This is a genomic window from Pseudarthrobacter sp. O4 (assembly GCF_050157025.1).
Taxonomy (GTDB): Bacteria; Actinomycetota; Actinomycetes; order Actinomycetales; family Micrococcaceae; genus Arthrobacter.
On sequence record NZ_CP189591.1, the window covers coordinates 574496 to 687748 of the forward strand.

General features: G+C 66.3%; 110 protein-coding genes, 3 pseudogenes and 1 riboswitch (1 of these 114 running past the window's edge). Of the genes and pseudogenes, 39 read left to right on the plus strand and 74 right to left on the minus strand.

The window, feature by feature from the left end; all coding sequences use genetic code 11:
* Positions 1-1089 carry the 3' portion of a PrsW family intramembrane metalloprotease gene (locus tag ACQCSU_RS02570; RefSeq protein WP_426978089.1) on the plus strand. It extends 168 nt beyond the left edge of the window, so only the last 1089 of its 1257 coding nucleotides appear in the window; its start codon lies beyond the left edge, outside the window; the stop codon is at positions 1087-1089.
* An 82-nt stretch (positions 1090-1171) separates the two neighbouring features.
* Here the strand turns inward: ACQCSU_RS02570 and nusB are convergent, their stop codons facing one another.
* The 15 genes and pseudogenes from nusB to ACQCSU_RS02645 all read right to left on the minus strand — a co-directional run bounded on the left by nusB (position 1172) and on the right by ACQCSU_RS02645 (position 15576).
* On the minus strand, positions 1172-1582 hold the full coding sequence (nusB, locus tag ACQCSU_RS02575) for a transcription antitermination factor NusB (protein WP_426978091.1): 411 nt from the start codon (positions 1580-1582) through the stop codon (positions 1172-1174).
* Positions 1582-2145, minus strand: coding sequence for an elongation factor P (gene efp, locus ACQCSU_RS02580; RefSeq protein ID WP_136322650.1), 564 nt, complete (start codon positions 2143-2145; stop codon positions 1582-1584). Before efp ends, nusB begins: the two co-directional genes overlap by 1 nt.
* A 167-nt stretch (positions 2146-2312) precedes the next feature.
* Positions 2313-2831, minus strand: a complete 519-nt coding sequence (locus ACQCSU_RS02585; protein ID WP_426978092.1) for a tetratricopeptide repeat protein — start codon at positions 2829-2831, stop codon at positions 2313-2315.
* On the minus strand, positions 2831-3922 hold the full coding sequence (gene aroB / locus ACQCSU_RS02590; protein ID WP_426978093.1) for a 3-dehydroquinate synthase: 1092 nt from the start codon (positions 3920-3922) through the stop codon (positions 2831-2833). The genes ACQCSU_RS02585 and aroB overlap by 1 nt, the downstream gene beginning before the upstream one ends.
* Positions 3919-4494: a shikimate kinase gene (locus tag ACQCSU_RS02595; RefSeq protein ID WP_426979922.1), complete on the minus strand. Its 576-nt coding sequence runs from the start codon at positions 4492-4494 to the stop codon at positions 3919-3921. Before ACQCSU_RS02595 ends, aroB begins: the two co-directional genes overlap by 4 nt.
* A 29-nt stretch (positions 4495-4523) precedes the next feature.
* Positions 4524-5723 (minus strand): chorismate synthase, encoded by a 1200-nt coding sequence (gene aroC, locus ACQCSU_RS02600; protein WP_426978094.1) that lies wholly within the window; start codon positions 5721-5723, stop codon positions 4524-4526.
* A gap of 26 nt (positions 5724-5749) precedes the next feature.
* Positions 5750-6742, minus strand: a complete 993-nt coding sequence (locus ACQCSU_RS02605) for a shikimate dehydrogenase family protein (protein WP_426979923.1) — start codon at positions 6740-6742, stop codon at positions 5750-5752.
* Positions 6739-8451, minus strand: a complete 1713-nt coding sequence (gene mltG / locus ACQCSU_RS02610; RefSeq protein ID WP_426978095.1) for an endolytic transglycosylase MltG — start codon at positions 8449-8451, stop codon at positions 6739-6741. The genes ACQCSU_RS02605 and mltG overlap by 4 nt, the downstream gene beginning before the upstream one ends.
* A complete protein-coding gene (gene ruvX, locus ACQCSU_RS02615; protein ID WP_426978096.1) occupies positions 8432-9046 on the minus strand; it encodes a Holliday junction resolvase RuvX in 615 nt (204 codons plus the stop codon). The genes mltG and ruvX overlap by 20 nt, the downstream gene beginning before the upstream one ends.
* Before the next feature lie 11 nt (positions 9047-9057).
* On the minus strand, positions 9058-11736 hold the full coding sequence (alaS, locus tag ACQCSU_RS02620; RefSeq protein WP_426978097.1) for an alanine--tRNA ligase: 2679 nt from the start codon (positions 11734-11736) through the stop codon (positions 9058-9060).
* Positions 11737-11950: 214 nt separating this feature from the next.
* Positions 11951-12160 (minus strand): annotated as a pseudogene (locus ACQCSU_RS02625) (hypothetical protein); the annotation flags it as partial.
* Between the two features lie 20 nt (positions 12161-12180).
* The gene (locus ACQCSU_RS02630) at positions 12181-12555 is read right to left on the minus strand and encodes a DUF948 domain-containing protein (RefSeq protein WP_354241058.1); all 375 of its coding nucleotides are present in this window, start codon (positions 12553-12555) and stop codon (positions 12181-12183) included.
* 145 nt (positions 12556-12700) lie between these two features.
* Positions 12701-13327, minus strand: coding sequence for a 30S ribosomal protein S4 (gene rpsD / locus ACQCSU_RS02635; RefSeq protein WP_354241056.1), 627 nt, complete (start codon positions 13325-13327; stop codon positions 12701-12703).
* A gap of 196 nt (positions 13328-13523) precedes the next feature.
* Complete coding sequence (locus tag ACQCSU_RS02640; RefSeq protein WP_426978098.1) at positions 13524-13922, minus strand: cupin domain-containing protein; 399 nt, start codon at positions 13920-13922, stop codon at positions 13524-13526.
* Positions 13923-14136: 214 nt separating this feature from the next.
* Entirely contained in the window at positions 14137-15576 is a 1440-nt protein-coding gene (locus tag ACQCSU_RS02645; protein ID WP_426978100.1) for a replication-associated recombination protein A, read from the minus strand.
* A 64-nt stretch (positions 15577-15640) separates the two neighbouring features.
* Between ACQCSU_RS02645 and ACQCSU_RS02650 the strand changes: the two genes are divergently transcribed.
* Positions 15641-16288, plus strand: coding sequence for an acVLRF1 family peptidyl-tRNA hydrolase (locus ACQCSU_RS02650; RefSeq protein ID WP_426978101.1), 648 nt, complete (start codon positions 15641-15643; stop codon positions 16286-16288).
* A gap of 67 nt (positions 16289-16355) precedes the next feature.
* On the opposite strand, the gene ACQCSU_RS02655 is transcribed toward ACQCSU_RS02650, so the two are convergent.
* The 3 genes from ACQCSU_RS02655 to hisS all read right to left on the minus strand — a co-directional run bounded on the left by ACQCSU_RS02655 (position 16356) and on the right by hisS (position 20529).
* Positions 16356-17162 (minus strand): GNAT family N-acetyltransferase, encoded by an 807-nt coding sequence (locus ACQCSU_RS02655; protein WP_426978102.1) that lies wholly within the window; start codon positions 17160-17162, stop codon positions 16356-16358.
* 79 nt (positions 17163-17241) lie between these two features.
* Positions 17242-19014 (minus strand): aspartate--tRNA ligase, encoded by a 1773-nt coding sequence (gene aspS, locus ACQCSU_RS02660; protein WP_426978103.1) that lies wholly within the window; start codon positions 19012-19014, stop codon positions 17242-17244.
* Positions 19015-19173: 159 nt separating this feature from the next.
* Positions 19174-20529: a histidine--tRNA ligase gene (gene hisS, locus ACQCSU_RS02665; RefSeq protein WP_426978104.1), complete on the minus strand. Its 1356-nt coding sequence runs from the start codon at positions 20527-20529 to the stop codon at positions 19174-19176.
* Positions 20530-20787: 258 nt separating this feature from the next.
* Between hisS and ACQCSU_RS02670 the strand changes: the two genes are divergently transcribed.
* The 3 genes from ACQCSU_RS02670 to ACQCSU_RS02680 all read left to right on the plus strand — a co-directional run bounded on the left by ACQCSU_RS02670 (position 20788) and on the right by ACQCSU_RS02680 (position 24004).
* Positions 20788-21600 (plus strand): peptidylprolyl isomerase, encoded by an 813-nt coding sequence (locus tag ACQCSU_RS02670; RefSeq protein ID WP_426978105.1) that lies wholly within the window; start codon positions 20788-20790, stop codon positions 21598-21600.
* 61 nt (positions 21601-21661) lie between these two features.
* A complete protein-coding gene (locus ACQCSU_RS02675) occupies positions 21662-23296 on the plus strand; it encodes a DUF349 domain-containing protein (RefSeq protein ID WP_426978106.1) in 1635 nt (544 codons plus the stop codon).
* A gap of 96 nt (positions 23297-23392) precedes the next feature.
* On the plus strand, positions 23393-24004 hold the full coding sequence (locus tag ACQCSU_RS02680) for a hypothetical protein (RefSeq protein ID WP_426978107.1): 612 nt from the start codon (positions 23393-23395) through the stop codon (positions 24002-24004).
* Here the strand turns inward: ACQCSU_RS02680 and ACQCSU_RS02685 are convergent.
* From ACQCSU_RS02685 to pdxT, 9 genes are all read right to left on the minus strand, one after another.
* Positions 24001-26394 carry a RelA/SpoT family protein gene (locus ACQCSU_RS02685; RefSeq protein WP_426978108.1) on the minus strand — a complete coding sequence of 798 codons (2394 nt, stop codon included), beginning with the start codon at positions 26392-26394 and terminating at the stop codon, positions 24001-24003. The genes ACQCSU_RS02680 and ACQCSU_RS02685 overlap by 4 nt on opposite strands.
* A gap of 149 nt (positions 26395-26543) precedes the next feature.
* Positions 26544-27554, minus strand: a complete 1011-nt coding sequence (gene secF, locus ACQCSU_RS02690; protein ID WP_426978109.1) for a protein translocase subunit SecF — start codon at positions 27552-27554, stop codon at positions 26544-26546.
* Positions 27555-29330, minus strand: coding sequence for a protein translocase subunit SecD (gene secD / locus ACQCSU_RS02695; RefSeq protein WP_426978110.1), 1776 nt, complete (start codon positions 29328-29330; stop codon positions 27555-27557).
* A gap of 106 nt (positions 29331-29436) precedes the next feature.
* The gene (gene yajC, locus ACQCSU_RS02700) at positions 29437-29844 is read right to left on the minus strand and encodes a preprotein translocase subunit YajC (protein WP_426978112.1); all 408 of its coding nucleotides are present in this window, start codon (positions 29842-29844) and stop codon (positions 29437-29439) included.
* 213 nt (positions 29845-30057) lie between these two features.
* A complete protein-coding gene (ruvB, locus tag ACQCSU_RS02705) occupies positions 30058-31170 on the minus strand; it encodes a Holliday junction branch migration DNA helicase RuvB (protein ID WP_426978114.1) in 1113 nt (370 codons plus the stop codon).
* The gene (gene ruvA / locus ACQCSU_RS02710) at positions 31163-31807 is read right to left on the minus strand and encodes a Holliday junction branch migration protein RuvA (RefSeq protein ID WP_426978116.1); all 645 of its coding nucleotides are present in this window, start codon (positions 31805-31807) and stop codon (positions 31163-31165) included. The genes ruvB and ruvA overlap by 8 nt, the downstream gene beginning before the upstream one ends.
* A 128-nt stretch (positions 31808-31935) precedes the next feature.
* Positions 31936-32523 carry a crossover junction endodeoxyribonuclease RuvC gene (gene ruvC, locus ACQCSU_RS02715; protein ID WP_426978118.1) on the minus strand — a complete coding sequence of 196 codons (588 nt, stop codon included), beginning with the start codon at positions 32521-32523 and terminating at the stop codon, positions 31936-31938.
* A complete protein-coding gene (locus tag ACQCSU_RS02720) occupies positions 32520-33275 on the minus strand; it encodes a YebC/PmpR family DNA-binding transcriptional regulator (protein WP_426978120.1) in 756 nt (251 codons plus the stop codon). The genes ruvC and ACQCSU_RS02720 overlap by 4 nt, the downstream gene beginning before the upstream one ends.
* Before the next feature lie 3 nt (positions 33276-33278).
* Positions 33279-33980, minus strand: coding sequence for a pyridoxal 5'-phosphate synthase glutaminase subunit PdxT (gene pdxT / locus ACQCSU_RS02725; protein WP_426978122.1), 702 nt, complete (start codon positions 33978-33980; stop codon positions 33279-33281).
* A gap of 91 nt (positions 33981-34071) precedes the next feature.
* On the opposite strand from pdxT, the gene ACQCSU_RS02730 reads away from it, so the two are divergent.
* The 4 genes from ACQCSU_RS02730 to ACQCSU_RS02745 all read left to right on the plus strand — a co-directional run bounded on the left by ACQCSU_RS02730 (position 34072) and on the right by ACQCSU_RS02745 (position 37605).
* Positions 34072-35436, plus strand: a complete 1365-nt coding sequence (locus ACQCSU_RS02730) for a MurT ligase domain-containing protein (RefSeq protein ID WP_426978124.1) — start codon at positions 34072-34074, stop codon at positions 35434-35436.
* Positions 35437-35570: 134 nt separating this feature from the next.
* Positions 35571-36248 carry a type 1 glutamine amidotransferase gene (locus tag ACQCSU_RS02735; protein WP_426979924.1) on the plus strand — a complete coding sequence of 226 codons (678 nt, stop codon included), beginning with the start codon at positions 35571-35573 and terminating at the stop codon, positions 36246-36248.
* Between the two features lie 14 nt (positions 36249-36262).
* A complete protein-coding gene (locus ACQCSU_RS02740; protein ID WP_426978126.1) occupies positions 36263-36667 on the plus strand; it encodes a VOC family protein in 405 nt (134 codons plus the stop codon).
* A 359-nt stretch (positions 36668-37026) separates the two neighbouring features.
* Positions 37027-37605, plus strand: coding sequence for a phosphotransferase (locus ACQCSU_RS02745; protein WP_426978128.1), 579 nt, complete (start codon positions 37027-37029; stop codon positions 37603-37605).
* A 179-nt stretch (positions 37606-37784) separates the two neighbouring features.
* On the opposite strand, the gene ACQCSU_RS02750 is transcribed toward ACQCSU_RS02745, so the two are convergent.
* Both ACQCSU_RS02750 and ACQCSU_RS02755 read right to left on the minus strand, forming a co-directional pair.
* Positions 37785-38288 carry a hypothetical protein gene (locus ACQCSU_RS02750; RefSeq protein WP_426979934.1) on the minus strand — a complete coding sequence of 168 codons (504 nt, stop codon included), beginning with the start codon at positions 38286-38288 and terminating at the stop codon, positions 37785-37787.
* 77 nt (positions 38289-38365) lie between these two features.
* A pseudogene (locus ACQCSU_RS02755) lies at positions 38366-38701 on the minus strand (alpha/beta fold hydrolase); the annotation flags it as partial.
* Between the two features lie 14 nt (positions 38702-38715).
* On the opposite strand from ACQCSU_RS02755, the gene ACQCSU_RS02760 reads away from it, so the two are divergent.
* Positions 38716-40728 carry a M3 family metallopeptidase gene (locus tag ACQCSU_RS02760; protein WP_426978130.1) on the plus strand — a complete coding sequence of 671 codons (2013 nt, stop codon included), beginning with the start codon at positions 38716-38718 and terminating at the stop codon, positions 40726-40728.
* 201 nt (positions 40729-40929) lie between these two features.
* On the opposite strand, the gene pdxS is transcribed toward ACQCSU_RS02760, so the two are convergent.
* From pdxS to ACQCSU_RS02790, 6 genes are all read right to left on the minus strand, one after another.
* Positions 40930-41856: a pyridoxal 5'-phosphate synthase lyase subunit PdxS gene (gene pdxS / locus ACQCSU_RS02765; RefSeq protein ID WP_426978132.1), complete on the minus strand. Its 927-nt coding sequence runs from the start codon at positions 41854-41856 to the stop codon at positions 40930-40932.
* Positions 41857-42028: 172 nt separating this feature from the next.
* Complete coding sequence (pgsA, locus tag ACQCSU_RS02770) at positions 42029-42667, minus strand: phosphatidylinositol phosphate synthase (RefSeq protein ID WP_426978134.1); 639 nt, start codon at positions 42665-42667, stop codon at positions 42029-42031.
* The gene (locus tag ACQCSU_RS02775; protein ID WP_426978136.1) at positions 42657-43298 is read right to left on the minus strand and encodes an HIT family protein; all 642 of its coding nucleotides are present in this window, start codon (positions 43296-43298) and stop codon (positions 42657-42659) included. Before ACQCSU_RS02775 ends, pgsA begins: the two co-directional genes overlap by 11 nt.
* A 20-nt stretch (positions 43299-43318) precedes the next feature.
* On the minus strand, positions 43319-45328 hold the full coding sequence (gene thrS, locus ACQCSU_RS02780; RefSeq protein ID WP_426978138.1) for a threonine--tRNA ligase: 2010 nt from the start codon (positions 45326-45328) through the stop codon (positions 43319-43321).
* Positions 45329-45554: 226 nt separating this feature from the next.
* Complete coding sequence (locus tag ACQCSU_RS02785) at positions 45555-49055, minus strand: DNA polymerase III subunit alpha (RefSeq protein ID WP_426978140.1); 3501 nt, start codon at positions 49053-49055, stop codon at positions 45555-45557.
* Positions 49052-49390 carry a DUF6504 family protein gene (locus ACQCSU_RS02790; protein WP_426978142.1) on the minus strand — a complete coding sequence of 113 codons (339 nt, stop codon included), beginning with the start codon at positions 49388-49390 and terminating at the stop codon, positions 49052-49054. The genes ACQCSU_RS02785 and ACQCSU_RS02790 overlap by 4 nt, the downstream gene beginning before the upstream one ends.
* Positions 49391-49521: 131 nt before the next feature.
* Here ACQCSU_RS02790 and ACQCSU_RS02795 point away from each other — a divergent pair, with 131 nt between their 5' ends.
* Positions 49522-49908, plus strand: coding sequence for a hypothetical protein (locus ACQCSU_RS02795; RefSeq protein WP_426978144.1), 387 nt, complete (start codon positions 49522-49524; stop codon positions 49906-49908).
* Positions 49909-49915: 7 nt separating this feature from the next.
* Here ACQCSU_RS02795 and ACQCSU_RS02800 read toward each other — a convergent pair whose 3' ends face one another.
* Positions 49916-50242 (minus strand): chorismate mutase, encoded by a 327-nt coding sequence (locus ACQCSU_RS02800; RefSeq protein WP_426978146.1) that lies wholly within the window; start codon positions 50240-50242, stop codon positions 49916-49918.
* Between the two features lie 14 nt (positions 50243-50256).
* On the opposite strand from ACQCSU_RS02800, the gene ACQCSU_RS02805 reads away from it, so the two are divergent.
* Positions 50257-50679 (plus strand): VOC family protein, encoded by a 423-nt coding sequence (locus ACQCSU_RS02805; RefSeq protein ID WP_426979925.1) that lies wholly within the window; start codon positions 50257-50259, stop codon positions 50677-50679.
* Positions 50680-50768: 89 nt separating this feature from the next.
* Here ACQCSU_RS02805 and ACQCSU_RS02810 read toward each other — a convergent pair whose 3' ends face one another.
* Complete coding sequence (locus ACQCSU_RS02810) at positions 50769-51515, minus strand: SOS response-associated peptidase (protein ID WP_426978147.1); 747 nt, start codon at positions 51513-51515, stop codon at positions 50769-50771.
* 93 nt (positions 51516-51608) lie between these two features.
* On the opposite strand from ACQCSU_RS02810, the gene ACQCSU_RS02815 reads away from it, so the two are divergent.
* From ACQCSU_RS02815 to ACQCSU_RS02830, 4 genes are all read left to right on the plus strand, one after another.
* Entirely contained in the window at positions 51609-52094 is a 486-nt protein-coding gene (locus ACQCSU_RS02815) for an AAA family ATPase (protein WP_426978148.1), read from the plus strand.
* A gap of 120 nt (positions 52095-52214) precedes the next feature.
* Complete coding sequence (locus tag ACQCSU_RS02820) at positions 52215-52472, plus strand: mycoredoxin (protein ID WP_354190350.1); 258 nt, start codon at positions 52215-52217, stop codon at positions 52470-52472.
* A gap of 142 nt (positions 52473-52614) precedes the next feature.
* Positions 52615-53700 carry an S-(hydroxymethyl)mycothiol dehydrogenase gene (locus ACQCSU_RS02825; RefSeq protein ID WP_426978149.1) on the plus strand — a complete coding sequence of 362 codons (1086 nt, stop codon included), beginning with the start codon at positions 52615-52617 and terminating at the stop codon, positions 53698-53700.
* Positions 53697-54344: an MBL fold metallo-hydrolase gene (locus ACQCSU_RS02830; protein WP_426978151.1), complete on the plus strand. Its 648-nt coding sequence runs from the start codon at positions 53697-53699 to the stop codon at positions 54342-54344. The genes ACQCSU_RS02825 and ACQCSU_RS02830 overlap by 4 nt, the downstream gene beginning before the upstream one ends.
* Before the next feature lie 23 nt (positions 54345-54367).
* On the opposite strand, the gene ACQCSU_RS02835 is transcribed toward ACQCSU_RS02830, so the two are convergent.
* Entirely contained in the window at positions 54368-55117 is a 750-nt protein-coding gene (locus ACQCSU_RS02835; protein ID WP_426978152.1) for a lipoate--protein ligase family protein, read from the minus strand.
* A gap of 16 nt (positions 55118-55133) precedes the next feature.
* On the opposite strand from ACQCSU_RS02835, the gene ACQCSU_RS02840 reads away from it, so the two are divergent.
* On the plus strand, positions 55134-55517 hold the full coding sequence (locus tag ACQCSU_RS02840; protein WP_426978153.1) for a DUF2177 family protein: 384 nt from the start codon (positions 55134-55136) through the stop codon (positions 55515-55517).
* 106 nt (positions 55518-55623) lie between these two features.
* On the opposite strand, the gene ACQCSU_RS02845 is transcribed toward ACQCSU_RS02840, so the two are convergent.
* Both ACQCSU_RS02845 and ACQCSU_RS02850 read right to left on the minus strand, forming a co-directional pair.
* Positions 55624-56427 carry a thioesterase family protein gene (locus tag ACQCSU_RS02845; protein ID WP_426978154.1) on the minus strand — a complete coding sequence of 268 codons (804 nt, stop codon included), beginning with the start codon at positions 56425-56427 and terminating at the stop codon, positions 55624-55626.
* A gap of 75 nt (positions 56428-56502) precedes the next feature.
* Positions 56503-56694, minus strand: coding sequence for a DUF427 domain-containing protein (locus tag ACQCSU_RS02850; RefSeq protein ID WP_426978155.1), 192 nt, complete (start codon positions 56692-56694; stop codon positions 56503-56505).
* Between the two features lie 109 nt (positions 56695-56803).
* Here ACQCSU_RS02850 and ACQCSU_RS02855 point away from each other — a divergent pair, with 109 nt between their 5' ends.
* Positions 56804-57514 (plus strand): endonuclease/exonuclease/phosphatase family protein, encoded by a 711-nt coding sequence (locus ACQCSU_RS02855; protein ID WP_426979926.1) that lies wholly within the window; start codon positions 56804-56806, stop codon positions 57512-57514.
* A 413-nt stretch (positions 57515-57927) separates the two neighbouring features.
* Here the strand turns inward: ACQCSU_RS02855 and ACQCSU_RS02860 are convergent, their stop codons facing one another.
* The 3 genes from ACQCSU_RS02860 to ACQCSU_RS02870 are packed head-to-tail and all read right to left on the minus strand — an operon-like array spanning position 57928 to position 61409.
* Positions 57928-58959, minus strand: a complete 1032-nt coding sequence (locus tag ACQCSU_RS02860) for a PDR/VanB family oxidoreductase (RefSeq protein WP_426978157.1) — start codon at positions 58957-58959, stop codon at positions 57928-57930.
* Complete coding sequence (locus tag ACQCSU_RS02865; RefSeq protein ID WP_426978158.1) at positions 58940-60640, minus strand: HAL/PAL/TAL family ammonia-lyase; 1701 nt, start codon at positions 60638-60640, stop codon at positions 58940-58942. Before ACQCSU_RS02865 ends, ACQCSU_RS02860 begins: the two co-directional genes overlap by 20 nt.
* Positions 60618-61409: an IclR family transcriptional regulator gene (locus tag ACQCSU_RS02870; protein ID WP_426978159.1), complete on the minus strand. Its 792-nt coding sequence runs from the start codon at positions 61407-61409 to the stop codon at positions 60618-60620. Before ACQCSU_RS02870 ends, ACQCSU_RS02865 begins: the two co-directional genes overlap by 23 nt.
* Positions 61410-61637: 228 nt before the next feature.
* On the opposite strand from ACQCSU_RS02870, the gene ACQCSU_RS02875 reads away from it, so the two are divergent.
* Positions 61638-62813: a cytochrome P450 gene (locus tag ACQCSU_RS02875; RefSeq protein ID WP_426978160.1), complete on the plus strand. Its 1176-nt coding sequence runs from the start codon at positions 61638-61640 to the stop codon at positions 62811-62813.
* A 216-nt stretch (positions 62814-63029) separates the two neighbouring features.
* On the opposite strand, the gene ACQCSU_RS02880 is transcribed toward ACQCSU_RS02875, so the two are convergent.
* The gene (locus ACQCSU_RS02880) at positions 63030-63497 is read right to left on the minus strand and encodes an SRPBCC family protein (RefSeq protein WP_426978162.1); all 468 of its coding nucleotides are present in this window, start codon (positions 63495-63497) and stop codon (positions 63030-63032) included.
* A gap of 17 nt (positions 63498-63514) precedes the next feature.
* Between ACQCSU_RS02880 and ACQCSU_RS02885 the strand changes: the two genes are divergently transcribed.
* Positions 63515-64633, plus strand: coding sequence for a hypothetical protein (locus ACQCSU_RS02885; RefSeq protein WP_426978163.1), 1119 nt, complete (start codon positions 63515-63517; stop codon positions 64631-64633).
* Here ACQCSU_RS02885 and ACQCSU_RS02890 read toward each other — a convergent pair.
* Both ACQCSU_RS02890 and ACQCSU_RS02895 read right to left on the minus strand, forming a co-directional pair.
* Complete coding sequence (locus ACQCSU_RS02890) at positions 64593-64946, minus strand: DUF5671 domain-containing protein (protein ID WP_426978164.1); 354 nt, start codon at positions 64944-64946, stop codon at positions 64593-64595. The two genes, ACQCSU_RS02885 and ACQCSU_RS02890, sit on opposite strands and share 41 nt — an antisense overlap.
* Positions 64947-65050: 104 nt before the next feature.
* Positions 65051-65341 carry a hypothetical protein gene (locus tag ACQCSU_RS02895; RefSeq protein WP_426978165.1) on the minus strand — a complete coding sequence of 97 codons (291 nt, stop codon included), beginning with the start codon at positions 65339-65341 and terminating at the stop codon, positions 65051-65053.
* A gap of 195 nt (positions 65342-65536) precedes the next feature.
* Between ACQCSU_RS02895 and ACQCSU_RS02900 the strand changes: the two genes are divergently transcribed.
* Entirely contained in the window at positions 65537-66991 is a 1455-nt protein-coding gene (locus ACQCSU_RS02900; RefSeq protein ID WP_426978166.1) for a DUF5129 domain-containing protein, read from the plus strand.
* A gap of 22 nt (positions 66992-67013) precedes the next feature.
* Here the strand turns inward: ACQCSU_RS02900 and ACQCSU_RS02905 are convergent, their stop codons facing one another.
* Positions 67014-67205, minus strand: coding sequence for a DUF1918 domain-containing protein (locus tag ACQCSU_RS02905; protein ID WP_426978167.1), 192 nt, complete (start codon positions 67203-67205; stop codon positions 67014-67016).
* A gap of 72 nt (positions 67206-67277) precedes the next feature.
* Positions 67278-68405 (minus strand): serine hydrolase, encoded by a 1128-nt coding sequence (locus ACQCSU_RS02910; RefSeq protein ID WP_426978168.1) that lies wholly within the window; start codon positions 68403-68405, stop codon positions 67278-67280.
* 264 nt (positions 68406-68669) lie between these two features.
* Here ACQCSU_RS02910 and ACQCSU_RS02915 point away from each other — a divergent pair, with 264 nt between their 5' ends.
* The 3 genes from ACQCSU_RS02915 to ACQCSU_RS02925 all read left to right on the plus strand — a co-directional run bounded on the left by ACQCSU_RS02915 (position 68670) and on the right by ACQCSU_RS02925 (position 70943).
* On the plus strand, positions 68670-69230 hold the full coding sequence (locus tag ACQCSU_RS02915; protein WP_426978170.1) for a dihydrofolate reductase family protein: 561 nt from the start codon (positions 68670-68672) through the stop codon (positions 69228-69230).
* 87 nt (positions 69231-69317) lie between these two features.
* Positions 69318-70583, plus strand: coding sequence for an APC family permease (locus tag ACQCSU_RS02920; protein ID WP_426978171.1), 1266 nt, complete (start codon positions 69318-69320; stop codon positions 70581-70583).
* A 21-nt stretch (positions 70584-70604) separates the two neighbouring features.
* Positions 70605-70943, plus strand: coding sequence for a YnfA family protein (locus ACQCSU_RS02925; protein ID WP_426978172.1), 339 nt, complete (start codon positions 70605-70607; stop codon positions 70941-70943).
* Between the two features lie 177 nt (positions 70944-71120).
* Here ACQCSU_RS02925 and ACQCSU_RS02930 read toward each other — a convergent pair whose 3' ends face one another.
* A complete protein-coding gene (locus ACQCSU_RS02930) occupies positions 71121-71867 on the minus strand; it encodes a hypothetical protein (protein ID WP_426978173.1) in 747 nt (248 codons plus the stop codon).
* Between the two features lie 4 nt (positions 71868-71871).
* Positions 71872-72071, minus strand: a riboswitch (cyclic di-AMP (ydaO/yuaA leader).
* 167 nt (positions 72072-72238) lie between these two features.
* Here ACQCSU_RS02930 and ACQCSU_RS02935 point away from each other — a divergent pair.
* Positions 72239-72493, plus strand: a complete 255-nt coding sequence (locus tag ACQCSU_RS02935) for a hypothetical protein (protein ID WP_426978175.1) — start codon at positions 72239-72241, stop codon at positions 72491-72493.
* Positions 72494-72508: 15 nt separating this feature from the next.
* Here ACQCSU_RS02935 and ACQCSU_RS02940 read toward each other — a convergent pair whose 3' ends face one another.
* Entirely contained in the window at positions 72509-73189 is a 681-nt protein-coding gene (locus ACQCSU_RS02940) for a DNA alkylation repair protein (RefSeq protein WP_426978176.1), read from the minus strand.
* A 111-nt stretch (positions 73190-73300) separates the two neighbouring features.
* Between ACQCSU_RS02940 and ACQCSU_RS02945 the strand changes: the two genes are divergently transcribed.
* From ACQCSU_RS02945 to ACQCSU_RS02955, 3 genes are all read left to right on the plus strand, one after another.
* Positions 73301-74767: a DUF222 domain-containing protein gene (locus ACQCSU_RS02945; RefSeq protein ID WP_426978177.1), complete on the plus strand. Its 1467-nt coding sequence runs from the start codon at positions 73301-73303 to the stop codon at positions 74765-74767.
* A gap of 407 nt (positions 74768-75174) precedes the next feature.
* On the plus strand, positions 75175-76227 hold the full coding sequence (locus tag ACQCSU_RS02950) for a glycoside hydrolase family 16 protein (protein ID WP_426978178.1): 1053 nt from the start codon (positions 75175-75177) through the stop codon (positions 76225-76227).
* A gap of 270 nt (positions 76228-76497) precedes the next feature.
* Positions 76498-76674 (plus strand): CsbD family protein, encoded by a 177-nt coding sequence (locus ACQCSU_RS02955; RefSeq protein WP_426978179.1) that lies wholly within the window; start codon positions 76498-76500, stop codon positions 76672-76674.
* Positions 76675-76778: 104 nt separating this feature from the next.
* Here ACQCSU_RS02955 and ACQCSU_RS02960 read toward each other — a convergent pair whose 3' ends face one another.
* Complete coding sequence (locus ACQCSU_RS02960; RefSeq protein WP_426978181.1) at positions 76779-78761, minus strand: aconitate hydratase; 1983 nt, start codon at positions 78759-78761, stop codon at positions 76779-76781.
* Positions 78762-78975: 214 nt separating this feature from the next.
* On the opposite strand from ACQCSU_RS02960, the gene ACQCSU_RS02965 reads away from it, so the two are divergent.
* On the plus strand, positions 78976-79446 hold the full coding sequence (locus ACQCSU_RS02965) for a sensor histidine kinase (protein ID WP_426978183.1): 471 nt from the start codon (positions 78976-78978) through the stop codon (positions 79444-79446).
* Here the strand turns inward: ACQCSU_RS02965 and ACQCSU_RS02970 are convergent.
* Complete coding sequence (locus ACQCSU_RS02970; protein ID WP_426978185.1) at positions 79443-79967, minus strand: methyltransferase family protein; 525 nt, start codon at positions 79965-79967, stop codon at positions 79443-79445. The genes ACQCSU_RS02965 and ACQCSU_RS02970 overlap by 4 nt on opposite strands.
* A gap of 106 nt (positions 79968-80073) precedes the next feature.
* Between ACQCSU_RS02970 and ACQCSU_RS02975 the strand changes: the two genes are divergently transcribed.
* Complete coding sequence (locus ACQCSU_RS02975) at positions 80074-80988, plus strand: ribonuclease Z (RefSeq protein WP_426978186.1); 915 nt, start codon at positions 80074-80076, stop codon at positions 80986-80988.
* A gap of 12 nt (positions 80989-81000) precedes the next feature.
* Here the strand turns inward: ACQCSU_RS02975 and ACQCSU_RS02980 are convergent, their stop codons facing one another.
* Positions 81001-81795, minus strand: a complete 795-nt coding sequence (locus ACQCSU_RS02980) for a CPBP family glutamic-type intramembrane protease (protein WP_426978188.1) — start codon at positions 81793-81795, stop codon at positions 81001-81003.
* A gap of 112 nt (positions 81796-81907) precedes the next feature.
* On the opposite strand from ACQCSU_RS02980, the gene ACQCSU_RS02985 reads away from it, so the two are divergent.
* Positions 81908-82828, plus strand: a complete 921-nt coding sequence (locus ACQCSU_RS02985; RefSeq protein WP_426978190.1) for a hypothetical protein — start codon at positions 81908-81910, stop codon at positions 82826-82828.
* 7 nt (positions 82829-82835) lie between these two features.
* Here the strand turns inward: ACQCSU_RS02985 and ACQCSU_RS02990 are convergent, their stop codons facing one another.
* From ACQCSU_RS02990 to ACQCSU_RS03050, 13 genes and pseudogenes are all read right to left on the minus strand, one after another.
* Entirely contained in the window at positions 82836-83810 is a 975-nt protein-coding gene (locus ACQCSU_RS02990) for a dienelactone hydrolase family protein (protein WP_426978192.1), read from the minus strand.
* Between the two features lie 81 nt (positions 83811-83891).
* Entirely contained in the window at positions 83892-84179 is a 288-nt protein-coding gene (locus tag ACQCSU_RS02995; protein ID WP_426978194.1) for a hypothetical protein, read from the minus strand.
* A 105-nt stretch (positions 84180-84284) separates the two neighbouring features.
* Positions 84285-84602 (minus strand): annotated as a pseudogene (locus tag ACQCSU_RS03000) (aldo/keto reductase); the annotation flags it as partial.
* A 42-nt stretch (positions 84603-84644) separates the two neighbouring features.
* On the minus strand, positions 84645-85430 hold the full coding sequence (locus ACQCSU_RS03005; RefSeq protein ID WP_426978196.1) for an amino acid ABC transporter ATP-binding protein: 786 nt from the start codon (positions 85428-85430) through the stop codon (positions 84645-84647).
* Positions 85417-86076, minus strand: a complete 660-nt coding sequence (locus ACQCSU_RS03010) for an amino acid ABC transporter permease (RefSeq protein ID WP_426979696.1) — start codon at positions 86074-86076, stop codon at positions 85417-85419. The genes ACQCSU_RS03005 and ACQCSU_RS03010 overlap by 14 nt, the downstream gene beginning before the upstream one ends.
* 40 nt (positions 86077-86116) lie before the next feature.
* Positions 86117-86938, minus strand: a complete 822-nt coding sequence (locus ACQCSU_RS03015) for an amino acid ABC transporter substrate-binding protein (protein ID WP_426978198.1) — start codon at positions 86936-86938, stop codon at positions 86117-86119.
* A gap of 130 nt (positions 86939-87068) precedes the next feature.
* On the minus strand, positions 87069-87683 hold the full coding sequence (locus tag ACQCSU_RS03020; RefSeq protein ID WP_426978200.1) for a hypothetical protein: 615 nt from the start codon (positions 87681-87683) through the stop codon (positions 87069-87071).
* A 30-nt stretch (positions 87684-87713) separates the two neighbouring features.
* Positions 87714-89690, minus strand: a complete 1977-nt coding sequence (locus ACQCSU_RS03025) for an amino acid transporter (protein WP_426978202.1) — start codon at positions 89688-89690, stop codon at positions 87714-87716.
* Between the two features lie 176 nt (positions 89691-89866).
* On the minus strand, positions 89867-90868 hold the full coding sequence (locus tag ACQCSU_RS03030) for a carbohydrate kinase family protein (protein ID WP_426978204.1): 1002 nt from the start codon (positions 90866-90868) through the stop codon (positions 89867-89869).
* A 56-nt stretch (positions 90869-90924) separates the two neighbouring features.
* Positions 90925-91983 carry an NAD(P)-dependent alcohol dehydrogenase gene (locus tag ACQCSU_RS03035; RefSeq protein ID WP_426978205.1) on the minus strand — a complete coding sequence of 353 codons (1059 nt, stop codon included), beginning with the start codon at positions 91981-91983 and terminating at the stop codon, positions 90925-90927.
* A 42-nt stretch (positions 91984-92025) separates the two neighbouring features.
* Positions 92026-92943, minus strand: coding sequence for a carbohydrate ABC transporter permease (locus ACQCSU_RS03040; RefSeq protein WP_426978207.1), 918 nt, complete (start codon positions 92941-92943; stop codon positions 92026-92028).
* Complete coding sequence (locus tag ACQCSU_RS03045) at positions 92940-93908, minus strand: carbohydrate ABC transporter permease (RefSeq protein ID WP_426978209.1); 969 nt, start codon at positions 93906-93908, stop codon at positions 92940-92942. The genes ACQCSU_RS03040 and ACQCSU_RS03045 overlap by 4 nt, the downstream gene beginning before the upstream one ends.
* Positions 93909-93970: 62 nt before the next feature.
* Positions 93971-95320 carry an ABC transporter substrate-binding protein gene (locus ACQCSU_RS03050; RefSeq protein WP_426978210.1) on the minus strand — a complete coding sequence of 450 codons (1350 nt, stop codon included), beginning with the start codon at positions 95318-95320 and terminating at the stop codon, positions 93971-93973.
* A gap of 274 nt (positions 95321-95594) precedes the next feature.
* On the opposite strand from ACQCSU_RS03050, the gene ACQCSU_RS03055 reads away from it, so the two are divergent.
* On the plus strand, positions 95595-96518 hold the full coding sequence (locus tag ACQCSU_RS03055) for an AraC family transcriptional regulator (RefSeq protein WP_426978212.1): 924 nt from the start codon (positions 95595-95597) through the stop codon (positions 96516-96518).
* Here the strand turns inward: ACQCSU_RS03055 and ACQCSU_RS03060 are convergent.
* Positions 96466-97572, minus strand: a complete 1107-nt coding sequence (locus tag ACQCSU_RS03060; RefSeq protein WP_426978213.1) for a hypothetical protein — start codon at positions 97570-97572, stop codon at positions 96466-96468. The two genes, ACQCSU_RS03055 and ACQCSU_RS03060, sit on opposite strands and share 53 nt — an antisense overlap.
* A 203-nt stretch (positions 97573-97775) precedes the next feature.
* Between ACQCSU_RS03060 and ACQCSU_RS03065 the strand changes: the two genes are divergently transcribed.
* Positions 97776-99923, plus strand: coding sequence for a transglycosylase domain-containing protein (locus ACQCSU_RS03065; RefSeq protein ID WP_426978214.1), 2148 nt, complete (start codon positions 97776-97778; stop codon positions 99921-99923).
* A gap of 38 nt (positions 99924-99961) precedes the next feature.
* On the opposite strand, the gene ACQCSU_RS03070 is transcribed toward ACQCSU_RS03065, so the two are convergent.
* Both ACQCSU_RS03070 and ACQCSU_RS03075 read right to left on the minus strand, forming a co-directional pair.
* Positions 99962-101284 (minus strand): hypothetical protein, encoded by a 1323-nt coding sequence (locus tag ACQCSU_RS03070; RefSeq protein ID WP_426978216.1) that lies wholly within the window; start codon positions 101282-101284, stop codon positions 99962-99964.
* A 299-nt stretch (positions 101285-101583) separates the two neighbouring features.
* The gene (locus tag ACQCSU_RS03075) at positions 101584-102603 is read right to left on the minus strand and encodes an LLM class flavin-dependent oxidoreductase (protein WP_426978217.1); all 1020 of its coding nucleotides are present in this window, start codon (positions 102601-102603) and stop codon (positions 101584-101586) included.
* A 208-nt stretch (positions 102604-102811) separates the two neighbouring features.
* Here ACQCSU_RS03075 and ACQCSU_RS03080 point away from each other — a divergent pair, with 208 nt between their 5' ends.
* Both ACQCSU_RS03080 and ACQCSU_RS03085 read left to right on the plus strand, forming a co-directional pair.
* Positions 102812-103369, plus strand: coding sequence for a hypothetical protein (locus tag ACQCSU_RS03080; protein WP_426978218.1), 558 nt, complete (start codon positions 102812-102814; stop codon positions 103367-103369).
* A gap of 2 nt (positions 103370-103371) precedes the next feature.
* Positions 103372-103920 carry a hypothetical protein gene (locus tag ACQCSU_RS03085; RefSeq protein WP_426978219.1) on the plus strand — a complete coding sequence of 183 codons (549 nt, stop codon included), beginning with the start codon at positions 103372-103374 and terminating at the stop codon, positions 103918-103920.
* A 46-nt stretch (positions 103921-103966) separates the two neighbouring features.
* Here the strand turns inward: ACQCSU_RS03085 and ACQCSU_RS03090 are convergent, their stop codons facing one another.
* The gene (locus tag ACQCSU_RS03090; protein WP_426978220.1) at positions 103967-104479 is read right to left on the minus strand and encodes a mycothiol transferase; all 513 of its coding nucleotides are present in this window, start codon (positions 104477-104479) and stop codon (positions 103967-103969) included.
* A gap of 172 nt (positions 104480-104651) precedes the next feature.
* Between ACQCSU_RS03090 and ACQCSU_RS03095 the strand changes: the two genes are divergently transcribed.
* The 4 genes from ACQCSU_RS03095 to ACQCSU_RS03110 all read left to right on the plus strand — a co-directional run bounded on the left by ACQCSU_RS03095 (position 104652) and on the right by ACQCSU_RS03110 (position 107870).
* The gene (locus ACQCSU_RS03095; protein ID WP_426979697.1) at positions 104652-105557 is read left to right on the plus strand and encodes a methionine ABC transporter ATP-binding protein; all 906 of its coding nucleotides are present in this window, start codon (positions 104652-104654) and stop codon (positions 105555-105557) included.
* A complete protein-coding gene (locus tag ACQCSU_RS03100; protein ID WP_426978222.1) occupies positions 105554-106255 on the plus strand; it encodes a methionine ABC transporter permease in 702 nt (233 codons plus the stop codon). Before ACQCSU_RS03095 ends, ACQCSU_RS03100 begins: the two co-directional genes overlap by 4 nt.
* Positions 106256-106313: 58 nt before the next feature.
* Positions 106314-107117 (plus strand): MetQ/NlpA family ABC transporter substrate-binding protein, encoded by an 804-nt coding sequence (locus ACQCSU_RS03105; protein WP_426978224.1) that lies wholly within the window; start codon positions 106314-106316, stop codon positions 107115-107117.
* Between the two features lie 72 nt (positions 107118-107189).
* Complete coding sequence (locus ACQCSU_RS03110) at positions 107190-107870, plus strand: HAD-IA family hydrolase (protein WP_426978225.1); 681 nt, start codon at positions 107190-107192, stop codon at positions 107868-107870.
* A 208-nt stretch (positions 107871-108078) separates the two neighbouring features.
* Here ACQCSU_RS03110 and ACQCSU_RS03115 read toward each other — a convergent pair whose 3' ends face one another.
* The 4 genes from ACQCSU_RS03115 to ACQCSU_RS03130 form a co-directional block, all read right to left on the minus strand.
* Positions 108079-109047, minus strand: a complete 969-nt coding sequence (locus ACQCSU_RS03115; protein WP_426978226.1) for a GNAT family N-acetyltransferase — start codon at positions 109045-109047, stop codon at positions 108079-108081.
* A gap of 573 nt (positions 109048-109620) precedes the next feature.
* Positions 109621-110559 carry a 5'-3' exonuclease gene (locus ACQCSU_RS03120; RefSeq protein ID WP_426978228.1) on the minus strand — a complete coding sequence of 313 codons (939 nt, stop codon included), beginning with the start codon at positions 110557-110559 and terminating at the stop codon, positions 109621-109623.
* A 15-nt stretch (positions 110560-110574) separates the two neighbouring features.
* Positions 110575-110841 (minus strand): hypothetical protein, encoded by a 267-nt coding sequence (locus ACQCSU_RS03125; RefSeq protein WP_426978229.1) that lies wholly within the window; start codon positions 110839-110841, stop codon positions 110575-110577.
* A 113-nt stretch (positions 110842-110954) separates the two neighbouring features.
* On the minus strand, positions 110955-112865 hold the full coding sequence (locus tag ACQCSU_RS03130; RefSeq protein ID WP_426978231.1) for a plasmid pRiA4b ORF-3 family protein: 1911 nt from the start codon (positions 112863-112865) through the stop codon (positions 110955-110957).
* Between the last annotated feature and the right edge of the window lie 388 nt (positions 112866-113253).

Here is a 113253-nt window from a genome sequence, read left to right on the forward strand (position 1 = left end):
CGACGCGCCCCCGGCAGAAGCGCTGCCGGCGTGGCCGGGCTCGTGGCGGCCGGTTGGGTGCTCGGCTTCATCGGCCTGTTCATGGTGCTGCCCTTTGTCCTGGGCAACACAGGCGTCGCGGGCTTTGTCATCGGCTTCGTGGCGTCGCTGCTGCCGCTGGGGGCCGTCCTGCTCGCCGTGCGCGTCATCGACCGCTGGGAGCCAGAGCCCCAGCGGCTGCTGCTCTTCGCCTTCATATGGGGTGCGGTCGTCTCGATTTCGGTGACCCTGCTGGTCCAGCCGGCCTTCTCGCTCGCCGTCGGGCCGGCTTCGGGCCTGGACTACCGGACTTTCGCCGTCACGGTCCAGGCCCCGGTGGTTGAGGAGTTCGCCAAGTCCCTCGGCCTGCTGCTGCTCCTGCTCTTCGCCCGCAGGCACTTCGACGGCCCGGTCGACGGCGTCGTGTTCGCCTTCACGATCGCCGGCGGCTTCGCCTTCACCGAGAACATCCTGTACTTCGGCCGCGCCATCGCCGAATCCAGCAGCCCGGGAACGGATCTCGCGGTGGTCATCTTCCTGCGCGGTGTCATGTCGCCCTTCGCCCACGCCATCTTCACCGGGACCACGGGACTCATCATGGGCTTCGCCGCGCGGCGCTGGCACACCGGCCTGTCCGTGGCCGCGTTCGCCGTGGGGCTGATCCCCGCGATGCTGCTGCACAGCGGGTGGAACAGCATGGGACAGGACTTCCTGGCCCGGTACATCCTGGTCCAGGTGCCGATCTTCCTGCTGGCGGTCGTGGTCATTGTGCTGCTGCGGGTGGCGGAGCGGAGGCTCACCCGCCAGCGGCTCAAGGAGTACGCGGCGGCTGGCTGGTTCACGCCCGCGGAAGTGGCAATGCTGTCCACCGGGGCCGGTCGTCGTGCGGCCCTGCGCTGGGCCGCGTCCATCGGCCGGGGACCGCAGATGAAGGCCTTCCTGCACGCCGCCACGCAGCTTGCCTTCACCCGGCAGCGGATCCTCAGCGGCCGGGACGTGCCGGCACACCAACTCGAGGAACAACGGCAGCTGGCCGACGTCGTCGCCCTCCGCGCCGCCGTCCTCCGCTAGCGGAAGGGACGGCGGAAAGTGAAGCTTCCAACAAAAAGAACCCCGTCCGGTGTGCGCCGGACGGGGTTTCCTCTTGCCTGATTCAGGCGAGCAGCGAAGGCTTCAGCTGCTGCAGGCGGCCGAGCAGGCCGTTGATGAACGACGGCGACTCGTCCGTGGAGAGGGTCTTGGCCAGCGCCACGGCCTCGCTCACCGCGACTCCGTCCGGGACGTCGTCGTTGTAGATCAGCTCCCAGGTGCCGATCCGCAGGATGATGCGGTCCACCGAAGGCATCCGCTCCAGGGTCCAGCCCTGCGAATAGGTTTCCAGGAACTCGTCGATCGCAAGCTGGTGCGACACGACGCCCTCGACGATTTCGAGGGTGTACGGGTTGACGATCTGGTCCGTCTGTTCGCGACGGGACTTCAGCACATCGAACGCCGAGACGGAGCGCTGCTCTGCCTCGAAGAGTACCTCCAGGGCCCGGTTCCGGGCCTTACCGCGGGCACTCACTAGTCGTTGACCCGGCCGAGGTAGCTGCCGTCGCGGGTGTCGACCTTGACCTTGGTGTTGTTCTCGACGAACAGTGGCACCTGGATCTCGTAACCGGTCTCGAGGGTGGCGGGCTTGGTGCCGGCCGAGGAGCGGTCGCCCTGCAGGCCCGGCTCCGTGTAGGTGATCTCGAGCACGACGCTCGGGGGCAGCTCGATGTAGAGCGGGTTGCCCTCGTGGATGGCGATGTTGACCATCTGGTTTTCGAGCATGAAGTTGGTGGCGTCGCCCACCGTGGGACCGGGGACTGTGAGCTGGTCGAAGTCCTGCGTGTCCATGAACACGAAGTCGGCACCGTCCTGGTACAGGTACTGGTAGTCGCGGCGGTCAACCGTGGCGGTCTCGATCTTGAGCCCGGCGTTGAAGGTCTTGTCGACGACCTTGCCGGACATCACGTTGCGCATCTTGGTGCGCACGAACGCGCCACCCTTGCCGGGCTTGACGTGCTGGAACTCAATGATGTTCCACAGCTGGCCCTCAAGCTTAAGGACGGTTCCGTTCTTGATGTCGTTAGTGGTTGCCACTGTATCCTCTGGTTTCCTTTGTGACTGGTTCTAGCTGCCAGCCGCTTATGCCAGGCAGGCATGCCAAACGGCCCGCCAGCGCGTATTTATCAAAAATCCAAGATCCATTCTACCGGTTCCCGCGGCTGGCTGCCGGACGGGGTATCAGGAGGCCTCGGGGACGGCCCCTAGGAGGCGAGATCCAGCACGTCCCGGGCGCGCTGAAGTGCCACTGTGGACGCGTAGATCAGGGCCGCGTCGGCGGAGCCGGCCACGCGCAGGTCCAGGGCGTTGGCGAAGGATTCGACGGCGGCGGCAATGTTGCCGCCGGCGAAGTAGGAGCGCCCCAGGTGCTGGCGGATGACGGCCTCGTCCGGGGTGCCCCTGGTTTCAGCCAGCAGCTGGCGGAACAGCTCCACGGCCCGGTCGGCGCGGTGGGTCACCCTGAGCACGTCAGCCTCGAAGATGCGCAGGCGCAGGGAATCCGGGTTCTTGTACCGGGCCTCGGCGAGCAGTTCGGCGGCTTCCGCGGCGTGCCCTTCGACGAGGCGCACGAAGATCAGGTCGCCGGGATCCTGCGAGCCGGCAAGCGCCGCGGCGCAGGCGTCCTCGTTGACGATCTCCGGCATCAGGCTGACCGGGTTGATCTTGATCCCGAGGAAGCCGCCGTCAGGCCAGTCGCTGGTGCCGCCCCTGGTGCCGTTCATCAGGAGGCGATCTCCTGGTAGGCGGCGAACAGCAGCGAGGTGTCCGGGACGTCGAGGATGCCGGGACGCCCGACGCCGTCGAGCACCACGAAACGCAGCAGGTCGCCGCGCGATTTCTTGTCCCTGCGCATGCCGTCCAGCAGCGCCTGCCAGCGGTCCCGGCGGTAGGTGATGGGAAGCCCGAGGCTCTCCAGGATGGTGCGGTGCCTGTCGGCGTCGGCGTCGCTGAGCCGGCCGACGCTGCGGGCGAGCTCCGCCGCGAACATCATGCCGACGGAGACGGCCGCGCCGTGGCGCCAGGAGTAGCGCTCGGCCAGTTCGATCGCGTGCCCCAAGGTGTGGCCGTAGTTGAGGATCTCGCGCTGTCCGGTTTCCTTGAGGTCCGCCGATACCACCCTGGCCTTGACGGTGATGGCGCGTTCGATCAGTTCGCGCAGTACGTCCGAGCGGGGATCGGAGACGGCGGCAGGGTCCTGTTCGATCAGCTCGAGGATGGCAGGGTCGGCGATGAACCCGCACTTGATGACCTCGGCCATGCCGGAGATGATCTCGTTCTTCGGCAGGGTGTCCAGGGTGTCCAGGTCGGCGAGGACGCCGGCGGGCGGGTGGAATGCCCCGACGAGGTTCTTGCCCTCGGCGGTGTTGATGCCGGTCTTCCCGCCGACGGCGGCGTCCACCATGCCCAGCAGGCTGGTGGGCATGTGGATGACCTTGACCCCGCGCAGCCAGGTGGCTGCCACGAAGCCGGCGAGGTCGGTGACGGCTCCGCCGCCGACGGCGACGACGGCATCCGAGCGGGTGAAGTCGTTCTGTCCCAGCACCTGCCAGCAGAAGGACGCCACCTCGATATGCTTGCCTTCTTCGGCGTCCGGGATTTCGGCGGTCAGCGCGGTGAAGCCCGCCGAGGCGAGTTCCTCACGGACGGTGTCGCCGGTGAGCCGCAGGGCGCGGGGGTGGATGACCAGGACCCGTTTGACGCGCTCCCCCAGCAGGGCCGGGAGGCCCGACAGCAGGCCGCGGCCCACCACGACGTCGTAGTTCTCGCCGGGCGTCTGGCCGGTTACCTTGATGACGGTTGATTCGGTAATCACTTTTCAACTTCCTTTGTCGCTGCCGGCATGGATCCTGCCGCGGTTTTCGCGGTGACGGGCCCACCCAGCGCATCTTCCAGCCGGTGTGCGATGTCCGGAACTGATCCGCTCCGGACGTCGATGACAAGGTCGGCCAGCCGCTCGTAGACGGGCCGGCGGGTGGCGAACAGTGCCTTCCAGCGTTCCATGGCGTCGCCTGCCAGCAGCGGCCGGCCGGAGTTCCTGGCAATGCGCTCTGCTACCGTCTCCGCATCGCATTCGAGGTACACCACGGTGCAATGTTCGAGCAGCTGCTGCGTTCCGGAGTCCAGCACGGCACCGCCGCCAAGTGAGATGACAGTGTTGGTGCCCTGGGCGTCCTCGATGGCCTGCCCCACGGCCCGGGCTTCCAGTTCACGGAAGGCGTGCTCGCCCCGGCCCGCGAAGATTTCGGCGATGGACCCGTGGTTCGCGACAATCACGGCGTCGGTGTCCACGAACGCTGCCCCCAGCTGCTGGGCGAGCTGTTGTCCGATCGCCGATTTACCCACGGCCATCGGCCCGATCAGCGCAATGGGCCGGCCAGTCTGCATGGCCGGCACGGCACTGTTTCCGGCCGGCACTACTGGCCGATCGAGTCCAGGGACGCCGGAATATTGTCCAGGTAACCCTTGATGTTGCGGGCGGTTTCCTGCACCGAATCGCCGCCGAACTTTTCCGTGACCGCTTCGGCGAGGACGAGGGCCACCATGGCCTCGGCGACGACGCCGGCGGCCGGGACCGCACACACATCGGAGCGCTGGTGGTGCGCCTTGGCGGGCTCCCCCGTGCTGACGTCCACGGTCCTGAGGGCGCGCGGCACCGTGGCAATCGGCTTCATGGCCGCGCGGACGCGCAGCACGTCGCCGATGCTCATGCCGCCTTCGATGCCGCCGGCACGGTTGGACGTGCGGATGATCCTGCCGTCCGCATCCTTGACGATCTCGTCGTGGGCGGCCGAGCCGCGCCGGGAGGCTGTGAGGAAGCCGTCGCCGACCTCGACGCCCTTGATCGCCTGGATGCCCATCAGCGCGCCGGCAAGGCGCGAATCGAGGCGGCGGTCCCAGTGGACGTAGCTGCCCAGTCCCGGCGGCAGCCCATAGGCGAGCACCTCGACCACGCCGCCAAGGGTTTCGCCCTCCTTGTGGGCGACGTCAACCTCGGCCACCATGGCGTCCGAGGTTTCACGGTCGAAGCAGCGCAACGGGTCGGCGTCGAGGGCCAGGACGTTGCCCGGGACCGGCAGTGGACGGCCCTCGGGAACGGCGGTGCTGGCGATCGACACTGTGTGGGAGACCAGCTCGATGCCGAGTTGCTTGAGGAAGGCCGAAGCGACAGTGCCGAGGGCTACGCGGGTGGCGGTTTCACGGGCGCTGGCGCGCTCCAGGACCGGTCGCGCCTCATCGAAGCCGTACTTCTGCATGCCGGTGAAGTCCGCGTGTCCGGGCCGGGGGCGGGTCAGCGGGGCATTGCGCGCCTGGTCGGCGAGGATTTCGGGGTCCACGGGATCGGCAGACATGATCTGCTCCCACTTGGGCCATTCGGTGTTGCCGATCTGGATCGCGACCGGTCCGCCCTGGGTCAGGCCGTGCCGGACGCCGCCGAGGATGGTGACCACGTCCTGCTCGAATTTCATCCGGGCGCCGCGGCCGTAACCGAGCCGCCGGCGGGCCAGCGCATCGGCGATCCCGGCGCTGGTGAGTTCAACACCGGCGGGGACGCCTTCGATAATTCCGACCAGGGCCGGACCATGGGATTCTCCGGCAGTCAACCAACGCAACATAGATTCCATCCTGCCATGTAAGGAGCTCAGAACACCCGTCGGGGCGCCCCCACTGCGTCACACATCACATCTATGACTTCCTCCGGGACGGCGTCGCCGAGCCGGGTGAAATGGCGTACCTGTTCCAGCGCCTGGTAGATCAGCATCTCGAGTCCGGGGACCACGGTGCCGCCGGCATCCTGCCAGACCGCCGCGATCCGGCTGGGCCAGGGATCATAGGCCACGTCCAGCAGCACGCCGGGGCGGTTCCGGCCGGTTTCCGGGCTACGCTCCCCCGCCTGTGCCTGTCCAAATTCCGGCCCGAATTCCTGCCCAAATGACTCCGCCAGCTCCTCGGCCAGCTCCGCGGCCAGCGTGTCCGCGGCCCGCGGCGGCAGGGTGGAAATGACGACGTCTGCGGCGGCGACGGCGGCTGCCGCGCCGGCGATCGGAAGCACACGGACGGGCAGCCCGACGGCGGCGGAAGCGGCGCGTGCTTCGGCGGCGCGGCCCACGTCGCGCACGAAGACGTCTACGGCGGCGGCCCCCAGTTCCTTCAGCGCTGCGATTGCCGCTGCCGCTGTTCCGCCGCCGCCGAGGATGGCGGCAGCGGGTGCGGAGGCCGCGCCCGCGTGACGCAGGGCGTTAACAATGCCGGCGACGTCCGTGTTGTAGCCGATCAGCCGGGGGGATCCCGTGCTCTCCCGGAAAGGGCCGACGCCGGAAGGGTCTCCGCCGGGGGCGCCGGGTTCGAAGGCGACCGTATTGATGACGCCCAGGGCGCGGGCCACGCCGCGGACCTCATCCACCTCTGCGACCATTGCGGTCTTCAGCGGCATGGTGACCGACAGACCCCGCCAGCCAACGCCGCGCCGAACATCGTCCCGTAACCGGGCCATGAAGGCCGGCAGCTCCGCCTCCGTCACGTCGATCGCCGAGTAGCCGAGCTCAACCCCCAGATGGGCATAGGCAGCCCGGTGCAGCGCGGGCGACTTCGAATGGCTGATGGGATGCCCAAGGACGGCGGCCCGGAGCGTCATACGCAGCGGCCCGGGTTGGCCTCGCACCAGGCGTTGTACTTTTCCACGTAGCCGTTGTGCTCGGCGAGGGTCTTCGAGAACTTGGTCTCTTTGGTGTCCAGGTTGATGGTCACCCAGTAGAGGTAATCGTTGGACTTGGGCTTCGCAGCGGCGTCAATGGCCGTCTTCCCTGGTGAACCGATGGGCCCGGCCGGCAAGCCGGTGTTGGCGTAGGTGTTGTACGGGTTGGACTTGTCGGTCTTCTGCGCCTCATCGATGTGGAAGCTCCGGATCCCCAGCCCGTAGGTGACCGTCGCATCGGACTGGATCAGCCCGTTGGTTTCGGTGTTGTCGGGCTTGAGCCGGTTATAGACCGCACCGGCCACGTCCCCGTATTCAGCCTGGCCGCCTTCCGCCTGGACGATGCTGGCCACCGTGACGGCGTCGTACTGCTTGGCCTGGTCCGTGACGCCCTGTACCTTGAGTTCGTCCAGGGTGGCGGACACGAGCTTCTGCAGGATGTCCTTGGCGGGGGTGCCGAGCGGGAACCGGTATTCACCGGGGGCGAGGAAGCCTTCGAGGTTCTTTGACTTCGCCGGAAGGCCGAACTGGGCCGGGGAATCGCTGAGTTCCTTCAGCTGCGGGGCGGGAACTCCGGTGCCCTCGGAAATCGCCTGCAGGGATTCGCCGATCCTGAGGCCGGCGCTGAGGGCGAAGTACATGACCTTGCCCTTGTCCTTGTTCAACAGCACGTCCACGGCGTCGGAATTCTTCATTTCGGTGCGCAGGGAGAAGTCTCCCGGGCTCAGCGCGCCGCCGGAGGCCGCAAACTCCTTGAGGAAGGCGTCTGCGTTGGCGACGACCTTCTTGTCCTGGAGTTCCGTGGCGACGGATTTGGGGCCGGCACCTGGGGGCACGGTGATGGTCACCTCGCCGGTTCCCGGTCCCGGGTAGTCGGCCACCGTATCGCCGCCGAGGAGGGGTTTGACTAACTGTGCCCCCACGACGATCGCCACCACGAAGACCGTCAGGCTCAGCACGAGGGCGAGGAAACGGCGCCGGCGGCGGATCTTCTTGGAAGGGCCCTTGGCGGTCCGGATGGCGGAAGCTCCGGCCATCACCTCATGCCCGGCTTCCTCGTGGTGATAATCAGGGTCGCGGACAGCTTCATCGGCGTAGACAACATGGGCCTCGTCGTCGGGGTGGGCCTCGTAGCCGTGGTGTTCAGCCCCGTGGTGGGTCTGGTAGAAGTGCTGCTGATCAGCTGCGCGGTGCGGTTCAGCCTCAGGGGAGATGCCGCCGGCATACTCGTGCCCGGCGTCTTCGTCCACGGCGTCTTCAGGCACGGCGTCTTCGTGCCCGGCGTCTTCGTCCACGGCGTCTTCGTGGGCCGCCTCTTCGTGCACGGTGGGCTCAGCGGCGGGGAGCTCCGGGGCGTCGGCCGTCGCAATAGGCTCGGAATGCCGGGGAGGGCCGGGCGGCTGCGTTTGGGGCCGGGCTGCTTCCGGCTGCGGTTCGGGGCGGTTCGGGGCGGATTCGGCGTCCGGCGCCGGACGGGGCGGCGGCGCCGTCGGGCTGTCCTGCCCGGTCTCAAAGGCCTGCGGCGGGATGGCTTCGTGACCCTGGGTCAGAAGAGACTTTTCCCGGGCCCTGAGCTCTTTGCGCGTCAGCGGTCGGCCGGAGCCGCCGAAAGCGTCACCAGAGGAGTCGTCACTGTTGACCGGGCTCACTGTAGCCTTCCATTTGGTGCTGATTGCGTTGGGCAGATTGCGTGTGTACGTCCGGGGCGGCGTTCGCGCCATGCCCGGTTGGCCCCGGAGCGGTCTCCGCGTAGACGCGGCTTCCGATCTCCGTTCCCCTGGCCTTTTGCATATCGATCGCGTGTTGCAGGATACCTGCGGCCGCAACCTGATCAACTACCTTACGGTGATTCCTGCTGCCCACGCCAGCTTCGTGCAGGTTGCGGTGCGCGGTGACCGTGCTCAGCCGCTCGTCGACGAGCCGGACCGGGACCTCGGAACCGCGGTCCCGGAGGGCACCTGCCAGCAGCTTTGCGTAGTCCGTGGCCATCCGCGCGGAGGCGTGCTCTTCGCCTTTCATCGTCCGCGGCAGGCCCACGAAGATCTCGACGGCATGGAGCTCTTCGGCCAGGGCCGCGAGGATCCGCACGTCGGTGTTCTTCTTCGAGTTCCGTTCCAGCGTGCGCAACGGCGTCGCCAGGATGGCGTCGCGGTCACAGACCGCGACGCCGACCCTGACAGTGCCGACGTCCACCCCGAGTTTCACGCCCTGGGGGTAGACGCCGGGCACTGCAGCTCCAGTCACTGGTATTTCCGCTAGCGCCGGGTGATGGCGTCCACGACGGCGGCGAGGGCCGCGCCGACCGTGGACGCGTCCGTGCCGCCGCCCTGGGCGACGTCGTCCTTGCCGCCGCCGCCGCCGCCGAGGATGCCGGCGGCGAGGCGCACCAGGGCGCCCGCCTTGACACCGGCTGCGCGGGCGGCTTCGTTGGTGGCGACCAGGATGACGGGACGGTCGTTGCTGACACCGGCCACCGCGACGGCGGCAGGCGCGGAACCGAGTCGGGTCCGCAGGTCCAGGGCCAGGCCGCGCAGATCATCCGCGCCGCTGACCTGGCCGGCGTCGTGGGCGATGACCTTAACGCCGGCGGCGTCCCTGGCGGTGCCGGCAAGCTGTGCGGCGGCCGCCGTGAGCTGCTCCCTGCGCAGCCGCTCAAGTTCCTTCTCGGCCGTCTTGAGCTTGGTCAGGGTGGTGGCGATCCGGTCCGCGAGCAGTCCGGAGGGAACCTTGAGCATTTCCGTGAGCTCTGTGACGAGTGCGCGTTCGGCGGCGAGGTGCCGGAAGGCGTCCATGCCCACGAAGGCCTCGACGCGGCGGTTTCCTGAACCGACGGACTGTTCCCCGAGCAGGGACAGGCTGCCGATCAGAGAGGTGTTCTCGACGTGGGTGCCACCGCAAAGCTCGCGGGACCAGGCGCCGTCGATCTCCACGACGCGGACCTCGTTGCCGTAGTTCTCACCGAAGAGCGCCATGGCGCCGAGGGCCTTGGCCTCGGCGAGGCCCATGACCTTGGTATCCACCCGGAAGTTGTTCCTGATGGCGATGTTGGAGACTTCCTCGATCTCGGAGCGGGTGGCGGCGCTGAGGCCCTCGCCCCAGGCGAAGTCGAAGCGCAGGTAGCCGGCTCTGTTGAAGGAGCCGCGCTGCAACGCGTCCGGGCCGAGGATCTGGTGCAGGGCCGCGTGCACGATGTGCGTTCCGGTGTGGGCCTGCTCGGCGGCGTGGCGGCGTTCCCGGTCCACCGCAGCCTGGACCAACGAGTCGGCACCGATTTCACCCTCACGGACGATGGCCTTGTGCACGCTGAGGCCCTTGATCGGGCGCTGGACGTCCAGGACCTCGACGACGAAGCCGTCACCGGTGATCAGGCCGGTGTCGGCTGCCTGCCCGCCGGCCTCGGCGTAGAACGGGGTTTCGGCGAGGACGAGTTCGATTTCATCGCCCGTGGAGGCCTGCGGGACCTTCCGGCCGCCAGCCAGGATGCCCCGGACCTTGGATTCGCCGGTGAGTTCGGCGTAGCCGGTGAAGACGGTCTCGCCGGCGGACAGCAGCTCCTGGAACGCGCTGAGATCGGCGTGGGAGCCCTTCTTGCCCTTGGCGTCGGCCTGGGCGCGTTGGCGCTGTTCGAGCATGAGCTTGCGGAACTCGGGCTCGTCGACCTTCAGCCCGGCCTCCTCGGCCATTTCGAGCGTGAGGTCGATCGGGAAGCCGTAGGTGTCGTGCAGGGCGAAGGCGTCCGCGCCGGAGAGCGGCCGGCCGGCGGCCTTGGACTCCTGGACGGCGTCCTCGAGCCGGGCCGTGCCGGACGCGATGGTGCGCAGGAACGCCCTCTCTTCGGCGTAGGCGATCCGGCTGATCCGGTCGAAGTCCGTCTCCACGATCGGGTAGACGCCCTTCATGGCGTCGCGGGAGGCGGGCAGCAACTCCGGCAGGCAGGCCTTTTCGACGCCGAGCAGGCGCATGGAGCGCACGGCGCGGCGGATCAGGCGGCGCAGCACGTAGCCGCGGCCCTCGTTGGAGGGGGTGACGCCGTCGGCGATCAGCATCAGGGCCGAGCGGATGTGGTCGGCAACGACGCGCATCCGGACGTCGTCGGTGTGGTGCGGGTCCTCGGCGGACTCGGCAGAGGTGTACTCCCGGCCGGAGAGGGCGGCAGCCCTATCGATCACGGGGCGGACCTGGTCCGTCTCGTACATGTTCTCGACGCCCTGCAGGATCATCGCCAGGCGCTCCATGCCGAGGCCGGTGTCGATGTTCTTCTTGGGCAGTTCGCCGGTGATGTCGAAATCCACCTTGGAGCGGACGTTATCGATCTGGTACTGCATGAACACGAGGTTCCAGATCTCGACGTAGCGGTTCTCGTCAGCGATCGGGCCGCCCTCGACGCCATACGACGGCCCGCGGTCGTAGTAGATCTCGGAGCAGGGGCCGGCCGGTCCGGGCTGGCCGGTGGACCAGTAGTTGTCCGCCTTGCCCATCCGCTGGATCCGCCCGGCCGGCATGCCGGTGTTCTTCAGCCACAGCTGCTCGGCCTCGTCGTCCTCTTCGTAGACGGTGACCCAGAGTAGCTCCGGCGCCAGGCCGTAGCCGCCGTCGTCAACGCTGCTGGTGAGCAGCTCCCAGGCGAACTTGATGGCGTCTTCCTTGAAGTAGTCGCCGAAGGAGAAGTTGCCGCACATCTGGAAGAAGGTACCGTGCCGGGCTGTCTTGCCGACTTCCTCGATGTCGCCGGTCCGGATGCACTTCTGCACGCTGGTTGCCCGCTTGTAGGGGGCTTCCTCCCGCGCGGTCAGGTACGGAATGAACGGAACCATGCCGGCCACCGTGAACAGCAGGGAAGGGTCGCTGGAGACCAGGGAGGCGGAGGGAACCGCCGTGTGGCCTTTGCTGACAAAAAAGTCGATCCAGCGCTTCGTGATCTCCTGCGACTTCATGAGCTGATTACTTACCCTTCATATTCACTGCGTTCGTGGTCCACGCGTGTACTCCGCGGAACAATGTGGTTCCGGTCCGCGGACCGGCCTGGCCGCCCGTGGCAGGGTGCGGCCCTTACTAATTCTCTCCCGGCTAGCGCCGGACTGCATCCCGGCGGTCGGCGCCCTTGTCGGCGCCCTTGCCAACGAAACTGTCGGCGTCTCCGTCAATGCCAGTGTCAACGCCCAGGGCGCGGCGCAGCTCGGTCTCCCGTTCGTGCATGCCTTCACGCACGGCGCCGGCGAAGTCGTACAAGCCGTCGGCGAGCCGTCCGACGGCGCGGTTCAGGCCTGCGGGGCCGAGATTGGACTGGGCCTCGGTGACCTTGCGGAAGGCGATGACGCCGATGGCGACGCCGATTCCCATCCAGATGATTCTGTTCATGTCAGTTTCTCCAGCTGGGCTTAGCGGCTGCGGCGGCCGGTGGCGGGCTTTTTGCGGGCGGTGAAGGCGGAACGTACGCCGTAGCTGAAGGCCGCAACCTTGATCAGCGGCGACCCCACCGTGGCGGCCACGAGGGAGGACAGCGCCGAGATGTTGGCAGAGGCGTCCGAGACGTTGGAGGCGATCCCGTCGACCTTCTTCAGCTGCTCATTCGTGGTGGAGACGGTGGCGGTGACTTCGTCCATCAGCGGGGTGGCGCCGTCGCTGATCGAGCGGATGGACGTCCGCACCTCGTCAAACACTCCCCCGAGCTTCAGAATCGGCACGGCGAGCAGCAGGACCAGCAGTGCAAACACTCCGGCCGCGATCAGGCCGGCAATATCGCCACCAGACATAGACGTTCATCTCCTTGTTGCGTCGTATTCCTGCAGCGTGCTCCGACTGACACAGCCGGCAACCGCAGAACTCCCCCAAGTACCTTACATACAAAGAAGCCCGCGGCGCTTGCCACGGGCTTCCTTGTAAGGTGTTGCGTTGGATCTAGCGTGCGTAGAATTCCACGACGAGCTGCTCTTCGCAGGTCACGGGGATTTCGGTGCGCTTGGGGCGGCGCACGAGGCGGGCCTGCAGGGCGTCAAGCTTGACGTCCAGGTAGGCCGGAACCATCGGCAGGACGTCGCGGTGCGCGCCGGCCGCCGCAACCTGGAGCGGGACCATGGTTTCGCTGCGGCTGTGGACGTGGACCAGCTGGCCCTCGGAGACGCGGAAAGACGGGCGGTCAACGCGGATGCCGTCAACCAGGATGTGGCGGTGGACAACCAGCTGGCGGGCCTGGGCGATGGTGCGGGCGAAGCCTGCACGCAGCACGAGGGCGTCGAGACGCATTTCGAGCAGTTCGATCAGGTTTTCACCGGTCAGGCCCTTGGTGCGGCGTGCTTCTTCGAAGGCACGCGTCATCTGGGCTTCGCGGATGCCGTACTGGGCGCGCAGACGCTGCTTTTCGCGCAGACGTACGGCGTAGTCGGAGTCCTGCTTCTTGCGGGCACGGCCATGCTCACCGGGGCCGTACGGGCGGCGCTCCATGTACTTGGCGGCCTTGGGGGTCAGAGCGATGCCGAGCGCACGCGAAAGGCGGGCGGTACGGCGAGCACGAGTGTTGTTAGCCACTTGTGTCCTTCCAATATCTGCGGTGTGTCAGTGTTACTGGCCTCCACGATGGAGAGCATCGGCCAACCGCTGCCTTTTGCTACTGGGCACAGGGCAAACCCCATCAAATCAGCATCAGATACTGAATTCGGTGGGATTGTGCGTCCGTGCCTTGCCAGACAACGAATAAGCCTACCATGGCGGGGCTGGCGGGCCGTCAGGTCCTGGCGTGCACGCCCCGGCTGCTGCGCCGCCCGAACGAGGCCGCTCCGAGGAATTCCACGGCCACGAAGGATGTGGCCCCCACCACCCACTCATCATGGCCGGGCGGGATCGCGAACGTATCGTTGGCATGGATTGTGGAGCGCAGCCCGTCGGAGGACTCCACTTCCATCGCCCCGGAGACGCAGAATCCGAGATGGTGATGCTGGCACAGTTCGGTCTGTTCGAAGGGTTTGATGCATTCGGACCACCGCCAGCCCGGACCGAGAATCAGCCGGGCCACGGAATAGTCATTCACGGTAACAAGATCGAATTCGGCTTTCTCCGGGCACCGCTTCTTGTCCGGGGCATCAAAGGACTTAACAGCCATGGTTGTGACGAAATTTACGGGCATTGGATACGACCTGTGAACTGGGACGGAGCAACCCGGCGTGGAACCAGGCGACTGACGTGCCGGCCGCCGACCTGAGGTCCGGGAAAGCGAAGAACCGGCAATATGTGCCGCTGTCCCCCCAGCAAGGCACGCACGTGCAGCAGATCCTTGCTCACGTAATTCCACGTTAGACCTCCCGGAGGGGAAGTCAACGGGCAGTTTCCGTGCCCGCCGGTCATTTGCCGCGGATGATCTTCCGCAGCCGCTCCAGCCGGGTGGAGATGTCGCGTTCCGCGCCGTTGGCGGTCGGCTCGTAGTAGTTGCGTCCCACCAGGTCGTCCGGCGGGTACTGCTGGGTGGCCACCGAGTGCGGTGCGTCATGGGCGTACTTGTAGCCCTTCCCGTGGCCCAGCTGTTTCGACCCCGGATAGTGGGCGTCGCGCAGGTGCGCAGGGATGCCGTTGCCCAGCCCGGCCCGGACATCGGCGATCGCCTGGTTGATGCCCAGATAGGCGGCATTGGACTTGGGCGCCGTGGCGAGGTGCACCACGGCCTCGGCCAGGATGATGCGGCCTTCCGGCATGCCGATCAGCTGCACGGCCTGCGCCGCGGCGACGGCGGTCTGCAGCGCCGTCGGATCGGCCATGCCGACGTCCTCGGCCGCAGAGATGACAATGCGCCGGGCCACGAACCGCGGGTCCTCCCCGGCTTCGAGCATCCGGGCCAGGTAGTGCAGGGCGGCGTCGACGTCGGAGCCCCGGATGGACTTGATGAAGGCGCTGGCGACGTCATAGTGCTGGTCGCCGGCGCGGTCGTAGCGCACGGAGGCGACGTCAAGGGCCCGTTCCGTGTGCTTGAGCTCGATCGTGACCGGAGCCGGTTCTCCCGTACCGGCCGTGCCGTCGGCGTCGTCCGCGTCGCCGAACGCGACGCCGGCGGCCGCCTCAAGCGATGTCAGCGCCCGGCGGGCGTCCCCGCCGGAGAGCCGGACAAGATGTCCCAGGGCCTCGGCGCTGAGTTCGACCTTGCCGCCCAGCCCGCGGAGATCCGCTGCGGCCCGCAGCAGCAGCCCCTCGACGTCGGCGTCGGTGAGTGGCTTGAGGGTCAAGAGCAGGGACCGGGAGAGCAGCGGGGAGACGACGGAGAAGGACGGGTTTTCGGTGGTCGCGGCCACCAGCACCACCCAGCGGTTTTCGACGCCGGGCAGCAGCGCGTCCTGCTGGGCCTTGTTGAAGCGGTGGATCTCGTCCAGGAACAGCACGGTGGTGGTCTTGAAGAGGTCCCGGGCGGTCAGGGCCTCCTCCATGACACGCCGGACGTCCTTGACGCCGGCGGTGATGGCGGAGAGCTCCACGAACTTCCGGCCCGGACCCTTGGCGATCACGTGCGCGAGAGTGGTCTTGCCGGTGCCCGGGGGTCCCCAGAGGATCAGCGAGCTGGGGCCGGCGGGGCCGGTGGCGTCCGTGCCGGCAGCGAGCTGCCGCAGCGGTGATCCCTGGCCGAGGAGATGCTGCTGGCCCACCACGTCATCCAGCGTCCGGGGCCGCATCCGGACCGCGAGCGGGCTGCGCGGCGAGGAGGGGCCGCCTGCGGACTGCCCGTCGCCGGACTCCTCGGCATCGCCGTCGTTGTTTCCGCCGGCACTGTCCTGCCCTGCGCCAAAGAGATCATCCACATAGATAGGCTACTTCTAGTTCCCGACCGCACTGCACCCACGACCCTGAACGGAGTCCCGAGCCATGGCCACCACCGACACCCGCCTGGCGTTCGTGTCCGGCACCCGCCTGCCTGGCTGGGTGGAGCGCTTCGCCGCGAGCCACGGCGCGGTGAACGGGGAAGAGCTCGACGGCGGCCTCCAGCTGCGCGCCGCGGACGGGGCCGCGGCCCTGCTGCAGGCACCGTGGCCGGTGGACGGGCGGCCCGGCCGCGGCAGCGACGCCGTCTCCCGGCTGGCTTCCCTCGCCGGGCAGCCGAGGAGCATCGGGGCCGTGCTGGTCCGCCGGGGCGGTTACTCCGTGGCCGTTATCAGCGCCGGCGCCGTGCTGGCGTCCAAGACCGGCACGCGCCATGTCCAGTCCCGGACAGCGGCCGGCGGCTGGTCCCAGCAGCGGTTTGCCCGGCGCCGGGCCAACCAGGCCGATGCTCTGGTGGAGGCCGTCGCCGATCATGCCGCCCGGATCTTCGGGGCGCACCCCATCGAATACATCGCGCCGGGCGGCGACCGGACCCTCGCCGAACAGGTGCTCGACGAGCCGGTGCTGAAGCAGTACGGTGCGCTGGCGAGGCTGGCGTTCCTGGACGTCCCGGACCCGCGCGCTGCGGTGCTGAAGAAGGCGGCCGCGGACCTGTGCGCGGTGCGGATCCTGGTGACCGACCCGCCCGCTTGAAAGACCCGCGCCCCGCAGTCGGGGAACCGCCGGAATGGCGCGCGGGCGGCGCCCATGGCGGCAATCCTCAGCAGCCGGTCAGGTGCCGCTTCGGCCGCTCCTGCCGGTAGAGGTACCGGCAGGCTTCGCGGAAGCCGGCCCGGGCATAGAGGTCCCTGGCCCCGGCGTTGGAGGCCATCACCAGCAGCCAGCAGCCTTCCACGCCGCGGGATGCCCCGGCAGCCAGCAGCGCCCGCAGGATCCTGGCGGCGTAGCCCCGCCGCCGGGCGTCCGGGCGGGTTGCCATGCAGTACAGGCCAGCCCAGCCGCCTGCCCCGACTGCCCCGCCGGGAGGAGGAGGAACGGCGAGCCGTCCGACGGCGGCCGGCACGCCGTCGTCGTCCCGCAGCAGCGCGTACAGCGACGGGCAACCTTCGAGGATTTCGCGGGCGGCGTCGAGCGCCGCCTCGTCTCCCCGGCCGTCAACGCTCCACCAGAGACGCATCCATTCCGCAGTGGGCTCAGCGGAGAGCTCGACGCCGGAGCCTGGCTCCGGCGACTCCGTGCCGCCGTCCCGGACCAGCACCAACGTTTCGGACTGCCGGGTGAAGCCCTCCTCGTCGAGCACGGCGTGCAGGCCGGCATGACGCGGGCCTTCGAACATCTGGAAAATCAGCGGCAGGCGGCGGCTCCGGTACCAGAGCCGCGCCTCCCGCAGCGCAGGGAGCTGCCGGTGCGGGTCTTCGCCAGGGTTCCGGGGCCAGACGGAGTTGGCACGCTGCGTCACGCCGGACGCGGCGCGGAGCACCCAGCCGCCGGACTCCTCCCGCTCGGCGGCGGGCCAGGCGGCATCCATCAGCGCCTCCAGATCGGGCAACTCGGCCGGCTCCGTCATTTCTTCCCTTCAACACCTTCAATGAGACGGCAGAGGCCCCCCGGTTTCCCGGGGAGCCTCTGCCGTTGAACCATTCAGGTTATTCGGCCTTCTTGGCTTCCGGCTTGAAGTCAACGCCGGCTTCCTTGCGCTGCAGCGCCGTGATCGGCGCGGGCGCCTGGGTCAGCGGGTCGAAGCCGCCGCCGGACTTCGGGAAGGCGATGACGTCGCGGATGGACTCAACGCCGGCCAGCAGTGCGACCACGCGGTCCCAGCCGAAGGCGATGCCGCCGTGCGGAGGCGCACCGAACTTGAAGCCCTCGAGGAGGAAGCCAAACTTGGTCTGGGCATCTGCCTTGTCCAGGCCCATGAGTTCGAAGACCCGTTCCTGGATGTCGCGCTCATGGATACGGATGGAGCCGCCACCGATTTCGTTGCCGTTGCAGACAATGTCGTACGCGTAGGACAATGCCGCTTCGGGATCCTTGTCGAAGCTGTCCATGAATTCGGGCTTGGGCGAGGTGAACGCGTGGTGCACGGCGGTCCACTGGCCGGCACCGACGGCGACGTCGCCGGAGGCGACGGCGGCTGCGGCCGGTTCGAACATCGGGGCGTCGACAACCCACACGAACGCCCAGTCCGACGGGTTGATCAGGCCGGTGCGGTGGCCGATCTCGACGCGGGCGGCACCCAGCAGGGCACGGGCCGCGGACTTCTCCCCTGCGGCGAAGAAGATGCAGTCGCCGGGCTTGGCACCGACGGCACCGGCCAGGCCGGCACGCTCAGTCTCAGTCAGGTTCTTGGCCACGGGGCCGGCCAGTTCACCGTCCTCCTTGAAGAGGACGTAGGCCAGTCCCTTGTGCCCGCGCTGCTTGGCGAACTCCTGCCAGCCGTCCAGGGTGCGGCGCGGCTGGGAGGCCCCGCCCGGCATGACGACGGCGCCGACGTAGGGGGCCTTGAAGACGCCGAAGCCGGTGTCCTTGAAGAACCCGGTCAGCTCGGTGAGCTCCACGCCGAAACGCAGGTCCGGCTTGTCCGAGCCGTAGCGGGCCATCGCGTCGTGGTAGGTGATGCGCTGGATCGGCGTCGGGATCTCGACGTCGATCAGCTTCCACAGTGCCTTCACGATGGATTCGCCGAGGCGGATGATGTCATCCTGCTCCACGAAGCTGGCTTCGATGTCGAGCTGGGTGAATTCCGGCTGGCGGTCCGCGCGGAAGTCCTCGTCGCGGTAGCAGCGGGCAATCTGGTAGTACTTTTCGAAACCGCCCACCTGCAGGAGCTGCTTGAACAGCTGCGGGGACTGCGGCAGCGCATACCAGGAACCGGGCGCGAGGCGGGCGGGGACCACGAAGTCGCGGGCGCCTTCCGGCGTCGAGCGCGTCAGCGTGGGGGTTTCGATCTCGACGAAGCCGTCCTGGTGCAGCAGTTCGCGGGCCACGCGGTTGGCCTCCGAGCGCAGCCGCAGGTTCCGGGCGGGGCCGGGGCGGCGCAGGTCCAGGTACCGGTGCTTGAGGCGAGCTTCCTCGCCCACTTCGACGTGCTCATCGATCTGGAACGGCAGCGGCTCGGAGGTGTTGAGGACGGTGACCTTCTCGGCCATGACCTCGATCTCGCCGGTGCCGAGCGCGGGGTTCTCGTTGCCCTCGGGGCGCCTGGACACGGTGCCCACGATCTGCAGCACGTACTCGTTGCGCAGACCGTGGAAAACCTCTTCCTCACGGACGACAACCTGGGCGACGCCCGAAGCGTCACGCAGGTCAACGAATGCGACACCACCGTGATCACGACGCCGGCCGACCCAGCCGGCCAGGGTTACGGTTTGTCCAATGTGCTCGGAGCGAAGTGATCCGAGGTCATGTGTGCGCAGCACAGCATACCTTTCAGAGGGAAGACAGAATCAAGTAAGTGAGGCCCGCTACTGGAACGGTCCCGTCCGAGTTTACCCGCTGGCCGGGGTTGTCCCGGAATGACAGCCGCCAGGCATGACTGCTGTCATTCCGGGACCAGCCCGGCCAGCGGGCAGGGGGTCCTAGGCTTTGGTGACCCGGACGTGCAGGTCGTCCTCGGCGGGGGCCCAGCTGGCCGGATCGGCGTCGGACTGTTCGCCGGAGCGGATGTCCTTGACCTGGTGCTTGCCGTCGTCATCGGTGAACCAGACAAACGGGATGCCGCGGTGGTCGGCAAACTTGATTTGCTTGCCGAATTTCTCGGCCTTCGCGGCGACCTCGGTGGCGATCCCCCGGCTGCGCAGCTGCGCGGCGACGTCCTGGGCCGCGCCCCAGCTGTCGTCGTTGGTGAGCGCCACGAGTACAGCGGTGGGCACGGAGCGCGAGGCTTTCGCGAGATCCTGGCTGAGGATCCGGGAGACCAGCCGGGTCACACCGATTGACAGTCCGACGCCGGGGAACTTGCGGTTGCCCTTGCTGGCCAGTGCGTCGTACCGGCCGCCGGAGCAGATCGAGCCGAGCTGTTCGTGGCCCACAAGGATGGTTTCCACCACGGTGCCGGTGTAATAGTCCAGGCCGCGGGCGATGCTGAGGTCCGCGACGACCCGGCCGGGGGCATGCTGAACGGCGGCCGCAATGACCTGTTCCAGCTCGTTCAGTCCTTCCTCCAGCAGTTCGCTGCTCACGCCCAGAGCCCGGACCTGCTCCACGAAGGACGTGTCCTCGGTGCGGATCGAGGCGAGCTTGAGCGCCAACTGTGCCTGCTCCTCGCTGGCGCCGAGTTCGGATTGCAGCAGCTCCGCCACCTTGGCGGGACCGATCTTCTCGAGCTTGTCGATGCTGCGCAGTACCCCGGCTGTGTCCATGAGCCCGATGCCGCTATAGAAGCCTTCGGCGAGCTTGCGGTTGTTGATCCGGAGCAGGAAATCCGGAATCGGCAGGGCGCCCAGGGCCTCGGCGATGACCAGGGCAATCTCGACGTCGTAGCGGAACGGCAGTTCGCCGTCGCCGACGATGTCGATGTCCGCCTGGGTGAACTCGCGGGCCCGGCCCTCCTGCGGGCGTTCGCCGCGCCAGACCTTCTGGATCTGGTAACGGCGGAAGGGGAAGGCGAGGTAGCCGGCGTTCTCCACGACGTAGCGGGCGAACGGCACCGTCAGGTCAAAGTGCAGGGCCAAGGCATGCGGATCACCCTTGCCCGCCCGGCTGTCCTGGTCCGCTTCGCCTTCCTCGTCCTGGAGCCGCCTCAGCCCGTAGACCTCTTTGTCGATCTCGCCCTTGCGCAGCAGCTGGCCCACCGTCTCCACGGCCCGGGTCTCGATCGAGGAGAAGCCATGGAGCTCAAAAGTCCGGCGCAGGGTATCCAACACATGGAGCTCCACCAGCCGTTCCTCGGGAAGCCACTCGGGGAATCCGGACAGGGAGGCGGTGCGTGCCATGGTGGAATTTTCTCCTCAGGTATCACCGGCCGGTTCGCTGGCGCCGCATCCCGGCCGAGACGGGTTGTCCGAAACGGCGAACAGATGGGCGGCAGACCGGCCAGTCGTGCATAAACTGTGTGCGGCAGTCAGTTTATGCTTTCGGCGCCGGCAACTCTAATGCGGCCGGGCACCACCGGGACTGCCGGCAGCTTTGCAGCTGAAACCGCGACGGCGCCACGGCCCGTCAAGGTTCCGGCCCGACAACCAGGAGGACTTTTGGCGGCCAGTTCACGGAGCGCCCGCGATGCCAAGCGGCGCGTCCAGCAGATGGAGGCGAAGCGCGGGCTTCGCCGGGAACAGGACAAGCGCCGGAAGCGCGACAACGTCCTCGCCGTTGGCGCGGGCACCGCGGCGGTGGCCCTCGCCCTCGTGCTCCAGCTGACGGTCTTCTCCTCCAACCCGACCGAGGAGGAATTCGCCGCCGCGCAGGCCGAACTGGCCTCACCGACCGCGACGCCGTCGGCCTCGGCCCCGGCCCCCGCCGGCAACGGCGAGAACATCCCCAAACCGGAGACCGCGGCCGGCAAGATCTTCACGGGCGAGCTCAAGCTCAATGCCGGGACGATGGGCGTCGAACTGGACGGCACCAAGGCACCGCAGGCTGCCGCCGTCTTCAAGTCCCTGGCGGACCAGAACTTCTACGCCGGCCTCAGCTGCCACCGGCTCACCACGGGCGAGACCTTCGGCGTGCTGCAGTGCGGCTCCAAATCCGGCGACGGCAGCGGAGATCCGGCCTACACCTGGGGTCCGCTGGAAAACACCCCGCCGGACAATGACTACCCGGCAGGCACCATCGCCGTGGCCAGGACGGGCGGGAACGCCAACGGCAACGGCACCCAGTTCTTCATTGTGTACAAAGACACCGTCATTCCGGCCGATGCTGCCGGTGGCTATACCGTCGTCGGCAAGGTGACGTCCGGACTCGACGTGGTTGCCGGGATCGCTGCCGCCGGCCTTAAACCGGGTGATAACGCCACCGACGGCGCACCTGTGGAACCAGTCACGATAGACTCGTTCTCACTGAAGTAACCAGCCGGGGCCCTTGCGGCCACGGTCCCGGTATTTCCCTCCAAGCGAAAGACTTCTAGCGGTGACAGACAGTCAGAAATCCGACGAAACAGTGTCAGCAGCAGCTGCCAACGAGACCGATGCCGAGGCAACGTCCGTAGGCCACGCCACTGGACACACCACAGCACAGGCGACAGACACTCCCCCGGACCCGGCAGCGGACACGGCAACAGAACCGCAGGTAACAGAGCCGCAGGCCGAGGTTCAGTCCGCCCCGGAAGCTCCCGAGGCAGCAGCACCAGCCGGGGAATCCGCCCCGGTCGCCGAAGCACCCGCCGCGGAAGCCGCCCCGGCTGCTGCGTCGCGCCCCGCGCCGTCCCCGGCGTCCTTCGCGGCCCGGCCCAAGGCAAAGCCTTCCCCGGCCGCTCCGGCCGCCGCACCGGCGTCGGTCTCCTCGGCGGCCTCGCTCGCCGAAGCCGCCCGCTGGGGCCGTGTCGAAGGCGACGGCCATGTCTTCCTGACCGTCGCCGGTGAGGAACACCCCGTCGGCCAGTACCCGGGCGTCAGCGATGACGAGGCCCTGGGCTATTTCGCCCGGAAGTACGACGACGTCGTCGCGCAGATTGTCCTGTTGGAACAGCGCGTCAGCTCCAAGGCGACCACCACGGACATGCAGAAGACCGTCACGCACCTGCGCGAGCAGCTTGCCGAGCGCAACATGGTGGGCGATCTCCGCGCCGCCGAGGCCCGCCTGGACGCCCTCGCCACGCAGATCAGCGAGCTCGAGAAGGCCGAGAAGGCCGAACACGACGCCGTCCGCGCCGCCGAACTGGCCGCCCGCGAAGCCATCGTGGCCGAAGCCGAGGAGATCGCCGGACACGACCCGGCGCAGATCCAGTGGAAGACTTCCAGCGCCCGGATGAACGAACTCTTCGAGGGCTGGAAGACGGCTCAGAAGAGCGGCGTCCGGCTCGGCCGGAGCAACGAGGACGCACTCTGGAAGCGCTTCCGGGCTGCCCGTACCGTCTTTGACCGGCACCGCCGCGCCTACTTCTCGCAGCTGGACAGCAACAACTCGGCAGCCAAGGCTGCCAAGGAGAACCTGATCGCCGAGGCGGAAGCTTTGTCCTCCTCGACCGACTGGGGCTTCGCAGCCGGCGAGTACCGCCGCCTCATGGACCAGTGGAAGGCCTCGCCCCGCGCCAGCCGCAAGGACGACGACGCCCTCTGGGCACGTTTCCGGGCCGCGCAGGATGTCTTCTTCACCCACCGCCAGGCAGCCAACGATGAGATCGATCAGGAATACGGCACGAACCTCGTGGTGAAGGAAGCCCTGCTGGTGGAAGCCAACGGGCTGCTGCCCGTCAAGGACCTCGCCGCCGCCAAGAAGGCACTCCAGTCCATCCGTGACCGCTGGGAAGAGGCCGGCAAGGTGCCGCGCGCCGATATGGGCCGCGTCGAAGCCGGGCTGCGGAAGGTGGAGGACGCCGTCCGCCAAGCCGAGGATGAGAACTGGAAGCGGTCCAACCCGGAAACGAAGGCCCGCACCAACAGCGCGCTGAGCCAGCTTGAGTCCGCCATCGCCGGCCTCAAGGATGACCTTGCCAAGGCCGAGAAGGCAGGCGACGAGCGTAGGATCACGGTAGCCAAGGAAGCTCTCGAAGCCCGCCAGGCGTGGCTGGAACAGCTCGAGCGTTCAGCGAGCGAACTCTCCTAGCACCCCGGCTGGAATCTCGTCCAGGCCCCGTTTCGGTTATCCACATGACCGGGACGGGGCCTGTTTCGTGACCCGGACACCCGGCACGATTGCTGAATGGTCCACCCGCCCGGCGCTGATCCGGTTGCCCCTGTTGCTCTTCCGGCCGAACTGTACTCCCCCGGCACGCTCTTCTCGTGGCCGGAGCTGCAGGCCATGGCGGCCGACGGCGTCCTGACGCAGCTGTACCAGCGCGGCTACCTGCCGCCGGGCACCCGTTCGACCCCGCGGCTCCGGGCCCGCGCTCTCGCCACGATGATCCCGCCGCAGATCAGGCAGCGCGTGGTCGCAGGCAGGATGACGGCGGCCTGGGTTTACGGCTGCGCGCGGGAACCGGACCGCCTGGCGCTGCTGGTGGACGCCAACCGGAGACTTTCCAGCCTGAGATCCACGCGAGGCTGCACTTTCCATGAGGTGCGCCTGGGTCCGTTCGACGTCGTCAGCCTCGGCGGGCTGATGGTCTCCAGCCCGCTACGGACTGGAGTGGACATCGCCCTCCATGTGGAACCGGAACGGGCGCTGCCGGCCCTGAACGCGCTCCTGGCCCGGACTGAGCTGGGCGTGCGGCTGCGCCTGCTCCGGCTCGCCGTGGAAGCCACCCCGCGCGTGCCGCACAAAAAGGGGGCACTGGAGAAACTCGCTGCCCTGGAGAACGGGAAACCGCCCTAGCTGCGCCGCCGGTTCCCGGTGGTGCGGTAGACGTCAAAGACACCGTCGATCCGCCGGACCGCACTGAGCACGTGGCTCAGGTACTTGGGATCGCCCATTTCAAAGGCAAACTTGGAAATGGCCACCCGGTCCGTGGAGGTATGCACGCTCGCCGCCAGGATATTGACGTGGTTTTCCGACAGGATCCGCGTCACGTCCGAGAGCAGGGACTTGCGGTCCAAGGCCTCGACCTGGATTTCCACCAGGAACACGCTCGACTGCGTGGGCGCCCAGTCGACGTCGACGATCCGGTCCGGCTGGTCCATCAGGCCCGCGACGTTGGTGCAGTCGGTCCGGTGCACCGACACGCCCGAACCGCGCGTAACAAAGCCCAGAATCGGATCCGGCGGCACGGGTGTGCAGCACCGTGCCAGCTTCACCCAGACGTCGTCCACGCCGCGGACAACGACGCCGGAATCGGAGTACTTGGCTTTGCTGACCTGGGTGGGGATGGAGACCTCGGAGAGGTTATCGTCGGGCGTTTCCTTCCCGCCGAGGCTCTCGACAAGGCGTTCCATGACGGACTGGGCCGAGGTGTGGCCGTCGCCCACCCCGGCGTAGAGCCCGGAGATGTCCGCGTACTTGAAGTCCTCGGCGATTGCGGCGAGGGCGTCGTGCGTCATGAGCCGCTGCAGCGGGAGGTTCTGCTTGCGCATGGCCTTGGTCAGCAGTTCCTTGCCGCGGTCGATCGCCTCTTCGCGGCGTTCCTTGCTGAACCACTGCCGGATCTTGTTGCGGGCCCGGGCGCTCTTGACGAAGTGCTGCCAGTCCTGGCTGGGCCCGGCCCCTTCGGCCTTCGAGGTGAAAATCTCCACCCAGTCGCCGTGGTTCAGTTCGCTGTTGAGCGGCACCAGCTTGCCGTTGACCCGGGCACCGATGGTCCGGTGGCCCACCTCGGTATGCACGGCGTAGGCGAAGTCCACGGGTGTGGAGCCGGCGGGCAGGGCCATGACCTCGCCCTTGGGGGTGAAGACAAAAACCTCACGGGCGTTGATTTCAAAGCGCAACGAGTCCAGGAATTCGCCCGGATCGGAGGTCTCCTGCTGCCAGTCGACCAGGGAGCGGAGCCAGCCCATGTCGCCTTCGCGGGGGCTGCCCGGACCGGCTGCCGTGCGGTTCGGCTGGTCCTTGTACTTCCAGTGCGCGGCGACGCCATATTCGGCGCGGCGGTGCATCTCGTGCGTGCGGATCTGGATTTCGACCGGCTTGCCGCCCGGACCTATCACCGTGGTGTGCAGTGATTGGTACATGTTGAATTTGGGCATCGCGATATAGTCCTTGAACCGCCCCGGCAGGGGATTCCAGCGCGAGTGCATCGCGCCCAGGGCCGCGTAGCAGTCCCGGACAGAGTCGACGAGGACCCGGACGCCCATGAGGTCGTTGATGTCGTCAAAGTCTTTGTCCCGGACGATCATCTTCTGGTAGATCGAGTAGTAGTGCTTCGGCCGTCCGGTGATGGTGGCCTTGATCTTGGCCGCGCGCAGGTCCTCGGTGATCTGGTTGCGGATGACGCTCAGGTTTTTCTCGCGCTCCGGGGTCCGGTCCCCCACCATGCGAACGATTTCCTCGTAGACCTTCGGGTAGAGGGCCGCGAAGGAGAGGTCCTCCAGTTCCCACTTGATCGTGTTCATGCCGAGCCGGTGGGCCAGCGGTGCAAAGATTTCCAGGGTTTCCCGGGCCTTCCGCGCCGAGGACTCGGCGGACACGAAGCGCCAGGTGCGGGCGTTGTGCAGCCGGTCAGCGAGTTTGATCATCAGCACCCGGATGTCTTTGGCCATCGCCACGACCATCTTGCGCACCGTTTCGGACTGGGCGGCCTCGCCGAAGCTGACCTTGTCCAGTTTCGTGACGCCATCAACCAGCATCGCGACTTCGGGCCCGAACTCGGCTTTGAGGTCCGCCAGGGTGTATGACGTGTCCTCGACCGTGTCATGCAGCAGTGCCGCGGCCAGCGTTGTGCCGCTGAGGCCCAGTTCGGCGAGGATCGTTGCCACCGCTACGGGGTGCGTGATGTACGGGTCGCCACTCTTACGTTTCTGCCCGCGATGGCAGCGCTCCGCCACGACGAAGGCACGCTGGATGAGGTCGAAGTCCTCTTTGGGGTTGTTGGCACGCACGGTGCGGAGCAGGGGCTCCAGGATGGGCGAGTAGGCCGGGGCACCGCGCCCTGTCAGCCGGGCGAGCCGGGAGCGGGTGCGTTCGCGGCGGCCGGGGAACGTGGGCCGCGCGCCCGAGCTGTCGACAGGGACAGACGGATCGGCGCGTACGGAAGCAACCACACCAGTCTGCGAACCCTGGCCGGTACCCTTGTCCGCTGGTGCTGCCGGCACCGGCGTCGAACGTTCTTCCAATGAAGCACCCCTCACAACCCGTTAATTATTCAAGTCTATTCCCGCGGCAGGATACTTCGATAACCGACCGGGATACGGCGACGGGCCGGAGAGCGTCACGGATGACGTTCTCCGGCCCGTCGGATCACACCGGGCGGACCGGCTGTAGGCTACGCCGTGGCCGGTGCGGAGGTTTTGGCCGCAGCCTCTGCCCGGCGCTGCTCCACGCGCTTGGCCTGCTTGACCAGCTCAGGTTCGTTCTGCCGCAGCCAGGCGTAGAGCGGCGCGGCGATGAAGATCGTCGCAGCCGTTCCGATCAGGATGCCAAAGAACAGCGCCAGCGAGAGGTCCCGCAGCGTTCCCGCCCCCAGCAGCCCGGCGCCGATGAAGAGGATTGCACCGACGGGAAGGATGGCCACCATCATCGTGTTGATGGAGCGGACCAGGGTCTGGTTGACGGCCAGGTTGACTTCCTCGCCGAAAGTCCGCCGGGTGGAAGCCTGCAGGTCCGCGGTGTTTTCACGGATCTTGTCGAATACCACCACGGTGTCGTAGAGCGAGTAGCTGAGCACAGTCAGGAAGCCGATGATGGCCGACGGCGTCACCTCGAAATCGCTGAGGGCGTAGACACCGGCGGTGATGAACATCGTCACGAGCATACCGGCGATGGCGGACAGTGACATCTTCCACGTGCGGAAGTACAGCGCCATCAGCACGGCGGCGAGGCCGACGAAGATCAGCAGTCCCAGCAGGGCCTGCTTGGTCACGTCTGCGCCCCAGGTGGGTCCGATGAACGTGGACGTCACCTCGTTCTCGGTCACGCCGTAGGCCTTCGTGAGGCCTTCCTTGATCTGCAGCGTCTCGTCGTCGGTGAGCTTATCCGTCTGGATGCGCATCGTGCTGCCGGCGACATTCGCCACCCGCGGGATGCTGCCGGGGACAACGCCCTGGACGGCCTGCTCACCGATAGTCGCGTCCGTGGTCTTCACATTGGAGACCGTGAATTCGGATCCGCCGCGGAACTCGATGCCGAGGTTGAATCCGCCCTTGGCGACCGGGAGAAGGATCGAGAGCGCGACGGCGACCGCCGCGATCAGGAACCAGATCTTCTTGGAGCCGACGAAGTCGTACGAGCGCTTGCCCGTGTAAAGCTCGTTGCCGAAATTGGCGAAGCTGGCCATTTACTTGCCCTCCTTTGAAGCGCTCTTGGAGGAACCGGCAAGCTGTCCCTGCTGTAGCTGTTCCTGACGTTCCGCGAGGCGGCGTTCTGCAATGGTCATGCGGCGTTCGGCTTCCGCCGCGGCGCCAGTGTTCTTGGCGCGGACCGCCACCGTGGGCCTGTCCTCCGGCGTGCGGATCCGGCCGGCTCCCCGATACAGGGGCACGGCGCCGAGGCGCTTGGGGTCAAGTCCCGAGAACCGGTGGCCTTCACCGAAGAACCTGGTGCGGGACAGCACCTGCAGGGTCGGGTGGGTGAACATGAAGACGACGATCAGGTCAGCGATGGCGGTCAGGCCGAGGGTGAACGCGAAGCCGCGGACGTTGCCCACCGCCACGAAGTACAGCACGAGGGCGGCCAGGAGGTTGACTGCCTTGGATGCCAGGACGGTGCGCTTGGCACGTTTCCAGCCGTTCTGGACGGCCGAGACCAGGCCGCGGCCTTCACGGAGCTCATCGCGGATGCGTTCGAAGTAGACGATGAACGAGTCCGCCGTCTGGCCGATGGCGACGATGAGGCCTGCGACGCCGGCAAGGGATAGACGGTAGTTCTCCGTCCAGCCCAGGATCGCGATGGCCAGGTAGGTCAGCGCACCGGCCACCACGAGGGAGGCTACGGTGACGAAGCCGAGCGCCCGGTACTGGAACAGCGAGTAGACGACCACCAGCAGCAGGCCAATCAGGCCTGCCAGCATGCCCATGCGGAGCTGCTCACCACCGAGGGTTGCCGAAATCTGCTGCTCGCTCTGGATCTCAAAGCTGATCGGCAGGGCGCCGAAACGCAGCTGGTCCGAGAGGGCCTTCGCGGACTTCTCCGTAAACCCGCCGGTGATCTGCGGGCGGCCGTCGGTAATGACGGCTAGGGAACGCGGCGCCGAAATGACCTGGTTATCGAGGACGATCGCGAACTGGGCCTTCGGATCCGAGCCACCCTGGCCACCGCCGGCGACGTAGAACTGGTACAGGCGCTCGGTGACTTCCTTGAACTTGGCCGTGCCCTGGTCGTCGAACTGGATGTTCACAGCCCACTCGTTGGTCACGGCGCCCTGGGCACCGCGCTGGAGCTGGAAGGTCGAACCCTTGATGTTCGAGCCCTTCACTTCAACCGGGCCAAGGACGTACTTGATGGCCGGCGAGTTGGCGGAGGCGGGCTCGCACGTGACCAGCGGCTTGGCCGGGTCGGAGCGTTCCTGCTTGTCCTGGGCGGGGTTGTCGCAGTCGAGCGCCTCGAATTGCTTGTAGACCTCGGGGGTGATCCAGTTCTCGTCACTGCTGTTGGCAGGCGCGGCCGTGGGCTGGGGCAGCTTGTCGTCCGGGGTCCTGGACTCCGGGGGAACTGCTGCGCCGGGGCCGGCCTGAAGGACCGGCCGGAAGTTCATGTCGGCGGAGGCCTGGATCAGCGCACGGGTTTCCTTGGAAGGCGTGCCAGGAAGGCTGACCACGACGTTGCGGCCGGACTGCGTGCTGATTTCAGCTTCCGCAACGCCCGAGCCGTCCACGCGCTGGCGGATGATCGCCACGGCCTGGTTGAGCTGTTCTTCGTTGATGTCCGAGCCGCCCTCCACCTTGGGCGCCAGGATCATCTGGGTGCCGCCTTCAAGGTCCAGGGCGAGCTTGGGAGCCCAGCTCGCCTGGCCGGCAATCGTGCCGCCCGCCAGGACGGCAGTCAGGACGGCGAGAATTACGCCAAGCCAGACCAGCACCCTGAGGGCTGTGTTTTTGGGGCCAGTACGTGCCATTGTCGATCTTTCTATTATTTACGGAGGAACCGCCGGTGCAGGCCCGGAGGCCCGCACCGGCGGATGCCCGCAACCGTTACTTCGCGGGATAGCTCAGATAGGCAGACTAGCTGTCTTTCTTGCCTTCGTCATTGAGGCGGCGCAGAGTTTCATCAGGAGTTTCATTGCGGGGCGCTTCATTGACAGGAGCGGCACTGTCCGCCTTTTCAGTGGTCAGCGAGGAAGCGTCGTCGGGAATAACCGCCGGCTCCTCGGTTGCGACAACCGGCTCAACAATCTTGGTGACGGCCTGACGGTGCACGGTGGCGGTGTTTCCCGGGGAGAGTTCGAGCAGGACCTTGTTCTCTTCCTCATCGATTTCGACGATGCGGCCGTACAGGCCGAAACTCGTCATCACCTCGACGCCGGGGCCGAATTTCGACTGGAGCTGCGCCTGCTGCTGCTGCGTCTTCTTGTTCCGGCGGAACATCATGAAGACGAAGACGCCGAGCATGACGAACAGGAGAATTGTCATTGGATCCAAGGGGAAATTCCATTCTTTTACTTGCCTAGCTGGGTTTCAGCAACGTCCGCTTCGCTCCGGGCCGCCTGGCAAAATGCCTGGCAGTGAACCTGCCAGAAAACCATACCCGGCCAGGAGCGGCCAGATGCGCGCCGCCCACAGAAACAAAGACCCGAACGTGCCGAGCGTCATTCCAGTCTAAAGGGAAAAGGTCACGGGGCGGTGTTATTGACTGTTACGGATCCATTCCGGATCCGCTTCCTCACCCAGTTCTTCAACGTTTTCATCACCGGGGTCGGTGGCCCGGAACAACTCCAGGGGGTCCTGCGCAAAGACTCCGGCCGGCACGGCAAAGCCGAGGTGGGTCCAGGCCGGTGCCAGGGCAATCCGGCCCCGGGGTGTCCGCCCCAGCAGCCCCTCCCGGACGAGGTACGGCTCGGCCACGGTTTCCACGGTCTCCGTTTCCTCACCGACGGCGATCGCGAGGGTGGACAGGCCTACCGGTCCGCCGCCGAACTTCGTGATGAGCGCTTCGAGGACGGCACGGTCCAGCCGGTCCAGGCCGCGCTTGTCCACCTCGTACATGTCCAGCGCGGCGGAGGCTGCCCGGGCATCGATCTGCTCGATACCGTGCACCAGTGCCCAGTCGCGCACACGCCGCAGGAGCCGGTTGGCGATGCGGGGGGTGCCCCGGGAGCGTCCGGCAATCTCGCTGAAACCGGCGGAATTGACCTTGAGGTCCAGCAGCCCGGCAGAGCGCCGCAGCACCAGTTCGAGTTCCTCGACGGAGTAGAACTCGAGGTGTCCGGTGAAGCCGAAGCGGTCGCGGAGCGGCCCGGGCAGGAGGCCGGCGCGGGTAGTGGCGCCCACCAGGGTGAAAGGCGGCAGTTCGAGCGGGATGGCAGTGGCGCCGGCACCCTTGCCGACGACGATGTCGACGCGGAAGTCTTCCATCGCCATATAGAGCATTTCCTCGGCCGGCCGGGACATCCGGTGGATCTCGTCGAGGAAAAGGACCTCGCCCTCCGAGAGGGAGGACAGGATCGCGGCGAGGTCGCCGGCGTGCTGGATGGCAGGACCGCTGCTGATCCGCAGCGGGGCGTTCATTTCGGCCGCGATGATCATCGAAAGCGTGGTCTTGCCCAGCCCGGGAGGTCCGGAGAGCAGCACGTGGTCGGCGCTGCGTCCGCGCATGCGGGAGGCCTCCAGCACCAGGGAGAGCTGCTTGCGGACCCGGTGCTGGCCGACGAAGTCGTGCAGGTTCTTGGGCCGGAGCGCGGCCTCGATGACCCGCTCCTCCGGCTCCTCTCCCCCGGCGACGAGCGACGGCTCAGCCACGGGCGCCTACCCTGTTCCCGGCGCGGGCGCCGTCCTGGCCCAGCCAGCGGAGGGTGGCGCGAAGGATTTCCGCCACGTTGCCCTTGTCTGCCAGCTCGGGGGAATCCGCCAGGGATTTGTCGATGCTGGCGGTGGCGTCCTTTTCGGACCAGCCGAGGCTCGTCATGGCAGCGACGACCTGCGGCTTCCAGACCGCTTCCGCGGATACTGCCGGGGCCGTGGCGCCTGCGGTCCCGTGCGGCACCAGCTTGCCGGCCAGTTCCAGCACGATGCGCCCGGCGACCTTAGGCCCGATCCCGGGCACCTTGGTGAAGGACTTGCCATCGCCGGAGTGGGCGGCGACGCGGATGGCCTCGGGTTCGTGCACGGCCAGCACCGCCAACGCCAGCCGGGGCCCGACGCCGCTGACACTGAGCAGGACGTCAAACACCTCGCGTTCGTCGTCGCTGCCGAAACCGAACAGGGTGAGGGAGTCCTCCCTGACGATCAACGACGTGAAGAGCTTCCCCTCCTCACCCACCCGCAGGCTGCTGAGGGTCTGCGGTGTGGCGTTCACGCTCATACCGGCGCCGTTGAGGTCGATCACTGCCGAGGACAGGCCGACGTGCGCTACGGTTCCGCGGAGAAAACTGATCAAAGCCGGGCTCCTGGGTTTACAGCGAAAATACAGCTGACAATATAGCTGACAATATAAACCGGAAGAACCGGCTATCCGAACATATCTACGAATACCCTACCAAGCTCCACGCCGGCACAGTCGGACATTCAACGCGCACGGCGCGCTTTGGCCTCGGCGTCCGCCCAGGCACGCTGGGCCGGGGTCAACGACTGGCCGCCCGGTCCTGTGCTGACTGCGCCCTTGTTGGAAGTTCCGCTGCCGGCCCGCCACGCATGGGTGATGGCAAGCGCCAGGGCGTCGGCGGCGTCGGCCGGCCGCGGAGGGGCGTCAAGGCGGAGAATCTTCGTGACCAGTTTGGTGACGGCGTCCTTGTTGGACGTGCCGCTGCCGGTAACCGCGGCCTTGACCTCCGACGGCGTGTGCAGCGCCACCGGGATGCCGCGGCGTGCGGCCGCGGCGATCACCACACCGGAGGCCTGCGCGACCCCCATCACGGTGCTGACGTTGAGTTGGGAGAAGACGCGCTCGACGGCGAGGACGTGCGGTTCGTACTTGTCCAGCCAGTCATCGATCGAGGTGGCGATGACCAGCAGCCGCTGGTCGAGGCTTTCCTCCGGAGAGGTTCCGACGACGCCGAAGGCCACCATGGTGGCACGGCGGTTCTTCTCAACGTCCACGACGCCGATCCCGCAGCGGGTGAGGCCCGGATCGACGCCGAGGACGCGAAGGGTCACTCGGCTTCCAGTGCGGCCTGCACTTCGTCGCTGAGGTCGGCGTTGCTGTAGACGTTCTGGACGTCGTCGAGTTCCTCGAGGGCGTCCACGAGCTTCATGAATTTCTTGGCGGCGTCGAGGTCCAGCGGCACCTCCATCGACGGCACGAACTCGGCCTCATCGGTGTCGTACTCGATCCCGGCTTCCTTGAGGGCATCCCGGATGGCCTGGAGGTCGGTCGGCTCGGAGTGGATCTCGAAGCTGTCGCCGTTGTCCTTGACTTCCTCAGCGCCGGCGTCGAGGACGGCCATCAGCACGTCGTCTTCGCTCAGGCCGTTCTTCGGCAGGGACACGACGCCCTTGCGGGAGAAGAGGTAGCTGACCGAACCGGGATCGGCGATGGTGCCGCCGTTGCGGGAGATGGCGAGGCGGACTTCCGAGGCGGCGCGGTTCTTGTTGTCCGTGAGGCACTCGATCAGCAGCGCCGAGCCCTGCGGGCCGCGGCATTCGTACATGATTTCGGTGTAGTCCACGACTTCGCCGGTGAGGCCGGCGCCGCGCTTGATGGCGCGGTCGATGTTGTCAGCGGGGACCGAGGTCTTCTTGGCCTTGGTGACCGCCAACTCCAGGCTGGGGTTGCCGGCGAGGTCCGGTCCGCCCATGCGCGCTGCAACTTCGATGTTCTTGATCAGCTTGGCGAACGACTTGGCCCGGCGGCTGTCGAGGATGGCCTTTTTATGCTTGGTCGTCGCCCATTTGGAGTGGCCTGACATGCTTTATGCTTCTCCTCTGATCATTCGGATAAACAGTTCATGCACGCGCTTCTCCCCCGTCACTTCGGGGTGGAAGGAGGTGGCCAGCAGCTGGCCGGAACGCACAGCAACAATTCTAGCCGTCCCGTCCAGCGACTCGGGGTGGCCCGCCCTGGACGGTTCCACCATGGCGAGGACCTCCACACCATCCCCCACCCGCTCAACCCAGGGTCCGCGGATGAAGACGGCATGGACGGGGGGCACGCCGTGCTCCGTGGCGCTGAATTCCAGTCCCTTGAAATCGAGGTCCGTCTCGAAGGATTCCCGCTGCCGGCCAAAGGCGTTGCGGCGGACCGTGATATCCAGGCCGCCGAAGGTCTGCTGCGGATTCCCGGCGAGGTCCCTGGCCGGGTCGGCGATCTCGTTCGCCAGCAGGATCATGCCGGCGCAGGAACCGTAGACCGGCAGCCCGCCCCGGATGCTGTCACACAGCGGTTCCCGGAGGCCGAAAATCCTCGACAGTTTGTCAATGGTGGTCGATTCGCCGCCCGGAATGATGAGGCCGTCGAGGCCGTCGAGTTCGGACGGGCGGCGTACTCCGATGCCGGTGGCGCCGGCATCCTCCACCGCGTGCAGGTGTTCGCGGAAATCGCCCTGGAGGGAAAGGACACCTATCCGCAGGCCTGCACCCGCGCGGGAAGGAAGCGCAGAAGGGGGGTTGGTCATTCGACCAGCATAGTGCGCCGGGCTTTCCCGAACTGCACCGGCTCCGCCGCCCGGCAGGCTTTCATGCCGCCGCTGGGATATATTACAAAGCATGTTTTACTTCAGTGTTCCGCTCGGCAAGCTCGTCCGCCGGGTCTCCCGGCTCTGGGGCGGAGGCTCTGCCCTTCCCGGTCTGGTGGTCGAGAAAATCGACCCCGCTTTCATGCGGAGGACACTGTCCACGCTGCCTCTCGGCGTCGCCGTCGTTAGCGGTACCAACGGCAAGACGACCACCACAAAGATGGTCGTGGAGCTGCTGGAAAGCCAGGGCCTGACGGTTTTCACCAACCGCACCGGCAGCAACTTCACCCGCGGCGTCGCCGCGGCGCTGCTCGGCGAGGTGGACTGGCGCGGCCGGCTCAGGGCGGACGTCGCGGTGCTGGAACTGGACGAGGCCCACGCCGTGCACTTCGTCAACCAGGTGCCACCCCGCTACAGCCTCCTGCTGAATGTCCTGCGCGACCAGCTGGACCGCTTCGGGGAGATCGACAAGACCGCGGAGCTCTTGCAGCATGTTGCCTCCAAGACCACAGGGACCGTTGTGCTGAACCGGGAAGACCCCCGCGTGGCCCGAATCGCGGAAACGCTTACCGCGGACACGCACAAAACAGGCACGCACAAAACAGACACGCACAAAACAGACACCCTGAACGGCCCCGACGTCCTCTACTTCGGCCTCGATGATTCGCTGCTGAGCACTTTCCCGAACGACGACGAGCTGCGGGCGGCCCCCGGCAGCCCGGTGCCTCCTGCCCCCGCGAAGCCGCACGCCGACGTCGTGCTGCGCCGGGTCGGTGCCGATAATGCGGACTTTGAGTACGACGGCGTCACCGTCACCACCGCGATGTTGTTGCGCGGTGTCTACAACATCTTCAACGCGGCCGCCGCGTTGACCCTGGCCCGGGCCATCGCGGTCAGGGACGCCGGTCAAGGAAAGACGGCTGTGGCAGATAACGACGGCCTGCTCAGGGCGCTGTCCCGTGTAGCGCCGGCGTTCGGCCGCGGCGAAAGCCTCGTGGTCGACGGCCTGCCGCTGGAACTGGTGCTGGTGAAGAACCCCAGCGGCTTCCGGCTCGGCCTGAAGTCCTTCCCTGCCGCGGGCTACGCCACCATGATCGCGATCAACGACAACTATGCAGACGGCCGGGACATGTCCTGGCTCTGGGACGTCGAATTCGACACCCTCCGTGAGGAGGGCGCGGACCAGCTGAGCGGCTCGCGGGCCTACGACATGGCCCTCCGGCTGCAGTATGACGACGTCCCCATCGGCGCCGTCGATACCGACATCGCGCCCGCACTGGCTGCCTTCATCCGCGGCGCGAAGGGCAAACCGAAACGGATCTTCTGCACCTACACAGCCATGCTGGCCATCCGCCGCGAGCTAGCCAAAATCACCACAGTGGAGGTGGTCTCATGACCCCCCAGCCTTCGTCCGGGCAGACCGGACGGCAGTCCGGACACGGGCTCTCCTACGGACACGAACTGCCGCCCGAGGAACTGGCTGCGCCCAGCAAGGGAACCATCCGGGTCCTGCAGCTCTATCCGCGCGACATGAATATCTACGGAGACTGGGGCAACGCCTTGGTCCTCGCCCAGCGCCTGCGCTGGCACGGCTATACGCCGGAACTGCTCGAATACAACGTCGGCGACGACTTCCCCGCACACGTGGACCTGATCCTCGGCGGCGGCGGCCAGGACAGCGGACAGCTCGTGATCAAGGACGATCTGCTGTCCCGGGAATCCACCTTGCGGGAGCTGGCCGAGGACGGCACCCCCATGCTCGTGATCTGCGGGCTGTACCAGTTGTTCGGGAAGTTCTTCAAGACCCGGCTGGGTTCGGTCATTCCGGGAATCGGCATCCTGGATGTGGAAACGCACGGTACCGAAGTGCGGTTGATCGGCAACGTCGCGGTGTCCTCCCCGGAATTCGGCAGCATCCTCGGGTACGAGAACCACAGCGGCCAGACCACGCTCGGGCCAGGCGTCTCACCGCTGGGATCCACGGCCAAGGGCACCGGCAACAACAGCAACGACGGCCAGGAAGGCGCCCGCTACCGGAACATCGTGGCGAGCTACCTGCACGGCTCGCTGCTGCCCAAGAACCCGGCACTGGCAGACTTCCTGATCCGGACCGCCGTCGAACGCAAGTACGGCAGCTTCTCCCCCGGCACCCCTGATGACTCCTACGCGGTCCTCGCCCGCGAACACGCGGCCCGCCGGCCGCGCTGACAGCGACTCAGGACGTGAGCGGTGATTCCGAAGGTGCCTTGCACCATGTCGAGCTGTGGGTGCCAGACCTGGTGCGCGCCAAGGCGGAATGGGGATGGATCCTGACCAGCCTGGGATATGAGACCTTCCAGACCTGGTCCCACGGAATCAGCTGGCGCCGGGGCCAGACCTACATAGTGGTCGAAGAGTCACCGGACCTGAGCAGCCGTGAGCATCAACGCACCGCGCCCGGGCTCAATCACCTGGCATTCCACGCCGGGAGCCGACAGCGGGTGGAATCGTTGGCGGGCGAGAGCCCGAAGCACGGCTGGAATCCGTTGTTTCCGGAGACGTTTCCGAATGCCGGCGGCCCCGGACATTATGCTGCCTACCTGGTGAATTCCGACGGGTTCGAAATAGAGCTCGTCGCCGCCCCTTGAGCTGGTCTCCGGCCCGGCCTTTCTGCGATCCGTGCCCGAAACTGGAATGGTATTTCCGCCTTGGGGGATTTCATGGAATTGCTGCAGGAGGGGCAGCATCAGAAATGCAGCGGTGGGCGCTCCGGTGCCCGGTTAGCCACAATTCGATTTCGACCGGGGTGCGGGCGCACTTGCGCACAGGTTAGCGTGGTGCTGTGAATCAAGAAGAAGAAGAAGTTCTGGCGGGCGGTAATTCCACGGCCGTGACACGCATTGGTCAGACAGTCCGCCGGGGCGCAGGGCCATGGACGCCCGCGGTGCACGCCTTGCTCAATACCTTACGATCCGCCGGAATCACAGAAGTCCCCGAGACCCTCGGAATGGACGGGCGTGGACGGGAAGTGCTCAGCTATCTTCCCGGCGACGCTGCGCACTACCCGCTTCCGGAATGGGTATGGAGTCCGTCTGTCTTGCACGACGCCGGAGCGCTCCTTCGACGCATCCACGAGGCAAGCGCGGAGCTTGCCGCGGCCGACGTCCATTGGCAATTGCCCACTCACGAGCCTGCAGAAGTCGTGTGCCACAACGACGTTTCGCCCTACAACATGGTGTTCCAGAAGGGCCATCTCGTCGGGCTCATCGACTTCGATACAGCCTCGCCTGGCCCCCGGGTCTGGGACTTTGCCTTCCTGGCCTACCGGCTCGTGCCTTTGGGAGAAAATGGGGGCGACGCAGCGCCGGACGAGAACGAACGACGGGGTCGTCTCGATGCCTTGATCGACGCTTACGGCATGCACTTTGAGCACCGGGACGTTTTTGAAATCCTCGCGGAAAGGCTTGGCGAGCTCGCCGATTTCACCGACGGCCACGTCACGGCAACCGGACGTGCCGAGTTCGCCGATCACGCCGCCATGTACCGCCGCGACCGGGCCAGCATGCTCGAGCTGGCACGTACGTAAGACTCCGCCGAATCGAAATCGATCTCCGTAACCAGGACCCACGCCCGGTCCTCGGGCCACAGGAGGCTTGGTGACTGCGGCCAGCGCGGATCGTGGTGCCACGGTGCGTCGAGGACCCACGAGGGATCCGCAAATTACGCCGCGGCGGCCGAGAACCGGCCGGCCGGACCCGGGCAGGATCATCGGCCGACGTGGCTTCCGCGGAGCAGTTCTGCGAACTCCGCAGGCCGGGAGGCGGGCCACCAGTGGCCGCCGTTCACCCGGATCACCGTAAGGTCGTCCACCCACGAATCCAGCCCCTCCACGAGGTCCGGCGACAGGAAGGGATCCTTGAGCGGCACCACCACCTGGACGGGAATGGTCACCCGGCTCCCGGCCGGCCAGTTCCCGCCCGACAAGAAATTGGTGCGGTAAAGTGCCAGCCCGCGGACGGGGTCACTGCCGACGTCGCGCTTGGCCGTCTGTTCGTACCGCCCGGTGAGGAACAGGCGCCAGGCGGCCTCCGGCAGCTTCGGCACGAGGAACGCGGCGATGTACCAGCTGCGGGCCAGTTGCCCGGCCAGCTGCGGCCAGGCGCGGGGACGCGAATACCGGCTCCGCATCCAGCGGGCAAAATGCCGCAGATCCGGGCCGGAGATGCTGGTGTATCGGCCGATCCGGCCCCCGGCCCGCGGATCCTGCACGGTGGCCCAGCCCTGATCGACCCCCAGTCATGGCCCACGAGATGCACGTCCGCAGCGCCCACGGCTGCCAGCACGGCGAACACGTCATCCACCAGCGTCTTCAGCGTGAAGTCACCTGGGGTCTCGACGACGACGGACGCGCCCGCGTTCCGGGTGTCGTAGGCAACCACATGGTGGGTCCGGGCGAGGTCCCGGATGGCCGGCAGGAACATCTGATGATTGTCCGGGTAGCCGTGTACCAGCAGCAGCGTCCGCACATCCGGGCCCGGTTCCGGGCCGTACTCAAACACTGCCAGTTCGGCTCGGTGCGTCGCGACGGTACGCCGTCGTTCTTTCAATGTCTCCATGCTGCCCAAGCTTAGGGCTCCATCACAAGAACGCCGCCGGCACCGTTGAGAACCCATCGCCCACATGAAAGAGTTATTTCATGACCAACCCCCTTTTGAGCCCCAGCACCCTGCCGTTCGGCCTGCCGCCGTTCGCGGTGATCGACGACGAGCACTACGCCGAAGCGGTCGAAGCCGGCCTCGCCGAGCACCTGGCGGAGATCCACGCGATCGTCGAGAGCCCCGGGCCGGCATCCTTCGAAAACACGGCCCTGGCGATGGAGCGGTCCGGCCAATTGCTGCAGCGGGCGGCGGCGTCGTTTTTCACTCTCGTTTCCGCCGACGCCTCGGACACGATCCGTGAGCTGGAGACCCGACTGTCCCCGCTCTTCTCGGCCCATCAGGACGCTGTCTACCTAAACCGGGGCCTATTCGAGCGCTTCGCCGCCATCAACACTGACAAGCTCGACCCCGAATCCAGCCGACTCGTCGACGAGTACCTCAAGGAGTTCCGCCAGTCCGGCATCCAACTGGACGCGGCGGGGCAGGAGCGCCTCAAGGCCGTCAACGCGGAGCTCTCCCGCCTTGGCACCGAGTTCGGCCAGCGCGTCAAGGAAGGAATGAAGTCCGCCTCCCTGCTCCTGGACGACGCGGCCGAGCTCGCCGGACTCCCTGCCGACGACGTCGCCAGCGCCGCGGAGGCAGCCCGGAACACCGGACACGAGGGCAAGTTCCTGCTTACCCTCATCCAGCCCAGCAACCAGCCGGCGCTGGCAGCCCTGGAAAACCGGGACGTCCGCCGGCGGCTCTACGAGGCCTCCATCGGCCGGGGCAGCGGCGGCGGCAGCCTCGATGTGCTGGACCTGGTCAAGGAGATGGTCAGGCTCCGCGCCGAGAAGGCCGCGCTCCTGGGCTTCGCCAACTATGCCGAGCTCACCGTGGACCGGCAGACCGCCCCCGATTTCGCGGCCGTGCAGGCCATGATAAACCGGCTGGCCCCCGCCGCCGTGCGGAACGCCGACGCCGAGGCCGAGGCACTGGCCGAGGTCGCCGGGCACCCGCTCGAGGCCTGGGACTGGGCCTTCTACTCGGCCAAGGTCAAGCGCGAACGGTATGCCGTGGACGAGCCGGCCCTGCGCCCCTACTTCGAGCTGGACCGCGTCCTTAACGACGGTGTGTTCTTCGCCGCCAACGCCCTCTACGGCATCACCTTCCACGAACGCAGCGACCTCACCGGCTACCACACGGACGTGCGGGTCTGGGAAGTCAGGAACTCGGACGGCACGGAACTGGGCCTGTTCCTGGGCGACTATTACACCCGCGAATCCAAGCGCGGCGGGGCCTGGATGAACTCCCTCGTGGAACAGTCCGGGCTGCTGAACGCCCGGCCCGTGGTGATCAACAACCTCAACATCTCCAAGCCGCCGGCCGGCGAGCCCACGCTCCTGACGCTCGACGAGCTCCGCACCACCTTCCACGAGTTCGGCCATGCCCTGCACGGGCTGTTCTCCTCCGTAACCTACCCGCGGTTCTCCGGCACGTCCGTGCCGCGGGACTTCGTGGAGTACCCCTCGCAGGTCAACGAGATGTGGATCATGTGGCCGGAGGTCCTGGCCAACTACGCGCGCCACTACGCCACCGGTGAAGCACTGCCGGAGGAGCTCGTGGACAAACTCGACGCCGCCCGGCTCTGGGGCGAGGGCTTCGGCACCACCGAATACCTGGGTGCGGCCCTGCTGGATCTCGCCTGGCATGTCCTGGACGGCTCCGAGGTTCCCGAAGACGCACTGGAATTCGAGGCTAAGGCGCTGGCAGCGGCCGGAGTGGCGCACAGCCTGATCCCGCCGCGCTACCGCACCGGCTACTTCCAGCACATCTTCGCCGGAGCCGGCTACGCCGCGGGCTACTACTCCTACATCTGGAGCGAAGTGCTGGACGCCGATACGGTGGAGTGGTTCAAGGAAAACGGCGGGCTCAGCCGGGCCAACGGTGATTTCTTCCGCGCCGAGCTGCTCTCCCGCGGCAACAGCCGCGACCCGCTGGAATCCTTCCGCACCTTCCGCGGCCGGGACGCGGATCTCGGGCCGCTGCTGAAGCGCCGCGGCCTCGACTGACCCAAAAAACGACGCCGGCCCGCCACCTGGAGAGGTGACGGGCCGGACTCGTTCAATCAGGAGCGCAAGGCGAAGGACGGTGTGATCCGGCAGCGTGCGTAAAAAGGGGCTCCGCGCCCCGAGCAGCCTCTCAGCTGCCAACAAGGCGCGGGGAATAGCACGCAGAGGATCAGCGCCGTCCGGCGCCCCCAAAGGCGCGAACTACCAGCCGCGCTCGGCGAGGCGGTGCGGCTGCGGGATCTCGTCCACGTTGATGCCGACCATGGCCTCGCCCAGGCCGCGGGAGGCCTTGGCGATCTCGTCCGGGTCGTCGAAGAAGGTGGTGGCCTTCACGACGGCGGCGGCACGCTGGGCCGGGTTGCCGGACTTGAAGATGCCGGAGCCGACGAACACACCGTCGGCGCCGAGCTGCATCATCATCGCGGCGTCGGCCGGGGTGGCGATGCCGCCCGCGGTGAACAGGACCACGGGGAGCTTGCCGGTGGCGGCAACTTCCTTGACCAGTTCGTACGGGGCCTGCAGTTCCTTGGCGGCAACGTAGAGCTCGTCCTCGGCCAGTCCGGCCAGCCTCTTGATCTCGGCGCGGATCTGGCGCATGTGGGTGGTGGCGTTGGAGACGTCACCGGTGCCCGCCTCGCCCTTGGAGCGGATCATGGCCGCGCCCTCGTTGATGCGGCGCAGGGCCTCACCGAGGTTGGTGGCGCCGCAGACGAAGGGAACCGTGAAGTTCCACTTGTCGATGTGGTTGGTGTAGTCAGCCGGGGTCAATACCTCGGACTCATCGATGTAGTCCACACCGAGCGACTGCAGGATCTGGGCCTCGACGAAGTGGCCGATCCTGGCCTTCGCCATGACCGGCACGGAGACGGCCGCGATGATCGCCTCGATCATGTCCGGATCGGACATGCGGGACACGCCGCCCTGGGCGCGGATATCGGCGGGAACGCGTTCCAGCGCCATGACGGCCACGGCACCGGCATCCTCGGCGATGCGGGCCTGCTCGACGTTGACGACGTCCATGATGACGCCGCCCTTGAGCATCTCAGCCATACCGCGCTTGACGCGGTTGCTGCCCGTGACGTTCTTGGCGGACGCGCCGGCTTCGCTGCTTACATCAGGTGTAGACACAAAAACCCCTATGGGTAGATAGATGACCTCGCCGGGGTGCAGGCGGCACACAGATGCCGTTCTCGCACACACCGGATTACCGGATCCATTGGCCGGTAGTGCTAATACTAGCCCCCGGCTGCGACACGTCTGAATTCCGGTTACACGCGCCGCGGCCGGGGCACAGAGGCCGTCAGGCGGCCTGTTCGGTGGCGGTGCCTTCGGTTTCGTCGAGCGACTGGCGGTGTACGGCAACGATCCGCTGCACCACCGTCATCAGGCTGGCCAATGCCAGCAGGCACAGCGTCACGAAGAGCACCACGCTTGGCAGGCCAAGGCCGGTGAACCCGGTGACCACGAGCACGGAGACGAGCCGCTCGGCGCGCTCGGCGACGCCGACGTTGGCGTGGAAGCCCAGGGCTTCGGCCTTGGCCCGGGCGTAGGAGACCACCATCCCCAGCACGAGGCAGACGAGGGCGGCAACCGCGATCGGCGTGTCCGCGCCGCCGGTGAAGAACCAGACGGCGACGCCGGCGAACAGCGCGCCGTCCGCCACCCGGTCCAGGGTGGAGTCCAGGAAGTTGCCCCAGCGCCCTTCGCGCTGCTGCATCCGCGCCATGATGCCGTCAATGACGTCGGAAAAGATGAACGCCGTGATGAAGAGGGTCCCCCACCAGAGCTGCCCCAGCGGGTAGAACACGAGGGCACCGACGACGACGCCGAGGGTGCCGACGACGGTGACGGCGTCCGGGGAGACACCGATCCTCAGCAGCCAGCGGGCGAGCGGGGAGAACAGCGCGGTGAAGAAGCCGCGCGCGTGCCTATTCAGCATCTGGCTCCCTGGCGGAAGTCTCCCGCGCGCTGTCAGTTGCCTGCGGATCCGACTCCTGGGGCCACGCCTCCGCCACCTGCTGGCGGACCTCGCCCAGAGTCTGCGTGATGGCCTTCGTCTGGGCAATGATGGGGAAGAAATTGCCGTCCCCGCCCCAGCGCGGCACCACGTGCTGGTGCAGGTGGCCTGCGATCCCGGCCCCGCCGGTCACGCCCTGGTTCATGCCGATGTTGAAGCCGGAAGGGTTGGCGACCTTGCGCAGCACGCGCATGGCCGTCTGGGTCAGCTCGGCAAATTCCGCCGTTTCCTCCACGGTCAGGTCCGTGTAGTCCGGCACGTGCCGGTACGGGCAGATGAGCAGGTGGCCGGGGTTGTATGGGAACAGGTTCAGCACCACGTAGCTGGTCCGGCCCCGGTACACGATCAGCGATTCATCATCGCTGCGCCCGGGCGCGACGCAGAACGGGCAATCGTCCGGGTTCTTGAACTGGTGCTGGCCGCCCTTGATGTACGCCATCCGGTGCGGGGTCCACAGGCGCTGGAAAGCGTCCGGAACTCCGGCCAGGCCGAAGTCGTCCGTCACTGCGTCGTCGCCCGGATATTCCGGACCGGCCCCTGTGGTCTCCTGCACGCCTTGCCCTTCCGTTTCCGCTAGCTGGTCCGGTTGCGGACGGCGTCGACGATCCGCTGGACAGCTTCGGCCACCGGCACGCCGTTGTCCTGGCTGCCGTCGCGGAAGCGGAAGGACACGGCGCCCGCCTCGGCGTCGTCTCCCCCGGCAATCAGCACGAACGGGATCTTGTCCTTGCTGGCCGTGCGGATCTTCTTCGGGAAACGGTCCGAGGAAATGTCCACCTCGGCGCGGATGCCCGCGGCCTTGAGCTGGTCCACGACGTCGAACATGTAATCGTTGAACGCCTCGGCCACCGGAATGCCGACCACCTGCACCGGGGACAGCCACGCCGGGAAGGCGCCGGCGTAGTGCTCGGTCAGGACCCCCATAAAACGTTCGATCGATCCGAACAGCGCGCGGTGGATCATGACCGGGCGCTGGCGGGTGCCGTCGGCGGCCTGGAACTCGAGTTCGAAGCGCTCGGGCAGGTTGAAGTCCAGCTGGATCGTCGACATCTGCCAAGTGCGTCCCAAGGCGTCTTTCGTCTGCACGGAGATCTTGGGGCCGTAGAACGCCGCTCCGCCCGGATCCGCCACCAGTTCCAGGCCCGAGGCTTCGGCCACCTCGGCCAGGGTGCGTGTGGCTTCGTCCCAGGCGGCATCCTCGCCTACGAACTTGTCCTCGTTCTTGGTGGACAGTTCCAGGTAGAAGTCGTCCAGGCCGTAGTCCTTGAGCAGGCCGAGGACAAAGTTCAGCGTGGTGGTGAGCTCATCCTTCATCTGCTCGCGGGTGCAGTAGATGTGGGCGTCGTCCTGTGTCATGCCCCGCACGCGCGTGAGGCCGTGCACCACGCCGGACTTTTCGTAGCGGTACACGGAGCCGAATTCGAAGAGGCGCAGCGGCAGCTCGCGGTAGGACCGTCCGCGGGCGCGGAAGATGAGGTTGTGCATGGGGCAGTTCATCGGCTTCAGGTAGTAGTCCTGGCCGGGCTTGCGGACCGTGCCGTCCTCGTTCAGTTCCGCATCGATGTGCATCGGCGGGAACATGCCGTCCCGGTACCAGTCCAGGTGGCCGGAGACCTCGTAGAGGTGGCCCTTGGTGATGTGCGGGGTGTAGACGAACTCATACCCGGCGTCGACGTGCCGCTGGCGGGAGTAGTCCTCCATGGCCTTGCGGATGATGCCGCCCTTGGGGTGGAACACTGGCAGGCCGGAGCCCAGTTCGTCCGGGAAGGAGAACAGGTCCAGTTCGGCGCCAAGCTTGCGGTGGTCGCGGCGCTCAGCCTCGGCGATCCGCTCCTGGTAGGCCTTGAGGGCTTCCTTGGTGGGCCAGGCAGTGCCGTAGATTCGCTGCAGCTGCTGGTTGCTCTGGTTGCCCAGCCAGTAGGCGGCCGATGACCGGGTCAGGGCGAAGGCGTTGGAGATGAGCTTGGTGTTGGGCAGGTGCGGGCCTCGGCACAGATCGCACCAGACGCTGTCGCCGCTCTTGCGGTCCACATTGTCGTAGATGGTGATGTCGCCGGCGCCCACCTCGACGTTGACGCCCTCCCCGGCATCGGCGGCGTTGTTCTTCTTGCCCAGCAGTTCGAGCTTGTAGGGCTCGTCCTTCATCGCCTCGCGGGCCTCGTCCTCGCTCACCACCCGGCGGACGAACTTCTGGTTCTGGTTGATGATCTTCTGCATCATCTTTTCCAGCTGGCGCAGGTCCTCCGGCGTGAACGGCTCCTCGACGTCGAAGTCGAAGTAGAAGCCGTCCGTGATGTAGGGGCCGATGCCGAGCTTGGCGTCGGGGCGCAGCTGCTGCACGGCTTGGGCCATGACGTGCGCCGTGGAGTGGCGCAGGACGTTGAGTCCGTCCGGGGAGCCGATGGTGACGCCCTCGATCGTGGCGTCTTCGGGCAGCGGCTGGTCCAGATCCAACAGAGCGCCGTTCACGCGGGCCACAACGACGTCGCGGCGCTCAAAAAAGAGTTCCGCGCCGGTGGTCCCGGTAGCCACCTTGGTCTCTTCGCCATCGACGAGAAGGGTGATCTGCTGGGCATCTGACACGGGTGTCTCCTATTCAAGGTTAAGGCTTCGTAGCTTGTGGCGTACGGGGACCACAGCCAGCCTCGTCCATGTTATCGGGTTCCGGATGGGCCAACCAACGCACGACGGCGGCGCGGCGCCGGGTGCAGCAGCCCGCCCGGCGCCAGCGGCGCGGTGCTCAGCCTCCCCGCGCGGCGCCAGCGGCGCGGTGCTCAGCCTCCCCGCGCGGCGCCAGCGGCGCCGCGCTTCAGCCACCCAGCCCGGTGATTTCAAGATTCCGGCTGATTCCGTCCAGCGGGCCCGGCAGTTCCGGCCCGGTGTAGGCGGGGGCGCCGGAAACAGGCTCGGGGAACGGCAGCGTCCCGGTGCGGCTGAGGTCCCACGCCATGCTGGCACTGATGCTGATCCCCCGCGGCCCGGTCCGCCGGGTGGTGCCCCGGATCAGCAGCAGCCGGGTGCCGAACAGCAGCGGTCCTGCCAGCTCCTGGGCCTCATGGAAGAAGACCGAATCCACGCAGCCCGTGCCGTCGTCGACACTGATGAAGACCACCCGGCGGCCGCCCCGCATGGGCGGAGTCTGGGTGGCGACCCGGACACCGGCGACCAGCACCTCGGTGCCGTTGCGCAGCCCCAGCAGCTTGTCCGCGGTGGTGACCCCGAGGCGGTCCAGCAGGGGACGGTGGCTGGTCATCAGGTGTTCGCTGACGTCAACGGCCATCAGGTCCAGCTCCGCCCGGACGTTATCCACCATGCTGGGCGCGGGCAGCTCCGCCTTCAGGTTTTTCAGCTCAATGTCCCCCAGCGGCAGCGCCAGCTGGCCCTCGATGATCTCCATGCCCTTCCGCTGGGGGCGGTGCTGCAGGTTCTGCAGGTGCCGCACCAGGTCGGCACGGTTGGCTGCTCCCCCGGAGGCCCGGTGCAGGGAATCGAAGGCACCCAGCTGGGCCAGCCGCTGGATGCTCGGCTTGCTGAGCCGGGACCGGGCGCGCAGGTCCGCCAGCGAGTCATACGGCTGTCCTGCCACGATCCGCTTCAGCTCGGTGCCGGAGAGCCCGAAGATGCCGTTCAGGCTCAGCCGGATGCCCAGCTTGCCGCGGTCCGGCCCCGCAGCCACGCGTTCCACCCGGTACTCGGCCTGGCTGCGGTTGATGTCCAGGGGCAGGATGGGGATCCCCAGCCGCCGGGCTTCGGCCACCAGGAGCCGCTTGGGATACATGCCCGGATCGTGCTCCCAGAGTCCGGCGAGGAATGCCTCCGGGTGGTGGGTCTTGAGCCAGGCGGACTGGTAGGTGGGCACGGCAAAGGCGGCACCGTGGGCCTTGCAGAAGCCGAAGCTGCCGAAGGCCTTCAGCGTCCCCCAGACCTTGTCCACCACCTCGGGGCTGTACCCCCGGGCACGGGCCTCCTTTCGGAAGAACTCCTCCACCTTGCCTTCCAGAACCTCGTTGCCGAGGGCGCGGCGGAATTCATCGGCCCGCGCCAGCCCGCATTCCGTCATGACGTCGAAGGTCTTCAGGATCTGCTCATGGAACACGGTGACCCCGTGCGTCTCCTTGAGGACCGGCTTGAGCTTCGGGTGCGGATAGACCTCCGGCGCGAAGCCGTGCCGGTGCTCCAGGAAGGGCCGCACCATGTCCGATTTCATCGGCCCCGGCCGGAAGAGGGAGATGTCGATGATGAGGTCGTTGAAATCCCGGGGCGCCAGTTTACCGATGAGTTCGCGCTGGCCCGGGGATTCGATCTGGAAACACCCCAGGGTGTGGGTGCTGCGGATCAGCTCGTAGGTGGGTTCGTCGTCGAGCGGGACAGCGTTGAGGTCGATGCGCCCGTCCGCGGCGATGTAGTCCGGGCCGCTGCCGTCCGGGCCGGCCGGGTGCGCCCCTGCTGCCACCACCTCGGCCTTGGAGGGGTGCAGCCGGATGACCTCACGGACGGCGAAGGCCATGGCGCTCTGCATCCGGACCCCCAGCACATCGAGTTTGAGCATCCCCATGGGGTCCATGTCGTGTTTGTCGAACTGGCTCATCGGCAGCCCCAGGCCGCTGGGCTGAACGGGCGTGCGGTCCAGCAGGGTGGCGTCGCCCAGGATAACGCCGCACGGGTGCATGGAGATGTGGCGCGGCAGCCGGTCCAGCCGTTCCGTGAGGTCCACCAGCAGGTCCAGCTGCTGGTTCTCGGTGAAGTCGCGCTGCTCCACCCTCCCCGCGAATTCCCGCAGCTCCGGTTTCTCCACGAGGGCTTCCCGGAAGTTCCGGGCCGAGAACCGCCACAGCTGCTTGGCGATGTCCCCGATCTCGCCGTCGTCCATGCCCAGCGCCAGCCCGGCGTCCCGCACGGCGCCGCGAGCGCGGTAGCCGTTCTGCATGCTCATCAGCGTGACGCGTTCGGACCCGAAGCGCTCAAAGATTTTCCGGTAGACGTTGTGCCGTTCGGCGCTTTCGACGTCGATGTCGATGTCCGGCAAGGTGGCGCGGTCACGGGAGAGGAAGCGTTCGAAGATGAGGTCGTGCTCGAGGGGGTTCACCTGGCTGACGTCGATCAGGTAATTGACCAGGCTGGACGCGCCCGAGCCGCGGGCGGCGGCACGGACGCCCATGTCCAGGATCATCCGTGAGACTTCGGCGACGGTCAGGAAGTAGGCGGCGAAGCCCAGGCTGTCGATGATCCGCAGCTCATGCCCCAGCCTGGCGCGCAGCTCCTCGGCGGGCTTACCGGCGATCCCGGGGAAGCGGCGGCTGATGCCTGCCTCGCAACGCTGGCTGAGCTCCACGAGGGGATCCCCGGCGATTCCGATCACGGAGGCTTCGGGGACCACGGGCTGCTTCCATCCCATGTCCGTGACCGGGTCCACCCGGCAGCGGTCCGCGAGCGCCTCTGTCTGGGCCATCAGCCGTTTCAGGTCCGCGGCGCCGTACCCGGCGGCATGCATGATCTCTTTGCCCAGCTGCAGCATCTGCGCCGACGACTTGAGCCAGCCCTGCCCGTTGGGCTGGAGCAGCGGGGCAGCCGAGAGTTCGGGCAGGGATTTCAGCGCCCGGGCGGAGTCCAGCACATCCGCGGTGGCCGCGCCGTCCTCGGCGACGTACCGCACGGCATTGCTCAGCACGGCGGGCACGCCATGTTCCGCGGCGAGTTTGAGCATCCGCACAGCGTGGGCTGTGCTGAGCGGCTCACCGGGAGTGCTGAGTTGCGTGACCACCTCGGCGGCGAGGGTCCCCGGCGGCATGGCATCCAGCCAGCGCTTGAACAGGGTGCGGGGGCGCAGGTAGCGCCGCCCGCCCACCGCACGGCCGACGTCGGAATCCGGACCGATCAGTACCGTCAGCACCGGCTGCAGGGTCTCCGGATGCAGGGTCCGGGAGGCGAGCTCCGCCCGGGTCACGGCCACGGGCACCGCTCCCCCGGCCTTACCGGTGGTGCGGGCGTGGGCGTCCGAGATCAGCCGGCAGAGCGCCCGGTAACCGGCGCCGTTGTTGTGTCCGTGGGCCAGGGCGACGACGCGTCCGCCCACCTGGGTGCGGAGGTCGCCGTCGTCGTCAAGGACCGCAAGGTCAACCCCGACAATCGGATCGAGTCCGGCAGCCATGCAGGCCAACAGGTGCTTGACCGTCCCGTAGAGGCCGTCGCGGTCAGTGCAGGCGAGCGCGGTGGCATCGTCGGCCGCGGCCGCGGCGGCCAGTTCATCCGGCCAGGAGACCCCGTAGTGGGCGCTGAAGGCGGTGGAGACGTGGAGATGGGTGAAGCTCATGCCGTTTTCTGGGGACGGAGGGCGTCATGGATCCTCAGCAGCCGCCAGCGGCCGCTGCCGACGTGCCGGCTCAGGTCAAGGGTGAGGGTTTCCGCCGGGGCTCCATCAACCGGGGACGGATCAGCCGGGCGCACCTGGACCCGCCAGATCTCGTGGTCCACCAGCCCGGGGCCGCTCCCCAGCGGGGCCCGCGGTTCCTCCGCCCACCATTGGCGCCGCTCATACCAGCGGACCGGTTCGGCGCCGACGGTGTAGTGCCGGCCGGCCCAGTCAAGCTTCAGAGGCACGCCAGAGGGTGTGCAGACGACGTCTACCGACTCGCTGAACATGCCCACAGTGCCTCCCGGGAAACCCCGACCGAATCCTTGTTCGAATATATCTTCGAATGATTCCAGTCTACGCCCGGCCCGGGACAAAACCTAGATCAGGGGTGGACGGACGCTGGCACACGTAGCAGGATTGAGCCATGAGCTCCCATAACGCACTCCTGAAGCATGTAAGCATCGCCGCCAAGGATCCAACCTTGGTGGCGACGTTCGATATAGACGGAAATATCCCGGGGCAAGGCGCCTACGTGGTGGGCCTCCTGGCGGCCGGGCCGGACTATTCCCATCAGCGCAGGCTGGGTATTGAGTTCGTGAACGGCGAGGCCGTTTCCTTCTACTACTTCAACCATGACGGCACGGAAGAGAATTTCGACCTCAAGGGCGTGGAACACTCGGGGAACACCATCACCGGAAACTTCCCCATTGCGACTGTGCTTGGCCTCCCCAAGGGCCACCTCATGACGGCCTTCAGCGATTGTGACGGCCGGGACTACCAGGCCAACGTGCCTGTCGAAGAGTCCCTCTAGGCCCCTGCTAGGAGCTGGCTTTGTACACTTCCAGCTCAAGGGTGATGAAGGCATCGATCATGGCCTGGTAGGTCTTTTCGACGAGGTCGACGTCGATGTCCTTTTGTTTCGCAGTGGCGCGGACGTGTTCGATCACCCGCTCCACCCGGCCGGGAGCACGCACCTCGGCGCTGTCCGCCTTGAGGGTTCCGGCGATCCGGATCAGCCGTTCGCGGCGGCCGATCAGGGACACAATCTGCTCGTCCACCTCGTCAACAGCCACCCGCACGGCGGCGAGCTGTTCCCTGTCGGCCTGGGCGGTCTTGTCGTCTGCGTGATTTGTGGACATGTGCATGACAGTATCGAATGATGCAGCCACGAGTCGACTTAATTTCACTGGGTGTCCGCAGTGTTGACGCCGCCCGCAGCTTCTACGTTGACGGCCTCGGATGGCCGGTCCAGCGGGAAGTCCCCGGCGAGGTGCTCTTCATCCAGGCCAACCACGGCCTGGTCCTCTCGCTCTGGGACGCCGGGCAGATGCAGGCCGAAGCAGCCACCGATCCCCCTGCCGGCATTCCGTGCATCACGCTGAGCCACAATCTGGGCAGCGCGGCGGAAGTCGACTGGGTGATGGCCGAAGCGGAGTCTGCGGGGGCCACCATCGTCGCGGCGCCGCAGACCCAGCCCTGGGGCGGCTACACCGGCTATTTCGCCGATCCCGACGGCTACCGCTGGGAGGTCGCCTTCAACCCCAGCTGGGCGGTCGACGGCGGCGGCAAGGTGACGCTCTGACGCCCACCGTCACCACGGGAGTCCGCGCAGATCGATGGTTCCTTCCGGCCACGCCCCTACGGGCTGCGTTCCTGCGCTCCAGCGGCGCGCTAGAACAGGCTTCCCACCGGCTGGATGAGTTCCGGGGAGTCATTCTTCACGTTCCCGACGGCGGTGCCCACGGCGTCGATCGTCCAGCCCTCCGCGACGTCGTGCGCCCCGGCCCGGACCAGGTCCACGAGGGTGGCAGCGTCATCGGCCTGCGGATCCAGCCATGTCTCCATGGTCTGGCGGCCCATCGGCAGCGGGACCCTGTCGTGCAGCGCGGTCAGCTCGGCCAGCATTCCCCCGGCGTAGCCCTCCGGCGGCGAGTCAGTGGTCATGATCGACGTCGAAAGCATCCAGCGCTCCGGGTCCCCCTCGGCCTTGGAAGGGTCTTTCCACCACTCGAAGAGTCCGGCGAACACAATGGGGCGCCCGTCCCGGGGGTGAACGTAATAGGGCTGCTTGTTGCGGCCCTCGCCCTTCCATTCGTAGTAGCCGTCCGCCGGGACGGCGCAGCGCCGGGACCGGGTGGCCTTCCGGAACGCGGGCTTCTCGAGGACGCTCTCGCTGCGTGCATTGATCATCTTCGAACCGATGCCCGGGTCCTTGGCCCAGGACGGCACCAGCCCCCAGCGCGCGATATGCAGCTGCCGGACCGGGCTTCCGTCCACGAGCCGTTCCAGGATGATCGGCACGTCCGCGGTCGGGGCAACATTCCACGACGGCGGAATCGCGAACTCCTCCTCCAGCCCGGCATCGAATTCGGCCAGCAGGTCTCCGACGGCCCGGGCCATCACGTAGCGTCCACACATGGCACCAGCATGCCACCGCACGGATTCCGTGTCATCCGCCTGGCCGTCAGTCCGGGACACCCGCCGGCTGGCCGTATCCCCTAGACTCCCCGCATGGTCAAAACGTCAACGGTGGTCCTGATGTGCGGCGTGGCCGGCTCGGGAAAAACAAGCTACGCCAAGGCCCTTGAGGCCGAAGGTTACGTGCGGCTCTCGGTCGACGAGGAGATGTGGCGTCAGGACCGGGAGCTGGCGGCACGCTTCGGCACCCCCGAATACTTCGATTTCACCGTGGCGGTGGAACGGCAGCTCCGGATCCGGCTCGTGGAGCTCATGGCAGAGGGCCGGGACATCGTCGTCGATCTGTCCTTCTGGTCCAGACAGCGGCGCGAGGAATACAAAGAGCTCGTCACCGCCCACGGCGCTGCATGGCAGCTCGTGTATCTTGACGTGCCCAGGGATGAGCTCCTCCGGCGGCTGGAGCTGCGCCGGCTGCACGCGGGACCGAACTCGGCGCCGGTGGGACCTGCATACCTGGACAAGTTCCTCGCCGGCTTCGAGGCACCTGCTGATGAGGGCGAGACGGTAATACGCCCGTAGCGGCCGCCACCTCTGCGGGAATACCGGCCCCCGGGTTACGGTTAGTGACAATGACGTCCGACTTTTGTCGGCAACCGGCGCTGTCACCCGGCACCGTCAACCAGCTTTGAGGAGAACTTCGTGGACTTCACCCCCGAATCCGGCACCATCACCATGTTTTCGACCACCTGGTGCGGCTACTGCAACCGCCTGAAGAAGCAGTTGGACGCCCAGGGTATCGGCTACACCGAGATCAACATCGAAGAAGTTGAAGGCACCGCAGATCTCGTGGAGAAGCTCAACGGAGGCAACCGCACCGTCCCCACCGTGCTGTTCCCGGACGGCACCGCGGCCACCAACCCTTCCGCGGCACAGGTCAAGAGCAGGCTCGCCGCCTGAGTCTCGCCCGAGGGCCGTTTGTGCAACCTGTTGTACATTGCGCAACAACTTCTGGAATTTGGACCTGGCTGTGTGATAGACAGATCACAGTCACAAATAGCGCTGCCTCCATTTCCCGCACTGTACTCAAGGGAGCTTTTCCGTGGTCCACAAAGTCAAAGGTGTAGTAGCCCGCTCCAAGGGAGCGCCCGTCACGGTGGAGACCATCCTGGTCCCCGATCCCGGCCCGGGTGAGGCGCTGGTGGACATCCTCACCAGCGGTGTCTGCCACACCGATCTGCACTACAAGCTTGGTGCCATCAACGACGGCTTCCCGTTCCTGCTGGGCCATGAGGCCACCGGCGTCGTCAGCGCCGTGGGACCGGACGTCACCTCGGTGGCCCCCGGCGACCGAGTGGTCCTGAACTGGCGTGCCGTCTGCGGCGAGTGCCGGGCCTGCCGCCGCGGCGAGCCGCAGTACTGCTTCAACACCCACAACGCCACGCAGAAGATGACCCTCGAGGACGGCACCGAGCTCACCGCCGCCCTGGGCATCGGCGCGTTCGCCGCGAAGACCCTTGTGGCCGCCGGCCAGTGCACCAAGGTGGACCCTGAGGCCGACCCCGCCGCCATCGGGCTGCTGGGCTGTGGCGTCATGGCCGGCCTGGGTGCCGCCATCAACACCGGAAACGTCAAGCTGGGCGATTCCGTCGCCGTCATCGGCTGCGGCGGAGTGGGCATGGCGGCCGTCGCCGGCGCCGCGCTCGCGGGTGCCACCACGGTCATCGCCGTCGACATCGACGCCAAGAAGCTCGAACGCGCCAGGGAATTCGGTGCCACCCACACCGTGGATTCCTCCGCCCTCGATCCGGTCGAGGCGATCCGCGAACTCACCGGCGGTTTCGGCGCCGACGTCGTGATCGACGCCGTCGGACGCCCCGAGACGTACAAGCAGGCGTTCTACGCCCGCGACCTCGCCGGCACGGTGGTCCTGGTGGGCGTTCCCAGCCCGGAGATGACCCTGGAGCTGCCGCTGCTGGATGTCTTCGGCCGGGGCGGCTCGCTGAAATCCTCCTGGTACGGCGACTGCCTGCCCTCGCGCGACTTCCCGATGCTCATCAGCCTCTACCGGCAGGGCAAGCTGGACCTCGACGCCTTCGTCACGGAGCGGATCACGATCGACCAGATCGAGGAAGCCTTCGACAAGATGCACGCCGGCGCGGTACTGCGCTCGGTCGTTGAACTGTGAGCGCCGGAACCGGGGGCACACTGAAGATCGAGCAGCTGGTAACCTCGGGCACGTTCTCGCTCGACGGCGGCACCTGGGACGTCGACAACAACGTCTGGATCGTCGGCGACGACCAGGAATGCCTGATCATCGACCCGGCGCACGACCCGGCTGCCGTCGAGGCCGCCGTCGCGGGCCGGAAGGTCACCGCCATCCTGCTGACACACGGGCACGATGACCACATCGGCGCCGTCGGCGAGGTCCGCGACCGCGTCGGCGCAGCGGTCCATCTGAACCGTGAGGACTGGATGCTTTGGGAGCGCGTGTTCCCGGGCACCGAACCTGACCACGCGATCGCGGACGGGGATACTTTCGACGTCGCCGGTGCGCGGCTGCTGGCCCTGCACACGCCGGGCCACTCGCCGGGTTCGACGTGCTTCTACCTGGCAAGCGAGGGCACCGTCTTCAGCGGCGACACGCTGTTCCAGGGCGGCCCGGGAGCCACCGGCCGGTCCTTCAGCGACTTCCCCACCATCATCGAGTCCATCCGGAGCCGCCTGCTGACGCTCCCGGCGGACACCGTGGTGAGGACCGGACACGGGGATACGACGACGGTCGGCGCCGAGGCGCCGCAGCTCGAGGAATGGATCGCGCGGGGGCACTGAGCCCGGACGGCCGGCCTGCGCGGTCAGCCGCGCAGGCTGGCGAAGTCTCCGAAGCCGAGCTGCGCGTAGCGGGCGTAGGTGTCGATCACGGCCGCCTCGATGGCGTCCACGTCCAGGTGCGGGACGAGGTCGTTGACGGCGCCGGCCGTGGCAGGGTCCCAGTCCAGGCCGAGCGCCGCGTAGCTGGCTTCCAGCACGGCGCGGATCGGGGCGGAGTTCTCCACCACGATCACCGAGCTGAACAGCCAGCCGCCGGCCACGACGCGCTGGGCGGTGCCGATCAGCTTCACCTGTTGGGCCGGATGCTCCGGATCCTGGCCGTGGACGCTGAATTCGCCGGGGCAGTACTCGCCGGGAATCTCGCCGACGGCGGCGTCGACTCCGGCGCTGCGCAGCGCCTGCGCCAGCAGTTCGCCGAAGAAGGAGAAGCGTCCTTTGGCGCCGGCGATCGCGTCCCGGTGCGGTTCCAGATGGTCGATCACGAGGGTGCCCTGGTGGTAGGCAGCGGCACGCCCGCCGGCCTTGCGGACCAGCGGCTCAAAGCCCAGCTCGCGGCATGCCTGAGCGGCGGCGTCGAAGCCCGGAAGGTGTGTGTCCCGCTGCCCGAAGGCGACAGTGGGCACCGGGCGGTAGAGCCGCAGCATGGGTCCCACCTCGCCGGCCTTGACCTTCTGCAGCAGTTCGATCGCGAAGTCGAGATCCCCGGCGGCACCGAGGGACTCCTCCTGCCGGACGATCGTCAGCGTGCGTGGTCCGCCCGGGGCCTCCGACATCTTGTTATGCTCCCTTATGGTCATCTTGCAGTTCCTCGTCGTGGCCGCAGCGTTCGCCGTCATCGACGCCGTCTGGCTCAAGTCAATGAGCAAGTTCTACCGGCGGAGTCTGGGGCACCTCCTGGCGGACAAGCCCCATCTAGGGTACGCCGTTGTTTTCTACGTCTTGTACATCATCGGGATCGTCTTCTTCGCCCTCCAGCCGGCGCTCGACGGCGGAAGCTGGCTCACCGCGCTGGGCTACGGCGCCGCGCTGGGAACGTTCGCCTACGCCACCTATGACCTGACCAACGCCGCGACCCTGAAGAGCTGGCCGCTCGTCATCGTCGTGGTGGACATCGTCTGGGGTGCCTTCCTGACCGGCCTGGCCACGCTGGTCGGCTGGCTCGTCTTCCACTAGCATTTCCCGGCGAGCGGCGTCGGCGGCGGCCCCGGCCCCCAACTGACCCGCAGTTGTTGTCGTTTTGAGCACTGAAAACGACAACTATTGCGAGCCACTTGGGTGGTCAGGACTTCCGCAGCGTCAGGATCTGTTCCGCGCGGCCGAACGGACCGGTGAGGTCATGCAGCACCGTCGAGGTGAGGCCGATTCCGTCCGTGCCGAAGGACACCTCGTTGTCCAGCCCCAGCCACTCCCCTTCGGGGCGCCGGTACATGTGGATCTGCAGGTCAAGGTTGGGGAAGGCGTAGCTGCCATGGCCCGGCGGGACGCGCGCGGCGATCCCGTTGGCCGTGTCCACGAGGCCGATCAGCCGGGCCAGGTCGCTGCTGTCCGCCTGGTCCGTCAACGGGTGTGTGGTGTGCAGCCAGACCGTGCCGGAGCCGGCGCGGTGCCCCTCGGCAATCCGCATCTGCAGCGAGGCGATGTACCCGCCCGGCCAGATGCTCGCGGCGTCGTAGGGTTCGCATCCTTCCGGCGCGGGGATCCGGGGATCCTCAAAGGCGGCGATGGCGGCGGTGTCGGACATGATCATCCGCCAGGCCGTGGCGCGGATCGCGACCCGCCCCTCCGCCACCAGCTCGGCCTGCAGCAGCTCGATGGTCCGGCCCGGGCGGAGCGTGGTGGTGGTGACTTCGAATTCGCCGCCGGGGATCAGTCCGAGGATCTCGTAGCTCAGGCGCGCCATCCGCATGTCGTCCCGCGGCTCGTGCCGGGCCAGGCAGTCCGCCATGATGCCGGACGCGGGTGCCATGTGCTGCTCCTGTTCGTTCCAGGCGCCCTGGGCGTGGATAGTGGAGCGGAAGCGCCCCTCCCCCAGCACCTCGTAATAGAAGTCGCCCTCGGCAAGCACCGGTAGTTCAGCAGTCAACGTCCGCCCTTTCGCAGCATCAATCGTAGAGAATCCCAAACCACCCTATCCCCTGCTGCGGCGTGCCTCAGGCCTCTACGCGGACGCCCGCCAGAAGGCCACATGGTCCTTGATGTGCTCGGCCTCGGACGTCGGCTCGGCGTAGAACCAGGCCGCATCCTGGTTCCGCTGGCCGTCCACCAGGAGGCTGTAATAGCCGGCCTGGCCCTTCCAGACGCAGACGCTGCTATGGCTGCTGTCCTCCAGGTACTCGGAGTCTGCAGGCATCCGGAGGAACCCGCGGACCCGCGCGGCCGGTGCTCCCACTCGTTCCGCCGGACTGGGTAGACTCGGAATCAGGTTTTTCACGACTATCCTCCGAAGAGGTGCTCCCCTGATTCGAGTCATCAGCTACAACCTCCGCAAGCACAAGGCCAGTGGTGAGCTGGTTGATCTGGCCCGCGATTTCGAGATTGATGCTTTGTGCCTCCAGGAGTGCGACACCAACGATCTCCCGGAAACCATCGGCAACCTGCACCTTGCCGACGCCACCAAGGGCAACCGGCTGGGCTTGGCGATCTATTACCGGATGGACCGGTTCACGGCCTATGAGACCAAGACATTCGCCCTGAAGAAGTCTCTGCATGACCGCGTCCTGTCGCCCGCGCACGAGCGCCTGATCGGCACCCGGGTGATCGACAAGGAGACGGACCATGATCTTGTCATCGCGTCCTTCCATGCGGCACCCCTGACCGCGTCGAACTCGCTGCGGCGGAACCAGATCCACGCCGCCCACGCGGAGCTGCTCAGCATGGGCGGGGGCCTGTCGCTGATGGTGGGCGACTTCAACTACCCGTTCTTCACCAAGTACCTGACCGCCCAGATGAAGGACGCCGGTTACGACCTGACGCTCAGCGACCGGCGGACGTACACGCGGTACAAGGTCTTCAAGGGCCACTTCGACTTCGCGACGTCGCAGGGGCTCGAGATCGAAAGCGTGGAAACCCTCCCGCGCGGCGCCTCGGACCACCTGCCCATCCTGATTTCGGCGGAATACGGTCAGGACGCACCGGAAGCTGACGACCCGGCGTCACCCACCGCAGAGTAGCCGTCGAAGCCGCAACAACTCCCGGTGAACAGGCCGTGAACGGACTGCCGAAAGCACCGTTGCCGTTGCCTTCCCGTGATCTACCTCTGGGCGTGACCCACTCCAGACGTACGTTCATGACCGCCGCAGGAACGGCCACCGCCACCGCGCTCCGCCGCCGGGAGCAGCTGGAGGGCCGCCGGCGCGCCCGCCACCCACGATGCCCTGTCCCTCAAGTTATTCGCCATGATTTCAAAGGAGCATTAAATGACAGACGCCGCATCCGGCCAATTCGGATACGGCATTCGAAAAAGGCCACGAAAATTAAGGATCAATAGAATCCCGCCAGCGGCCAAGAGGCGGGCAGGCCAGGCCACTGGGTCGGCAAACCCCTTGGTTCGGCCGATAACCACGGGCTTTGAAAACCTGACGGCCTAAAGGTCCAGCACCAGCCTCTCGCTTCGGCAGCGCGAAACACAAATCATCATTGTTTCATTTGCGGCCCGTTCCTCATCGTTGAGAATTTCATCACGGTGATCCGGAATCCCGCCTAAGACAACCGTTTGGCATGTTCCGCATGTGCCTTTCCGGCAGGAATTCAACGCGGGAATTCCGGCACCTTGCAGGGCGTCCAGAATTGTCTCATTTGCCTTAACATCGATTTCCATTCCATCGGCGGTTTCCACTACGAACGGGGCATCGTCGCCAGCCGGGCCGCCGCCTGGCTCCGCGCCGCCGTCGTCTTCCGAACCGAAGTCCTCAAACAGCAGGTGCGGCACCAGACCGTCCGTGTGTGCCGCGCGAAGTTCGGCGAGCATCCGTTCCGGGCCGCACGTGAAGACAGTGGCATCCCCGGCCAGCCCCGCCCCGCGCAGATACTCCGTCAGGTCCGTGCGGCCGGATTCCTCCAGGGCACGGATGCGGACCTTCTCTCCGGCAGGGTCAAGGACGGCCAACTCGTCTTCGAAAGCCATGGAGTGCAAGCCGCGCCCGAGGTACAGCAGACGCCAGGACTCCCCCTTTTGGTGCGCCGCCCGGATCATGGGCAGCAGCGGTGTGATTCCGATGCCGCCGGCAATGAACACCTTCTCCCCGGAGCCCGGGGTGCCGCGGAAGTTGTTCTTCGGGCCGCGGATGTCGAGGACATCGCCCGCCTTCAGCGACTCGTGGACGTAGCGTGAGCCGCCCCGGCTGGACTGCTCCCGCAGCACCGCGATGCGCCATTCGTAGCGTTCGGCCGGATCGGAGCACAGCGAGTACTGACGCAGGATCCCATTGGCGAACAGGACATCGATGTGGGCACCCGGTTCCCATGCCGGCAGCGCACCACCGTCGGGATCCGACAGAATCAATGAAAGGACGCCGTCAGCTTCCCGCCGGACCTCGCTGACGGTGAGGCGGACGAAGCCTTTTCCGGCCGGCGCGGGCACGCTGAGCCTGGCAGTGTCAGCGGCCTGGAGCGTCATCGCTGCCTCCGCTAAGCACAGCGTTCACGGCGGTGACCACCGCTCCGTCGTGGACCAGTTCGCCGGCTTTGCGCAGCCGTGGGTACAGGACCACATCCTGCTTGAGGTGGTCGATGGGGCGGCCATCGGCGGCGGCCGTGGAGCGCAGCAGAGCCAGTGCGGCCAGGCTCGCGGCCCCCGGCATGGCGCCGGCCGTGGCAGGAAGGCGCATGCGCAATTCCAAGGCCTGCGCGGCCATGAGGAGTTCGACCGCCACCACGGACTCGATGTTGGTGACGATCTGACGCGCGTGCCGGCCGGCGTTGTTGGCCATCGACACATGGTCTTCCTGGTTCGCGCAGGTGGGGATGGAGTCCACGCTGTCCGGATGGGCGAGCGTCTTACAGTCGGAGACCAGGGCAGCCGCGAGGTACTGCGGCAGCATGTACCCGCAGTCCATCCCGATCTGTTCGCTGGCCACCAGCATGTCCGGCAGGCCGCGGTTCAGCGTGCCGTCGTCGAGCCGGAACAGCCGGCGTTCGGTGATGTTGCCGATTTCCGTGACCACAATCGAAATGAAGTCCGCTACGAAGGCGACATATTCGGCGTGGAAGTTGCCGCCGGAGACGGCTTTGAGCGTGCGGGTGGACGGCAGTGACGGGAAGATCAGCGGGTTGTCGGTGGCGGCGTTGATCTCGTTGTCGATGATCCCGGCGGCGAACTCCAGCGTGTCCTTGACCGGGCCGAAGACCTGCGGGATGCAGCGCAGCGAGTAGGCGTCCTGGGGCGGCTGGCGCACGGGGTCGGTGCCGGCGTCGCCGTCCACCAGCCCACTGCCGGCGAGGAGTTCGCGGAGCCGTGCGGCCACCTCGATCTGGCCGCGCTGGCCCCGGGCCTGGTGGAGTTCATCGATAAAGGCATCACCAAAGCCCATGAGGGCCTCGATGGTCATGGCCGCCGTGATCTGCGCCGTTTCCAGCAGGTTCTGCGCGTCGTAGAGTGCAAGGGCCGCCTGGGCGCAGGAGAAAGACGTGCCGTTCAGGAGTGCCAGTCCGTCCTTGGCGCCGAGCGGAAGGCGCGCTATCCCCGCGTTGGCCATGGCGGCGATGCCGGACACCACTGCTCCGTCCACGAAGGCCTCACCGGAGTCCAGTTCTTCGTCCTCACCGGCATGGGAGCGGGACATAACGATGGCCACGTGGGCCAACGGGATGAGGTCGCCGGAGGCGCCGAGGGAACCGTATTCCGGGATGGCGGGGTACACGCCCCGGTTAAGCATCTGCGTCAGCGTCGTCACAATGTCCGCCCGAACGCCCGAATGGCCTTGGGTGAGGCTGACAATGCGGATGAACATGGTCGCCCGCACCACTTCCTCGTCCACGTACCGGCCCACGCCTGCCGCGTTGGAGAGAACCAGGCGGCGGGACAGCTCCGCGGCGTCAGACGGCTCATCGAAGGCCTGGCGGCCGGCGAGGGAACCGAACCCGGTGTTGATGCTGTAGATGGGTGCGGTCTTTTTACCGGCTTTCATTTCGTCCATGACGCCGTCCAACCACTCCTGGCTGGGCTTCATCCGTGCCAGTGCCTGCTCATCCACCACTACGGGGCGCCGGTGGCGGGCCACGTCGATCAGGTCCTGCAAGGTTGTGCGGTGCGTTCCAAGGACCACCGGCGCGGTATCAAGCAGAGTTTCGAGCGTCATCGCGTACCTCTCGGGTTGTTCGGCGGCTAGCGAGGGAACCCAGCGATGCCGCCAGGTTCTCCGCCGCCTCATTCATTGTTTTTAGCGTCGAGTTCAGCCAGGCACGGGAGCCGCAGCGGCTCTCCGGTCCGGCCACGTTCAGGGCGCAGACAGCTTCACCGTCGAGCATCACCGGCACGGCGACGGAGACGGCACCCGGATCCAGTTCGCCGCGGGATACCACCCAGCCGTTGGCCCGGATCTGGGCGAGACTGAGCTGGATCTGCGCCGCCGAGGGTGAGTTGTCCGTAAAGCGCGGAAGATCGCCGTCGAGCACCTGGCGCACGACGTCGGCCGGCGCCCAGGCGAGCAGGGTCCGGGGGCCGGCCCCTGCGGTCAGCGGCAGGAGCTCATTGACGGCGAACGTGTACTTGAAGGCCTTGTCCGGTTCCGCACGGCGCAGGCACATGGCCTGCGTTCCGACCCGGATCACCATGACCGCGGTTTCGCCCACGGCGTCCACAATGCCCTTCAGCACAGCTGTGCCGACTTCCGCAAGATGGCTCTGCGTCAGGTGCCGGCCCGACAACGCCAGCAGGGCGGGACCTGGCCGGTAGATGCCGGAGCCCTCCTGGACGAAGCCGTGTTCACGCAGTTGATGGAAGTAGCGGTAGGTGGTGCTGACCGGAATCCCGAGCTTCAGGGCCACACTCTCCACGGTGGAATCGCCGGCTTCCGCGACTTCGGAAAGGATCATGAGTCCCCTCTCGAAGGATGTATGGGTTGCCATGGCGTTGCCTCCTGTCTGATTCGGGCGCCGTGTGTCGCCGGTCACGGAGTGATCGTGCAGGGCGCCCGGCCGGATGTACAAAACCCATTCTCACAGAGTGAGAACGGTATTTATCGGGTGCTTCCGTTTCTCGATACTTTGATGCCACGAATTGGCTGCCCGCAGCAAAGCACTCCGACGGTTTCGAGGCCCACGATGTCAGTAAGCACTCCCCGGAAGAACGTTCCCGTGTTGTCGGACGATCCCTACACGGACGAGAACCTCACCAACCCGTACCCCTTGTTCGATCGGATGCGGGCCGCAGGGCCGGCCGTGTGGCTCGAGAAGTACGGTGTCCTGGCCTTTGCCGGTTTCGAGGAATGCAAGGAGATCCTTGAGGACTACGCAACGTTCATCTCCAGCGCCGGCGTCGGCCCCAAGAACCTCCATCACGAGCCCGCGTGGCGCCCGCAAGGGATCCTGGAATCGGACCCGCCAGTCCATGGCCCCATGCGCGCCGCGATGGCCGGGGTCATCTCCCCCCGCGGTGTCCGGTCCCTGCGGGCACAGTTCGAGGTCTTCGCCGATGAACTGGTGGAACAGCTCATCGGCCGTGGAAAGTTCGACGGCGTCAAGGACCTCGCTGAGCTGTTCCCCATCCGCGTCTTCGGCGACGCCGTCGGGATCCCGCGGGAGGGCCGCGAAGCAAACCTGCTGCCGCACGGAGCCATGAACTTCAGCGCCTTCGGCCCCGACGACGAGCGCTCCCGGGCATTCTTCGACCAGGGCGCCGGAACGCATGAATGGGTCATGAACAATTGCGCCCGCGAAAACCTGTCCGCGGACGGCATGGGTGCCCAGATCTGGGAGTACGCCGACCGCGGCGAAATCACGGCCGAGCAGGCCGCGTTGCTGGTCAGGGCCATGCTGTCCGCAGGCCTCGACACCACCGTTTTCTCTATCGGCAATACCCTTCAGGCACTGGCCTCCCACCCCCAGGAGTGGGCCAGGCTTCACGCCAATCCGCGTCTGGCCAAGTTCGCCATTGATGAAGCACTCCGCTACGAGTCACCCTTCCAGTCATTCTTCCGGACCGTTGCGACTGACACGGTTTTTCGGGACATTCCGCTGCCGGCCGGGTCAAAGGTGCTGTTGTTCATGGGTTCGGCCAACCGCGACGCCAGCCAGTGGGGACCAACCGCGGACCAGTTCATGATCGGCCGGAACGCCGGGGGACATCTGGCCTTCGGCATGGGCATCCACCACTGCGTGGGCCAGCCTATATCCCGGCTTGAGATGGACGTCCTCTTCACAGCCCTGGCCAAGCGCATCAAATGCCTGGAGCTGGTGGGCGAGCCCGTGCCGTACCTGCACAACACCCTCCGCGGCTGGCGCTCCGTCCCGCTCAAAATCGTGGCCGCCTGACCTGTGCTTTCCGTAAGGAGGTCTTGTCCAGCTTCGTTTCGCTCCCCGTGTTGACCAGTTATCGGTTATGAGACGGCTAGCCGGGTCAAAAAGACTGAACCATGCTGGTCGAGGACAGCACGGCATCGGGATCCTCAAACGGCGCTGGCTAGGTGATGAGCTCGGCACGGAGCAGCTGGGGCTGTCCATGAACGTGCACGGCTGCCGTCCTCCGGCTCAGGCCCTGCGCTGCCTGACAGCGCCAGCGAGGGCGGCCAGGCCCTTTTCGAAGTCCGTACCGACCATTTTGTCCATGCTCATGAACAGGGCGAAGAGCTTGCCGACACCCTTGTTCTCTCCGGTCATGGTCCAGGTGACCTGTGTTCCGCTACCGGACGGCGTAAACGTAAAGCTGGTCGGGTTAATGGCCTTGAAGGGCTTGGTGAATTCCAGGCGGATCTTGATGCTGTTCGGCTCGGAAGCTTCGACAATCTCCATGGTGCCGGAGCCCGCCTTGCGGTTGCCGCTCCAGGCGTACTTGGCGCCGACGCCGGAATCGCTCCCGGAGTAGCTGCGCTGCATTGCGGGATCCACGGACTCCCACGGCGACCATTTGGTCCATTCATGGAAGCTGTTGACCAGTGGGAAGATGGCTTCGGCCGGGGCCGGGATGACTGCATTTCGGGTGACTTCATAGGTGGACATGGGGCAATCCTAGACGGTTGCGGTCCGCCGGACCCCGGGCCGGCCGTCGCGGCGCGCTGGATTTCTGCGATGACCGTTTTCAGTTCCTTGAGCTGGGCAACTTCTGCCTGCATCGTGGCCACGAGGAGACCGAGCGGGGCGCGGATCCGGTCCACGAGGCTCGCGCCCGTGACGTCGTTCAGGAAGTACTCGAAGACCCTGAACCCGATCACCAGCAGCGTGATGACAGCGACCACCGCGCTGAGGCCGAACACCACTATCAGGTAGACGCGGCGGGCGTTCAGCACGTTCCCGGATCCACCTGTGCCGGCCGCGGTATTCCAGCCGCGGGGTTGCCCGACGAGCCACCAGACCGGGCCGCCGGCCAGGAGCGAACTGATCCCCGCCAGCAGGAGCGTGCGGACCCCGGAACCGGTCAGCGGCGTCGCCGCCATGGCGAGGGCAGCGTTGACGATCACCCCGATACCGGAGGCGGCCGCCACGAGGGCGACGCCGGTGGTCACGAGTCTGCCTCCTTGCCGGGTCGACTCAGCACGCCCCCGGGCCAGTCCTCGGTGGTAGACCCAGACAAGCGAGCCGACGGCGGCGGCGGCGAGCGCCGGGGCGAGCGGCTCCAGCAGGACGTCCACCGCTTCGGTGCGGTCAAACGCCAGCTGCAGCAGCACGAAGAGCGCCACTCCGGCGCCGCCCAGCGTGAGGATTCCCGCACCCAGGACGCCGGCGGTGATGAGGGCGACGTCGGCGAGCCCGGTGCGCAGCCGCTGCCCGCCGTCGTGCTTCCAGTGCCACCACCAGACCAGCCCGCCGCCCGCAGCCCAGACGAGGGACTGCAGGGCGGACAGCCACCACGGCCTGCCCACCGACCCCGCCTCGACAGCCCCCGCAGGGCCGCATCGAACAGGGTGGACATGGCTCCGACGGTGCCGCCGACGCCAATCACCAGCCCCAGAATGGCACCGAGCACGGTGGGGGCGTCGGCCAGATCCGTGGGTCGCTTCCGGGCGTTCCCCGACATCCATCGGTGCCAGAGCCACACCGCCGCCCAGACCACACCTGTCGCGAGGGAGAGGCGCCACTGCAGCGACCGCCCGCCGATCAGGCTGGTGAGCGTGCCCAGCAGGTTGCTCGTGCGATGACCAATGCCAGCATGTAGGCGCCGGCGAGGTACAGGCCCCAGCCGACGGAGGCGCGCTCCGGCTCCTCCCCCAGCCTCCGCCACACGGCCCACCACAGGACCGCCGCGAGCGGGCCGCCGATCACGGCAAAGGCCAGCGAGCGCGCCAGTCCGGCCACATCCCCGGTTGCCAGGGCGGTACCGGCCACCAGCAGCCGCGCCAGCAGCCCGCTGAGGCCGACGGCGGCGACCACCACGAGCGCGAACAGCAAGGCATACACGATCAGGCGGCGCACGGTGCGCGGCGCGGAACCGACAGCGATGCCGGCACTCATTACTTCACCGCCGGGTTGGGGCAGACCGTCAGTTGCCAGGGGGCGTTGTCGATCAGCCACGTGTCTCCCGTCTTGACGAGGTCAAAGACGTCCGCCACCTGGTACTAGGCGCTGCCGAACGGGCCGCCGCCCTCCGAGACTGTGATCAGCACCCTCACATCCGCGGACCCGGCGCGTACCGTCGTGGAGACGAGGGTGACGCGGAGGTTGTCTGCCGTCGTCCGTCCCACGTTGCTGCACCTGGTCCTGGCAGCCTCGCTCAGGTGGGCCGCCGCGGCGGCCTCATCGCCGGCGATGACGGCGGCGGAATACCGCTGCACCGCCCCGGCCGGCGTGGACTCGTCCAGCGGCGCCGGTTCTCCGCGGGTAAATACGACGGCCAGGGCCACGATCACGAGGACGGCGATCGCGGCCAGTATGGCGAGGAGGTCCGGTCCGGCTTCCGCGGCGGCGTTTCGGCTGGTGCCGCGGGGGGTTGGTCCTCGCTCGCCTCTGCGCTCATGCCGCCAGTATGGACGAGCAGGATTGGCCCGTCACGGTGTCTTTAGGCCCCATTCCGCCCGGACGTCCGGTTGCACTACGCTCAGCAAATGGGAGTCATGCGGAAATTCTTTGGCGTCCTGGCCTTGGTCCTGATCGGGCTGGTAGGCACCGGGCCGGCCGCGCTCGCCGTCCGGCCCGTCGACGTCGTCGTGGAGGACCGGGCGGGGGTGCTGGACCGAAACACCCTCCTGCCCGCAGTGCAGTCCATTGATTTCTACCAGCCCACGAAAGTGGCCGTGTACACCTACAACGGAACGGCCTCGGCCAACCTCAATGAGGAAGTCCTGCGCTTTGCCCGCGCCGAGCACCCCGAATGGATCAGCGCGGACGGGCAGAAGTGGGCGGACGGGCTGTTCATCTTCGCGCTGGATCCGGTGGGCAGGCATGTCGGGACCTACCTGGGCGAGGACCGCAAGGTCTCCCCGGAGCAGCGCGATGACATCCAGAACGCGTCCAAGGAGCTGCTCCGTGACGCCCAGTGGACGGACGGCACGATTGCCGGCATCAGGCGCGGGGCCGAGCTGATCAACCAGCCGTGGTACCGGTCTGCAGCCTTCCTCATCACGGCCTGGGCGACGGCGGCGGCGGCCGTCGCCGGGGCTGGCACGTGGCTGATGGTGACCTGGCGGACCCGGTTGAGCAGCCGGAAGGAACTCGCCCGCGGGGACGCCAGTTATGCGAACGTCAGCATGGACCTGCAGGTCACCGAGCTCAACGCCGGCACCATTCCGGAGGCCTCGCGCTATGGAAGCACAGTGCTGGAGAAGCACCGCAGCTTCATGGCCAAGTACAACACCGCCACCGGACTCTCGAACCAGGCGCACGCGTTCTCTGCCAAGGAGCTGAGCCGGCGTCCGAACCTGGCGCTGGTGCGGAGCTACGCCGATGCCGCCGCCGAACTCGACGCCCTGGACGACGTGATTGCCGACACCAACGCCCTGCTCAACCGCGGATCGTCCTGGGCCCCGGCCTGGGACCGGCAGCTGGCCCCGTTCCGCAACGACCTCGCCGCCGTCGAGCAGATGCTCAGCAAACGCCACGCCCAGGGTGACTCCGCGACGGCCGCCGCCCTCCGGTCCTTCCGCGAGCAGAGTCATCGCGAGCTGGAGCGCTGGACCTCTGAACTGGCTGATGGCACCACCACGCCGGAGACGGCGCTCGACCGCCTGCGCGACGCCCGCACGCAGCTTTCCGAACTGCTGAAGAACCACGCCGACACCGTGATTAGTGGCTTCGCCAAGAGCGAGAAGGAAGCCAGCCTCATGCGCAAGGAAATGGAGAGTGCCCAAGCCGGGTCCAAGGCCAGGTACGGCCGCAGTTACGAGCCCAGCATCCTCGGCACGGTCTACCCGTCCTATTACTTTTTCTCGGTGCCCACCTTCAACTCCGGCTTCAACACAGGCGTCAGCAGTGTCAGCAGCGCCCGCGGCGGGAGCAGGACCACCGGCTACGGCAGCAGCGGGGGGAGCTTTTCCGGCTCCGGCAGTTCATCGAGTTTCTAGGGGCGGCTTCCAGTCGACGGCGTCAGCCTTTCTGGCTGCTTTCGACGACGAAGTCACCGCCCGGAAACAGGATCGTCTCGTGGCCGTCGTCGAACCTGACATGGTACGGCGGTGCCCCGTCGGCGCCCCTGACCTCGAGAATCTCACCGTGCCGGTCCGAAGACTCCACGGTGTGGCCCCGGATGATGATGCGGTCCCCTTGGGTTGCTTTCATTCCATTCACCTCCCTTGTCCAGCCTACGGTTGTCCGCCCCTCCATGGAACGGTCATCAGATCGGATCGGTCGTCAGAACAGTCCGGCCGTGACGGCCTGCGTCAGCTCGTGGATGATCCGGGTTCGGGCCGCCATGTCCGACGTATTCTTGCCGAGGGTGTACACCACGAAAACGTAGGCCCTGTCCCCCTGGACGAGGATGCTGGCGTCATGCAGATTCCCGAAGAGCAGACCGTACTTGTGGAAGACATTAATGCCCGGCGGCACCGCGGCTGGGATGAGCGTTTCGTAGTTGGTGTGCTGCATGTATGAGAGCAGCTGGGCGGTGTGCTGCGGATTGAGCAGCTGGCCGGAGTAGAGCAAGGACAGCGTCTTTCCTGTTTCCGCCGGGGACAGGAGGTTTACGGTGCGGTCATAGCTGATGCCCAACGACGCCGCGTAGGCGGTCATCCCCTGGTTCCCGACGGCGCCCAGGATCAGCGCCCATGAGTCGTTGTTGCTCTGCTGGACCATCTGACGGATCTGGACTGCGGCGGTGGACGAGCCCATCCGGGCCGTCAGGGAGGCACGATCGGTTTCCACCAGGTGGTAGTAGGCCGCCGCGGCCAGGATCTTGGCCGTGCTGGCGGCGACGAACTTGGTCTTATCCCCGTATTCGTGGACCACGCCGTCTTTCACATTGATGAGGGCCACCCCCACCTGGTACCGGCTGTTGGCCTCGATGATGGCGTTGATCGGGGCGTCGAAGGCGGGGCTGAAGGGCAGCGGACCCCGGTCCGGAGCCTCGACGACGAGCGGAGGCTCGCCGGCGGACGGAGCCTCGACGGACGGAGCCTCGACGTCGGGCGGGGCCGCCGGGGAGACGGGCGCCTCCGCGGCCGGCGCCGGGGACGGCGCCGCAGCTGAAGCAGGGGCGGAAGGTGCCTGTTTTGCCGTAGCGGCCTCATTGGTCGCGGCGCTGGCCGTGCCCGGCGTGCCCGGGGCTGCGGTCACTGATGTTTCGGGCCGCGCGACCGCATCAGCGGGCACGCTGGACTGGATGGACACGTAGACGGCGGTCGCTGCAATCAGGGCCAGGGCCGCTGCGGCCGCCGTCAGGACCCGCGGACGGAGCCTGCGGAAGTAACCGGGCGCAGGACTCTCTTCACCCTCGCTGCGGCGGGCTGAGCGGTAGTGCCGGCGCGGTTCCGTCGAATCCACCGCGTCTCATTCCCGGCACATGGAGGTTTGTCGGATATCGGGAAAGGGCCCCGTATCGGCTGACGCCACAAGTACGTTCGCAGGCATGCGTTCCCCCGAATGTAAAAGAATCTGCGGTGGACTTTAGATTTCCTGAATTGTGATGCAGGCTGGGCGGGAGCGCAAGGCGCAAACCTTGGAAAACCCTTGGGTCCGGCGGCTCACGCTCTGGACCGTTGCGGGGGTCAGCGGCGTACGCTGGGTCGGTGAACACGGAGGTCCGTAATGCGAAAAATCATCCTGATGATGCAGGTTTCCTTGGACGGGTACATGGAAGGGCCGGGCCGGGACATCAGCTGGCATATGGTCGACGACGAACTGCACCGCCACTTCAACGACGAGCTCCGCACCATGGGTGCGTTCCTGAGCGGGCGGGTCACCCACGAGCTGATGGCCGGTTTCTGGCCGACGGCGGACAGTGACCCCGCAAACAGCGGCCCGATGAGCGAATTCGCCAGCATCTGGCGCGAAATGCCGAAAATCGTGTACTCCCGGACCCTGGAAACGGCGGGCTGGAACACCACGGTGGTGCATGACGTCGTCGTCGACGAGGTAAGGGAGCTCAAGGCACAGCCCGGCGGTGACCTGGCGCTCGGCGGGGCGGACCTCGCCGCGACCTTCCGGCGCCTTGGCCTGATCGATGAGTACAGAATCTACGTGCACCCCGTGCTGATCGGGCGCGGCAAGCCCCTGTTCGGGCCCGCCGACGGCACCACCCGGCTCCGCCTGGACGAGAACCGCGGCTTCAGCAACGGCGTCGTGCTGCTTCGCTACACGGCAACTTGAGGCCGAAAGGCCACGGTGCTCGCTAGATTTGGAACGCGCGGCCCGCTGGGCGGTCCGCCGTCGTCGTCCTCCAGGAAGGCCCCAGCGTTGAGTTCCCACCCCCGTCTTGCCCGCAGGCTGAACACCTTCGATGCGGTCGTCATAGGCCTCGGGTCGATGATCGGCGCGGGCGTGTTCGCCGCTTTCACGCCCGCGGCCCAGGCGGCCGGGTCCGGACTGCTGATCGGCCTGCTGCTCGCCGCCGTCGTCGCGTACTGCAACGCTACGGCCTCGGCCCAGCTTGCGGCGGAATACCCGACCTCCGGCGGGACATATGTCTACGGTCGGGAGCGGCTCGGCCCCTGGCCGGGGTTCCTGGCCGGGTGGGGTTTCGTTATCGGGAAGACGGCCAGCAGCGCAGCCATGGCCCTGACGTTTGCCGCCTATGCCGCGCCGGCCGGGTGGGAGCGGCCGGTGGCGATCGCCGCCGTCGTGTTGCTGGTTGCCGTGAATTACCGGGGCGTGACGCGCACGGCGGCCCTGACCCGGTTCATTGTGGTGGCTGTGCTGTTGGTCCTGGCTATCGTGGTGGCCGCCTGCTGGATCCCCGGCGCGGCTGATCCCCCGAAGCTGTTCGACGGCGGCGTCCTCACCCACGGCTGGTACGGAATCCTCCAGTCCGCAGGTCTGCTGTTCTTCGCCTTCGCCGGCTATGCCCGCATTGCCACGATGGGGGAGGAAGTCATCAACCCGCGCAGGACAATCCCGCGCGCCATCGTGATCGCGCTGGGGATCGCCGTCGCGGTTTATGCCGCCATCGCCGTCAGCATCCTCGCGGTCCTCGGCGCTGACGGAATTGCCGGCACGCCGGCCCCGCTTGCCGCCGCCGTCGCCGCCGGTTCCTGGCACTGGGCATCGCCGATCGTGCGGTTGGGTGCCGCACTGGCAGCGCTGGGCGCCTTGCTGGCCCTGATCGCGGGACTGGGCCGGACCAGCCTGGCCATGGCCCGCGAGGCCGATCTGCCCCGGTGGCTGGCCGCCGTCCACCCCCGCTTCAAAGTCCCGCACCGGGCCGAACTGGTCCTGGCGGCCGTTATCTGCGTCATCATCGGCGTCGCCGAGCTGCGCGGAGCCATCGGCTTCTCTTCCTTCGGCGTCCTCATCTACTACCTCGTAGCCAACGTCTCCGCCTACACCCAGAGCGGCGAAAACCGCCGGTACCCCAAGGCCCTGCAGCTCATCGGCGCCGTCGCGTGCGTGGTCCTGGTGGCAACCCTGCCGGTGGAGTCCGTGATCGCGGGGGTGCTGATGTTCGCGGCCGGCGTCGTGTACCGCGTGGTGCGCCTGCGCCTTGCGACAACCCGGAATCCCTGACCACGCTGCGATGATGAGTCGGTGACTATCGCAAAAACCGTCCTGTTGTTCGTGCTGGCCGCCGCAGCGGAGATCGGCGGCGCCTGGCTGGTGTGGCAGTCGGTGCGGGAGGGCAAGGACTGGTGGTGGGCCGGGCTCGGGGTGCTCGCATTGGGAATTTACGGTTTCGCCGCGACGCTCCAGCCCGACGCGCACTTCGGCCGGATCCTGGCCGCCTACGGAGGCGTGTTCGTCGCAGGGTCGCTGGCCTGGGGAATGGTTTTCGACGGCTTCCGGCCGGACCGCTGGGACATCGCGGGATCGGCGATCTGCCTGGTTGGAGTAGCGGTCATCATGTTCGCACCGCGCAACTCTGGTTAGGCGTGGTGCCGGGCCTGCAGCGCGGGTGCTGGTCTTACAGCGCGGGTGCTGGTCTTGCAGCGCGGTCGGGCGCGCAGAAGGCCGGTGATCCGCTGCCCCCAAGGCAACTGATCACCGGCCGCTTAAGCCGCTGGGCTCGTTATCCTACTGCGTAAAACCCTGCACGTTAGCCGTGCGTCAGACTCCGGCGCGGACGAACGTCACGGGGCCGGTGGCGGTGAGCCACGACATCGGGTGTGCCACGGTTGTATTGCCGTTGATGCCACCGCTGACGGCCTGTCCGTTGCCGGCGTAGATGGCAACGTGGCCGGCCTGGACGATCATGTCGCCCGGCTCCGGAGTCGCCACAACCTTGCCGTACTTGAGGAACGCCGCTGGGCCGATGTCGCCTACCGGAATGCCGGCTGCGCCGAGCGCCTTTTCGACCATCGCAGTGCAGTCCTGCGTGATTCCAACCTGGCCGTAGGCGGCCGAAAGCAGCGTGGCGTTGACGCCGCCGGCTGCCGGGGCAGCGGCGGGGGCGGGGGCAGCGGCCTGGACCTGCACGGTAGCCTTAGGAGCTGCGGCAAGCTCCGGGGCGGCGGTGGGGACAGCTGCAGCCGGCTTGGGCTGTTCGACGACGGGCGCGGGAGTCGAGACCACGGCCGGACGCTCGAAGGCGATCTGGACAGTGGAATCCGCGTTGACCGGAGCGGAGACCTGATCCTTGACGTCAACGGACGACGCCGGTGCGGAGTTGCGCTCGACGGGTGCCTCCGCCGCGTTGGCGGCCATGGCGCTGCTGAGTACCAGACCTGATGCTGCGGCGATCACGGCGGCCTGGCGGCCGATGGTGCCTGCATTGCCCGCAAATGCGGAGGAAATTGCCGAAAGCGGGCTCGTGGTGGCGCCACGATGGCGCGCGGAAGTATTGCTTGAAGTCATGAATGTAGCCTCTCCCAATGCCTGCGAGGTGAGCTGTCGGATTCGGATGGGAGGCACCCGGCCGCACTCGGGGCCCGCGTGGCGGGCCGTGCGGCTTCACCCCAAGACCTGCATATCAGCTGGTCAAAAAGTGGTTTCCCCGTCTCTGCCGGACGTTGATGCGAGTTACCCCCGGGCCGCGGCAGAGTTAGGCAATCGGCTGGGGAGCGCCCGTATCGGAGACAACAGGCACCTAACAACGGTAACGGGATGATCACGGAATGTCACATTGAGGTAACGGGTGCGGGGTCCATCCGGGGCTTTTTCCCTCGGCATCGCCGGGCTCAGGCATAGGATGATGCCAGCAGCGATCCCTGAAGCGGAGGCCCGAAATGAACAGCCACTCTGTCGCCATCTGCCAGCTGAGCGATCAGCCTCAGGAGGATTTTGACGTCAACACCGAGCTGCTGATCCTCGAAGGCCAGGAAGTCCGCGTCTCAACCTGGGACGCTGAGCCCCGCGACGGCGGTTTCGACGTCCATGTCCTGAACGACCGTGTGGATGCACTCGGCTTTATGGTGGTCACGGACTGGCAGTTCCTGGATGGCAAGGCCTACGCGGTTGTGGAGCGACGGTCCGACAGCTGATGCGGGACGCTTCCGTCACGTCCCGGTGGCCGTGAATTCCAGCTCTGGCCGGTGTTTCGCGACGTCGTCGAGCACCACGGCGACTGCCTCCCGGAGGAGGTCGGCGTCGGCATCGGCGTCCGCGTCCGCGTCCGCGTCGTGCCCCGGTGAGACGGCCAGCGCCGCCTTCGCATGGCCGACAAACTTGCGCCAGTCTCCCCCGCCGGCCCGGAGCGCCCGGAGCGGCGAGAGCAGGGCGGCGCGGCGTAGCCAGACGTCAGGTTCCCGGGCCCAGCGGTCCAGCACGCTGTCCGCTCGCACCCTGCCCAGCAGGTCCAGTCCCGAAACCAGCGGGCCGACGACGTCGACGGCGAGCGGATCGGCCAGCTCCCGCAATTGCGCGGTTCTCAGGAAGCCTTCAATCCGGGTCAGGTCCGCGTTGTCCAGCATGCGGACCTTGGACTGCAGCAGGACCACGGCCGCCAGCCGTCGCTCGAAAACCGGTACGGACCAAAGTTCTGAGCTCAGCGCGGTGATGTCATCATGCAGCAACTCGCGGTGGCGACGCAGCGCGTCGCGGACAGTTCCGCGCACCGCTCCGACCGAGGCGCCATAGAAGCGCAGATCGCCGCCCACGCGTGCCTGCAACTCGTCCGCCCGGGACCAGGACCCTTCGCGTTGCAGCGAGGAATCGATAAACTCGCCGGCGTCGCTCATGGGACCATTCTTTCGCATTGTTGTGGGGTCGCCGCGCCGGTTTCTCGGTGGCCTATCTCGCGGCTCATTCTGCCGGGTCTTTTTGTCTGACCCCGCTGGAAGACTGGGTTCATGGACGGCAAGCGGGAGCCCGAAGTGGTGGTTCCGGGAGGACATGGCGGCGCTGGAAGCGGCGTTACGGTCACGGATGTCGCCCGCCTGCTCGGTACTGTCCGCCCCTGTCACGCCCGCGCATCCGACGACGACGGCGGTGCCGGGCTGATCGACCAGCTCCGGCAGCTGGAGGATCTGAAGTCCGCCGCGGCCGCGCTGCAGGCCCGGATCACGGTCGCGTTCGACGCCGCCCAACGCCGCACCCGGCGCGCGCAGGGCGTTCCGGCGGCGGAGCTCGGCGCCGGGGTCGCGGCGCAGATCGCCCTGGCCCGGCGCGAATCCCCCGCCCGCGGCGGACGGCTCCTGGGCCTGGCGAAAGCCCTCGTCACCGAAATGCCGCACACCCTCACCGCCCTGCACACCGGCCAGCTCAACGAATGGCGCGCCACCCTCCTCGTGAAGGAAACCGCCTGCCTGTCCGCCGCGGACCGCTGCGCCGTCGACGCCCGGCTCGCCGCCGACACCGGCACCTTCGCCGGCGCCGGCGACCGGGAGATCATCGCCGCGGCCAAGGCATGCGCCTACCGGCTGGACCCCCGCTCCACCACCCAACGCGCCAGCCACGCCGCCACCGAACGGCACGTCAGCCTCCGCCCCGCACCCGACACCATGGCCTACCTCACCGCCCTGCTCCCCGTCGCCGAAGGCGTCGCCGCGTACGCCGCCCTCACCCGGCACGCCGATTCGCTCCGCGCCGCCGGGGACCCCAGGGGCCGGGGTCAGCTCATGGCCGACGGCCTCGTCGAACGGACCACCGGCACCCCCGGCGGGATCACCGGCATCGAAATCCAGCTCATCATGACCGACCGCACCCTCCTCCAGTCCGACAGCGAACCCGCCCGGCTCCCCGGCTACGGCATCGTCCCCGCCGGCTGGACCCGGAACCTGATCAACGACACACGTGCCCAAAACGCCCCCGCCGGGGACGCCGGCACGCGGGACGGCGCAGGCGGAGGCCCGGCCGGTGACGGCACGAGGTCCGGCCGTCGCCGCGGGGACAGCGCAGGCGGCGACACAGAAGCAGGCGGAGACAAAGAAATGGACATCTGGCTCCGCCGGCTCTACACCGCACCGGCAACCGGCAGCCTCATCGCGATGGACTCCCGCGCCCGGCTCTTCCCCGCCGGACTCCGCCGCTACATCCAGGCCCGCGACGACACCTGCCGCACCCCCTACTGCGACGCCCCGATACGCCACCTGGACCACATCATCCCCTGGCATCAAGGCGGCCCCACCACCAACATCAACGGCGCCGGAACCTGCGAAGCCTGCAACCACACCAAAGAAACCCCCGGCTGGACCGCCAAACCGGCTCAAGGACCCGACGGCACCAACAGGCACAGGCACACCCTCGAACTCCGCACCCCCACCGGCCACAGCTACCACTCCACCGCACCACCCCTGCCCGGGCACGGCGTTAGCTGATGCCTGGCAACGGCGCGAGCTCCGCCACGACGCCAAGGCCCTCAAAAACGCGCCCGTGCGAATGAGCCGACAGCGGCGTGCAGCATACCCCGGTCATCTTCATTCTGCCCGCACTTCGGTTTTACAATGAGGCCGTCTCCGCGACCCGATCCCGCTCCGGCGCGACCAGCTGCTGGACCCGACGTCGGCAACTTGCGGGCAAAGGTTACGATCAGGTAACGTTGGCGCCTGGCCCTCAAGGTCTGGCCCGCACGCAGGGCCCCGGATGCCCGCATGTCGGGCGCCGCTGCGCCGATCGGTGCCTGCTCGCTCCCGCCCAGTGCTGGGGGCTGAATGAAGCTTCGCGCATTCGTCATCGCCTTAGTTGCAGCTGTCGTTTGCGTCAGTCCTAAGCCCGGAGGGTTCCCTTGTTCAAGAAAATAGCCATCACGCTCACGATGGGCGCGCTGTCCCTGACGGGGTGCAGCATCGCTCCCGCAACAGATGGGGCTGGTGCTCCGCCAGCGGCTGGGCATGCTTCGGCGCCGGCCACCGCGCCGGCGAAGTCCGCCACTGCAGAGGCAAAGCCAGCGGCAACAACCCCAGCCCCGACGCAGACCGCTCCGGCCACCGACGCCGCCGTCGCACCCGGCACGGCCACCGCGGACGCGCCTGCTGCTGCTACGGTCCCGGATGCGGCGCCAGCCGCGGCAGCGCCAGCTGTCGGTGCACCGGCCGCAGCAGCCCCGGCCGTGGCGGCGCCCGCCGTTCCTGCCGCCCCAGCGCCCGTCATTCCTGCCGCCAACCAGGCAGCAGCTGCCACGCCGGGTAGCGGCACGCAGGCAGCCACCAACTTTGGTTGGGGCCCGGTTCTGGCTGGAGACGAGTTCTCCAACACCGGCGCCCCGGACTCCGCAAAGTGGAGTGTCTTCAAGGGTGCAGGACATTCGGGCAAGGGCGTCCGCAGCCCGCAGGCCTGGTCCGTCGCCAACGGCTTGGCCACGGTAAATGGTGACGCCGCAGGTACCACAGGCGGCATGTCGGCGAAGTTTGCCCAGCAGAAGTACGGTCGCTGGGAAACGCGCATGAAGACCAACGCCCGGGACCCGAAGTACCATCCGGTCCTGATCCTTTGGCCCAACAACAACACGTCCGCTAACTGTGCCGAGATCGACTACGCCGAAGGCAGCACGGACACCGCCATGATGAAGTTCTTCCTGCATTACGCCTGTGGCGGCAAGGATTTCCAGACCTACGCGGCTAAGCCGGTTGATAGCACGCAGTGGCACAACTATGCAGTCGAGTGGACCCCTGCCGGCATCACCGGATACGTCGACGGCGTGAAGACCTTCAGCGACACGAACCCGGCGCACCAGCCCACCGTGGGCATGCACCAGACCCTGCAGCTCGACTGGTTCCCTGACGGATCCGCCACCAAGGCTTCCCAGATGCAGGTCGACTGGGTCCGCGTTTACAAGTAACCCCAGCTTCGCCCCGCGCGAATTCCGGCTGCCCACCCCGTGAGTCCAACTTGCGGAGTGGGCAGCCGGTGGCGCTTCTTCTGGCCAGGCCAGTATTGCCCGACGGCAATTTCGCCCAGGGCACCCTTGTACCAGGGACGACTCTCCTCGCTCCGCGGGGGCTGTCGTCTTGAGGTCGGAAGGGGTGCTTTTGGGGCCGGTCCGTCCCTACAATTAATTGTCGGTTACTGCGGTGTTCACGCTGCGGGGCCGCTTACTAGGGAGGACATCATGGGTTGGGGTGACAAGATCCATAACGCTGCCGGGAAACTCCACGGTAGGGGCAAGGAAGCAGCCGGCGCGGCCACCGGTAATGACAGGCTCAAGGCCGAGGGCAAGGCCCGCCACTTCCGGGCCGATCTGAAGCAGGCCGGAGAAAAGATCAAGGACACGTTCAGGAAGCACTGATTCTTGAGCCGGAAAAGGGGTGCAGCCCGGACGGACTGCACCCTCCGCTGTGCTGCCGTCAACGCTGTGCTACCGACAACGCTGTGCTGCCGCCAACAGCGGGTTCAATCCGCGGCCTGTTGTGCAGCCCGCGCTCCCCGCTCGCGCAGCCACGGGATCAGGCCACCGGCAAGGAGCATCTCAACCTGACGCGTTGAGAGGGAATGCCGGACGGCGTATTGCTCGTCCCGGGTCTCGTTACGCACTTGGATCTCCGTACCGGTCAGGAGCGCGTCGCGCAGGCCTGTCAGCAGGAGCACATCTCCTTTCCGAATGCGGTGGCGATCGGCTGCGTCGGCGAACTCAAGCGCCAGCACCCCGAAATTGGCCAGGTTCTGCCAGTGGATTCGCGCGAAAGATACGGCCACCACCACGCGCAGCCCGAGGAACCGTGGGGTGATTGCGGCGTGCTCCCGCGAGGACCCCTGGCCGTAGTTCGTGCCGGCAACCACAATATGGCCGGAAGTCTCCCGGGTTTCCGCGGCCCGCGCAGGATAGGTTTCGTCTATTTGGGCAAAGGTGAATTCGGCTAGCTTCGGGATGTTGCTGCGATATGGCAATGCGCGCGCCCCGGCCTGCAGGATCTCATCCGTGGAGACATCATCACCCAGGACCAGGGCGACCGGTGCCTCTATGCGGTCGGCGAGCGGCCCGAACACCGGAAGCGAGGAGATGTTTTCGCCCTTGACCAGGGTCACTCCGGAGGCCTGCTCCGGAGGCAACGGCTCCTCCAGCATCGAGGTGTTCACGCTCGACACCGCGGGTATTTCGAGCCTGGGATACTCGAGACCGAACAGCCCCGTCAGGTCCCGCGGGTCGGTGATCGTTCCTGTCAATGCGGCCGCTGCCGCCGTCTCGGGCGAACACAGGTAGACCGAGTCTTCCTTGGTACCGGAACGGCCCGGAAAATTGCGCGGCATGGTGCGCAGGCTGTTGCTCCCATTCGCCGGCGCCTGGCCCATGCCTATGCAGCCCATGCATCCGGTCTGATGCAGCCGGGCGCCCGCGCGGATCAGATCCAAGGTGGCACCCATTTTCGTCAGGTCCTGCAGAATCTGACGCGAGCTCGGATTGACGTCGAAGGACAGGGCGGGCGGCGACTGGCGTCCCTTGACGATTGCGGCCACAATCGCGAAGTCCCGCAGCCCGGGATTCGCAGACGACCCGATCACCACCTGCGCCACCGGCCTCCCTGCGACCTCCCGCACAGGAACCACGTTGCCCGGCGAACTGGGGAGCGCTATGAGCGGCTCGATCGTGGCGAGGTCGATCTCCTCGGTCACGTCGTAGGTGGCATCGGCGTCGGCGAGGAGCTCGGTGAAATCGCCCTCCCGCTGCTCGGAACGCAGGAAGGCCCGAACCTGTTCATCGGCCGGGAAGACCGTGGTGGTCGCCCCCAGTTCAGCGCCCATATTGGCGATCACATGCCGGTCCATTGCGGTCAGCGTCGCCAGGCCGGGGCCGAAGTACTCAATGATCCGGTTGACGCCACCGTGGACCCCGTGCCGGCGCAGCATTTCGAGGATGACGTCCTTGGCGCTGGTCCACGGCGGCAGATTACCGGTGAGCTGCACACCCCAGATCTCCGGCATCTTGAGGTACAGCGGCTCACCCGCAATGGCCATGGCAACCTCGGTGCCCCCGACGCCGATGGCGAGCATCCCGAGCGATCCTGCGGCCGGGGTGTGGCTGTCCGAGCCGACCATGGTCTTGCCCGGGACGCCGAACCGCTGCATGTGGGTTGGATGTGACACCCCGTTGCCGGCTTTCGAGAACCACAGGCCAAACCGGCGGCAGGCCGAACGGAGAAAATCATGATCCTCGGCATTCTTGCTGTCGGCCTGCAAGAGGTTGTGGTCAACGTACTGCACGGACACTTCCGTGCGTGCCCTGTCGAGCGCCAGCGCCTCCAGCTCCAGCATCACCATGGTCCCTGTCGCGTCCTGAGTCAGGGTCTGATCTATATGCAGACCAATCTCGGACCCGGGAATCATCTCCCCCGCAACCAAATGGGAGGCGATGAGCTTCTGAGCCACACTGTATGCCACCGTGAGTTTCCTACTCGACTTCAGTGCCCGCCGGCGTCCGTCGGCAACGAGCCCACTAGGGCACTCCGCTCATTCCAAAGTAACCCACTCCGGGGACCGGGACCAGAGGCAAGAACGGACCCGATTACCCGGCGCCGCACCTTCTGGACGGCGGGCCTGCACCGTCTCTGGCGGGCACCAGAAAATGCCAAGGGCGCAGGCGCACAGTGGAAGCATGAAATCACTACTCAGCGACGAAGTGGTGGCCGTACGTGGGGTCCTGACTGATACACATCCGGTCGATTTCCACACGCTCGGTGTCGCCGGAGCGATTGACCGAATTGCGCTTCCGCTGCGTGAACGCGGCACCGTGGTGCGCCTGGAGACTCCGCACCATGGGATGGAAGTGGACCGGAGGTCGGCAGTACTGCTGTACCGGGCGGCCCAGGAGCTCCTCAGCAACATCTACAAATTCGCAGATGCATCAGCGGTGACGGTCCGGCTGGGCTGCGTCAGCCACGCCGTGCAGCTGAAAGTGACCGACGACGGCGGCGGTTTCGATGTGCCGGCAGCCACCAGTGGAAGGCACTCCGGCATGGGGCTGCGCCTCATGCGCCTCGCCGTCGGCCTTGCCGGCGGTGAGATGACTATCGACTCGTCCGCCGCCACAGGAACGTGCGTGGTGATAACGCTGCCGCTGGATTAGCCTCGCCGCCATGGTGTCAGCCGCGGCACCCACCGCGGGACATTTTTACAGTAGACCTCATAGTCGACGCCGAATTTACGTGCCAGCGTCGGCTCCTCATACAACCTGACGAAGGCCACCACAGGAACGGCGCCCAGCGCCGCCAGGCCGAACAGCTTCGGCTGTCCCAGCAGGAGGCCCTGTCCGGTGACCACGGCCCCAATGGCCACGTACATGGGGTTCCGCACGAACCTGCAAAACCCGCCAACCACTAAGTGTTTCGGCGGGGCAAAAGGGGCCGGGGTTCCGATTCCCTCAAGGGCGAACCGCACAAAGGAATTGGTGATCACCGCTGCGCCGGCGCCGATCAGAAGGACGCCTGCGCACTGGGCCACCAGTCCGCCCGGCACAGGCTGCTGCACTTTCCAGCGCGTCACCACCCACGGCAGCAGACCCGCAACGGTTGCGGGGGCGGCGGCGGACACAGCCGTGCCGATGGCCGCAAGCTTCTTGTCACGCGCTGCATCTCCGGACGCTGTCATGGTGACCATTCTGAACCGCCCAACGGTCGGCGACAAGGTAACCCGGAGCTGGGTATTGAGGGCGGACCGGTCGTGCATCCACCGAACGAGTGGGACACTCGGTTCCATGCGCGAACTCGTCGTCCTCGGCACCGCATCCCAGGTCCCGACGCGGACCCGCAACCACAACGGATACCTGCTTCGTTGGGACGGTGAGGGCCTGCTCTTCGACCCGGGGGAAGGCACCCAGCGGCAGATGATCCACGCCGGCGTCGCGGCCTCGGAGATCACGCGTATCTGCGTCACCCATGTCCACGGTGACCACTGCTTTGGGCTGCCCGGCGTGCTTTCGCGGATGGCCCTCGACCGTGTGACGCATCCCGTCCGTCTGCACTATCCCGCCTCCGGGGAGGACATCATCTGGGCGCTAGTTGCCGTCGCCTCCCCCGGAATTGACCTGCGACTCTATCCGCACGGGGAGGCCGGCCCAATCGCGCCCGGCCTGGAAGTGCGGCCCCTGCACCACCGCATCGAGACATACGGCTATCGGCTCGTCGAGCCCGACGGCCGCACCCTCCTGCCGGACCGGCTGGCGGCCGCCGGGATCGCGGGGCCCGACGTCGGCCGCCTTCAGCACGAGGGAAGCCTGCGCGGCGTGCGCCTTGAGGACGTGAGCGTGCCGCGGCCCGGCCAGCGCTTCGCCTTCGTCATGGACACGGCGCCATGTCCCGGCGCCGAGGAACTCGCCGACGGCGTCGACCTGCTCGTGGCCGAGTCCACCTTCGGTGACGAGGACGCCCACCTCGCGGCGCAGTTCCGTCACCTGACGGCCGGACAGGCCGGCGCCATGGCGGCCGACGGCGGTGTGGGCACCCTCGTCCTCACCCACTTCTCGTCGCGCTATCCGGACGTGGGCCCTCTCGCCGAACAGGCCAGGGCCCGCGCCGGCGGGGCGGCCGTCGTGGCCGCGAACGACCTTGACCGGATCGCGTTCCCCAACCGGCGGCCAGGTTCCCAGCCTGGGGGCGAAGCCATTGGATAGTCGCCCCGTCCCTCAGTAGATGAAGATGTTGATCCAAGCCCGGTTGTGGGCGTGAATCAGGACCAGGAAAAGCACCAGGTCGAAGAGCAAGTGGACGCACACAATGTAGGACACGGATTTCGTCCGCGTGAAAAGGAGCGCCTGGACGAGGGCGAAGGGGAAGATGAACAACGGCGCCCACACGTGGAAACCCAGTTCCCACAGAAACGAGGTGAATAGCACGGCCTGCAGCACGTTGGCCTGTGCCGCGGGCAGATGCCGGCGCAGGAGCACAAAGACGGTGCAGACGAAAAACAGCTCGTCCCAGATCCCCAGCACATTGGTACCCAGAAAGAGCCGGATGATTCCTTCCGGGTCCGAGACCGCGGGCCAGTTGCGGTAGACGCCCGTATTGACCATGTACGCCGGAAGCAGCGCGTAGCCGATGACGACGACGGCCGGCAGGTACCATTTCTCCGCCCGCGTCCACGCCTGCCCGGTACGCACGGGGAACCTGACCGCACGGTCCTTGAAAACAAAGCGTGAAACCGAGTACGGAACTCCCACGGCCAGGATCATGGCCGAACCCATGACCAACATGTGCCCCGTGCTGATATCGGTTGTGATCGGGACAAGGCTGATCGCCACGAGCCCGGCCGCGATGAGGGCCAGATCCCGCAGGAGCCCCCAACTGCTGAACCCTGCCAGCAAGAGCGCCACGGCGAGAAGGCCAAAGCCGGCGATGTCCTGTTCCAGCACGAACAGGACAAAACCCGAGAACGACACCAGCGCCGAGGAAATCAGCTCCAGGGTATTTCCGTGCCGCATTTGAGGGCCGTCCTGCCAGTCCGTGACGCTGCCAGTATGAGTGCCGATCCGGCAACAGGCAAGGAGCCCGGGAGCCCTGACCATGGAGGATCCTGGCGACTAGAATTTTGTTATGTCCCGGCACGCCTTGCGTAGGACTCTGCTGCTGATAGCCCTGGTCGCCGCATTCACGGCGCTGCCGTCAGCCGCCCACGGCGCAGCCCAGGAAACCTCACCGTGCGCAAAGCTGACGGCCCGCGAGGTGAAGTTTTCTGCCGGTGACGCCAGCCGGGTTGTCTTCGTTACCGCCACGGACTTCACGCAGAACGCCGTACTGATCACAGGGTGTGTCAGGGGCACCGACGGGTACGCGCCGGAGTGGCAGGCGACGGGCTTTATCGGCGAGAACGGATTCGCCCCTGAGGGCATGCTGAGGGAACGTGAGTACCGGTCACCGACAGGCTCGTTCACGGCGACGGAGGCGCTCGGTCTTGCCGATCCGGGGACCAGGCTGACGTATCACGTGGTCAATCCGACGTCCCGCTGGGGTGGCCCGGGAAGCCCCACCTACAACGACTACCTGGAGGGCGGGTCGCCCGCGGACGAGAACCTCTGGTACTGGGCGAATCAGGGCACCTACGCCCAGGCCGCCGTCATCAACTACAACCGCCTCCCGGACTCTCCTCCCGTGCCCGGTGCCGACTACGCAATCTTCTTCGGCGCGGGAAACAGGGTTTCGGCAGGGTGTGTGTCGACCACACTGGAAACGTCCACGCAGGTCGTGAAAACGCTGGTGCCGGGAGACAGATTCATCATGGGCGTGGTCAGCGACGTCTTCCTTCCTGCCGCGCCCAGCGTTGCGGCACCTCCCACATCTTCAACAGCCACACCGGTTGTTCCCTCCCCCGCGGCGTCCGAGGCCAGGAGCGCCCCGACGTCAGAAACGAGCGGCGCAGACCTCCTCCCCTTGGGGATACTGCTGGTCGCCGCTGGCGGCACTGCCGTGTTCGTCTTCTTCGTGCTGAGACGGCAGGAGAAAGGCCGGCGGTCGTAGGGCGCCCTCAGACGTACTGTCCGAACCAGGCCAGTGTGTCGTTCCAGGCTGCCGTGGCCTGCGCCTCAACGTAGCGGTCTCCAGTGTCATTGTGGAACGCGTGGTCGACGCCGGGATAAACGGTGAGCTGGTGGCGGACATTGGCGGCGGCCAGGGCCGCCTCGAGGGCCGGCATGGCGCTGGTGATCCGCTGGTCGAGTTCGGCGTACACGCCCAGGACCGCCGCTTTGATGGCCGGGACCTTGGACAGGTCGGGAGAGGGTCCGTAAAACGCCGATGTGGCCTTCAGCCCGGGCAGTTCCGTCGCCGCCTGCCAGGTGATGCCGCCGCCAAAGCAGTAGCCGTTCATCGCGATCCGCCCGGAGTCAACAAAGTCCTGGGACTTCAAGTAGTCGAAAGCAGCGGCGAAATCGGAAACGTGGCGGTCCGCTCCGGCCTTGGTCAGCGCCCCGGGGACGGCATCCCGGTCCAGGGCCTCCGTGCCGCCCTCCCTGCTCAGCAGGTCCAGCGCGAGGGCCGAATATCCTCTCTCGGCGAAGCGGCGTGCCACGTCCTTGATGTGCAGGGTCAGCCCGCGGTTCTCGTGGCAGACCAGCACGGCGGGGCCCTTGGTACTCCCCTCCGACCGGGCCAGGTAGGCGCTGATGTCGGCGCCGCCGGCGGGGAACTTTACCGTGGAAGTCACCAGCCCTGATGCGCCCTCGGGAATGGAAAGCGGGCTCTTGGCCCCCGGTACGGCGCCGCCGGTGGCCGCGGCGGTTGCGGCGGGCGAGGACGGATTGGCGGTCGGCATGGGTTCGGTGCCGCGCGGAACTTCATCCGGCGTGCAGCCGACCAGCAGCATCGCGGTCGCGGCTGCCGCCATGCTGCCGGTGATGAACGCGACGCGCCGCGTGAACGTGCGCTGGGTCATGGCGCCGGCGCGGTAATCGTCGAAGAATTCCTCGATCAGGTACTTCTCAAACTTGCCAAGCTGGGTCACGATGCCTCCTGGAGTTTGCCGCATATCCTCCTCCGAAGTCCGGCGAGCGGCAAGAGGCGCCGTGCGATCGCAGACCCTGATTCAAACCAGGGTCTGTGTTGCCGCGCCCTGTGCTTCCTGGTAATTCTCCTCGTACCTTTCTTCGCGCAGTTCGTCGTACGGCAGCCCTCCCGGGAGTGAGCCTTTGTCCAGCCCGAGCAGGATGAGGTGGCGCAACGGCGGCCGCCCGTCTGCAGCGGCAGCCGCCGCGGCCGGTGCCGGCTGCGTGATCCGGGCACTCGCCATCTCGTCAATCCCGGACGCGCCGGCCGCCCCAAGGAGGGCAATGGCCATGACCGCGAGGCCCGGCACCAGGAACTTGTTCCACATTTGCATCGATCTCCTCCCAACCTTCATCGACCAATCGTGGTCCACCCGCATTGGTACAGGGTCGGAGACTTCCAAGGATTGGCTGTGAAAGCCCGGCGGTGCCGGCTACATCTGGCTGAACGCGGCGACGGCGGGATCGGCGCCGACGCGGGCGCCGGACTCCAGGGCCGTGATTTCGGCGACTTCGGCCGGCGTGAGCGAGACGGCCACGGCGCCCAGGTTTTCCCGCATGCGTGCGGAGTCGGCCGACTTCGGGATGACGATGGTGTCCTGGGCGAGATGCCACGCGAGCACAATCTGGGCCGGTGTCGCACCGTACCTGGCGGCGAGGGATGCCACGGTGGCCGCACCCAGGTCGGCGCCCTGGCCCAGCGGGCTGTACGCCTCCACGGCAATGCCCACGGCCCGGCTCTTGGCGGCCAGCAGTTTGCTCGGGTTGGTCTGCTTGGAACATACCTGCACGGGTCAGAACGGGTTCAGCAGCCGGTCCACGAACTGCCGGGTGCGTTCCTCCCGCGGGTCGCGCAGCACGGTGTCAGGGTGGCCGCGTTCGACGACGACGCCTCCGTCCATGAAGATGACCTCGTCGGCAACCTGCCGGGCGAATGCAAGCTCATGGGTGACCACCACCATGGTCCAGTCTTCGTCCGCCAGCTCCTTGATGACCGTCAGGACGTCACCCACCAACTCCGGGTCCAGTGCCGACGTCGGCTCGTCAAAAAGCAACAGCTGAGGGCGCAGGGCAAGTGCACGTACGATGCCGACACGCTGCTGTTGCCCACCCGAGAGCTCGAAGGGATAGCTGTTCTCCTTGTCGGCCAGGCCGACGCGGGCCAGCAGCTCCCTGGCCTCTTTCATAGCCTCCGCCTTGGGCCGCTTCTGCACCTGGACCGGGCCCTCGATGACGTTCTCCAGGGCGGTCTTGTGCGGAAAGAGATTGTAATGCTGAAATACCATGGCGCTGCGGTCCCTCAGTGCGGCCAGCTGCTTCTTCGACACCGGTGCGGAGAAGTCGGCGGTGAGTTCGCCTGCGAACGCCACCACGCCGGCGTCGGGCACTTCCAGCCCGTTGAGGCACCGCAGGACCGTCGTCTTGCCTGACCCCGACGGCCCGATCAGGGTGACGACCTCGCCCCGACGGACGTCCATGTCGATGGATTTCAGCACTTCATGCCGGCCAAACGCCTTGCGCAATCCCCGTACGGTGAGTATCGCGGCGGCGTCCGGGAGCGTGGAGTCAGTGAGCGACATAGCGGTCCAATCTCTTCTCCAGGACGGATTGTCCGCCGGCGAGGACCAGGCAGATTATCCAGTAAATGACGGCTGCCTCCAGATACAGCAGCATGAACTCCTGGCTGAAGGCGGCCACCTGCTGCGCCTGGCGGAACAGTTCGGTCACGAGGATCAGGGAAGCCAGCGACGTGTCCTTGACCAGGCTGATGAAGGTGTTGGACAGGGGCGGGACCGAGACGCGCGCGGCCTGCGGCAGGATGATCCGGACCAGTGACTGCCGGCGCGACATGCCGATGGTGTGTCCCGCCTCCCACTGCCCCTTGGGCACAGACAAGATGGCCGCCCGAATGACCTCTGCCGCGTAACCGCCCACGTTCAGCGAGAACGCGATGATCGCACTGGGCCAGGGGCTGATGGTCAGTCCGATGGAAGGCAGTCCATAGAAAATGACGAACAGTTGGACCAGGAGAGGTGTGCCGCGGATGACTGATATATACGTGCGGGCGACCGCGGCGAAGACGGGATTACGGCTCAGCCGCATGAGGGCTATCAGCAGGGCCAGCAGCAGGCCAATTCCAAAGGACGCCAGCGCCAAGGGAACTGTGCCCGTGACCGCGCCAATCAGGATGGGTCCCAGCGACCCCCACACCAGATCCCAGTTGATGGTCATCTAAGGCAGCCTTCTCCGACGGCCCGCATTCCCGCTACTTCGTGACGTCCGCGTCGAAGTACTTCTGGGAAATTTTGGTCAGGGTGCCGTCGGTCTGCAACTCGCTGAGGGCCTTGTTGACGGCCTCCGCCAGGCTGGTTGATCCCTTGCGGAAGGCGAAGGCGCTCAGGGACTTGTCCGTGGTTTCGGCGGCAATCTTGATGCTGCTGTCATGTTCGGCCTTCTGGTGGTCCAGGTACGTCAGTTTGTCGTTGACGGTGGCGTCGACGCGCCCCTGCTTGAGCAGCGTGATCGCCTGCGCCCATCCCTCCACGGCCTCGACATTGGCGCCGCTTTGTTGCGCCAGCTTGTACCAGTTGCTGGTCAGCGACTGCGCAGTGGTCTTGCCCTTGAGGCTGTCGAAGGAGCTGACGCTGTTGTTGTCTGCCTTGGTGACAATCACGCCTGTGCTCACGGTGTAGGGCGCCGAGAATTGGTACTTCGCTTTGCGTTCGTCCGTGATCGAAACCTGGTTGGCGACGACGTCGAACCTCTTGGCGTCCAGACCGGCAAAGATGGCGTCGAACTGGGTTTCCTGGAAGGCCGGCTTGACGCCCAGCTTGTCAGCGACGGCCGTGATGATCTCCACGTCATATCCGGTCAGTTCACCGCTGCCGTTGGCGTGGAATGTAAAAGGTTTGTAGGTGCCCTCCGTGCCGATCTTGAGCGTGCCTGCGCTCGTGACGTCACTCAAAGACGTGTCCGCGCCGGCCGCCGGAGCCGAGGTGGACGGAGCGGTTGACCCCGACCCGCAGCCGGCCAGGGCCAGTGCTGCAGCTGCAATAAGACCGATAGCGGAAAGTCGTGTGCGCTTCATGATGGTCCTTCGTCGTGGAGCCGGAAGGGGCTCGCCCGCTGCGCCGCATGGCGGCAGTCCACTAGCGACGATAGCAAGATCTCCCCTCGGCGAATACTGCACGGTGCCTGCCCTTGTCCGTGGCTGGCATTCACCGGGTCCTGGCAGGCACTTCTTCGTAGGTAATGTAACCGGTCCGGTCCGGCAGGAACCGGTGCCTGCGGCGCCTCACCGGGCGGTAGGTGTGGCCGAGGGGGTCCTTTACCCGGATGTCGTCCAGCTGGGCCTCGGCGGCCAGACGCTGATCAACGTCCCGCAGGCTTGACCGGCGGACGGTGATGCCGCCGATGTCAAAGGTCCACGGTCCGGGGGCCGGGCTGTAGCCCTGACTGAGTTCGAGGGTTTCGAACAGGCCGGACACCAACGCGTTGAGTGTAGCGGGGTACAGGCGCCTCAGCCGGTGGTCTTCCGGATGGATCTCCCACGCGTCCGTCAACGCCCGGAGCAGCCAGTGAAACTCGACCGGACCGTGGTCCTCCCCAAGAATCAGGTGACGGTTCCGGTCCAGGGCGAGATCATAGGACTTGCCGCTGCGGTCGAGGATGCACGCCGCTTCCGCCACGTACTCGAAGGCCGCAACGAGGACTTGTTCGGACGGATAGTACGAAAACGCGCCGCTGTCGTCGACGGCGACGAAATCCCGGGGAGCGTTGACAGGTGCCGGGCCGCCGGGCTGGTCCGGTTGCGATCGAGACGTGGCATCCATGACGGTTCCTGCTTCACTTCCGCGGGCGGCTCAGCCGACGTGGACCCAGGGCCGTTTGGTGACATCGGGTTCGGCTTCGCGCAGCACTTCGCGGGTGACGGGTGCGATCTCGCCTTCGCCCAGGAACAGGAAACGCAGCAGGTTGGTGACTGGGTTTCCCTCGGTCCAGCGGAAGTAGATGTGCGGCATCAGCCCGGTCACGTCCCGGATGTGCAGCAGTACCGAGGCGATCGTGTTCGGCACCACGGGTCCGTGCACCTCCAGGATCTGGTAGCCGTGCCGGTGGATGCCGTGGACCTCCAGTGCCGTTTCAAAATCGGAGGAATCGTCCACGATGACTTCCAGGAACAGCGTCCGGTAATCCAGGGGCAGGTGGCCCACCTCGATGGCGGACGTCAGCTTGTCCCGGTAGGCCTGGGGACTCAGGCGCAGGGGTTCGTGAGCGATGATGGCGATGGGTCCGTCCAGGTTGGAGGACATGAATTCCAGCGCCTGCCGGTCGAGGTGGACGTGGGTGGCGTGCAGCTCGAAGGAACGCAGGATCCGGGAGAGCAGTGAGATCACAATGATGCCCACAATGAAGAATGAGGCGATCCGGATGCCTTCGGGCCGTTCAAAGATGTTGGCCACGGTGGTGTAGATGAACACCACGGCTATCACCCCGAATCCGACCGTCCGCTTGGGTTGTTGCTGGCGGCGCGCCGAGAGGGTTACGGCCACTGCAGCCGAAGTCATGAGCACCAGGACGCCGGTGGCGTACGCGCCGCCCTGGGCATCGACGTCGGCGTTGAACAGGTAGGTGATCAGGAACCCGACGGCGGTGAACACGAGCACCAGAGGGCGCACTGCTCTGGCCCATTCAGGGGCCATGCCGTAACGGGGCAGGTACCGCGGGACGAGGTTCAGCAGTCCGGCCATCGCGGAGGCACCGGCGAACCAGAGAATGGCGATGGTGCTGATGTCATAGGCGGTGCCGAAACCGGGCCCAAGGTATTCGTGGGCCAGGAACGCCAGGGCGCGGCCGTTGGCTTGTCCGCCGGGCTGGAATTCCTGCTCCGGGATGAGCACCACGGTGGTGAAGCTGGTGGTTATCAGGAAGGCACTCATGATGACGGCCGCCGTCGTCAGCAGCCTGCGGGCCCCGTGGATCCGGCCGGCCGGATTCTCCTCGGTGTCGCTGGGCCATCCCTTGATCTGCGGCATCACGGCCACGCCGGTCTCGAAGCCGGACAGGCCCAGGGCCAGCTTGGGGAAGACGAGCAGCGCGATGCCGACCACCATGAACGGATTCCCGTGCGAGGTGGACAGTGCGTGCCACCAGTCCCCCACGGCAAGCGGGTGGGCGAACACTTCAACGATGGTCGCGACGACCACCACCACATTCAACCCCAGGTAGATGCCGACCAGGACCACCGCTACCCCGATGGCCTCCTTGAATCCGCGGAGGAAAACGGCGGCAAGCATGGCGAGCAGGAACAGCGTAATCAGGACGTTCTGACCTTGCAGCCAGGCCGGGGCAAAGGGGTTCTGGATCGCGTGTGCCGTGGCGTCTGCGGCTGACAAGGTCATGGTGATCATAAAGTCCGTGGCGGCGAACCCCAGCAGGACCAGTACAAAGAGCTTGCCGCTCCAGCGCGGCAGGAGACGCTCAAGCATGGCGATGGACCCCTCGCCACGGTTGCTTTCGCCGGCAACCCTGCGGTAGACCGGCAGGGCGCCCAAAAGCGTGACGGCAACCAGCACCATGGTGGCCAGAGGGGAGATCACCCCCGCAGCGAGGGCCGCGATGGCCGGCTGGTACCCCAGAGTGGAGAAATAGTCGACGCCGGTCAGGCACATCACTTGCCACCACGAATGCCTCTTCAGATGGGCGTCGCCCACGGCACCGGGGCCTTGATGAATCCCCTTGGCGTCCTGCAGGCCGAACAGGAGCCAGCTCCTGAACTTGTCCGCCGTCCCGGGGCGTGGTGCCGAGGGATCGGCCGGCGGCCTGCTGAGCGTGGTCATGAGTGCCTTTCACGCGCGGTGTCCGCCACCGCGATCACTACCCAAGGTAACAACGGCCAGCCGCTTTGCTCCCGCCCCCGCATCAATCCTTACGGATCCTTAACGGCGCCACCGTGGCCGCGTCCAGCCGCGACAGCGCGGCGCGGCGACTGTGCTGTACGTAGGGTCTGCATGTTTCAGCGCTCCTGTGCCTGTGAGGGGGCGGGCAGCAGGCCGAGTTCCGCGGACCACGGTGGACTTGCACCCTGCCGGGAGCAGGTGATGGCCGCGGCACGGTTGGCGTAGGCGGCGAGAGCGTACAGCTGGTCCAGTGTCAGGGTCTGTAATCGTTGCCTGCCCGTGGCCCCGAGGCCACCAAGTTGGGCCAGCCCGGAGATGAGCCCGGCCATGTACGAATCGCCCGCCCCCACGGTATCTGCAACCGTGATGGGTTCGGCTGCCATCTCCACCCGGCCCCTGGCGGAGAGGATGATCGGGCCGGCGTCTCCCCGTGTCAAGGCAACCATCGCCGGCCCGAGACCGAGCCAGGCTTCCAGGGTTTCGTCCGGTGTCCGGTTCGGGTAGAGCCAGTGCAGATCTTCGTCGCTGGCTTTGACGATGTCGCTGGCAGCCACGAAGAGTTCAACCTGCCTGCGTGCGGCGACCGAATCCGGGCTGATCGCCGGCCGGCAGTTAGGGTCGTAGCTGACGGTCGCGTGCCCATGGGCTGCCTTCACGAGGGCAAGAGTGACCTGATCGCCCGGCCCGAGCACGGTGGCGATTGATCCCGTGTGCACGTGCGTGGACCCTTCGACGGCGGCCAGGGCAGGAAGTGAGGCCCCATTGATATCCCACCTGATGGCGAAGGTGTACTCAGCAGCGCCGTCGGCATTCAGCGTAGCGACGGCAGTTGACGTCGGCGCGGTCCCGCCGTTGATCACGTCGACGCCGTTCGACTGCAGATGGTCTTCGATCATGAGGCCGTACGGATCTGCGGCGTAGTGGGTCACGAGGGTGGTCCGGAGGTCCAGGCGCGCGGCCCCGACAGCCAGGTTAAGGGGGCTCCCGCCGGGGTGGGCCTGGGTTGCCGCCGCCCGCTGGCCATCAATGATGATATCGACTAGGGATTCGCCGATCACGGTCAGGACGGTGTTCCCGACAGCCCGGCTGGATGCGGATGTGGTGTCATGTGATGGCATGGCTGCTTCCTTGCAGTATGTCTTCGTGCCCGGCTGCCCGGTGTCCGTGACGTGCATCAGCGGCCGGGGTAAACAACGGTTTTCAGCTGTCCGGCCCGCTTGCCAGCCTTGAGCGCCTCCTCGGCGTCAGCAAGCGCAAATTTGCCGGTGACTAGGACGTCCAGATCCACCTTGCCGTCAGCGATCAGCTGGATGGCCAAAGGCCACGTGTTGGTATAGCGGAAGACGCCGGAGAGCCAGATTTCGCGGTTTTGGATGAAGGAGACCGGGAGTTCGACGTCGTCGGCCCCGAGGCCGACCAGAATGACCCGGCCCGCTGGCCCCACGGCCCTAATCCCCGCGCGGACGGCCTGTGGGGCGCCGGAGGCGTCGATGAAGGCGTCGACATCCAGCCCGTCCACGGAATCCGTCCTGGCGTTGAGGGCGTGGGTTGCGCCATGTTCCAGGGCGAAGGCCAGGCGGTCTTCGGCGATGTCCGTGATGTAGATTTCGGTTGCCCCAAAGGCCCGGGCGGCCTGGGCGGCGATGATGCCGATCGGGCCTGCGCCGGCAATCAGCACCCGGCTGCCAGGCTTGATGTCGGCGCGTTCACAGGCCCAGAGCCCGACCGAGAGCGGCTCGATGAGGGCCGCGGCCTCGTCGCTGACGCCGTCCGGGATGTCGTAGGCAAAGTCACTCTGGATGGTCACGTATTCGGCGAAGGCGCCGTCGACCGGCGGGGTGGCGTAGAACTCGATGTCGGGGCAAAGGTTGTAGCGTCCTGCCTTGCACTGCTTGCACTTGCGGCAGGGCCGCTGGGGTTCGACGGCGACCCGGTTGCCGATGCGGGACGGGTCAACGGAGCTTCCGACGGCGGCGATCCTCCCGGAGAGTTCGTGGCCCAGGATCAGCGGGTGGTCCACCATGTACTCGCCGATCCGGCCGTGCTCGTAGTAGTGAACGTCGCTGCCGCAGACTCCGACGGCGGCGACCTGTACGAGAACCTGGTCGGTCTCAAGCTGCGGGACAGGCAGGGTTTCCATGGCCATCTCCCCCTGGCGTTGGAGGACGGAGGCACGCATTGTCGTGGGGGGCGCGGAGAAGGCCGCGGTGGTCTGAGCGGTTGGTGTTGTCATCGGAGTGCTCCTCTGGGAAATGGTTGCTTGGTTGGTGACGGGTTACTTCACGGCGCCGAGGGAGAGACCCTGAACGAGTTTGTCCTGTGCGGCGAACCCGGCGAACAGCACGGGCAGGGAGATGACTACGGCAGCAGCGCAGACCTTCGCGAGGAACAGGCCCTGACTGCTCACGAAGCCGGTCAGGAATACCGGCGCGGTGCCGGCCATGACGCCGGTGAGGACCCGGGCCAGGAGCAGTTCGTTCCAGCTGAAGATGAAGCAGATCAGGGCGGTGGCGGCGATGCCGGGCATCGCCACGGGTGCGATGATCGCGCGGAGGGTCAGGAGCAGACCTGCTCCGTCGATCTCGGCAGCTTCGAGCATTTCCACCGGCACTTCGGCAAGGAACGAGCGCATCATCCAGACGGCGATGGGCAGGTTCATCGAGGTGTACATCAGGATCAGGAACCAGATGTTGTCCAGAGCGCCCACCGTCTTGGCGAAGAGGAAGAGGGGCAGGATCGCGGCGACCACAGGCATCATCTTCGTGGAGAGGAAGAAGAACATGACGTCGGTCCACTTCCGGACCGGCCGGATCGACAGCGCATAGGCGGCCGGGATGGCCAGCAGGAGGACCAGTACGGTGGAGAAGATCGAGGCTGTGGCGGAGTTGATCAGCGGTGGCCACGGGCTGACCCCGGAGCTTGCCCCGAAGAACTCCTTGTAAGCGTCCAGGGTGAGGCCGGCGGAGAGGGACGGCGGGTTCGTGGCGGCGTCCGTTTCCGAGTGGAGCGACGTGAGGATCATCCACAGGACCGGCGTTGCGAAAAGCAGGGCAAGGAGCCAGGCCGCGATTCCGGCTGCGGTGTTGTTACGGGTGGGGTCCATGCGGGACTTGCCGCGCCGCCGTGAACCGGTGTTGACGGCGGCCGGTCGGGCTGCGGACTTGCGGTGTGCGGCAGCGGTGAGGGTGCTCATCGTGCTGCCTCCTTCTTGAAGAGCGAGAATACGGTGCGGAGGGCGAACGTGGCCACGATGATCGTGCCGATGACCACCACGACGCCGGCGGCGGACGCCAGGCCGTATTCGTTGGCGAAGTAGAACGTCTGGTAGATGGCATACGGCAGGTTGGCCGTGCCGAGGCCTCCTGAGGTGAGAGTGAAGACTGCGTCGAAGTTCTGCACGATGTAGATAGCGCCGAGCAGGCCGCCGAGTTCCAGGTACTGGCGCAGGTGCGGCAGGGTGAGGTGGCGGAAGATTTGCCATGGGCTGGCCCCGTCCATCTGGGCGGCTTCGACAGTGTCCATCGGCCGTGACTGCAGACCGGCGAGCAGGATGAGCATCATGAACGGTGTCCACTGCCAGACGAGCGAGACGACGACGGCCATCAGCGGTGCCTGGGACAGGAGGTCCGGCTGGGGCGGGGCGTCGCTGCCGAAGAGTGACCAGACCCAAGTCAGGGTGCCGTTGATCAGGCCGTAGGTGGGGTTGAGGAGGGCGTGCTTCCAGATGAGGGCCGCGGCAACGGGGACCACGAGGAACGGTGCGATCAGAAGCGTCCGGGCCAGTCCGCGGCCGAGGAACTTCTTGTCCAGGAGCAGGGCCAGTCCGAGGCCGATCACCAAGCTGGCCAGGACCACGGAGACGGTGAGGATGATGGTGGTGAAGATCGCCTGGCGAAGGTCGGCGTTGGTGAGGACTTGGATGTAGTTGTCGAAGCCAGCGAATCCGGTCTGGTCCGGGCGCAGGCTGTTCCAGTTCAGGAACGAAATAATCAGTGTCACCACGAACGGGAGCTGGGTGACGATGATGAGGAAAATCAGCGCCGGCAGCAGCGGCGCACGCCGCACCCAGGCGAAAGCACGTTCACGGGCCTTGGCATTCTTGGAAGACTTTGGTGCGCTCAGCCCGGTACGGGCGGTGCGCGCTGTTGCTGTAGTCATGATGGTCTCCTTCGGTCCGGTGGCCCGCCCGGAAGCGGGCCACCGGACCGATTGGTGGGTTGTTACTTCTTGTACTTGTCGCCGATTTTTTGTGCGGCTACCTGCCCTTTGGCCAGCGCATCGGGTACTGAGCCCTGTCCGGCGATAGCGGAACTCACTCCTTGCGAGACAGTGGTGCCCAGATCGGCGAACTCGGGGATTCCAACGAACTGAATACCGATCACCGGGCGCTCCTGGACGCCGGGGTTCTTCGGATCAGCGTTTTCAATGGCCGAGCGTTCGGCCTTGAAGAACGGCGCGGCTTTCTGGAACTCGGCGTTCTCATAAGTGGAGATGCGTTTGCCGGACGGAACCTTGGCCCAGCCGAGCTTGGACGCCACCAGTTCTTCGTACTTCTTCGAACTGGCCCAGGCGATGAACTTCCCCGCAGCGTCCTGCTTCTTGGAGGCAGCCTGAACGCCCCAGGACCAAGTCCATAGCCAACCGGCGGATTTGGTTTCCTTCACCGGAGCCTGGGCGTAGCCGATTTTCCCCTTCACCGGGGAAGCGTCGGCTTCCAACGCACCCGCTGCGGAGGTGGCGTCGTACCACATGGCGACCTTGCTCTGGCTCATGTTGTTGAGGCATTCGGTGAACCCGGCCTGGGCGGCGCCCGCTTCACCGTGCTCGCGTACCAGCTTGGTGTAGAACTCGGTCGCTGCGGTGAATTCGGGCGCGTTGACCTTGGCGTTCCAGTCCTTGTCGAACCAGGTCCCGCCGAAGGTGTTGACCACGGTAGTAAGCGGGGCGAAAACCTGACCCCAACCCGGCTGTCCGCGCAGGCAGATGCCCTTCATGCCCGGAGCTGCACCGTCGGCCTTGCCGGCAAGGTCGGCGACCTCGTCCCAGGTGGGCTGCTCCGGCATGGTCAGTCCCTTGGCGTCGAGAATGTCCTTGCGGTACATCAGGAAGGACGATTCGCCGTAAAACGGTTCGCCGTAGAGCTTGCCGTCCTTGCCCGTCAGCGACGCCGTGTAGGCCGGCAGGATGTCCGACTGCTTGAATTCGGCATCCTTGGCCACATTGTCCAGCGGTGCCAGCCAGCCGTTCGCGGAATAGAAGGGGATCTCGTAATTAGATAGCGATGCAATGTCGTACTGGCCAGCCTGGCTCGAGAACTCCTGGCTGATCTTGGCGCGGACATCGTTTTCCGGCAGGACCGTGTAGTTGACCTTGATGCCGGTGTCCTTGGTGAAGTTATCCGCCGTCAGCCTCTGCAGGTCTTCCATTTGCGGGTTGTTCACCATCAGGACGTTGATGCTGTTCGGGTCTCCTGCGGAATTGCCTCCGCCGGCACCTGAACAGGCCGAGGCGCTGAGGGCCACGCACAGGGCACCTGCGGCCAACGAGGCGACGCGTATTTTTGCGCGCATTAAGGACTCCTTTGTTCTTCATGGGGGGTGCAAAGCTGCCCTGCACCGGCTGCGGTGCCGAGGCGGGGCTGAAAGCGTGACGTGGGCTGGATGCCGGGGTGCCTCGCTGATGTGTTCCTCAAGATTAGGCCTGTGGGGTGGGGCACAACTAGCACGCTGCTTGCGTAGTTTTGATACTAATTTGCCGTGCGCACGGGATTGCAGGCGCTAACCTAAGGGAAAGCGCCAGGAGCGCTGTCCCGATTTCATAACCTCCGACGATGTGGAGAATCGCATGAGCACAGCGGACCTGAGCGAAGGCGCCGCGGCCAGGCTAGCCGAACGGCTTGTCGGCATGCGGGCCAACCGAGAAGTCATCCCTGCCGACCCCAACCATTCGGTGCGGTGGAACGAGCATGACTATCCCAGCCCACTGGCCCGGTGGAACTACCATCCGGAATACGAGATCCATCTGATCCGGAAGGGCACCGGCAAATTCATTGTGGGAGACCACATCGGCACGTTCGAGGCCGGACACGTTTCGTTGGTGGGCTCGGGGCTTCCGCACGACTGGGTCAGCGACCTTGAACCCGGTGAAGTGCTGGAGCGGCGTGATGCCGTGGTTCAGTTCGACGGGAAATGGGTTCAGCAAGCAGCTTCCATGGTTCCGGAAATGGCTGAAATCGAACCCCTATTGGCACAGTCCGCGCGCGGCATCGAGTTTCTCGGGAGGTCAGCCGAGTTGGCCGCCGCGGCCATCGAGGCGATGGGCTCATCCACCGGACTGGAACGGCTGCACCACATGTTTCAACTCTTTGCCGTTCTTGCGCACGCACCGGAGGACGAACGGCGTTACCTGGCGGAAGAATGGTTCAGGCCTCAGCTGGATGGCCAGGCAGCCGCCGTGGTGGACATTGTCCTGGAATACGTGTTCAGCAACCATGCCGGCACCGTCAAGATGTCCGAGGCAGCAGCACTTGTCGGGATGTCAGAGCCGACGTTTTCGAAGTACTTTAAGCGCGCAACCGGCCAGAACTTCAGCGATTTGGTCCGCAAACTGCGACTCGCACATGCCAGACGGCTGCTGGAGCGCAGCGACAAAGCCATCTCCGACATCTGCTATGAAGTGGGTTTTTCCAACCTGTCGAATTTCAATCGGCATTTCCTCAGCGACGCCGGCGAAACGCCGCGGCACTACCGGCAACGGGTAAAGGGCTGATCGGCGCGTGACTTTGGACGCTCCCCGAATTCCACGAGCTGACGAAGGCCAGGCCCGCAGCCAATCCCGCACTCAGCACAACTGCCCCCAGCCACATCGACACAGGCCATGCAATCCCTGACGTCACGGCGATGCCGACCAGCTGGCCCGTCCAGATAAGCGCCGCCAGTAGTGCGGTGACCGCCGCCAGCCGGCGCCCCAGCCACGGCCGCGCCCAGCGGGCGAGCAGCAGGTCCGCCACGACCGCGGCTATCGTGGCCCCTGCGGCCCCGGCAGCCGCCGCAGGGCGGAGCCCCGACATGGCCAGGGGCAGCCACGCAACCACAACGACCAGGATGGTGGCGATGCCGTGAGGCGGCCGTCGGGCTCCGGAGAGGGTGTATAGGAAGGGTGCGATGATCAGCGCTGTGGTCACGAGGTAGCTGGCCATTCCGAGTGCCGCGGGCATCTCCGCCTGGGTGCGGCCGGGGCTCCCGATCGGCGTCGGTATATATGGGACTGCCGGCGGGGTCCGGACGAACGCCGAGCAGTAGATGAGGAAGAAGGCGCCCAGCCCGGCCATCAGGACCACAGCGAGTACCGCCGGGGGTGTCCATTCGAAGGCGTCTGATCGGCCGGCGGCCCGTGCACTGCGGATGCCGGTTCCGAGGATGAGGAAGAGACTGAACCCCAGCAGCAGATGGGTAGGGCTCACCAAGGCGTCGAGCGAGGTTTCGATGCCCAGTATCTCGTGCCATGCCAGATCCAGAACGCCCGCGAGGGCGAAGAGGACGAGTCCAATGACCGTGCCCTTGTAGCCGGCTGGTATCGCCCGGGCCAGCGGCTGCCCGGGCTCACGGTTCGTCCAGATCACGCTGGCCGTCCACGCGGCTGAGGCCACGAGACCGGAATAAAGGGCGGCATGCCAGGGGGTGAAGAAGGTTTCCAGCCCGAGAAGGTGCAGGTGTGCCCAGCCGTCCAGGAAGACGGCCAGGAGGAGCCAGATACCCAGCAGTTCTGTCACCAGATCGCGTCCTGCGCCGGCCCTGCGAGTCCGTGCCGCCGTGTCAACCATGCTCGTTCTCCTCGCACTCCAGATGCCGCCGTCGGCGCTGCCGTACAGCCGGTACCGGCCGGGCGCCGACTAGTTAAAGCTTGGACCTCTGGGTGTTCAACCGCCAGTGCAACGCCTCGGAACCATCCACCCTGCCGTCTGGCCCATGGGGGTCTTCCGGCGTATTCTGAACACACGTTTCGAGCGTGATAGCTGGACAGAAAATGGCGTCGAAGAACCGAATAGGATCTCGTCTGGTCGCGGCCTTTTGGAGGGTCATCGGATTCTTTACGGTGAGCGCGATCTGCGGCGTTCTGGCCGCCAGCCTAGTGGTCCCCGGTGTGGCTGCTGCCGGCGTCGCCGTCCGTAATTCGATCATATTCTTCAACAGCCTCCCCTCTGAGCTGACGGTTGGTACGCCGTCACAGTCAACCAAGGTGCTGAGCGCGGACGGGAAGCCGATCGCCACCTTTTACGCGGAGAACCGCGTGAAAGTCGGGTTGGACCAGATGTCCCCGTTCATCAAGGACGCGATAGTCGCCATCGAGGACAGCCGCTTCTACGAGCACGGCGGTGTGGACCCGCAGGGGATTCTCCGGGCGCTGACGTCGAACCTGACCAGCGGCGGCCGGCAGGGCGCATCCACGCTGACCCAGCAATACGTCACCAATGTGCTCAACGAGTCGCTGCTGTCGGCGGACAGGGGCGATCAGGTCATCCTCAGCGGGCAGAAGAGTATCGGCGACAAAGTGCGCGAGATGAAGCTCGCCATCGAACTGGAGAAGAAGTACACCAAGGAGCAGATCCTCGAGGGCTACCTCAACATCGTGTTTTTCAACCGGGACGCCTACGGCATTGAGGCCGCGGCGCGCCACTTCTTCAGCACAACCGCCAAGGACCTCACCCTGCCGCAGGCTGCCCTGCTTGCCGGCTTGGTGAACAGCCCCAGCTTCTACGATCCCGCCGTCCACCCGGAAAACTCCATCCAGCGACGCAACCAGGTCCTGGACAATATGCTCAGCCAGGGCAAGATTCCGCAAGCTGAACATGACGCCGCCGTCGCCACCGGAGTGGACCTCAAGATCACCCAGGGGCAACAGGGTTGCGCCGCTGCGGAAATAGCACCGTATTTCTGCGACTATGTCTCGCACCTCTTCCTCAACAACCCGGCGTACGGCGTCGACCTGGCCGACCGCGAGAAGAAGCTGTACCGCGGCGGCCTGACCATCACCACCACGCTGGACAGTCGACTGCAGGTGGCCGCGCAGGCGCAGGTCGACGCCACGGCCGGGGCCAACCCGGACAAATGGGGTGCGTCGCTGGTGTCCATCGGGCCGGGAACGGGCAAGATTCTCGCGATGGCGCAAAACACCGTGTATCTCACCGAACCCGGGAAATTCGATACCCAGTTGAACTTCAACGTCGATTCCAAGGACGCCAACGGCAATGACCTGAACGGCGCCGGCGGGTTCCAGCCCGGGTCCACCATGAAACCGTTCACGTTCGCGGAATGGCTCAATGAGGGCAAGTCCCTGACCACTGAAGTGGACGCCTCCCGGCGGTCGTATCCCCTCGATTTTCCATGGAAATCCAGCTGCGGCAAGGTGCTCGGTGCCTACGACTCGGCGCAAAAGAATCTCGGCGCCGCGGACGACCTCCAGAACAACGATGAGGGATACTACCGCCCCATGCCCGTCAACTACGGGCTCTACAACTCCATCAACACCGCAACCTTCGCTGAGGCCGCCCAACTGGATTTCTGCGGCATCCAGAAAATGGTGGACGCCGTGGGGCTCCACAGCGGCGTGGATAACGCCCCGGTGAACATGCACCAGCTGGGCAACCTGCTGGGTGCCATCGGCGTCGCGCCGCTCCACCTGGCCAACGCGTTTGCCACGTTCGCCAACGACGGCAGATACTGCGCGCCGATCGCCATTGTGGACGTGACCGATGCGGCGGGGCGAAAGCTTCCGGCCGAGACCAGCAACTGCCACACCGCCGTCAAGCCCGAGGTTGCCCGCGGCGTGAACTCCGTGCTCCAGGACGTGCTGAAACGGGGGTCCGGCGTCTACATCGACCCCAAGGTCCAGAGTAAGTTCCCGGTGGCGGCTAAGACCGGCACCTCCAACAACAACGGCGCGACCTGGGTGGTCGGCTACACCTCCGGACTCGCGACCGCTTCCTTCTTCGGGGACACCCTGGAAGGTCAGACACGGCCCGGCCAGAATGTCACCATCAACGGCAAGTTCTACAAGGGGATTGACGGTTACATGCTCGCGGGCCCGCAGTGGGCGAACTACATGCAGCAGGTCGCCGAACTCTACCCGGCCGCAGCGTTCCCGCCGCCGCCCGAGTCCATGACCAAGCCCTGATCCATCCGATGGTGACCGGGGGCGACGGCGGCAAGATTTCAGCAGTTGGGCGAGTCGTACTCGTAGGCCCCCGAATCGGCAGCGGCCGTTCCGGTGCAGTCCCCGTTCTGGGGCACTGCCCGTCCGTCAAGGTCCAGAGTGGAAAAGCTGGTTCCGGCGCGGTCGATTGCCGGGCTGCTGCCGGTTAAGTGGAGATCGGTGGGCGCGTTCACGAAAGCTGCCGGCGCGGTGGTGGACGTGCTGTTCGGCACGAAGTTGATCGGACCGTTGAGAACATTCTGCTTTTCGGTCCAGCCGGAGCCGTTGATCCACAGGGAGTTCTTGACGCCTGCCAGGATGTTGGCCCGGATCACCGTCGATGAAGGGCAGCTCGCATGGCAGACAATGGCCTGGGACTGCGGACCGTTCAGATACACGGTGTTGAACTCAAAAATGGTGCCGTTCGTGGGTCCGAATGAGGTCCCTGTCCCGCGGGCGATCAAGCCCTTGGCCTGGGTGCAGTTGGCACCACAGGTTGAACGGACCAGGTTGTAGCGGTACGTGTTGCCGTCCGCAGTTCCCGAGGACTTTCCGATCTCGGAGAAGTTGTTGTTGTCCAGGGCCACATTGTGATGAATGTTGTTCCGGTTGCCGTTGTAGATTTCGAACGAGCCGCCGTCGCGGTTGTAATCATAGGAAAACGCGTTGGATCCGCTGACCGTATTACCGGAAAGCTCATTGTCGTTGCCGTTGATCAGCACGCCGGAAGCACCAGAGTCGTCATTGCAGTTCACTGCCTGAGGCGTTCCGCAATTCGTGCCTTGCGTTAAGACATTCATGATGTTGTTGTTGGTCAGTACATTGCCGGTGTATTTCCCGAAGTCAGACCCGGAACCTGCCTTGATGCCCACAGCATTGTTGGAGGCGCTGGAGTTCCGGACCGTATTGCGGTCCCCTGTGATGCTGATGCCTGCATAGCCGCAGGAAACACCGCGTAGTCCGTCAACAATGGTGTAGTTGCCGTTAATCCTGATGCAGTTTCCCGACTTACCGCCGGTGATCGTCGGAGCGTTGCCGCTGCCGTAGCCATTCAAGGTGATCGGAGCGGCGTCTGTCCCGCTCTGGTTGGCCACAAGGCCTCCGGTCCAAGTATCGCCCCTGCGGAAACTGACGGTGTCGCCGGGTGTAAGGACGATGGAATTAACCTTTGACAAAGACTTCCACGGCGCCGAGCTTGAGGTTCCCGAATTGCTGTCGCTCCCCGCGGCACTGACGTAGTACGTGGTACCCGCAGCCGAGGCCGGAGCCGAGATTCCTGCAACCAACCCGCTGACCAAGAGGAACGTCATGAGTACGGCTGCGGTGGGCGACTTGATCAACATGTTATTCCTTGAGGTTGATGGTGAACGGAGGAGCCCCGCGACGTTGAGCTGTGCCTGCCTCCACTTCTGCGTAGCCGTTCGACGCACTCCACAGTTGGCGCACCGGCCGACAGGACCGCCCTGTCAAGGAGAAGGGCGATCAGTTTCCGTTTCTCCATCGCCAATGCTCCTTGAGTTGGAAGACCTGCGTTCAGTCCCGGCTTGTCGGCTGAATCTAGTGCGGGCCGGTTTCCATGTCCAGACCCAGGTCAAAGCTGCCGCGTCATTTTGGTTTCGCCCCTGCCGCCGTGGCGCCCGCGTCAATCCCATCCCAAGGAGGGGCGGAGGTCGCGAGAAATCGACTCGAGAAGCCGGACGTTGAAGTCCACGCCAAGCTGATTCGGGACGGTTACCAGCAATGTGTCCGCCGCGGCCACGGCCGCGTCCCGGGCGAGCTCCTCAACGAGCCGGTCGGGTTCACCGACGTAGCTACGCCCGAACCGGGCCAGCCCGCCGTCGATATAGCCCACCTGGTCCCGGGCGTCGGCCTGGGCGCGCAGTCCGAAGTAGCGACGGGAGTCGTCATCGATCAGCGGAACGATGCTTCGCGACACGGACACCCGGGGAGTGTGCCGGTGGCCGGCCGCTGCCCAGGCCTCCCGGTACCCGGCGATCTGTTCGGCCTGCAGCCGGTCGAAGGGGACCCCGGTGTCCTCTGTCAGCAGGGTCGAAGACATGAGGTTCATGCCCTGCTGTCCCGCCCAGCGGGCGCTGGCCCGATTTCCGGCACCCCACCAGATTCGCTCGGGGAGCGTTGGTGACAGGGGCTGAATCGGGACCAGTCCGGTGCGCCCGCCCATCTGCGGATTGGCGCCGGCTATGCCTGCGCCGGAGATGGCGGACCGGAAGCGCGCAGTGTGCCGGCGGGCCATGTCGGCGTCGGACTCGCCCTCGGCCGGGAGGTGCCCGAACGCCTCGTAGCCAGCCACCACTGACTCGGGGGAACCGCGGCTGACCCCCAACTGCAGACGGCCTCCGCTGATGAGGTCGACGGCGGCGGCCTCCTCAGCCATGTAGAGCGGGTTCTCATAGCGCATGTCAATAACGCCGGTGCCAATCTCGATACGAGAGGTGCGGGCGGCAATCGCCGCGAGCAGTGGGAACGGCGAGGTCTGCTGCTCGGCGAAGTGATGAACGCGGAAGTAAGCTCCGTCGACGCCGACTTCCTCCGCGGCCACGGCCAGCTCAATCGCCTGCAGGAGGGAGTCCTGGGCGGAGCGCACGAGCGAACCGGGGACGTTGCGCCAGTGGCCGAAGGAGAGAAAACCGATCCGTTTCATAAGAACTCACACTTTCTCATAAGAACTCACACTTTTTCGTACGACACCATTGCCGCGCCGTCGTAAGCATCCACGTCGCTGCCGTCGCAGTTCGGCGGGGTTCAAGTCCGGACTCTATGCCATCGGGCTCGGAGCCTCTATTCTCTTGCCATGAGAGATGGGGGCAGTTTTTGGCGAGGGGAAGCGCGTTACCGCGTGCGAGTGGCTCATGACTACCAATAGCGCCCCTCCCCATGACAACTACGACGCATTCCTGGCGAGGCTGGACGCCGCCACGACAAGCCTGAGCACGCGGGCGGGGTCGCTGGATAAGGCGCTGGCGGCCGTCTCGTTGCTCTTAGGACCATACGAATCCGCCGTCCGGAAATGGGAACAACGGCGTCTCCACGTCAGCGAGCAGCTCGCCGGGCACTCCGGGTCGCCGCAGACGTACACCGCCCTCAGCGAACTCCACGACGTGGCACTAAAGATGGAATCGATGCTCCGCGGCCGTGCCCAGCGCGTCACGGAAAAGTTGTCGGTCATGCAGGGACGCCGGGAGGCAATCGACAAGTCACTGCTGGAGCTTGAGCTGAGCCGAGTCAAACTGAATTCGTCCCGGATGCTGTCACAGGACCGCGAAAAGCTGAGCGGCATCTTTTCTGAACTCGCCGGCTCCACCGTTGCCACCGGAGCCATTCCCGACATGGGTCTGCTGAGCGATCTCAAGGAAGCACGCGAGGCCATCATCTTGGCTGAAGCGCTCATGGAAGTGAAGGGGTACTAATCATGGAAATTTCAAGGCGCGATCAGCCCCGTAAGGACACCGTCGCTCTTGTTCGTTGGTCAAAGAAACCAGGCGAAAACCCCGTTATCAAGTTCATCATGTCCAGTCTCTTTGGATTGATCCTGTGCCTGATCCTGATGATCATCCTGCCCAGCCTCAGAAGTTTCGGCGCCGTGGTTTTGTTCACTTTCTTCTTCGCCGCGCTTCTCACGGCGCCCACGGTCTCGGCCCAGAGAAGATTCAGGCGGGGGCTGACCAAGAGGATAAATGACACCATCGCCGAGGTAACGAGTCGCCCTGGCGACCAATTGTCGGTCAAGCAATTTCGGCACATGGCCAAGAGCGGCGAGAAGCTTCCGCTCCTTGTCAGCGGGGTGCCCGGGTTGAACCTGCATGTGGCTCGGGCTTCAACACTGGAGAAAAATGCACCCGAGAAATGGATTGCGGTCTTTACCGTCGTCCCTCCAGAGAACGGGACCGCCAGCTTCGACCGCTTGGTCGCCGCGGCAATTAATGCAGGCCCCGGTACCACCAACACAAACGTAGCCTAACCTCCGGCCGGCGGAGCACTAGACAAGCAGAACGGCCCCGCACACGTCAGTCTGCCGGTGCGGGGTTCAAGCCCTTGGCATACGCGGCCTGCCCCACGTGCTGGAGACAATCAGCAATGGTGCTGATAAGCCGCACCCCGAGCGTGACGGGCGGGTCCCAACGGGTGTCGACGATGCGGTCGAAGTCCTCATCGCCGAGGGTTATCAGGAACGCCACGGTCTGCCGGTGAACGGCGTCGTAGTATTCGAGCAAGAGCTCCGGCGGTGCCTTCACGGCGTCGACCTGGCCGGTCGAATGGCCGTAGCCGGTGTCGCGTATGGGCAGCGGCAGGTCGAAGCGGCCGACAAACCCCTGCGAGGTCCAGACCTGTTCCAGGCCGGCGGCGGAGGCCAGTTGCGCGTCCTCCACCCGGCTGAGGTGCCAGATCAGCCACGCAATCGAGTTTCCGTTACCGGAGGGCCTACGGACCAGAGCCTCGCCGTCGGTTCCTTCAAGAGTGGTGCCCACGGTGTCTCGGATCCGGCCGAAGGCGTCCAGCAGCAGTTCGTTGGATTTCATCGGGTCCCCTCACGGTGCTTTGTCGGTGAGTCCCCATGCTTGCACGGGGGCAACACGCCCGGATAGAAAGTGACGAAGCTCTCACTGTGCCGTGGATGCCGGCGGGCTTCCCGATTGGCCGGGCACTTCCGGCTCAGGGGCGACGGCGGTGCGGGCGCTTGACGATGTCTAGCTGTCCGTCGGCCGCGGCGAGGTTTTCGGCGTCGTTGGCCAGAGCGGCGCCGGTAAGAGCACGCTGATCCGCACGATCAATTCACTGGAGCGTCCCGATTCGGGAAGCGTCAGCGTCGACGGCCGCGAGATGACCACGCTGTCCGGCACAGAGCTGCGCGAGGCACGCCACAACATCGGCATGATCTTCCAGCACTTCAACCTGCTCAGCAGCAGGACCGTGCAGGCCAATGTGGAGCTCTCCCTGGAGATCACCGGCGCGGGGCGCGCAGCGAGGCGGGCCCGGACTCTCGAGATCCTCGAGCTCGTGGGCCTCCACGGCAAGGCCACCGCCTATCCCGCCCAATTGTCCGGCGGACAGAAACAGCGCGTCGGCATTGCCCGTGCACTGGCATCCAACCCTTCAGTCCTGCTCAGTGACGAGGCAACGTCGGCGCTGGATCCCGAATCGACCCGGCAGATTCTTGATCTCATCCGCCGGCTCAGCAAGGACCTGGGACTGACGGTCCTGCTCATCACGCATGAGATGGACGTCGTCAAACGGATTTGCGACTCCGCCGCCGTCATGAGCGGCGGGCGGATCCTTGAGCAGGGGCGCGTGGAACAGCTGCTCACAACGGAGAAATCCCTGTTGGGCCAGGCACTGTTCCCCCTGGGCGAGATCCCGGAGACGTCCAGCGCAATCGTTGAAATCACGTTCAACGGAGTCAAGACGGACCGGCCCGTGATCGCCCAGCTGGCGCGCAAGCACGGTATCGACGTCGGAATCCTGGGTGCTGCGGTCGAAACCATCCACGGGCACCAGACCGGACGCACCCGGCTGGAGCTGCCCGGTGACGAGCGGACCGTGGCCGCCGCCGTCGCCGATCTCCGTTCCCAGGGACTCTTCGTGGAGGTAATTAAGTGATCGACCGCAATGACCCGTACTTCTGGTCGGACCTCCTGGACACGATCCTCAAAGGTACGGGCGAGACGTTCTACACCGTGGGCCTGAGCCTGCTGTTCACGGTGGTTTTCGGCCTGGCCGCCGGCGTCCTGCTTGTGACCACCGAGTCCGACGGCCTGCTGTCAAAGCTTTTCGGCAGCCGGGCGCTGGGGCTCGTTGTGAACCGGGTGCTGGACGTTGTGGTGAACTTCGGCAGGTCCATCCCGTTCATCATCCTCATGATCCTGCTCATTCCATTCACCCGCCTGCTGGTCGGGTCCTTTATCGGACCGACGGCGGCCATTGTCCCGCTGACCATCGCCGGTATTCCCTTCTTCGCCCGGCTGGTGGAGATCGGCATCCGCGAAGTGCCGGTGGGACTGGTCGAAGCCGCCCAGTCCCTGGGCGCCACCCGGTGGACCATCCTGCCCAAGGTCATGGTTGCCGAGGCAGTACCGGCCCTGGCCCTGGGGCTATCCACCACCGTTGTCGGACTCATCGGCTACTCGGCCATGGTGGGCGCCGTGGGCGGCGGCGGACTCGGGGATGTCGCCTTCCGCTACGGCTACCAGCGTTACAGCCCCGAATACATGTTCGGCGTGGTCATCCTCCTGGTCCTGCTGGTGCAGGTGTTCCAGTCCCTTGGCAACTTCGCGGCGCGGCGCCTGTCCCACCGGTAGCCGCCGCCCCGCACCAGATTCCTTTCCTCCACACATTCCATTCTGCGAAAGAGTTCCAATGTTCCGTTCACACATCCTGAAGGCCGCCGTCACCGGAGTGGCCGCCGTCCTCGCCCTGTCCGCCTGCGGCGCGAGCACCTCCAGCAGCCCGGCCGAGACCATCAAGGTGGGCGCCCTGGCCGTGCCGGCCGGGGACATGCTGAAGCAAGTCCAGCGGGAGCTCGCCCCCAAGGAGGGCCTCACCGTGGAGTACAAGGAGTTCAGCGACTACAACACGCCGAACCCGGCCGTGAGTGACGGCGACATCGACGCCAACCTGTTCCAGAACACCACCTTCATGGAGACCTACAACAAGGCGTCCGGCAAGAACCTCGTCAGCGTGGGCAAGGTGTACCTGCCGCCGATGGCCCTGTACTCCAATGACGTGGCCACCCTGGAGGCCCTTCCCGACGGCGCGTCGGTCGCCATCCCGAACGACCCCACCAATGAGTCCCGCGCCCTGAAGCTGCTGGCATCCAAGGGACTCATCGAAGTCACCGACAACCCGATCACGCTCAAGGATGTCAAGGCCAACCCGAAGAACCTCGAGTTCACGGAGATCGAGAACGCCAGCCTGCCGCAGGCCCTCAACGACAAGGACGCGGCCATCGTGACGCTGGCGTTTGCCCTTCCCGCCGGCCTGAGCGCTGAAAAGCAGCTGCTGGTCGAGGGCAAGGACAGCGCCTACTACAACGTCCTGGCTGTGAAGGCCGAGATGAAGGATGATCCGCGCGTGCAGAAGCTGTACAAGATCCTGACCTCGCAGGACATGAAGGATTTCATTGAAACCAAGTTCAAGGGCCTGGTGATCCCGGCCAGCTGACCGGGCACCGCGGGGGCGTTATCGGCGCGTAACACTCGTCTGTCCACCGGCGTGGTGGGCCATGATTGCATCATGGCTATCCCCGCCCCCGCTGTTCCACGCACTCTCACCTGCCGTGCTGTCCTGTTTGATATGGACGGCACGCTGGTGGATTCCACGCCTGTTGTGGAGCAGGTGTGGAGTGAGTTCGCGGCCCGATACGGGCTGGACTCCGCCGAGATCCTGCGCACGTCCCATGGTGTGCAGGCCATCGACACTGTTCGCCGGTTCGCCCCGCCGGGCGCCGACGTCGAGGTGCTTGCTGCCGAGCTCGGTGCCATGGAACGCGTCCGGACCGAGGGGATCGTGCCGCTGCCCGGGGCCGCGGAACTCCTGAGCATTCTTCCCGGCGACGCCGTTGCCCTGGTGACGTCGGCCGATCGGGCCCTGGCTGACATCCGCATGGACGCGGCCGGCCTGGCAATGCCCGCGACGGTCGTCACCGCTGACCTGATCACCCACGGCAAGCCGCATCCCGAGGGGTATCTGCGGGCGGCCGAACTGCTGGGTGTGGAGCCTGCGGAGGCCCTCGTGTTCGAGGATGCGCCCGCCGGGATCGCGGCCGGCCTGGCTGCCGGCATCCGCACGGTGGCAGTAGGCCCGAATACCGGCCCGCTCCCCAACGGTGTGCTGCACATCAATGACTACTCTTCGGTCTCCGCCACGATGGAAACGGACGCCGCTGGCTCCCGGACCATTTCCTTCCTGCTATAGGATCGCCCACTACCTGCAGCGGGATGAGCGTACGAGGGCCATGTGCCCCGCACCTACGGCGAATACGGCTATCACGCCCACACCGGACAGAAACAGAGGATTGTGCGCACACGCCCGACTAAACTTTCCAGCCGTCCCGCGCACGATCGTCATCGACGCCTCACACGTGCTGCAAAGCAGTACGTGTGCACGGTAGGGGACGGGGATGTCAGCGCCAGTCGTCGATCACGTAGGCGCCGGGGTGGCTGTAGCCGGGCTCGTTGGGCCGGTGCATGGTCACGCCCTGCAACCCGGTACGGAAACCGCGGGCGACCATGCGCTGATAGGCATCCGGGCGGCCCAGGTTCATCCCGGCGTCGAGCTGGCCCAGTCCGCGCTCGGCGGCCAGTTGCTCGCAGGCGTCGAGTAGTCGTTCGAATCTGTCACCGGCCTGCCGGCCGGGGCGTACGGCGCCGAACTTGACGAAGCATACACCCGCGCCGGCCTCCGATCCCGGTCCACAGTGACACACGGCCAGCCCGTCGAGCCCCGACTCCCCCGGCAGCAGCACGGTGTCGCCGAGTCCCTGCGCGTGCGCGGCCACGATCTCGCGTTCCAGGTCCAGACCCTCGTACACGGCGTCGGTCAGGGCGCGACAGGCACTGAGGTAGTCGGGCCGCTCGGCGGCGGACAGCCCGGCATACGTCACATTGGCGGGCACCGCGCCACGGGCCGCGACCTGCTTATGCATGACGGCGGTCAGGAATCGGGGCCAGAAGCCGTACCGGCGGTAGAGCTCGAGGTGTTTAGGGCTGTGCGAGAAGGTGAACAGGCCGAGGTGGCTATTCCCCCAGGTCTCGAAGCAGCCCATGATCGGCTCCATCAGGCTTTTGCCGACGCCGTGGTCCCACAGGTCCGGACGTACCGTCAGCGGTCCGAAGAACCCGACGCTGCCCCAGTTGGCTGCGAAGTTTGATCCGGCAAGCTCGCCGTCGACCGTCGCGGCGAAGGCGGCGTGCGGATCGGCGGCAAAGCGGGTACGGACATAGTCGGCGGTCCCGAACGGATCGGGGACCCCGAGGAACGTCCCGAACGCCACCCTGACGATCTCGTCAGCGCGATCGAGGTCCGCCTCGCGCAGCGGGCGGACGGACACCGGCCCCCCAACACTCTTTCGCCCGGTTTCCTGTGCGGTCATGAGTCTCTCCCTCCACTTGCATCCAACCACAAGACGCAACCCCATGGCGAAGCGAATCCGACACCCCCGACGATAGAGTCCCGTGGGGTGGTGTAAATCGTTGTGCCCGTTGCTTTGTGGTGGTGTGCATTATGGCGTGAGTTGGGTGGTTTCGTCCAGCACTCGCGTGAACGAAGGTCTGCCTCGAAGACGATCGCTACCCGCTAAGCGCTGTCGGACAGGGCGGCGAAGAAGCTGATCCTGGACGAGCTACCCTTGAGCTCGTCTGGCGGCACCGGTCCCAGCCTGGGCACGTTCGGCCCGTAAAGTGCTCAGGGATTGGGGTGCAGAGGCCCTGGTCGAGTTTCTGGCGGATGCCGAGACCTTCCATGGGCACTTCGGACGGCCACGGGGCGCCGTGAACCGGTTTACGTAGCCACAGGCCCCCGTTGGCTTGCGGCCCAACGACCGACCATGATGATCAGCTCGACGTCCTCACCGCTTGTCGCGCCCGGCGCTGGAACTCATCGCCGTGTGGCGTGGCCACCACTCGACCAAAGGCAGGAAGCCGCCACGATGCAGGGATTCTCCTTCTCAATGACGTAGGTCGAGCGCTTCGAGCAGTCGCCTGACCGAGCCGCCGAGATTCCACTCCGTGGCGAGACGCTCGAGTTCGGCGCGCGCATCGCCGGCCACAGGGTGCAGCTGCGCGCCCGCCTCCTCCAGCGTCGGCAGCTGGAGGTCGCGCACGATCTTCACGACGGTGGGCGCGACCGCGAGGTAATCCGCGGCCGCGGCGAGCCTCGACCGCGCGGATGCAGACAGCCCGCTTCCCGCATCCGATGCCGCCGCGAGCAGCCCGTCGAGCGTGCCGTACTCTCCGAGCAGCGACGCGGCGGTCTTCTCGCCGATGCCGGCGACGCCCGGGAGCCCGTCGGAGGCGTCGCCGCGGAGCGTCGCGTAGTCGGCATACTGCTCGGGCAGCACGCGGTACTTGCCGACGACGACGACGTCGGTAACGACTTCGAGGTTCTTCATGCCGCGCGCGGTGTAGATCACCCGCACCTGGCGGGCGTCGTCGACGACCTGGAAGAGATCGCGGTCGCCCGTCACCACGTCGACCGGAAGCTCGGCGTGGCTGGCGTAGGTGCCGACGACATCGTCGGCCTCATGGTCCGCAGCCCCCACAACGGCGATGCCGGCGAGGCTGAGCACCCGGCGGATCATCGGAATCTGCGCCTCGAGCGCGTCCGGCACAACCTCCACGTCGGGGGCGCCCGCCACCACCTCCGCGACTCGATGCGACTTGTAGCTCGGGATGAGGTCGACTCGCCACTGCGGACGCCAGTCGTCGTCCCAGCACGCAACGAGATGGGTCGCGTCGTAGTCGGTGGTGAGCCGCGCGATCATGTCGAGCAGCCCGCGAACGGCGTTCACCGGCGTGCCGTCGGCGCGGCGGATCGTGTCCGGTATGCCGTAGAAGGCGCGAAAGTACAGCGACGCAGTGTCGAGCAGCATCAGGCGGTGGGTCATGACTGATCCCGACAATTACATCTGCGCTTGCTGTGCGGCGAATGTAACCGCGTAGTAGATCGTGGTGGCCAGGGCAAACGTAGCAATGGCGTAGCCAATGGACACAGCGGCTACCGCTAAGACCCTGCCGCGTTCGCCTCGCAGCTTGATCTGGTTGAGGGCAACATGCCCTGCACCTACGGCGAAGACTGCTATCACGGCAACACTGGAAAGGACCAGGGCGGCCGCTGCCACGACTGCCATCACCAGTGACCCGACGGCCAACCGATTGAACGGCCTCACGGGTGTTTTACTGTGAGTGCTTTGCACGGACATGTTCTCCCCCAACTCTTGTTCGTGCCACCGAGTCTATAGCCGGGCTTTTGCTCCGCCCCTCGGGCCATGGTCTCTGTCGCTCAGAAAAGATCTGCCAGGTCCCCGTTGGCCTGGTCCACATCAAAGGCCTTGGGGTCCACCCTCTCACCCGGCTGCAATCCCAGCCACTCCCGGTATTCCTCGTGCTCCTCGTGGCCCGGATCGTTGACGGCCTGGACAATGTTCGCCCAGCCCCATGTGCCGCCGCTGTCCTCCGCCGGCGCGGCACCGCGCCCAGCGGTGCACCGCGGCAGCTGCCCGCCGCCGTCGTCCGCTAGGATTTTCTCCACCGTGATGGCGTGCTCCCAGTCGTCGCCGAAGTCATACGTATAGGTCATCGTGCTGCCGACGGCCGGCAGCAGTTCACCGACTGTCACCTTCGATTCGTCGCTGGAAGGTTCGCCGTAGGAATCATCTTCGCCGTCCGCGCTCACCGGCGCATACGTGGGGCCGCGGAATCCCCCGGTCTGGAACTGGTGCAGGTGGTAGTCGAGCCAGCCGAACAGTGCCTGGATCGCCTGGTGCAACTGAGTGAGCGGCATCCCGCCCGGAACCAGGACACGCCGCCAGATGGGCGGTTTCGACCCTTTGAGCATGATTTTCAGCTGCAGAGTTGATGTGGCAGCCGGCCGCGCCGCTGTCACGGGCGACTGAAGAGCGGCCGGCTCAGCAACTGTCGGCTCAATATCCGCATCGTCGGGGTCCTCCCCGAGGCCCAGGTCTGCCAGCACCCAGTCATGGTCGAACACTTCCGCCACGCAGCCGATGAGCGCCGGCGGCACCCGGAAGTGAGAGTCGATGGTCAGCAGCCCCAGCTCGGCGAGCGCTTCCAGTCGGCCCACGGCCAGGCTGGTCATCAGGGCTGCCGTCTTCTTCTCGGCTTCCGGCGCAAAATCCGCGGCGGCCAGCACGCGTTCCAGCAAGGGCGGATCCGCCGTTGCCGCCGCGATCAGGATCGACGTCTGCAGCCCGGCGATCGGCCGTTCCCACGGCTGGTCCTGGTCGAACCCGAGCACAGCCTGCTCCAGGAAACACGCAGTGAAAGTGAAGAACTCCTCCAGCCGCTCAGAAGCACCGCCGGTCAGGAAGCCTTCGGCATCCTCGAACGGCACCACCTTGGTTGACTTGAGCTCAATCAGCTCGGAGGCTTCGAGCGCGGCCCACATCTGGGCCAGCAGCGGCACCTCATACATGCTCCGGACCGTCGGCACAGAATCCGCCGAAGCTGCAGTGCCCGGCAACGCGGATTCCGCCCGCTTGGTGCCACCCCTGACCGTCACCCCGACGCAGGCGGCTGCCGCTTCGATGTCCCGCAGGCGAAGCGCACCGGTTCCGGTGACGGGCCTCCCCTCTCCGATCCACTGCAGCAGCGCCGTGGCGCGCTGGATCAGCGGCAGCTCGGAGAATACCTCCAGGGTCTGTTCTTCGGAAATGTCCGGCACATCGATGTAACCCCGTCCGTCAGCCTCCTCCGCGATGGTGTCGAAGAAGTCCATGACTCCGGCCAGCTGCTCCGCGGATCCGCTCCATCGGCCCGTCTCGGAGAGAAAGTCGACGAAGGTGTGAACAGCATCGACGACGAAGACAGCGTTCTCGACGGCCGCCATCTCGCTGACAGCCATCTCACCCCCAGAAGCGTGGACCGTGGCAGCGACTTCGTCCGAGATCGCGATCGCCAAGGGAATAGGCTCGAAGCCTGTCACCTCCGCCGCGGCCGTGCTGTCCATATACCGGCCGGCGACGGTTTTGACCTGCTCCAGGCATCGCAAGGCGGCAGCGGCGGCCCCGGGCGCGCCGTCGTCCAACCACTGGACAAATGCCGGCGTGAGAGCGTCCATGGCACGTTCGGCACGGAAAGTGCTCAAGGAAACGGAGCCAGTGGCCGGGGAACCGGGGCCGCTTTTCCCCGCGGGACCCGTGTTCTTGTGCCTGTTCTTGTTGTTCTTGCTCATGCCGCACCTGCCTGCTTGCGAATGTGTTGTTACGACGACGGTACTGACCTTGCGGGCAGCATGCCAGTTCTGCATGTGGCTGAGGCGGACACCGGACCGAATGAACGGCACCTTCCGCGGCAAGGAGAAAAGGTAGCGATTATGCCCAAGCGATAGCAAAAAAGCCCCGCACCCCGAAGGGCGGGTTCTAGCGGTCGTTGCAACACCCAGAATTTTTGGGAGTTGCAACGACCGTGTCGTCTTTAACGAAGGAAGCTGCCAGCCGGAGGAAATACACGCCGGAGCAGAAGGCTCAGTTCTTTTCGGTGTTGGACCGGTGTGGGAGTGTGAGCGCGGCCGCGGCGGAGCTCGGCTTCAATCAGATGACGTGCTACCAATGGGTCCATAA

Bases quoted from the DNA above. Each gene is read 5' to 3' on its own strand.
- ACQCSU_RS02585 (WP_426978092.1), bottom strand. From the start codon at position 2,831: ATGAACGGCACCAGGGGCGGCACCAGCGACTGGCCTGACGGCGGCTTC.
- ACQCSU_RS02595 (WP_426979922.1), bottom strand. From the start codon at position 4,494: ATGCAGACTGGCCGGCCCATTGCGCTGATCGGGCCGATGGCCGTGGGT.
- aroC (WP_426978094.1), bottom strand. From the start codon at position 5,723: ATGTTGCGTTGGTTGACTGCCGGAGAATCCCATGGTCCGGCCCTGGTC.
- ACQCSU_RS02605 (WP_426979923.1), bottom strand. From the start codon at position 6,742: ATGACGCTCCGGGCCGCCGTCCTTGGGCATCCCATCAGCCATTCGAAG.
- alaS (WP_426978097.1), bottom strand. From the start codon at position 11,736: ATGAAGTCGCAGGAGATCACGAAGCGCTGGATCGACTTTTTTGTCAGC.
- ACQCSU_RS02630 (WP_354241058.1), bottom strand. From the start codon at position 12,555: ATGTCTGGTGGCGATATTGCCGGCCTGATCGCGGCCGGAGTGTTTGCA.
- ACQCSU_RS02640 (WP_426978098.1), bottom strand. From the start codon at position 13,922: ATGCCCGTAAATTTCGTCACAACCATGGCTGTTAAGTCCTTTGATGCC.
- ACQCSU_RS02650 (WP_426978101.1), top strand. From the start codon at position 15,641: ATGGCCACCACCGACACCCGCCTGGCGTTCGTGTCCGGCACCCGCCTG.
- ACQCSU_RS02655 (WP_426978102.1), bottom strand. From the start codon at position 17,162: ATGACGGAGCCGGCCGAGTTGCCCGATCTGGAGGCGCTGATGGATGCC.
- hisS (WP_426978104.1), bottom strand. From the start codon at position 20,529: ATGGCACGCACCGCCTCCCTGTCCGGATTCCCCGAGTGGCTTCCCGAG.
- ACQCSU_RS02680 (WP_426978107.1), top strand. From the start codon at position 23,393: ATGGTCCACCCGCCCGGCGCTGATCCGGTTGCCCCTGTTGCTCTTCCG.
- secF (WP_426978109.1), bottom strand. From the start codon at position 27,554: ATGGCCAGCTTCGCCAATTTCGGCAACGAGCTTTACACGGGCAAGCGC.
- secD (WP_426978110.1), bottom strand. From the start codon at position 29,330: ATGGCACGTACTGGCCCCAAAAACACAGCCCTCAGGGTGCTGGTCTGG.
- yajC (WP_426978112.1), bottom strand. From the start codon at position 29,844: ATGACAATTCTCCTGTTCGTCATGCTCGGCGTCTTCGTCTTCATGATG.
- ACQCSU_RS02720 (WP_426978120.1), bottom strand. From the start codon at position 33,275: ATGTCAGGCCACTCCAAATGGGCGACGACCAAGCATAAAAAGGCCATC.
- pdxT (WP_426978122.1), bottom strand. From the start codon at position 33,980: ATGACCAACCCCCCTTCTGCGCTTCCTTCCCGCGCGGGTGCAGGCCTG.
- ACQCSU_RS02730 (WP_426978124.1), top strand. From the start codon at position 34,072: ATGTTTTACTTCAGTGTTCCGCTCGGCAAGCTCGTCCGCCGGGTCTCC.
- ACQCSU_RS02735 (WP_426979924.1), top strand. From the start codon at position 35,571: ATGAATATCTACGGAGACTGGGGCAACGCCTTGGTCCTCGCCCAGCGC.
- ACQCSU_RS02745 (WP_426978128.1), top strand. From the start codon at position 37,027: ATGGACGGGCGTGGACGGGAAGTGCTCAGCTATCTTCCCGGCGACGCT.
- ACQCSU_RS02760 (WP_426978130.1), top strand. From the start codon at position 38,716: ATGACCAACCCCCTTTTGAGCCCCAGCACCCTGCCGTTCGGCCTGCCG.
- pgsA (WP_426978134.1), bottom strand. From the start codon at position 42,667: ATGCTGAATAGGCACGCGCGCGGCTTCTTCACCGCGCTGTTCTCCCCG.
- ACQCSU_RS02785 (WP_426978140.1), bottom strand. From the start codon at position 49,055: ATGAGCTTCACCCATCTCCACGTCTCCACCGCCTTCAGCGCCCACTAC.
- ACQCSU_RS02795 (WP_426978144.1), top strand. From the start codon at position 49,522: ATGAGCTCCCATAACGCACTCCTGAAGCATGTAAGCATCGCCGCCAAG.
- ACQCSU_RS02800 (WP_426978146.1), bottom strand. From the start codon at position 50,242: ATGCACATGTCCACAAATCACGCAGACGACAAGACCGCCCAGGCCGAC.
- ACQCSU_RS02805 (WP_426979925.1), top strand. From the start codon at position 50,257: ATGCAGCCACGAGTCGACTTAATTTCACTGGGTGTCCGCAGTGTTGAC.
- ACQCSU_RS02810 (WP_426978147.1), bottom strand. From the start codon at position 51,515: ATGTGTGGACGCTACGTGATGGCCCGGGCCGTCGGAGACCTGCTGGCC.
- ACQCSU_RS02815 (WP_426978148.1), top strand. From the start codon at position 51,609: ATGGTCAAAACGTCAACGGTGGTCCTGATGTGCGGCGTGGCCGGCTCG.
- ACQCSU_RS02835 (WP_426978152.1), bottom strand. From the start codon at position 55,117: ATGTCGGAGGCCCCGGGCGGACCACGCACGCTGACGATCGTCCGGCAG.
- ACQCSU_RS02840 (WP_426978153.1), top strand. From the start codon at position 55,134: ATGGTCATCTTGCAGTTCCTCGTCGTGGCCGCAGCGTTCGCCGTCATC.
- ACQCSU_RS02850 (WP_426978155.1), bottom strand. From the start codon at position 56,694: ATGCCTGCAGACTCCGAGTACCTGGAGGACAGCAGCCATAGCAGCGTC.
- ACQCSU_RS02860 (WP_426978157.1), bottom strand. From the start codon at position 58,959: ATGACGCTCCAGGCCGCTGACACTGCCAGGCTCAGCGTGCCCGCGCCG.
- ACQCSU_RS02865 (WP_426978158.1), bottom strand. From the start codon at position 60,640: ATGACGCTCGAAACTCTGCTTGATACCGCGCCGGTGGTCCTTGGAACG.
- ACQCSU_RS02870 (WP_426978159.1), bottom strand. From the start codon at position 61,409: ATGGCAACCCATACATCCTTCGAGAGGGGACTCATGATCCTTTCCGAA.
- ACQCSU_RS02880 (WP_426978162.1), bottom strand. From the start codon at position 63,497: ATGTCCACCTATGAAGTCACCCGAAATGCAGTCATCCCGGCCCCGGCC.
- ACQCSU_RS02890 (WP_426978164.1), bottom strand. From the start codon at position 64,946: ATGAGTGCCGGCATCGCTGTCGGTTCCGCGCCGCGCACCGTGCGCCGC.
- ACQCSU_RS02900 (WP_426978166.1), top strand. From the start codon at position 65,537: ATGGGAGTCATGCGGAAATTCTTTGGCGTCCTGGCCTTGGTCCTGATC.
- ACQCSU_RS02905 (WP_426978167.1), bottom strand. From the start codon at position 67,205: ATGAAAGCAACCCAAGGGGACCGCATCATCATCCGGGGCCACACCGTG.
- ACQCSU_RS02915 (WP_426978170.1), top strand. From the start codon at position 68,670: ATGCGAAAAATCATCCTGATGATGCAGGTTTCCTTGGACGGGTACATG.
- ACQCSU_RS02930 (WP_426978173.1), bottom strand. From the start codon at position 71,867: ATGACTTCAAGCAATACTTCCGCGCGCCATCGTGGCGCCACCACGAGC.
- ACQCSU_RS02935 (WP_426978175.1), top strand. From the start codon at position 72,239: ATGAACAGCCACTCTGTCGCCATCTGCCAGCTGAGCGATCAGCCTCAG.
- ACQCSU_RS02940 (WP_426978176.1), bottom strand. From the start codon at position 73,189: ATGAGCGACGCCGGCGAGTTTATCGATTCCTCGCTGCAACGCGAAGGG.
- ACQCSU_RS02945 (WP_426978177.1), top strand. From the start codon at position 73,301: ATGGACGGCAAGCGGGAGCCCGAAGTGGTGGTTCCGGGAGGACATGGC.
- ACQCSU_RS02955 (WP_426978179.1), top strand. From the start codon at position 76,498: ATGGGTTGGGGTGACAAGATCCATAACGCTGCCGGGAAACTCCACGGT.
- ACQCSU_RS02965 (WP_426978183.1), top strand. From the start codon at position 78,976: ATGAAATCACTACTCAGCGACGAAGTGGTGGCCGTACGTGGGGTCCTG.
- ACQCSU_RS02970 (WP_426978185.1), bottom strand. From the start codon at position 79,967: ATGACAGCGTCCGGAGATGCAGCGCGTGACAAGAAGCTTGCGGCCATC.
- ACQCSU_RS02975 (WP_426978186.1), top strand. From the start codon at position 80,074: ATGCGCGAACTCGTCGTCCTCGGCACCGCATCCCAGGTCCCGACGCGG.
- ACQCSU_RS02980 (WP_426978188.1), bottom strand. From the start codon at position 81,795: ATGCGGCACGGAAATACCCTGGAGCTGATTTCCTCGGCGCTGGTGTCG.
- ACQCSU_RS02985 (WP_426978190.1), top strand. From the start codon at position 81,908: ATGTCCCGGCACGCCTTGCGTAGGACTCTGCTGCTGATAGCCCTGGTC.
- ACQCSU_RS02995 (WP_426978194.1), bottom strand. From the start codon at position 84,179: ATGTGGAACAAGTTCCTGGTGCCGGGCCTCGCGGTCATGGCCATTGCC.
- ACQCSU_RS03005 (WP_426978196.1), bottom strand. From the start codon at position 85,430: ATGTCGCTCACTGACTCCACGCTCCCGGACGCCGCCGCGATACTCACC.
- ACQCSU_RS03015 (WP_426978198.1), bottom strand. From the start codon at position 86,938: ATGAAGCGCACACGACTTTCCGCTATCGGTCTTATTGCAGCTGCAGCA.
- ACQCSU_RS03020 (WP_426978200.1), bottom strand. From the start codon at position 87,683: ATGGATGCCACGTCTCGATCGCAACCGGACCAGCCCGGCGGCCCGGCA.
- ACQCSU_RS03025 (WP_426978202.1), bottom strand. From the start codon at position 89,690: ATGACCACGCTCAGCAGGCCGCCGGCCGATCCCTCGGCACCACGCCCC.
- ACQCSU_RS03030 (WP_426978204.1), bottom strand. From the start codon at position 90,868: ATGCCATCACATGACACCACATCCGCATCCAGCCGGGCTGTCGGGAAC.
- ACQCSU_RS03035 (WP_426978205.1), bottom strand. From the start codon at position 91,983: ATGACAACACCAACCGCTCAGACCACCGCGGCCTTCTCCGCGCCCCCC.
- ACQCSU_RS03040 (WP_426978207.1), bottom strand. From the start codon at position 92,943: ATGAGCACCCTCACCGCTGCCGCACACCGCAAGTCCGCAGCCCGACCG.
- ACQCSU_RS03045 (WP_426978209.1), bottom strand. From the start codon at position 93,908: ATGACTACAGCAACAGCGCGCACCGCCCGTACCGGGCTGAGCGCACCA.
- ACQCSU_RS03050 (WP_426978210.1), bottom strand. From the start codon at position 95,320: ATGCGCGCAAAAATACGCGTCGCCTCGTTGGCCGCAGGTGCCCTGTGC.
- ACQCSU_RS03055 (WP_426978212.1), top strand. From the start codon at position 95,595: ATGAGCACAGCGGACCTGAGCGAAGGCGCCGCGGCCAGGCTAGCCGAA.
- ACQCSU_RS03060 (WP_426978213.1), bottom strand. From the start codon at position 97,572: ATGGTTGACACGGCGGCACGGACTCGCAGGGCCGGCGCAGGACGCGAT.
- ACQCSU_RS03065 (WP_426978214.1), top strand. From the start codon at position 97,776: ATGGCGTCGAAGAACCGAATAGGATCTCGTCTGGTCGCGGCCTTTTGG.
- ACQCSU_RS03070 (WP_426978216.1), bottom strand. From the start codon at position 101,284: ATGTTGATCAAGTCGCCCACCGCAGCCGTACTCATGACGTTCCTCTTG.
- ACQCSU_RS03075 (WP_426978217.1), bottom strand. From the start codon at position 102,603: ATGAAACGGATCGGTTTTCTCTCCTTCGGCCACTGGCGCAACGTCCCC.
- ACQCSU_RS03080 (WP_426978218.1), top strand. From the start codon at position 102,812: ATGACTACCAATAGCGCCCCTCCCCATGACAACTACGACGCATTCCTG.
- ACQCSU_RS03085 (WP_426978219.1), top strand. From the start codon at position 103,372: ATGGAAATTTCAAGGCGCGATCAGCCCCGTAAGGACACCGTCGCTCTT.
- ACQCSU_RS03090 (WP_426978220.1), bottom strand. From the start codon at position 104,479: ATGAAATCCAACGAACTGCTGCTGGACGCCTTCGGCCGGATCCGAGAC.
- ACQCSU_RS03105 (WP_426978224.1), top strand. From the start codon at position 106,314: ATGTTCCGTTCACACATCCTGAAGGCCGCCGTCACCGGAGTGGCCGCC.
- ACQCSU_RS03110 (WP_426978225.1), top strand. From the start codon at position 107,190: ATGGCTATCCCCGCCCCCGCTGTTCCACGCACTCTCACCTGCCGTGCT.
- ACQCSU_RS03115 (WP_426978226.1), bottom strand. From the start codon at position 109,047: ATGACCGCACAGGAAACCGGGCGAAAGAGTGTTGGGGGGCCGGTGTCC.
- ACQCSU_RS03120 (WP_426978228.1), bottom strand. From the start codon at position 110,559: ATGACCCACCGCCTGATGCTGCTCGACACTGCGTCGCTGTACTTTCGC.
- ACQCSU_RS03130 (WP_426978231.1), bottom strand. From the start codon at position 112,865: ATGAGCAAGAACAACAAGAACAGGCACAAGAACACGGGTCCCGCGGGG.